We start from the raw sequence: 111,634 nt of genomic DNA, 5'->3' as shown, positions 1-111,634 counted from the left end.
TGGTAGGGACTTTATATGTAGACATGATTTTGATTTACGATTTATGATATTGGATTTACGAGGGCAACTTCACAGTTTTACCTATTCTCGCTAATTCCAGCTCTTCTGGTTACTAAATTTTTTCAATTTTCAAATCTTCTAAATTTTAATCTGGAATCTCCTGCTCTTTTACTCTTTCTGCCCAGTTGAATCTGTCCTGCGGGCTGAATTTCCATGGAGCAAAGCTGGTTTCCATGTTTTGGAACATGGCATTCCACTGAGCAGGGGTGCCGGATTCTTCCATGGCAACGTACCTCCTCATCTGTAGAATTATCGATAGCGGATCTATATTGACCGGACAAGCTTCTACACAGGCATTGCAACTGGTGCAGGCATTCAGTTCTTCTTTGCTGATGTAGTCTCCCAGTAGCGATTTGCCGTCTTCTAGTCCTTTTCCTCCGGTGTCCAGGCTCTTTCCTGCTTCTTCTGCCCGGTCACGTACATCCATCATGATTTTTCTTGGCGAAAGCTTTTTGCCGGTGAGGTTTGCAGGGCATTCAGCGGTGCACCTGCCGCATTCTGTACAGGAGTAGGCATTCATGACATTGATCCAACTCAGGTCATTGATGTCTTTGGCCCCAAATCTTCCGATCTCTGCTGGGGGATCGGCAGGAGCTTCTGCAGGAACACCAAGCATCATATTGACTTCATTGGTCACTTCAGGCATATTTGGCATTTCTCCTTTTGGCTTTAAGTTGGAATACCAGGTATTGGGAAAGGCCAGGAAGATATGCAGGTGCTTGGAATATGTGACATATACTGCAAAAGCCAAAATCCCGATAATGTGGAACCACCAAGCAATCCGTTCTACTGCAATCAAAAATTCGGAACTGAAGTTGTCGAAAATCGGGCTGAATAAAGAACTGAATAAAAGTGTGCCTACAGGGATATAATGCCCCACTCCACGCGATGCAAGGATTTGATCTGCGGCATTCATTTTCAGAATGGCAAACATCAGAACGATTTCGATCAGTAAAATCACATTGGCATCCAAGGCCGGCCAGCCTTTCATTTCAGGCTTGGTGAAGCGTGGTACTTTGAGGATATTTCTTCTGATCAGGAATACCACGCAAGCAAGAATGACCAGTACGGCCAGAAACTCAAAGATATTCATGGCCAGGGTATAGACAGAGCCTAAGAATGGAGCAAATATACGGTGGGTGCCCGCCAGTCCGTCTATCACAAACTCCAGCACTTCTAAGTTGATCACTATAAATCCCACGTAAACCATGAGGTGTAAAATAGCCGGCAGCATTCGCTTGAACATTTTCTTTTGGCCGAAAGCCACTAGCGCCATGGTTTGCCAGCGTTTTTCGGGTTGATCATTTCGGACTTCGGCTTTGCCCAGCAGGATGTTTCTGCGGAGGAATTTGACCCTTTTCACCAAAATGAAAGAGGCAATGCCCAAAATGACTAAAAAAGCGAGTTGAGGTAAAAAGCTCATATTGATGAGATTAGAATTTTATTTAGTATTTCTCTCGTATTTTTTTCTGAAATGATTTGCTTCAAATATTCAAATATCTACCTTTGCATCACTTTACAAAACGGTGATGTAGCTCAGTTGGTAGAGCATCGGACTGAAAATCCGTGAGTCGGTGGTTCGAATCCACTCATCACCACAAGCCTCGAATTTATTCGGGGCTTTTTTTATGCGCTTTTTTGTGTTGGGCAGGTTCATTTTTTTTGAGTTTGAAGAGTAGGCAAATTAGCAAATAGTCTGCATGCCTACTATTTATCCGTTCAATTTAGAATCAATTTACACTTTATATACTGGATATTAGGGAGATAAAAATTGCTTTGCCCATGGGGCTCATGGCCATACTCTTGAGGTAAAGTTTTTTAGAAAAAAATCCTGGATACTGTAACATTCCCGATTTCCATGCATCACTATACAAAATGAAGTCATTTTTTGAAGCACATATCTGGCCGAACCGTGGTCGACTCTACCGATTAGTTTATCTCTGGGTGAGAGATCGGTCCCTGGCGGAGGATATGCTTCAAAATGTCTTTGAGAAATCTTATGCAAGAGAAGAGGAACTGAGTCGCCATCCCAATTTGTCTGGCTGGCTGGTGAAAAGTCTGAAAAATGAGGTGCTGATGCATTTTCGGCAGACTAAAAAACTGGAGGCATTGGATGGCTTAGAAGAGTTGCCTGTGGAGGAGTCTGGAGCTGCTGAGGTGAGTGAAGCTGCGGGCAAGGTGATGAGGCTGGTCAAATCCCTGCCTTTGCGGCAGCAGGAAATCTTTCAGCTGCGGGAAGTGGAGGGATTGAGCTATGAGGAAATAGCCGGGCACTTAGAGGTGAGCATGGAGCAGGTAAAGGTGAATCTGCATAGGGCAAGAAAAAGCATTCGAGAGCGGATGATCAACCAAAATATAAGCAAATGAGTCAGCGAATAGAAGAATTACTAGAGAAGTATTGGCAGGCGGAGAGTACTCAGGCGGAGGAGGCAGAGCTGAAGAGCCTGCTGAAAAGCGCTCCAGGCTATGCAGCCGAGAAAGCGCTGTTTGTAGGTCTGGAAGAATTAGCTGATGAGGAACCTGCAGTTCAAATGCCTGTGAAGGTGGTGCCGCTGAAATCCCGCTCATGGCTAAACTGGGCAGCTTCGGTGGCTATTTTGGTCACAGCACTCTGGGGCTGGAGGAACTATGAACAGCACCAAGAAGAGCAGGCTTACCAGGAAGTGATGCAAGCTTTCGCGGTGATCCAGAACAATCTCAATAAAGGTCAGCAGGAGATGGAGGCTATGAATGAATTCAAATACCTAAACACTACTAATAATCTGTTTGGTGACCCTATGATGAAATAAACTATGAAATCGAGCAGGATTAAAAAGTCACACACTGGGATGATAATAATGCATGCGGGATTCCATCCCGTTTCCTTCGTCACGGGACAGGTTGTGGCCTTTAAAAGACAAATTATAATCATATGAAATCAAGCATGACCCGAAGCGACACACAGAGGGATGATTATAATTCATGCGAAGATTCCATCCCGAGGTATCGGGACAGGTATTGACCTTAAAAAAAAATTATAAACACATGAAAAAGATACTGATAATCCCCTTTTTAATGTTTGCGATTGTGCTTCAGGCCCAGGCTCAAGATGATGCGATCCAACGTTTTTTTTCTAAGTACATGGATGACGACAGGTTTTCCCGAGTGTACATTAGCCCGAAGATGATGCAAATGGCAGGTGGCTTTCTAAAGAGCAATGCCGATTCGGATCAGGATTCCAAGGATTTGGGCGAACTGATCCAAAAGGTGAAGGGCATACGCATACTCTCTTCTGATGAGGTGGATGGACAGACCTTTTATAAGGAGGCGATGGGCACGCTCAGCAGAAACCAGTATGAAGATCTCATGGATGTGCAGGATAAAGGATCCAGTCTGAAATTCATGGTACGGGAGGAAGGAGGCTTAGTGAGAGAGTTGATGATGATCTCAGGTGATTCGAAAGAATTTACGCTACTCTCTATGCTGGGGAGTTTTACTTATGAAGATCTGAATATGCTGGCTGAGCACACAGATATCCCCGGGATGGATAATTATGGGAAAGGAAGTAAGGGAGCAAAAGGGAATAAATAACTATGATTATCCGCAATGATGCAAGTCGCTTTAGATCCTTCGCTTATCTGGTCAGAAGACCGATACTACAACTACGCTCAGTACAAGTGACCGAAGACCTGCCTTTGCCGGTAGGCAGGCCGATGTGGCTTCAATTCTAAAGTTCAACATATGCTAAATTGCTTTAGCCTCCTTCCTGGCAGAAAAGCGGATATACATGTAAATAAAAAACCTACTCAATATTAATATAGAATCTAAACCATTTTAAAATGAAAAAGCTGATTTTAACTTTTGCACTATTAGGTGCAGTCTGGTCTGTACAAGCACAGAGTAAAAGCGTCAAAGCCTTATATGAAAAATACAAAGGTGAGGACGATTTCTTCCACATGGAGCTGGGAGGTAACTTCATGAATTTTGCCGAAGGGTTTAAAATTGACATTGATGAGAATGACATGGCCACTGTGGCAAAGTCTATAGACAAGCTTAATTTTTTCAATCTGCCGGATCAGTCAGATGTGAACCGCAGAGAGTCCAAGTCTTTGCAAAAGGGGCTGGAGCGTGAGCGATACGAATTGTTGATGGAAGCTTCAGAAGGAAAAAGCGGGAGCGTGATGGTGTATTCCAAAGGAGGAAAAAAGATTTCTGACTTGGTGGTGCTGGTTGGCGGTGATGATGGGGACTTGATGGTCGTGGAATTACTTGGGACTTTTGACCAGGAAATGGTGGCAAAAGCTGCCAATTATAAGGGGAGAAACTAGCAATTACTTGAAGTTTGGAAATTTGCAGGATTGCAGAATCTGCAAAATTTCCAGTGAGTGGGTTGAAACTTTATATTTCAGCCCACTTTTTTTGTCATAAATCAAATTTCAGGGTGTGTGGTTGGGTATGCTCCCCTGTGTTTCTTGCCAAAATGCTGATAATTGGCTGTATAACGGCTTGTAAAAAGAAGGCTGAAAAACTTTTTTAAAATTTTTTTTCACAAAATTTCCATTGGATAAAAGCCTGATTCAAAATCAATGGTACGACACAAATTCTGGTTTTTAATTTTTTTCAAATGAAAATTCTGTAAAAGTGCCAAATATCCAAATTCCAGAGCCTTCGCTATCGATTGCGGAAGTATTTTATTAAATACGTAAAAAATCAATGGTTTTGTTAACGAATCATTAACAATAATCTTTTTTCATTGAAACATTTGCAATTACGTTTCCGTGTAGTACCTTTGAATCATAATAACAAACCGATCGGTAATCAAACGGACCAAGTAGCCCAAATTACCCCCAGAGACTGAACAGCCGTCCAGCGGTTATTTAAAATTTAGAACCTATTCAAACCAATTATTAAAATGAAAAAATTATTCACATTGCTTTTTGTTGCGGGGATCGCAGCAGGAGCGTTTGCAACTGAAAACATTGCTGTCCAAATCAGACAGATTGAGCCAACTAAGGTGGCTGTGGCTTTCAATGAAGCGCCACAGGGAACTGTAATAGTGAAAATCACTGACACTGAAGATCGTGTGATCATGAGAGACAGAATCAATAAAGAAGAGGCTTTTGCTAAAAAATATGACTTGAAAGCTCTTCCTGAAGGAACTTATTCTGTAGAAGTGATCGATCAGTCTGGTGTTTTGAGAACTGCCACTTTCGATACTTTCGTAGCTGAAGCTCCAGCGGTTTACACTAGAGTGACTCCTATGGGAGATAATCAGTACAGATTGCTAGTAAGCAACCTTCAGGCAAAAGATATCGAAGTTTTGATTTATGACGGAAACCAATTGATCCACACTGAAAAGGTGGACAATCCTCAAGGTCTACACAAAATCTACACAATCGACAGAGCCAATGCCGACGGAATCAACTTCAGAGTAAAGACTGGAACTGGTTTTGAGAGCTTTGTGACCATGCTATAAGCAGTTCAAACCTATTAAAACAGCACCGTTCAGTTTTCTGGACGGTGTTTTTTTATGCCCAAAAATCCATTTGTTTCAGGACTGAAGGCTCCCATTTAACAGCTGTCCATTCAAAGCCTCACCGCCCTTGGAATAAATTTTTTATTTCAGTCAGTTCACGTATTTTTGGGCTTTCTTTAAAAATCGTATTCCAAAATATATTTATGGCATATTTATTCACCTCAGAGTCAGTTTCTGAGGGACACCCAGATAAAATCGCAGATCAAATTTCAGACGCATTGATAGATAATTTTTTGGCGTTTGATCCCAAATCGAAAGTAGCTTGTGAAACTTTGGTAACTACTGGCCAGGTAGTCTTGGCAGGTGAGGTGAACTCGGACATCTATCTGGATGTGCAGAAGATCGCCCGTGATGTGATCAATCGCATAGGTTATACCAAAAGTGATTACATGTTTGAAGGGAACTCATGCGGGGTGCTTTCGGCCATACATGAGCAATCTGCGGATATCAATCAGGGTGTGGATAGACAAAGCCCCGAAGAACAGGGAGCAGGGGATCAGGGAATGATGTTTGGCTATGCCACCAATGAAACGGAGAATTACATGCCGTTGGCCTTGGATATTTCTCACAGAATTCTTCGTGAACTGGCTGCCTTGAGAAGAGAAAACAAAGAAATTACATATCTAAGACCTGACTCTAAAGCGCAGGTAACCATAGAATACAGTGACGATAATGTACCTCAGCGAATCGAGGCTATTGTTGTTTCTACGCAGCACGATGACTTTGATGAGGAAAGTGCTATGCTTGCCAAGATTAAATCTGACATCATTTCTATTTTGATTCCAAGAGTGACTGCTCAGCTCAAACCAGAACTGCAAAAGCTCTTTACCTCAGATATCAAATACCATATCAATCCTACCGGGAAGTTTGTCATCGGTGGACCACATGGAGATGCAGGACTTACCGGTAGAAAAATCATCGTGGATACCTATGGTGGAAAAGGAGCACATGGTGGGGGAGCTTTCTCCGGAAAGGATCCTTCCAAAGTGGACCGATCTGCCGCTTATGCTACTAGACACATTGCCAAAAACATGGTGGCAGCAGGAATTGCAGATGAGGTATTGGTCCAGGTTTCCTATGCCATCGGAGTAGCTGCTCCTATGGGAATATATGTCAACACTTATGGCACGTCCAAAGTAGGCTTGAGTGATGGGGCAATCGCCAAGAAAATCGAAGCAATTTTTGACATGAGACCATACGCAATCGAGCAAAGGCTGAAGTTGAGAAATCCTATCTATGAAGAAACCGCTGCTTATGGACATATGGGAAGAGAAAACAAGGTAGTCACCAAAACTTTCCATTCCCCGTATCGTGAGTCTGTGACCCATGAGGTAGAACTTTTCACTTGGGAAAAACTAGATTATGTGGATCAACTCAAAGCCAGCTTTGGTTTATAAAATGGGAAGCCTTCTGAAACCTCGGAAGGCTTTTCTTTTTGAGGCAATTTTTCAGTCTAATTAGTCGCTGCATGCTTATCTTGGCTCATTGAGTAAATGCATATTTTCGCTACACTTTTATGAATAGGGCTTCATCCTCCTTTGTGTTAATGGCCGGGATTATTCTGGTTTCCATCAATCTTCGGACTTCCATAGCGTCAGTTGGGCCATTGATTCCCTTTATCAGGGAGGACCTAGGCTTGTCCAATGGCCTGGCAGGATTCCTCACTACACTTCCTCTTTTGACATTTGCTACCTTCTCTCTATTTGCACCGGGGATAGGGAAGCGCTTGGGGATGGGTAGAGCTGTATTTCTGGGACTGGTGATTTTATTTACAGGAGTTGTAATCCGTGTATTAGGTGGTATAGAGCTAATGATTCTGGGTACCGCTTTGACGGGAATTGGGATCGTAATCGCCAATGTGCTTCTGATTCCACTGATCAAGGTGAGGCTGCCAGAGAAATTGGGATTGATGACTGCACTATTGGCTACTATGATGTCATTATTTGCTGCCATAGCGGTAGGCTTAAGCGTTCCCTTGGCAGTTGATTGGGAGCTAGGCTGGAGGGGATCTTTGGCGTCTTGGTCAGCATTTATGGTGTTGGCGATGCTCTTTTGGATCCCGCAGTTACAGCGGCCCAAGGCTAGTTTGCATGAAGTAACAGGAAAAGCAAAGAATGTATGGAAATCCAAGTTGGCCTGGCAGGTGACTGTTTTTATGGGAGCCCAATCTGTGATGTACTTTACGATGATTACCTGGTTGCCTGATATGTTGATTTCAAGGGGATGGAGCCCTGCACAAGCCGGAATAGTGGCCTCTTTGATGCAGTTCGTTTCTCTTTTGGGATCCTACTTTGCTCCCAATTTTCTGATCAAAATGAAGGAACAGACTGCTGTGATCAAATGGGTGGGAGTGGCTTATGTATTGGGATATTTAGCCTTATTTATTCAGCATGAACTGCTCACTTATGCAGCTTTGGCATTAGTGGGATTTTGTATGGGTGCGAGTTTGAGTATCGCTTATACCCTCATATCGCTACGAACGGCAGAAGACCAGACTACCGCAAAACTTTCGGCCATGGTGCAGTCTTCAGGCTATTACTTGGCAGCCCTAGGTCCTTTGTTATTTGGGGTTTCATTGGATTTATTTGACAATTGGAATGTCCTGATTTATTTCCTTTTATTTTTTGCTTTGGTATTTACATACTTTGGGATGGCAGCCGGGCGAGACCGTAAAATCTAATCCCAAATTTTATTTCGCTCTTGCTGGAATAGGGTGTAATTTTGCGGCTTCAATCTACCTGATTTTGTCATGCAAGAATTTCTCAATACCCTAGGAGTTTCTGATCAGCTTTTTAATTACCTGATCATGCCTTTGCTTATCTTCTGTGCGAGGGTTGGGGATGTCTCCATTAATACCTTGCGCATCATGTTTATGATGAATGGCAAGAAGAATATCGCCCCTGTTTTGGGTTTTTTTGAAGCTTTGATATGGCTACTGGCCATAGGACAGATTTTTCAGAATATTGACAATCCCCTTTCCTACCTGGCTTATGCAGCTGGATTTGGGACAGGGACTTATGTGGGGATGTATTTCGAAGAAAAGCTTGCTTTAGGTAGAGTTTTGGTGCGGGTGATCTCGCCAAAACCCCATCCCGAACTGCTTGAATACATGAAAGAACGGGATTTCCGATTCACCAGCGTAGGGGCTGAAGGGCGTTACGGTAAGGTGATTCTACTGTTCACAGTCATGAAAAGAGAAAATCTGAAGGAGTTTGTGGACAAATTGAAAAGTGTGGACGAGAAGGCGTTCTATACCATTGAGAGTGTGAAACGGGTCTCTGAAGATGATTTGAATGTGATGGATGACAAGCCCAGATTCAATATGAGCTTTTTCAGTAAAGCCCGTACCTGATGGGAAATTCCTGGTTTCGCTTTCAGCAATTTACAGTGCACCAAGATCGAAGTGGCATGAAGATCAGTACCGATGCCGTGATGCTGGGAGCATTAGCAACTGCTACTTCTCCTAGAAGAATCCTGGATATAGGAACCGGTACGGGGGTGATTGCGCTAATGCTTGCGCAGCGGTTTCCAAATGCACAGATTGAGGCCATTGAAATAGATGAACAGGCGGCGGAGCAAGCGGCGGAGAATATCAGCGCTAGCCCGTTTGCTAGTAGAATGAACTTGATCCATGGGAGGTTACAGGATTTTACTTCTGCTGCGCCATATGATTTGATCGTCAGTAATCCACCTTATTTTCCGGACCACCTCAAAGCTAAAGATGCACAGCGAAATACCGCACTGCACACAGATGAGCTTTCTTTTTTGGACTTGATTTCCAAAGCAGGTGAATTGCTTCAGACAGGAGGGGGTTTTTGGGTGATATTGCCTCCTAGGCAAATGCTGGAGTTTTCAGCAATCTCTGAAAATATGGGATTAAATATGGTGGAAAAATTCACGCTTCAGGATAAGCCTGGCAAGCGGGTACAACGGGAAATTTGTGCTTTTTCTTCAGTAAATCAAGCGATGGAGGTTCGTCCCATTTTTATCAAAGATGAAGATGGAAATCCTCACTCTTCCTATGCAGCCTTGGTAAAAGGGTTTTTATTGGACTATTAAAGGTGATTTCACGGGCCTTCTTTCGCTAAAACTTCTTCCTTAAACCGTATTCCAAACTTGTCCAATTCCTCTAAAATGGGTTGATATAGCCTTGGGATCACTGGAGTATGTAATCCTGCGAGCTTAATTTTTCCATCCAAAAACAAATCCACCGCAATGGCCAAGGGTAAACCAACTGTTTTGGCCATGGCTGTGTAGGTACTGCCCTCCCCGAAGGAAACCAAGGTGGACGTGATGGTTTTTTTGCCGCTTTTGGTTGCAAGTTCAAAGAGATGCTGCATGACGATCATGTCTTTGTCTTCGGGATAAAGCTTCCAGTTTTTCTCCAAAATTGCCTGTAAAATGGCTGCCGGGGAGCCTTTGGTTTTGGGTAGTGGATTTGGACCAAAAAAGCCCAACCATTGGATCTTCTCCCATGTTTGAAAATCAAAATCTGGAATGACGTCAGCAACTTTTTCCTCCACAGTCTGGACAGGATCATAGGGTAGAAAAGTATTCAGAAACTGCCTGAGACTCATCTTATCAGGTAGATCCAATTCATAACTGTCATCGCACATACCCAGTTGAACGAAAATATTCCAGGCTTTGCAATAACCTTCTCGACGTAATGTGCCGCGTAGCATGGTAGGGATGTTTTCCACCCCGTAAGTTTTGCGATAGCTGAGCGAGTCCCGGTTTGGATAGCCCTCGAAGTTACCAAGTCCAGGAAGCTTTATGGAGTCCAGCCGGGTAAATAGTCGATGATAAGGGACGAGTTTAAGTTCACCTTGATCGATGTATCTGGAGGCACCTTGGCCGGCTAGTACTACATTTCGGGGGTTCCAGGTGAATTTATATTTCCATGGATTGTCCTCAGATTCAGGGGATAAAAGTCCACCGCAGTAAGATTTAAAAGAAATGATTTCCTCCCCTTCGGCTTTTGCCCGGTCTATAATTTTCATGGCAGACATGTGGTCGATTCCAGGATCCAAGCCGCATTCATTGAGGAAAATCAGGTTCTTGGCCTCGATTTCCGTTTTCATTTTTCTCATCTCATCCGATTCATATGAGGCAGAGAAGAAGTGCTTTCCAAAATCCAGGCAGTCTTTGGCCACGGTGGGGTGCAGGAATGCAGGTAGCATGGATATGACTAAGTCGGCTTCCTGGATGAGGAATTGTCTGGCACTGAGGTCTTCGATATTTAGCTTCCTGGCTTCGGTGTTTGGGCGATCCTTGAGTTTTTCTTGAGCAGATCCTAGGTTTAGGTCTGCCAAAATCAACTTTCGGGACTTCGAAAGGCAGCTTTCTGCTAAGTAATCAATCAAATAAATGGCCGATTTGCCACCTCCTAAAATCAATATGGTCTGCATAGTACTCAAAATTAGCCTAGGCTAAAATGTGCAATTTATACTAGCCAAAAAAGCAGGCTGGCCTAAAGTGGAATAACTTTTCTGTACCTTAATCGTTAGGATGACACCTATTAAGAGACTATGAGTAAAAAGATAAGATTTCAAGCAGAGTTTGAAGAACTGTCCTGGGAGGAGCTAAGTACAGAAGAGCAGCAGCTGATGATGCGGGCCAGGAGGATCTCTGAAACTGCCTATGCTCCCTATTCAGCATTCCAAGTGGGCGCAGCGCTGAGGCTGGAGTCAGGAGAGATTTTGCAGTCCAGCAATCAGGAGAATGTCAGTTTCCCAGTAGGGACCTGTGCAGAGCGATTGGTTCTGGGCTATGCGGGTGCCAATTTTTCTGGGGTAGCGGTGAAGCAGTTGGCTATCGCGGCTAGACGAAGAGGAGATGAGGTCTGGGCAAAGGTGTCGCCTTGCGGAATGTGCAGACAGGCTATCAATGAGACGGAGATGAGATTTGGAAGCCCCATTTCCCTATTGCTTCAACAAGCAAATGGGGATATTTTGAGGTTTAATGGGATTCAGTCCTTACTGCCTTTCAAGTTTGACGATCTGAACGCTTAGGGTTTTGAAGAAAAGTTTACATTTTCAATATCAGGCACACTATGCCCTTTCACATGAACCTACCTTCGAAGAGAAGGAAGTATGGTTGGTGTTACATGGCTATGGGCAGCTGGCGGAGTTTTTTCTTCGGAAGTTTCAGCCTCATGACTCGTCTGAGCGGTTGTTCATAGCACCAGAAGGCACAAATTACAATTACCTGAACGGGTTTTCAGGGAGAGTAGGAGCAAACTGGATGACCAGGCATGAGCGTGAAGTCGCCATTGCCAACAATCATGTTTTATTGGATAGCTTGATGGAAAAGTATTTGTCCGGTTTTGCAAGTTTGCCTAAAGTGAAAGTTTTGGGATTTTCTCAGGGAGCAGCCACTGCCACGCGCTGGGCCAGCCAATGGTCTGGCAGTATAGTTCAATTGATACTTTGGGCCGGAGGATTTGCCGAAGACATGAAGCTGGACCTGGCCCGGGAGAAATTTGGTAAGACAAAGATTCTAATGGTAATGGGGGATCAGGATGAATTTGTCACAGATCAGGCAATTTTAGCTCAGCAAAAGATGCTTTTTAAACTAGGTAAAACAGCCGAAGAACTTAGCTATAGTGGAGGTCATCAAATTGATTCTGAATTGCTTAGCAAAATCATTGATTCTAATGCCTAAAACCTCTTATATTGTTTTCTCAATTCCCTGAACAATAGAATTTGATCAGAATCCCACATTCACTATTTTTCTAAAAATTTTCTAAAACCATCAATGCTTTCGCTTTCTGAAAAGGAGATAGACTTAATCTCCACCCAATTACTCAAAGGTATGATTTGCTTCTACCAACTGGACAAGAAGAAAATCCACTACATGCCAGACGATGAGGATTACTACAATTATGACCTTACTGAAGCTGAAGAGGATATTCTCGATGCTATCGAAGAGGAGCCGGATAACTATGCAGAGTTCACGCAGATGGAGCCGGCACAGGAGCATCAGATGATGCAGGACTTCATAGACCAGCGGGTGAAGGAGCGCAGCCTGGCAGAGGATCTGGTAGGAGCCCTGACCAAGCCTAAAGCTAATACTGCCTTTAAGTTTCTGATCGAAGACTCCAAATACGCCCAAGACTGGAAGGAATTCCGTAAGAGCAAATACTACGACTGGATCAAGGAACAAGTAGATAGTTTCAACTATACCGAAGATTAATAGATAGCCGTTCAATTTTGGACGGCTATTATTTTGGTTTTAACCGTGGTGGACGCTGAGGTTTTCGCAGAGGACACAGCTTCAGGCTGAGTGTCTTACAAGCTACCGAGATTCGCGGAGTATGGGGCGGTCAGGCTGAGCGTAGTCGAAGCCTATCATATTCTCCGGAAGTTGCTTGGGGATATTTTCTAGGCTCTTTTTGTCTTCCAATATACGGTATAACTAGTATCTTATTATTTTTACACAAGCAATTTGCCGCTTGCAAAAAAAACGCCACTCCTGTAATTTGATTGTTTAGGTAACTGGCTGGTTTTTAGTTTCAACTATAACTTTAACCAAAACAATTTTATTATGAAATCAAGCATGACCCGAAGCGACACACAGAGGGATGATTATAATTCATGCGAAGATTCCATGTGACCTTAAAAAAATTATAAACACATGAAAAACAAAATGAAAGTATTAGGCCTCAGTTTAGGGGTTATGGGAATGTTGTTTGCTTCATTAATAGTAAATCCTTCTAATGCTAAAGCAAGTAAGGAAGCTCCTCATCATATATGCTGTATGGCAAATTCTAGTGGCTGTACAGACCTAGGAGGAGTCTTTTGGGAATATGATGAAGCTAGAGTGGCAGAAACCTGTACACGTTAAAGATTTAATTACATTTATATTAATTCCTGGCCTAAAAACCAGGAATTAATTATTTAATATGAAGAACATAGTTAGTTTTTGGTTTTCTTTATTTTCATTATTGTTGATAATTTCTTGTTCTGGTATAAGCCAAGAAAATCCATTTTTGGAAATTGAAAAAAGTGAAAAAGTATATTATCTCGAAGGTGAAAAGATCTATTTCCAGAGATAATTAATCCGATAGCTATTAATGCTGTTGGGGATTTTTTAATCATATCAGAAAATAGGCGAAATGACCCAACTTATCCGCTTATACGTATTTTTCGAAAATCTCCCTTATCTTATTTTTCATCTAAAGGGAAACCAGGGTTTGGTCCTTTAGAAATCCCAAGTGCGACTTTGGTGGAATCAGGCCCTAATGATTCAACTTTTACCGTTTATAGTGGGATGAGTAAAACCCTTACTGATTTTTCACTTGCAGACACCTCCTTATTAGGAATCAATCAATATAAGCAACCAGAAGGCCTATATGAAGTGTATAAAATGTTTCATGCTACGGACAGCACGATGCTGGGAATAAAGTCTATTGACGAGAATAGGCTTGTAGAGATCTCCTTGAAGGACGGAAAAAGAATAGCTGGATATGGAAAATGGGAGAAAATTCCTAATGCTGATCATTTGATTGATTACAGCGACCCAATAGTAAATTTTCATTTAGGTCAAATCAATAAAGGATGGTTTAAGGCTAATAGAAAAGAGGGGCTGTTTGTTACGGCAGGCGTATATCGTGATCGTATAGAAATATTTGATTATAATAACAAGAAGTTTACGGTAGTGGAGGGGCCTAGGTTAGACCTCCCAAAATTTGAGATTGTACCTTCTGGAGCAAATTCAGTTGTGATTTTTGATATAGAGAATAAATATGGTCATCGGGACATTTATATTGACGATAAGTATATATACGATCTATACGGTGGATTTAACGAAGAGGAAATTTTTGAGAACAATGTAGTTGCCAAGACCATCTATATCCTAACTCATTCAGGCGATGTAGTGGGGATGTTACATCTGGACATATCCATTAGAGGATTAGTTGTAGACACAAGTCTAAAGAAAATCTATGGGATTACTACCGATAAAGATCCCGGTATTGCTGTATTTGACCTTCCTGACGAGTTTTTGTGATGATATGTTATCAATCAACATAAAAAAAGGAGCTCAGCTATGGGGTCCTTTTTTATTCATTCATAGTAGTAAACTTTTTACTTTTTTTCTATTTTAAACGAATGCAAACCCCACCTGAATTTTCAATCAGAAATACCCTTGAGCCAGGAGACCTGGGGCAGGTGGCGGCATTGCATGGGAAAGTATATGCTGAAGAGCAGGCGTTTGGGTTGGGGTTTGAAGCTTATGTGATGGAAAGTCTGCTGGAGTTCTATCGAGCTTATGATCCGAATAAAGACCGGGTGTGGGTAGTGGAAAGTGCAGGGAAAATGGTCGGTTTTGTGCTGCTGATGCACCGGCCTGCAAACCGCGCCCAGCTCAGGTATTTTATTTTGGCCAAGGAATTTCGGGGTCAGGGAATCGGTAGCAGGCTGATGGAGGAGTGGATGGATTTCTACAAGGCCAGGGCTTACTCCGCAGCCTACCTATACACTACTGCCGGACTGGATGCTGCGGCGAGCCTTTATGAAAGAATGGGCTTTCGCAAAATCAGTGAAATGAAATCCAGAAATTACGGAGTGCCCCTTTTGGAACAGTATTATGAATTTGTGGAGAGCGAGTAGCGCTTGGATATTAGTATACTTAATAAACTTTTAAATATGGAAAATCAACCTTTGAAATCGGTTCGTAATGCATTGAAGCATTGGTATTTCTTGACCATTATAGGTGTCATCTTTATCCTTTTGGGGATTTGGGTGTTCAGAACTCCGCTTGCATCCTATCTTGTATTGGCTACTTTCTTCAGTATTTCTTTTTTGCTTTCCGGATTGGCAGAAATCTCTTTTGCCCTCGGCAATAAGAAAGAGCTGGACAATTGGGGCTGGTTTTTGGCTTCTGGAGTTTTCAGTGCATTAATAGGCATATTGCTATTGGCCAATCCTGCTCTTTCTATGGCTACTTTGCCACTTTATGTTGGGTTCGGGGTGATGTTTCGCTCCGTGGCGGGGGTCAGTTTTGCGCTCAGCCTGAAAGACCATGGTGATGAATACCAATCTTTGCTCTGGATGAGTATTGGGGGTGTGGTATTGGCTTTTCTCCTGATCTGGAATCCTGCTGTGATCGGCATGACATTGGTTTCCCTTACGGCTATTACCTTTATCTTGCTAGGGGCTGGAGCCGTATGGTTTTCATTGAAACTGCGAAAGTTGCATCAGATTCCGGGAAAACTCAAAGCTAAACTGGACCAGAGTGACAGGGGTTGAATGGTTATAGCAGGTAGAAAGTAATTTTCGCAAGCTACTTTCTACCCAGTATTCCTAGTTGACTACAATTTTGCAATGATTTTCAGGGTGTCTGCAATTTTGTTTTCCAGCAGGTCAAATTGCTGATTTTTGATCCATTCTTTATTGAAAAGCTGGGATCCCATCCCCACGCAGAATACTCCGGCTCTGAACCATTCAGAAAGGTTAGCTTCGCTAGGTTCCACACCTCCTGTAGGCATGATGTTCAGGTCTGGGTAAACAGACTTTGCGGCAGCTACGAATGCTGATCCTACCACATTGCCGGGGAAAGCTTTGACTAAAGTAGCCCCCAGTTTTTTGGCAGCATATATCTCTGACATGGTAGCACAGCCTGGGATCCAGAAAATATTCTGAGAATTGCAGTGTACGGCCAGTTCCGGTATCAGAGCTGGAGAAACAATAAATTGAGCTCCAGCCTCAGTATAGGCTACTGCGTCTTCTACTGTGAAAATAGTCCCGATTCCCATGATTAAATCCGGGTATTTTTCGGCGTATTGTACGAGTTCCTGGAAAATCTGAAGGGAATTTTCGGTTCTGTTGGTGAATTCAAATACTCGTATTCCGGCTTTGTACGATGCCTCCAAAACACCTTTTGCGACGGAGATATCAGTATGATTGAACACAGGGATCATTCCTGTGCCATTCATAGCCTGTAGTATGGAGCTTGTAGTAAATTTCATTTTCAATATTAACGTAAAAGTTTTCCGACATTTTTTCCTTCTACCAGCTGGTGGACTTCATCCACAGAGACATAGTTAGCATCGCCGGGGATGGAATGCTTGAGCACAGATGCTGCCACTGCAAATTCCAGCGCATAGTGTTCCTCTTCATGCAGCAGCCCATAAATCAAACCGGCCATGTACGCGTCCCCGCCACCGATTCTATCGACGATATGGGTCATGTCGTAACTTTTGGACTGGAGCAACTCTTTGCCATTCCAAAGTATCCCGGACAGGCCATTCTCGGACGCACTGATTGAGTTTCTATTGGTGGTAGAAATGTATTTCAAGGAAGGGCATTTTTCTTTGGCCTTTGCACAGGCTTGGAGGTAGTCAGATTCCTTGATATCCATGCAGTTTTCGAAATCGGTCAAACCGGCTATGATCAGATGTGATGGAGCGATAAGCTCAGGCATAATATCCAGAGGTCCCTTGCCGTACTGCCAGAGATTTCGTCTGTAGTTGATGTCTGCGCTGATTTTCACCCCCAGTCTGGAAGCAGCCTCTACTGCGGCTTTGCAGAGATCTGCCGCCGCTTGGGAGATGGCTGGCGTAATTCCTGTCCAGTGAAACCATTCTGCTCCTTCGAAAATTTTGTCCCAGTTGAAATCATCAGGATTAAGATTGGCAAAAGCAGAATCAAATCGATCGTAAATGATTTTTGAAGCTCGCTGCATGGCTCCATTCTCCACGAAGTAAACCCCCATTCTTCCCTCTTGGTATTGTATATAAGAGGTGTCCACCCCAGCAAAATTCAGCGTACTCACTGCCGCTCGCCCAATCTCATGGTCAGGAAATACGGTCACATGAGCGGCATGACAACCCCAGTAAGCTAGGGATGTGGCCACATTGGCTTCAGCACCACCATAATTGACCTCGTAAGATTGGGTTTTGATAAAACGCTCATTTCCTGGAGTGGAAAGTCTCAGCATGATTTCACCAAGGGTGACTATTTTCTTTTTCATGAGTAATAATATTCTTTCAGTGCCAGTATTGACTTCATTTCCTGCTGAGCTTACAGATCTTGCCATGCCATGCTGAAGAGCTGCGCCCTGTTCAAACAAGGTCAAAAGGATAAGTCAGATTTTTAAAATTTGCCCAAAAAATGAAATTCACAAATATAATTCCTTGAGCTATTTATGATCCGACAATAATAAATGCCAATTGTTGGTAAAACAATAAATCTCGCCCAATTCTTTGAAAGTCATTCAACAATAATTTTGGAAGGAAGTCTAGGGAATTTGTTTTTAGTGGCGAATTCTTTTGAAAGGGGAATGCCTCTTCCGATATTTTTTCTAATTTTGCCCCAATTTGGACTTAAGTATTTATCTCTCTCTATTCCCCTCTAAGAATGCCAAAAGACAGTAGCATCAAGCACGTACTCATCATCGGTTCTGGTCCCATTGTTATCGGCCAAGCATGTGAATTTGACTATGCAGGTTCTCAAGCGGCGAGGTCCCTTCGCGAAGAAGGTATCACTGTGACGCTGATTAACTCCAATCCAGCTACCATTATGACCGATTCGGTCACGGCGGATAATATTTATTTGCTTCCCTTGGAGAAAAAGTCAATCATCAAAATCCTGAATGAACACCCGGATATTGATGCAGTTCTACCGACTATGGGAGGACAGACGGCTTTGAATCTCGCTATTGATTGCGATAATGCCGGAATCTGGAAAAAATACAACACCAGAATGATAGGTGTGGATATTGACGCCATAGAAACTGCCGAAAACCGTGAAAAATTCAAGGCACTCATGGAAGAGCTGGGAGTTAACGTCTGTATAGGCCATACTGCCACTTCCTTTTTGCAGGGCAAAGAAATCGCACAGGAAATTGGCTTCCCGCTGGTAATCCGACCTTCCTACACACTTGGTGGTACCGGTGGAGGTTTTGTAGAAAAGCCTGAAGACTTCGAAAAAGCCTTGACCTCAGGATTGCAAGCTTCGCCAACTCATGAAGTTTTGATAGAGCAAAGTATTCTGGGATGGAAAGAATACGAGCTAGAGGTCATGCAGGATTCTATCGGAAATATGATAGTGATCTGTTCCATAGAAAATTTTGACCCATGTGGGGTACATACCGGAGACTCCATCACAGTAGCACCGGCGATGACCCTTCCGGATACAGTGTATCAGGAACTGAGAAATCAGGCCATCAAAATGATGAAAGGAATTGGGAATTTTGCAGGTGGCTGTAATGTGCAGTTTGCCGTAAGTCCTGATAACAAAACGATCATAGGAATCGAAATCAACCCGAGAGTTTCCAGATCTTCTGCTTTGGCATCCAAGGCTACTGGATATCCTATCGCCAAAGTTGCCGCCAAGCTAGCTATCGGGTACAATTTGGATGAACTGACCAATACCATTACCGGAACTACCTCCGCGTTTTTTGAGCCTGCGATCGATTATGTGATCGTAAAAGTGCCAAGATGGAATTTCGATAAATTCAAAGGTTCTGACCGTAGACTAGGGCTATCCATGAAGGCTGTGGGTGAAGTGATGGGCATTGGCCGTAACTTCCAGGAAGCTTTGCAAAAAGCCTGTCAATCGCTTGAAATCAAGAGAAATGGACTTGGTGCAGACGGCAAAGAGCTGAGAGATCAGGAGAAAATCCTTTATTCACTGGCCAATCCGAGCTGGAATAGACTTTTCCATGTGTATGACGCATTTAAGTTGGGGATTTCCTTTAGGACTATCCACGACCTCACCAAAATCGACAAGTGGTTCCTAAGACAAATCGAGGAGCTGATTCACCTGGAAGCTGAGATCGAAAAATGCGACATTAACAGCATTTCCCAAGAGCTGATGGAAATGGCGAAGAAAAAAGGCTATGCAGACAGACAGTTGGCGCATTTGCTAGGTTGTCTTGAAAGCGAAGTCTTCAATAAGCGCTATGATGAAATGGGGATCAAGCGAGTGTATAAACTGGTGGATACCTGTGCAGCTGAATTTGAAGCCCAAACTCCTTATTACTACTCTTCTTTCGGGGATGAGAATGAATCTGTGACTACGGATAAGAAAAAAATTGTGGTCTTAGGCTCTGGGCCTAACAGAGTAGGTCAGGGAATCGAATTTGACTACTCTTGTGTACATGGTGTGCTTGCAGCAAAGGAATGTGGCTATGAGACCATCATGATCAACTGTAATCCAGAGACGGTTTCTACGGACTTTGACATTGCGGACAAATTGTATTTTGAACCGGTATTCTGGGAGCATATCTATGAGATTATCCTTCACGAAAAGCCAGAGGGAGTTATCGTTCAGCTAGGTGGACAAACAGCATTGAAGCTAGCGGAGAAACTGGAAAAATATGGCATTAAGATCATCGGGACGAGTTTTGAAGCCTTGGACCTTGCCGAAGACAGAGGTAGATTCTCCAGCTTACTGAAAGAGTTGGATGTGCCTTATCCGCAATTTGGTACGGTTCATAATACTGACGAAGCACTTGAGCTTTGCAAAGAGATCGGGTTTCCCTTGCTGGTAAGACCAAGCTATGTGCTGGGCGGACAAGGCATGAAGATCGTGATCAATGAAAAGGAACTGGAAGAGCACGTAGTGGATGTACTCAGAGATATCCCGAATAATGAAATTCTACTGGATCACTTCCTGGAAGGAGCGATAGAAGCTGAGGCTGACGCGATCTGCGATGGGGAGAATGTGTACATAATTGGCATCATGCAGCACATCGAGCCGGCTGGTATTCACTCCGGTGATTCCTATGCGGTGTTGCCTCCCTATAATTTGGGTGATTTGGTGATTCGTCAGATAGAGACCTTTACGGAGAAAATCGCTTTGGCACTGAAAACCGTAGGTTTGATCAATATTCAGTTTGCGATCAAAGACGATAAGGTGTACATCATCGAAGCGAATCCAAGAGCTTCACGTACGGTTCCTTTCATTTGCAAGGCCTACCGTGAACCTTATGTAAACTATGCCGTAAAGGTGATGTTGGGTGAGAAAAAAGTGACGGATTTTGAATTCAAACCTTACAAACATGGTTATGCTATCAAACAGCCCGTGTTCTCATTCCATAAATTCCCGAATGTAAATAAAGAATTAGGGCCGGAAATGAAATCTACCGGAGAGGCGATTTACTTTATCGAAGATCTGATGGATGATTATTTCTTAAAAATCTACTCTGAAAGAAACCTTTATTTGAGTAGATAAGGTCAACAAAAAACAACAGTTTTGGTAAAATTTCTTGTCATAGTACTTGGAGTCGGCTGGCTATTGATCCAGCTGCTCCGATATTTTCTTAGATCAAAGCTTGCAAAGTTTGCGCAGCATGTAAATGAAGTAGCCAAGGAAGAAGAACGTGCACAGCGTCATGCTTCCAGGCCTAAAGATGAAGTGGTGGTAGACTATGTTCCTAAGAAGCCGCATGAGAAAAGCTCCAAAGATATACAAGGCGGGGAATACGTCGATTACGAAGAAGTGAAGGATTAATCCTTCACTTTTTTTATTTTACTAGCTTACACCAAAAAACCTTGAAACCACTTTGGGTTTTGGTCCCGATCAGAAAATCTTCCCCTCCGTCCTTTACGCCGAGCTTTTTCTTCAGGATTTCTGAACCACTGGCATAGTTTCGGGTGATCACATTTACCTTCCCCGAAGGGAACAGCTTTTTGATTTCAGCTTTCTTAGGCTGCACCTCCCGGATTACTTTGAATACCCGGGCTGGGAGTTCGGGCTTTAGCTCAGAGCTGGTATAGAGGTGGCTGTTTGGTTCTAGTTTTTCCAATCCAAATCTACTTCCAAAAGCCTTAAAAGCTCCTGCTTTCAAAACTCCAGAAAGCGGCTCAAACAAATACTCTCTAATTTCCCCATATACAGACTGGCTGCTTTCTTCTTCACCCAGTTCAAATGAAAAAAGGGTTTCTTTCACACCCAGATCAATAGCTTCAATTCTCAAAGGAACTTCAGATGCTTGCTTTTGCCAATGTAATAGCAATTCTTTCACCTCATTTTTGACAGAAACCACCTGCACTTTTTGGATGTCCGGAAGAGCTGAGATTGCCTGAGAGATGTCAAGCATGGGCGATACTTTCAGCAAAATCGAATTGGCTTTACTTTTCAGCATTTCCCAGGAACTGACCACATCGGGCTCGCAATCCTCAAGTTGGTAGAGCTTCTGGTTTCCTTTTCCCCTACGCGCAGGATCCGCATAGATCAGCTCAAACCGTTTGGAGGTCTGCTCCAAAAATGCTATTCCATCACCCTTGATAATTTCGAATTTCTTTGGTGCTAAAAGGTCTAGGTTGTGCTCGGCTATTTCTGCTAGTTCCGCTTGCTGTTCACAGTAGATAGCTTTTTCGAAGGCCCTATTTAAAAAATAACTGTCCACCCCAAAACCCCCAGTGAGGTCAATCATTGTTTTTCCTTGCAGGTATTTTGCTTTGAAAATGGCTGTTTCTTCTGAGGAACTTTGCTCCAGCGAAATACTTGCCGGGAAGACCAATTGTGGATTTGAAGCCCAGGAGGGAAGTTTTTTCTTGGCTTTTTGCCGAGCGGAAATTTGCTGAACCGCTGTTTTCAGGTCAAAGTCAGTTTTGCCCTGGTACTTGAAAAGTAAAAGTGCAGGATCTTCACTGAGATGATCCTGCACAAATTGCTGAAAATCGGGCCGGTGAAACTGGCTCAGATCCATTATATCAAGCCGTTTGCCAGCGCATATTCGGCGATTTGAACGGCATTGGTCGCAGCACCTTTTCGAAGGTTATCTGCTACTATCCACATATTCAGGGTGTTTGACTGAGATTCATCTCTTCTCAATCGTCCCACAAATACCTCATCCTTTTTATGGGCATTGATAGGCATAGGATAGATGAAGTTTTCCGGATCATCCTGAAGGATTACTCCCGGAGTCTCTGCGAGAATTTTTCTTACCTCATCTAGCTCAAAATCCTCTTTAAACTCCACGTTTACAGCCTCAGAGTGACCTCCCATGGTCGGGATTCGCACGGTAGTGGCAGTTACTTTTACACTTTCGTCAGAGAAGATTTTTTTGGTTTCGTTGATCATTTTCATCTCCTCTTTGGTGTATCCATTGGGCTGGAACACATCGATATGAGGAAGTACATTCATGTCAATTTTGTGCGGATAGACCATCTGCGGAGTTTCACCTGCACGCTCAGCCATCATCTGATCCACAGCTCCCTTGCCAGAGCCAGTCACAGATTGATAGGTGGACACCACTACTCTTTTGATGCCATAGCGCTCTCGCAATGGAGCCAAAGCCAATACCATTTGAATGGTGGAACAGTTGGGGTTCGCAATGATCTTATCTTCTTTGGTAAGTTCTTTACCGTTGATTTCTGGCACTACTAGTTTTTTCGTAGGATCCATTCTCCAGGCAGATGAATTGTCAATCACTAAGGTGCCTACCTCTGCAAACTTTGGAGCCCATTCAGTCGAGGTGCTGCCTCCAGCAGAGAAAATAGCCACATCTGGCTGCATAGCGACTGCATCACCCAACCCTATCACAGTGTAAGCTTTACCCTTATATTCAATCTGTTTGCCCACTGATCGCTCACTGGCGACTAGAAGAAGTTCATCAAAAGGGAAATTGTGCTCTGCGAGCACTTCTAGGATTTCTGAGCCTACCAAGCCGGTAGCTCCTACCACTGCTAATTTCATCTGTGTAAAATTTATCTTCCAAAGTTCGGATGGAATCTTGTAGATGTTTTTTCTTCACTGAAGCGAAGATTGAGTTCTACTCGATTTCATCAGATTGTAGAGGTTGATGTTAAAATTTTTTGAAGCACAAAAGTAACTGCTATAGATTCATTTCCAGTCTTGAATTCCAAAAAAATTGAGGAAAAACAGTGAAATCCTCTGCTTTTTTGAGAATTGATACTATTTTGATAAGCATATTAAGTGTGGACTTTTTAATCAATGCTATTATGGTCAGCTTATTTTTTATTTGGCAATTGGTCTTTTTTGAGGTTTTATCTTCAGAGGAACCTTTGCCTATTTCTGAGCTAAGGCTAGTCCAGAATTTTGAGTCAGATTTTGATGCCGTCAATAGGCCGGAAGCCTTTTTGCCTGGTTGGTTTGGTAATGAAATCCGGGATGCTGCCTCTAGGATTTATCAGGGAAATGGTCTGGGTAGAAATGGGAGCAGGGCGCTAGTGGTTCAGCCAATTTCTACCTTTGATGGAGAGGTCATTATTCGCTTGGATCCGTCTGACCTGAGTGCTCCAAAAGTCAGATTTTGGGCCAGATCACTGCAGAATGGCTCAGGTGACCGGCCCGCTTTGGTTTACTTTTCCTGGGGCTTGGAGTTAGATGGGGTATTTTCTGATGCTAGGCAGCTGGGAGAACCCGATGAATTTGCAAACGAAAACCAAGAGTTCAGGAGTTTTACATTTTCGCTTCCAGAGGGCATGACTGGACTTCCGGAAGTTTATTTGAAGCTCCAGGTTATCTATGGGGAAGGAGCTGGTACCTGCGCCAAGTGGATGATGGATGATTTTGAGTTAGGTGATTTGGTAGAGGATACGCAAAGTCCGAAGGTCTCAGATGTCCGAGGCTTTGATGAAAAGGTGATTCAATTGACGTTCGATGAGGCCTTAGACCCGGTTTTTTCTGAGTTTAGCATGAGTTACAAGCTGGATGGATTGGAACCGGCTTCAGTGGTATTGGAGAAAGATTCTTTGGTTTTGTTGCAGTTTGATGAAAAGCTGGAAAAGGGTAGGGACTATGAGGTTCAGATCAGGCAGATTCCAGATTTGGAAGGGAATTTCATGCAGGATACTACAGTTTACTTTCGGTTTTTTGATCCCACAGCGTTTGATTTCAAAACTTTGGTAATCAATGAAATAATGCCGGCGCCGCGACCTGATCTTGATTTGCCCAATGCAGAATATGTAGAAATCTATCACGCCGGAGAGCATGTGATTAGGCTAGGAGGGCTTTCATTTGCCAATTCTAGAACTGAGGTCAAGCTACCAGAGCAATGGGTATCCCCGGGGGAGTATTTTCTATTGGTACCAAAAAGTGACGCTGCTCTTTTTGAAGATACCGGGCAAGTTATGCCGCTTTCCCCTTGGCCTGCCTTATTGAATTCAGGTGATGAACTGAGTTTGATAGATGATTCCGGAAAGTTAATTGATCATATTTCCTATCAAACTTCCTCTTGGGGAGGAAGCGAATTCTCAGGAGGAGGTTATAGTTTGGAGGTTTCAAATCCATATAGGAATTGCGATCAGAGTGAGTTGTTGGCTAGCTCTACCGATCCGCTGCGTGGAACTCCAGGTAAGCAAAATTCTAATTTTGACCTGAGTCCGGATACTAGCCTACCTACTCTTATTGCTGCTTATTTTTCAAGTGATAGCAGTATGGTTTTGACTTTTTCAGAGGCTGTTCAGGTTAGCTCGGACCAGAGTAATTGGAGCAGCGAGCCCGAATTGCTGGTCGATACAACCTATAGTTTGAGTTCTACTGAAGTTTTTGTTTCTTTTGCTGGTTCGGTTATGCCCAATCAGCACTATGCTATACAGTTTGGCTCGGTGAGTGACTGTGCAGGGAATGAATCAGGACCGCTTTCTTTATCCCTGATTTTACCCCAAAAGGCGGAATTGGGAGATGTGATGATCAATGAGTTGCTTTTCAATGCTAAAAGTGGAAGTCCAAAATTTGTAGAACTGGTAAATGTGACGGATTCCTATCTGGAGATAGGAGATTGGGTCTTGGCAAACCTGGATGAGGATGGAGTTCCAGATCAAATTAGGGTTTTGAGTGAAAGCCCTTTGGTATTGGAGCCAAGAGATTTTTTGGCTATCAGCTCGGATTCCAGTCAATTGAAGTTGGACTTCCCAAAATCCTCCTTTGGTAATTTTCATCAGCTTTCAAGCTTGCCGAGTTACCCGATTGGGGGTGGTACTGTAGTGTTGTTGACCTCTGAAATGGAGGTGGCGGAAAACTTCACCTATTCTGATGAACTACATCATCCCCTGCTCAGGGATTCTAAGGGGGTATCCTTGGAGCGTATTTCTTTGGAATCCCCGGCCAGTTTGGCTGACAATTGGCAAACTGCTAGTTCGAATGAGGATTTTGGGACTCCAGGCAAAGCAAATTCAAATGTCTTATCAGATGAATTTAAGGGGGATATAATTACGATTGAGCCTGAGATTTTTGACCCCGAGGGAAGTTCCGGGAATTCCTTTACGAGGATTTCTTATGAGTTTGAACAGGCCGGTTGGACGGGATCTTTTTCGATCTATGCCACAGATGGACGGCTAATTCAAACTTTAGCCCAAAACCAAATTCTAGGGAGTTCTGGTTTCTACACTTGGCATGGCACCGATGAGCTGGGCGGTCGGGTAAGAGCGGGGTATTACGTGCTGCTGGTGGAGTTATTTGACTTAGATGGGAGGAAATCTACTATGAAGAAAACACTAGTGGTCGCTACTCAGCTCAAATAATATTGCCATTATTCTGTTTTTGAAATGCATTTTTTCAGTATCTTATGCATACCAAACCCCAAAATCATGGAAAAAGACCTCATCACCCAGGCCATCCAGATGATTCACCTCCAGGCAGGAAAGGACCTTCAGGAAGTAGCCCAGTATTTGAAATTAAAATACCGTATCGACGTGGACCATTTGGTTCTAAAAAATCGCTTGGATAAAATTTTAATGGAGGAGAAATCCGTCGCTTAATGCAAGTTTTATTAGAAATTCAAGATGACTAATTGCTTACTGAATCTGGTTTTTTATGGTAGATCAAAATAAGTAAAGTTTGTTTTTAGGATAGCTTGATTATTCTATGAAATTGATTTTCAGATGCTTGGGAGGAAGAGCCTAACAGCACTTAATTCCGACCTACCTACGGGGTAATATTCTCATCCTTCCGAATGAAAAAAGGGGCAGGCTTTACTTGCCGGTGATACTCAGAAGCTTCAGCGAAACTACTTCATTAGATCTTTGGAAATCCATTGCGTCCGTGTATTTTAGGGAACTATTTGAAAAGGATACCGTCCCAATTTATATTACATAATCTAAGCGCGACATGAGCAAGGAAGAAAAAACCGCATATTCCCCTGAAGAATTGAAAGAATTCGAAGTGATTATTCAGGGTAAACTTGATAGTGCGAAGGCTGAGCTTAATTCCTTAAAGGAAACACTCAGTAAGAAAAATGACAGTGGTACAGGATTTACAGCTTCTACTTCAAAACTGCTGGAGGATGGAGCAGACACTCTTGAGCGCGAAAGCATGAATCAATTGGCTGCTCGCCAACAGAAGTTTATCTACAACTTGGAAAATGCACTGATCCGAATCAAGAACGGAACTTACGGAGTGTGTGTGGATACCGGTAAGTTGATTTCGAAGGAGCGTCTGATGGCAGTGCCGCATACCATGCATTCCATTGAAGCTAAATTAGCAAAAAACTAATTATTGGATTTTCTTCACCGGCATATTGAAGCATTGATATTTTGTGCCCCAGAACCTTTGCCAAAGGCTGAGATTATCAAATGTATGGCAGAGATGTTTGAGGCAGAGATCCCTTCAGCACATGTGGATGAGGCCATTGATCAACTGATGGAGAAGTATCAGTCTGATGAGTTTTCATTCCAGCTTCAGAATTCTGGAGGGGGGTATCAGTTTTTGACCAAACCGGCTTACCAAACTTCTATCGGGATTCTTTTGCGACAGCAAAGCCAAAAGCGCCTATCTACTGCGCAGCTTGAAACATTGGCGATTATTGCTTACAAGCAGCCCGTGACCAAAGGAGACATAGAACAAATCAGGGGAGTAAACAGTGATTATTCTGTGCAAAAGTTATTGGACAAGGAGCTGGTGGAGATAAAAGGAAAGTCTGAAGGACTGGGCAGGCCTTTGATATATGGTACTTCGGATAAGTTTATGGAGTATTTTGGGATCAATGCACTGTCTGAACTTCCGCAGCCCAAGGACTTTTCCCAGCCGGACAATCAAATCGGAGAAGAGCGTGAGTAAGATGAGCAGGGGTTATCCATTGGAAATGAGTGTGGAGCAAGACTTCCTTTTACTCATCGATTAACTTTACTTTGGCCAGCTGGGCAATCAAGTATTTTTTACCCGAAGAGATTTCCTCACAGAGTACCCGAGTCCGCTTAGTTTCTATTTTTTCAAAAACTCTACCTGAAAGCTCAAATTTATTTCCGCTTTTTAAATCAGATAAAAACAGTGCTTTTGCGCCGCTGGTATTCAGGTCGTATTTAGACATTTCCTTCATTAAAAACAGATCTCTGGCCGAACTTGCTTTGGGGTTAAGCATGTGTTTTCGTAAGGGAATCAATAGGTCGATGGGGAAATACACTGTACTTAATACCGGGCTCATGAGTTGCTGAAATGTTTGTTTCCATTCTTTGCCATGAGGAGCAATATGGGTGCTGTATTTTACGAATGCATGCAAATGAGCGACCTCGTGGATGTAGGTAAGTAGAAATTGATAAGGATTCAGGTCAGCATTGATGGTGATGGTCTGTGTGCTTCGGTTTTTGCGAAACCTGAAGTCTCCCAGTTTAGTTTTGCGGGAAGCGGTCACTTGAAAGGAAAAGGGCTCTTGTTGCCAGAGGCTGAGGCAATAGGCCACCGCCGGTTTGGGCACGTGTTTGGAAAGGATGACCTGAAGCTTATCTGAAATCTGCATTTCGAAAAGTACAAAAAAAAGAGTCCCGGGAATCCCGGGACTCAATACTTTGGAAGTGAAAGTTATTATTGAACTTCTTCAACAACCTCTTCTACAACTACTACAGCGGTGTCAGCGGGAGTTTCCTCGATGATCACTTCTTCAACAGCAGGCTCTTCTACTACCTCGATAGTTTGTACCTCTTCTTCTTTAACTTCTTTGTTGCCGCAAGAAGAAGCTACGAACATGCTAGCCATTGCGAAAATTGCAAATACCTTTTTCATTTTTTGTGGTTTTCTTAATTATTCAGCAAATGTATTACTAGTCTGTTCAATAAAACAATAGACCGCTCAAATATATTTTATTTGTTTTTGTAAGTGATTTTGATTGGAACACCTTCAAAATCAAAATTTTCCCTTAAGCGGTTTTCCAGGTAGCGGGTATAAGGGGCTTTTATGTATTGAGGGAGATTGCAGAAGAAAGCAAATACCGGATTTTTGGTCGGAAGCTGGGTAGCATATTTGATTTTGATATACTTTCCTTTCCAGGCTGGAGGAGGGTATCGTTCGATTTCTGCGAGTATTACATCGTTAAGTTTGGAAGTGGCGATCCTTCTTGTTTTGTTCTCGAATACTTTGACGGCTAATTCTATCGCCTGGAAAATTCTTTGTTTCTCAGTGACTGAGGTGAAAATAATGGGGATCCATTTGTTTTCGCCTAGCCTTTCCAGCATGTCTTCTTTGAAGGTGTTCATGGTTTTGTGGTCTTTTTCAATTAGATCCCACTTATTTACCATGATCATGATGCCTTTATTATTCTTGATGGCAAGCGCGATCAAGTTAATGTCCTGGGCTTCCAGTCCTCTAGTGGCATCCACCATGACTATTACCACATCAGACTCCTCCAGGGTGCGAAGGGATCGCATGACAGAGTAGAACTCTATATCCTCTTTGACTTTGGCTTTTTTGCGAATTCCTGCTGTATCGGTTATGATGAAGTCTTGACCAAAAAGCTTGTATCGGGTGTGAATGGCATCACGGGTAGTTCCGGCTTCATTGGTGACAATAGACCTTTCCTTTCCGATCAGGGCATTGAGGAAGGATGATTTGCCTACGTTTGGGCGGCCCAAAATGGAGATTTTCGGAGTGTCTGCATCAGGGTCTTCAATTCCTTCATCCTGAAAATGCTTGATCATTTCGTCCAAAAGCTCTCCTGTGCCACTTCCGCTTGCAGAGGCGATTGGAAATACTTCGTAATCACTCACACCTAAGGCGTAGAATTCATTGGCCATAAAACTTTTTTCCTGGTTGTCAGCTTTATTCGCAACTAGGAAAATCGGTTTTTCGGTGGATCTCAGTTCATTGGCAAATTCAGTGTCCAGATCTGTCAATCCATCGTGGCAATCCACCACAAAGAGAATGACGTCGGCTTCTTCTATAGCCAGTTTTACCTGTTTTCTGATCTCTGCTTCATAGACATCATCAGAGCCTGTCACATATCCGCCGGTATCTATTACTGAGAAAAATTTGCCTCCCCACTGCGCATGACCATAATGTCTGTCACGGGTTACGCCGCTCATATTGTCTTCTATGGCTTTTCTTTCCTCTATTAACCGGTTAAACAAAGTGGATTTGCCCACATTTGGTCTGCCTACAATTGCTACAATATTTGCCATAATTAAGTCGGGTCGTACCCAAATTTTTTCAGTTTCTGTTTGTTTTTCCTCCAGTCCGATTCCACCTTCACAAAAGTTTCCAAAAAGATTTTCTTACCAAAGAATTTTTCCAGCTCCTCCCGGGCTTGGATTCCCACCCGTTTTATGGCTGCTCCTTTGTCTCCAATAATTATTCCTTTTTGGCTGTCTCTTTCCACATAGATTGTGGCGCGGATTCGGATGATATTGCTTTTTACATGAAAGTCCTCGATTACCACTTCAGTGCTGTAAGGAATTTCTTTCTTGTAGTTTTTGAAGATTTTTTCACGGATGATCTCGGAGGCAAAGAACCGCTCTGAGCGGTCAGTTAGTTCCTCTTTATCGTAAAATGCCGGATGTTCTGGAAGCCTATCCAGGATTTCTTGTTTTACCCGGTCTATGTTGAAATTTTCGCCGGCGGAGATCGGGATCACGGTACTCGCGTTGATTCTTGAAGTCCAATAAGCTGTGACCTTTTCTAGTTGTCCTTCTTTTGCCAGGTCTATCTTGTTGATGGCCAGTAGTACCGGTACTCCTGACTCGTTGATTTTAGTGATGATCTCTTCGATCTCCTCATCCGTTTCATAAAGATCTGTAACAAAAAGTATGATGTCCGCGTCTTCCATCGAGATGTTCACAAAACTCATCATGTTTTTGTGGAGCTCATATTGGGGTTTAAGCATTCCTGGGGTGTCTGAAAAAACAATCTGGTAATTTTCTTCGTTGATCAGCCCTAGGATGCGGTGCCGGGTAGTCTGGGATTTGGATGAAATGATGGAAAGACGCTCACCGATGAGGATGTTCATCAGGGTGGATTTGCCCACATTTGGTTTTCCGATGATGTTTACGAATCCTGCTTGGTGCTTGCTTTGAGTCATTCTATTGAATTTTTCACAAAGGTACTTGATTTTTAGACATTAGGATGGGTTTTGGGATTTGTACAAAATAAAATTTGGGATGTTGTCTAATAAAGACTGCTCTAGGCAAGGGGCTGCACATGAGTAAATTAGTGTGTTCAGAGTAGGGAAGCGGGTGCTTGTTTTGGGGGGTGTTAGGAAAAATTATTGAGTTTGGTTTTGCATTTTAAATCAAAACATCTACTTTTGTATCACCATTCGCCGGAAGGGCGGGTTGAGATAAGAAAAAAGAAGCACTAAGCTTTAAAAATATATCGCGGGATGGAGCAGTTGGTAGCTCGTCGGGCTCATAACCCGAAGGTCACAGGTTCGAGTCCTGTTCCCGCTACATTGAGAGTATAAGGGGTTGTGAATCAATGATTTGCAACCCCTTCTCTGTTTTTGCTACAAAAATTGCTACAGGAATAGGCTTATTTTTTATGGCGGACAAACCAATATACGAGTACCGAATGTGCGAAATCCGGGATCGCGGTGGTGATCTCAGCAAGCGCTGGTATGTTGAATTTTGGGTCTGGGATGTAGCTACAGAAAAATTAATCCGTAAACTTGATTACTTATCTGCCAAATTCAAGACTGCTCCGGAGCGGTATGCTGAAGCTCAGCGGATCAAAACTGAAATCGACAAAGCACTGAAGGATGGTGCATACATCGATAGTTCTGGTAAGACCCAACGGCAAAAGCATGATCCAAGGCCAAAGAGTATTTTAAAAGCCTTTCAGTGGTTCACTAAAGAACATTCCGGGGAGGTAGGAGATCGGGCAGTGGACGGATACAATTCATTTTTGAATGTTTTTGAAGAATATTTAGCTGATCGGAAACTGACCGATTTGCCTCTTACGCGATTTGACCAAGATCAGGTTTTTGCATTTTTGAGTTACCTGACCAATGAGCGACCGGTCAAGAAAGGAAAGACAGTGATCAGGGTAGGAGTATCCAATCGAACCAGGAACAATTATAAAATCTGGCTGGATACAGTTTTTAATTACCTGGTAAAAAGAAAGGTGCTTGATGAAAATCCTGCGAAGGAGGTTTCTAAACTGAGGGTTTCCAATTCTTCCCACATTCCCTATAGTGATGTCCAGGCGAAGAGGGTAAAGGATCATCTGAGGGAAAAAGATCCTCAGATGCTTTTATTCTGTGCTTTCATTTACTACACGCTGGCTAGACCTAAGGAAATTCAGTTGCTGAAGGTTAGGGATATCCGTGGGAATAAGTTGCTGATCAGTGCACAGGTAGAAGTGAAGGGAGAAAAGAAGCAGCTGTCCAAAAATCACAAAAACCAGTTTGTGATTATTCCGGATGGCCTTCGTCAGCTGATCCGGGAGTTTGGAGTTCTAGACCATAATAATGATTTTTTCATTTTTGGTAACAAAGGGGAACCGGGACCAGAGCCATATTCCAAGCACTATAGTACCAAGCGGTACAAGCCGCATTTGGATTTTTTGGGAATCACCGGTGGACAGACGCTATATTCCTGGAAGCACACCGGAGCGATCAAGCTTTATCAGGCGACAAAGGATATGAAAAAAGTCCAGCGCCAGTGCCGGCACTGGAGTATTACCGAAACGGATAATTACCTCCGGGATCTAGGGATGTTTGAAGATGACGAAGTCGAATTCAATTTTCCGGCGTTTTGAGGCGTTTGCCTTCAGTGTCTTTTTGCTTTAGTTGATCGGATAGGCTTTCGCATTTAGCGTGAAGGTTCCAGATTACCTGAGCTCTGCGATAGTCTGCAGCTGAGGTATAGTCTAGATCCAACGTGTAATGGGAGTTTAGCAGGTCAAAATCGTCCTGGGTAAGGAGTCGGGAAAATCGTTCATCTAGTGCCATAGAGGTGGGGTTATACGGTGCTGCTGACCTTCTTGCGCACGCGCAATCGGCATGGGACTTTCACCCACTCTCCGCAAACCCCAGTGGGGTTGCGAGAGCGCGTACGGTTTAATCCAAGAAGGTCAGCGGTGTAAAGATGGCAAAAAATACTAGATGTTCAGATCTCTATTTCGTTCAAAAGCCTCGCACTCTAGGAGTGTTTGAGAATGAACTTGTAAATTATTAAGAATATCTCGGTCTATTTTTAAAGAATCAAGATTTCGGATTTTGATAGCAGTTCCGGCCATACATACCATTAACATTCCTTTTCCTCCTCCTGCCTCTGAATAGTCTATATCAGTGCCTATAATGGCATTCCCCCCCAAGTTAAGTGTTTGAATTCTCAATTGAGCCTTGCAAAGGTCCTCTCCCTCCTTTAGTTTTTTATTGAAACTGCCAGATTGCATTCCAAAAAAATCAGTCCAGTTTGAAGCTATTTCTGATATTAATCCAGTCCCGGATACGGATTGGCCACTGACAATCTCAAGAGTAGTATAATCCCAATCTTTTGGGCTGTGTAGAGTGATTATAGGAATGATTGCTATATGATTTTTGATGTAGCTTTCGGCTTCATTTTTTAGGGTAAAGAAGTTTCTTTTTGCTTCAGGAATGATTGTTTCACTGCATTTTTTGCAGTAGGATTCGCTATCCAAATCCGTGTATTTCTGGATAAACTTAGCTGTAATGCCATCTACAATATGGTTGAATTGAAAAACTGTGTCTTTGATTTCTTTCTGGCAGTTTTGGCAGGTCATTATTTTTTGATTTATAGGTTTCTTAAAAAGTCATCTTCTGACATTATTTCGATTGATTTTCCTTTTTCAATAAGCTTGATGGTTTTTTCCTGCTTGGAACTCATTCCATCGTCTCCAACTACTCTATAATCTTGTTGTCCCACCACTAAGAATTCTATAGAATTATTAAAACCCTTCATTGGAGTACCTCCTATATCCGCAATTGCCTGGTTAGCTTCGTCTCTTGTCATAGAATCCATTTTGCCTGTGAAGAGGACATTTCTTCCATAGAAAATGCTATCAGGGTTATGCTTTTCTGGGTCCCCAGTATATTGTTTTGTCTCTTTGGGATAGTAAACTCTCTTGGTTTCTGAAGGCTTATAACCACCTGGGAATAGTCGACCAATGTTGACTTGTAATTTGTCTGTGAACTGTTCTAGCGATTCAAGTCCTATTTCGGCAAAAGCTTTCAAAGAGAGTTTTGCGGCTGCTAGACTATCATCACCGGCTCGGTGATGGCTGAATTGAATTTGATTAAAAGTGCAAAGATCCCGAAGACCATAGCCTGGTAGTCCTGGCCATACTTTTTTTGAAAAAATATAACTGCAGCTGTAGGATAACTCAGGGAAATCTAAATCATAGAGTTCAAGACTTTTTCTAAGCACACTAAAGTCAAAACCTGCATTATGAGCAATCAGAAATTTGTTCTCAACATAAGGCCTGATTTCCGACCAAAGATCTCCAAACTCAGGTTTATCTTTTGTGTCGTCTGGGGTGATTCCGTGAATTCTGATATTATAGGAATCATAATAATTGCTTTCTGGCTTGATCAGCCAACTTTTTGTTTCCTTGATTTTCCAGTCTTCGATAAAAGTAAGCCCAATTTCGCATGGGCTATTGCGTTGAGACGTAGCTGTCTCAAAGTCAATTGCTACAAAATTCATAAGATAGGTTAGTTAAAAATCTAACCTAAAATAAAAATTCCCGCTGACTTTCCAATCAGCGGGAATCCTTAAGCTTTATACCTTTTTTCCAGATCTTTCGCCTCTTTTCGGAATGCTTCATCTTTTGAGTATACCAGGTAGGCTTCACTAGGAAGTGGGTTTTCCAGATTGTGGTTTAGCCTGTTCAGAGCTTTGATCAATCCGGAATTATCAACTCCAGGAACAGGATTTACTGCAGCAGTAGGACTTGCCGTTGGTGAGGTTTCCCCGCCATTATAGAATGATCTACCGGAGAATGCCCTCATCCGGAGGGACTCCAAAAGCGGCTCGATCTGCATCTGAACGATCGGCTCTTTGCGCACAGCCTCTGGGATCACATACTCATGACGGTGCACATAGCCGGCATACTCTCCGTACTGGTCGCCAAACCCAAGTCCACCTCCTGTGGCTCCACCAAAGTAGTATGAATTCTTTGGCGCTCCTGTGGATCTTCCACGGACAGGAGTGTTCCCTTCTCCTTCGCTCTGACCAAATTCCGGCACTTCGGAATTGCTGAACAGGTTCTTGGCTCTGCCTGCAGCTGCCAATATTGACCCAATGATGCTGAGCTTGGTTGCCTTATAGATGAAAGGTGCTGCAGGTCCGCCGGCTGAGGCAGCCTGCAGGGCCACAAGCTCGGCTTTCATGATGGCCGCTCCGGTATCTATACCGATCTGTGCCAAAGCCAGGATTTTCTGAAATGCTGTGAGCTCGCCGCCTTTCTTGCCTACCAGGTTGATGGCCTCACCGGCGATGCGGGCATATTCCATGGTCACCTCAATCTGGGCCTGGCGCATTTCCATGTCTGCCCTCAGCTGGCGATCATTGGTTTGCTGCTTTTGCTTCAGCAGGCGCTCATCGAATTCCTTGTTGATCTCCTCAATGGTCTCCCTCCGGAGGCGTTCCAGTTCTGCAGTGTCCAGTCCATATTCCTGAGCCTGTGCAATCAGTGCATCAAATTTCCTTTGTGTTTGCTCAATCTCCTGCTCCTGCTCATCCATGGCCATTAGGGCAATGTCTTCCTGGAATTTTGCGCGCTTTTCTTTGACGGCTTCATTTTGCTCATCAATAGCTCTGTCCTGATATTCATTCTGCAGGCTGTCAAGCTGTGCAACGGTCTGATCATAGGTCTGCTTGTCCAGATAGCCCTGATTGTAATATTCCAGTGCCTTTTCGCGAAGGGTCTGGAATTTCTGCTCAATCTGGGCGATTTCCCTGGAGTCCTTCTCCAGCCGGTCAAGCTCGGCTTCAGCGTTCAGATCTTTGACGGTCTGCTGAAAGTCCTTGAATTTCTCCAGCATCTTGTCAATCTCCTGCTCAGCTGAGCTTGAACTAGCTGAGCTTTCGCTGTCTGCAATAGGATCGGATTGGAAAAATCCGGCTCTGCCCAGTGAGGCCGGAGCTCCCTGGAATGCAAACTGACTTACGGCTTCATCATCGCCCAGATCAGCAAGGATCTGCATTCTCCCGAGCTTCTGATCATTCAGGCTATTGAGTTCTTTTTGAAGGTTGCGGATCTCGTCTGCAGTAAGCTTGACTTTCTGCTGGGCCAATCCTGACTGTGAGGTCACGTATTTGAATAGGTCTCCTTCATCATCTCGGCGCTGTAATGCCCACGAGATCCGGAGAATGTCATTTTCCAAAAGTTTAAGATGATCCCTTTGCTCAGCAATGGCATCTGCATTCTGAAGTTTCAGCGCCTCTTTTTGCGCTTTGGTAAACTCCCGGACTTTTCCTGTACTGATTCCGATGGCCTTACCGTATTCATCAAATTCGGTCACTGCAGTTGGTACCAGGCGAGCAATTTCCTCAATGATCTTGGCCATTTCTTCCTGCTGTTCAGTATTTCGGACAGCATACGTGTCAAGTTCATCATATCGATTAATGAGATCCGGAAGCTTACGCTCCAGGCTTTGGACGTATTTCTCCTGTCCCTGAAATGCACGTGTGGCTTCATCTATTCCCATGGCCCAGTCAGCCAATTTTCCGATGGATTTTTCCAGGAAATTCATAAAAGTAGAATTGATGAAAGCCTGGTTGATCCAACGCTGCACCTTGGCCAGCGAGGCCGCTAGATTTTCATTTTTGACCTGAAATTCCTCGGTGATGGAAGTGCCTTCCTGAAATGAGCGGTTGGAAAGTGCCTGCTGCTCCCGGAGCAACTTGGTGTTATTGGCCAAAGTACCGAGTACACCCACCACTCTACCGCCATCTTCGCCCAGGTCTCCGAGTGTCCCGGCCAGTTCGGTGATTCCGGCTGAATTATCCTGGATTCCCTCAAGTACCCGAATGAATGCTTCATTGGCATCTGTATTCATCAGGTTCACAAAGTCAGCCATTTCCATCTTGGCAAATCGGGCATATTCCTTGGCATTCTTCGCCATATTGATGAATAGCTTGGAAAGTGCAGTAGATGAAGTTTCCGATGTCTGGCCAAGGGAATCCAGTGTAGCTCCCATACCCAGAATCTCCTGAACTGAGATCTTGGCCAATGGGGCAATTCCACCCATGCGCCTGGTGAAGTCTACTATATTTCCCTCGTTGGCCGTGCTGGCCATGCCGAGCTCATTGATAGCAGAGCCTACCCGGAGCAATGATTCCTCGATGCCATAAGCCTCCTGGATTTTGTAGGTACTGGTAAGCTTGCCCAGCTCACGCATGACGGTCTCAGTTTCTCCCAGAGAATCGCCCAGTGCCACATTTATCTGATCTGCAGCATTGACAAATCCAAGGATATCAGCCTTGCCTTTGATCCCGAGTCGACCGGCAATTTCTGCCATGCCCAGAAGCTCTTTTCTGGCTGTACGGGTATTCAGGTCTCCGAGATCTTTGTTCAGCTCTTTGACTGAAGCATCGGTCAGATCTGTAGTTTTCCGCACATCAGAAAGGGCATCAGAAAGTTCAGCAGCTCCTCTTACCAGGTTACCGATCCTGCCCAATAATTCCTGCGCTCCCAGGTATCCCAATGCCAATACACCAAAGCGCGTGATCTCTGTCTTGATCTTGGACCATGCGGAAGTAGTGCCATTGACATCTGCCCGCTGCGCCCGGATGGCACCATTCACTTCCTGGATCTCTCGCTTCAGCCGCTCATATCGCTCCGTGCCCTTGGTGATGCCCTTATCCATCTCACGCTGGAGATCCCGCTGATGGCTTCTAAGCTGGGACATAGTCATTCCAGCCAAGCCCATTTCTTTGCGAAGGGACTTGATCTTTAGGTTCGTTTCGTCGAGTTTGTCAGCAGTGGCCTTGTACCGGGCCTGACTGGAAGCGAGGTCTTTGGTAGCCTTCTCTGCAGAGCGAAGTTGCTCGGAGACTTTGCCTAACTGGGTAGCAGTCTTGATATATGCTTTACCGGTGGTCTTACCGGCGGCTTCCAGTTCCTTGACCTGCTTGGTGAGTCTGTCATAGCGCTCGCGGATCTTATCCACTTTCTTGGACTCACGCTCCAGGGCCACTTGCTCTTCCTTGATCTGCTTGAGTTCGGAGCGGTACTCGTAAGCGGCCATTTCCTGCTTGCCGAGTTCGGAGATCGACTGCTTGCCGTCGATCTCCATGCGCATCTGCACGGTATCCTGTCTAATCATCTGTCAGAGGGGTTTTGACCGCGCGGATACTTTGCTCCATCATCTGGATGCCAATGGCTCCCTCGAGGGCATTCAGTCGGCCATAGAAAGGGCGGGAATACCATTTTGCCACTTTGGAGCGCTTTCGGTTCTTCCCCTGGATGATCTCGCGGTTGGTAGTGGTGGATTCGAATTTCAGGGAGAGGTCTTTGCCCCGGCCACGGCCGACGTTCATATCCCTGAACCGGCCATAGGTTAGGAAGGACAGGTCATAGCCGATCATGGCAGAGGCTTGGGCATACACCCGTGACTGCACGGACTTAAATAGCTCCTCCGTGATGCCCACGCCGAGGCGCTTCATCATCTGGAGTAATACCTGATCCGTCCTATCCGCCCAGGACTGGACGTAGGATTGGATTTCTGAAATGGGATTTTCGGCCATACTTCCTGAATGAGGAAGTAATATGGAGGCGTGGGGAGGCGGGGATTAGGACACAAAAAAACCAGCGATTAGGCTGGCTTTGGATAAATTGAAGAATGATTTCTACTGTTTATTAAATAGATCTCCCTCTAGGGAAGTCCTAACAGAAATCTGTTTTAGACCTGCTTTATTGAGTAATTCAATAAAAAAGGTATCTCGCTTGTAAAGAGCTTCATGAAATGATACTCTAATTACAGGGAAAAATGGATCGTCATTATTGAAGTCGAAGCCACTAGGGTAGAAGTGTGGTGGATTTGATTCGAGAAGTAGTTGACTGAAACGATGAATTTCAGAGTTGATTCCTTCAGACGTATTCGGGTTTTTATTTATGACTTCGCAGTCAATCAAATAGTAATAATATTTATTAGTCATAAGGTAGGGATGTGTGAGGTGGAAATCTACAGATTTCGATTCAAATTATACAACAAGAAAATCTTAAGAACTGAAAGTAATTTGTGAATATTAACTTCGCGCTATGGACAGATCCCTATCCCCAAATCATAAGCGACTACTGAAGGAGCTGGAGCAGCTGCAGGCCCGGGTAGTGGCGAAGCTGGAGCGGATCAAGTATGAGGATGGATGGGAGGAGCGAAAAAAGAAGGGCCATGAGATCCGCATGCTGGTACTGGATGCGATCTATAACCTGGAACTTCGCAGGATCTCCAAGGTAGGCGAAGCGATGGATAAGCTGCAAGCTATGGGCGTCAAGGTACCGGATAGGTGAGGTAGAAAAACCTAAATAATTAACCTATAAAGTACTGGTTTTGATGTAGTTATAATATTATTTATCTTTGTACTAAATTAATATTATTACTATGAACAGAGATTTATTAGACAACATTTCCAGACTAGATCAAATGGCTAAATCAGGAAATCTCGATATTATTTCGGGAGTTAACTATGGAGGGAGATATGTCCCACTTCCAAATGAGCGCTTGATTACTAGAGCTGTTCCTCAAATTAAGTATCCTTATGAAAATTTGAAATGGTTTAGAATGGGCAAGTGGATCAGAACCAACCAAAAGTTACTTCAATGGGTAATTGGACTCATAACAGCCATCATTGGTTGGTTTATAAGGAAATGATAAAGCAGTCTTAGTGCTGCTTTATTGTAAATTTGGAGAATGGAATGGTGGCAAATACTTCTCGGCATACTCACCTGGATCTTAGCTGTCTGGCTGATGTCCCGCTTCGGCAGGTATAAGAACCGCCGGCCAGGTGATCGAAGAGGTAAGTATAATAAATGGTGGTAATTAGCAATTATGGATCGTTGGCAAGAATTAATTAATTACTTAAATATGATAGCAGAGTGGATTCAAGTGATATTTACAGGAGTCGGTTTAATCTTAGCCTTTGGATATTTACGGCAACATGCTAAAAAAGTGAGACTTGAAAGAAGTTATTCTTTAGTACATGGATGTATGGTCAAGATTTCAAAATATGTCGGCCAATATCATTTGTTTTATAAGCAATCGGCGGCTCCGAGGTACAAAGTTATGTTAAAGGAGACCTCTCCAGTAGAAGCTATTGATGAAATATATGATAAGTATTATGAGTTGAAGAGGGATTTGGTTGATATCGATTTGTTAAACTTTGAAATTGATGCAGAGATTAAATTGATATCCAATTCTAGAATTACCGCACTCTGGGTTGATTTATTAGATAAGCACGAAGCAATTGGATCTATCTATGAAAACATTTATTCAGCCAAAGGTGACCAAGAGAAATGTGACGATCTCATATGGGATTTACCTGATGGGCTATTGAATAAAAATCACTCTCTATCTATTGAATTTCTCACATCTTACCGTAGACTTATGGATAGTCTTCTGATCTTTTATAGGGAGCAAGAGAACGAATTAGAATCTATACCAGTATTGAATTTATTCAGGTTATTCAAAAAGCCGGCGCTAGCCCGCTTTCTTTGCTAAATAATAGGATCTTCTACCTCCGGAAACGCCACAGGCTGTTCCGTAATCAACTCTCCAGCCTGATCATAGACCGCATAGCTAGCTAGATCAAACCTCTCCATACAGTAGCGGAAAAGACCATTAAGACTATACTTCTTAATTGGAGCACCAAAGAGCTGGACAAAGAAATCAAAGTCCTCAGCGGTTGAAATCACTGGAGCCAATTCCTTTCTATTGATCCTCATTCCATTCTCAGTCTCATCATAGGCCGCCCATTTTACTCTTATCAGTTTAGACTTTGGCCGGATCATGATCTCCTCACATTCGATCACTTTTTTTGTTCCATATACCTCATCCTGAAAACTCACCTCATGCTTATCAGCATCAAGGATATTGAGTAAAAGCTCCTTTTGGTTGATTGTGATATTGTTCATTAGAAAGACTTGTTTTGATACTTGTTATAATCAGATGAGGCAAGAGTTGAAACATCCGTAGGCATACTCACCATACTTGGGGTAACTGTACCTACATTCGACACCTTGAAAACTTTTGAATCATTGTAGGGGATAGAATAAAGACTACCATTACCAGCCAGAACGAGCCCTGCATGAGCAGATATTGTAAATGGCAAAGTGATTTCAGAAATAGAATCATCACTAGGGTCAATTTCTAGCATTAATGATCGACTAAACGGAGAGCCTAAAATTTTCCCATTAGGAACCAGCGATCCCCCCATCCATTTATTTGCACCTGAGGCCAAAACTGTGGGGAGCAAAGCGGAAGTACCCGCAGCAGGATCGAGCTTAATTACTTGCCTAAACGCCCCCGGAATACTGTAGCCAAAACCGTTTTGTGCCAAAATTGCGGGTTGTGAAATTTCATTTCCAGTTGCTCCGCTAGTTATATAATCTATTGAAGGCGTTAAAGGATCAAGTTCTCCCCATCTGTTATCACCTGTTGACGGAGCAAAATATATCTTATTATTTCCACCAAGGAACCCGCCTCGCCATTTGTTAGAACCTCCTCCGCTTGCACTCAATACACTTGAAACTGTGTCGGTTGATGGATCAATCTCATATACGGTAGTAGTCATTCTTGGACATGTATAAATCTTTCCATTTGAATGTAATACCCCTCCAGCATGACCGCTAGCCATAGCAAATTCATAGATTGAATCATCAGCGGTGTCTAAAACCATACATGCAGTCCTTGACGATGGAATAAAATAAATCTTTCCATTTGGAGCAGCTACACAACCGATCCATTTATCACCACCCGAAGCGCAAGGAATCAAAGTAATTGAATCATCGCTAGGGTCTATTTTCAAAATGTTTGAGCTATTTCTGGGAGCTCCATAAACACAACCATTTGCACCTAAACAACCTCCCCACCACTTACTTGATCCAGATACCACAGTTGGTAATTGTTCAAAATCAGAAGGAGGGATAACTTCCTGATTTCTCCTCATCCAAGCCGATCTCCTTCTATTATTCGTCATGGTCAATGATATAGCGTTTATAAGTGGCTGAAAATGCTTCTACATAAATCACATTGATCTTGGCTGGATCATAGTCATCTGAGCCAGTACTTTTCTCCCATGTTGCCGGAGGATTAAAGCTGGCGGCTTGATGAAAGATTACCTGAGTCACCTTACGGAATGGATCATTGTCTTCGGTCAGTGTGGCATTAGTGTTTGGGCTTCCTAGACTATTGTATGTCCTAGGCTTGTCAAACTCAATTACTGACCCTGTAGAATCTTCTGGGTCTGATTCGTTTTTGGTGTAGTAGTTGTCCTGTAAATCATTTTCCAGATCGAGGAGTGAAGATTCAAGATCTTCTATATCTGAAATGATTTCAGTAAGATCGCCGTATAGCTCAAACTCGAATTGGTCTCCAGCCGGGAGTGGATTTCTGCCATCCTGGTGGTGGTAGAGATAAACATTAGATGGACCAAATTGCTTCAATGGCCGAGTCTTATAGAAAGCTGCGGCTTCATCATGGGCGACGAATATGGCGTAGGTATCAGTATCTAACCTGACCATCTTGAGCTTTGCAGTATTGATCTCGCCCCAAACTTTGAGTTTGTTCGATACCATATCCCCATCATCATCCACCTGGAACTGTACCCAAAGCTCACCTTTCTCATAGTTAGCTGATATGCCGGAGAAATCCATCCTAGCAAAGTATCGCTTTTGACCTCCAGAGATATCTATTGTCAGGATTTTCGACCAGTCGCCTACGCCTTCTACAGTAGAATATACGTCGTTAACAGCTGGGGTATCGGATAGGTACAGCCTGCCTGACATGCTGATACTTGGCACTCGTAAGGGTGGGCCATCGGTACGAGCCATCTTCTGGAAGGCTAGCCAGCTGGCGATGGTCTGGGTGGCAGTGGCTATTTTGCTTACCCACTCGGATGGAGAGGGGGTGGAATCATCCACGTCCACGTCGCCATTGGGGTGACGGGTGACCTGACGGAGGAGTACTTCACCTTCGGGCACGATGGGCAGCTGGGCATTGCCCTCAGCGTCTATGGTGCCGGGGTAGTAGTTGATATTGCCCTCGTCGTCTCCGGTGAAGATGTCCGGTCGAGGGAATGAAGCATGTGGAGCGGTGACAGGAAGGGCGACCGGGCCAGGCTGGAAAATCTGGTAATTGATCGCCCAGACAGTCAGATCCAAGGCTGCGCTGGTAGTAGTAGGGAAGTCTAGAGTGCCAGGGGAAAGCACGCCCGTCTTGAGGCGATTGGATTCGTCGATTTCTCTTCGTAGGTCATTGGTACGCTGCCCGGAATAGGAGGCAGAGGCGAGTATAGCTTCGCGGACTCTTTTCCATTTCTCGCCAGGAAGAAGGCGGTTGACTTGCTCAGAAAGTGCGGATCTACTCATTTAATTTTGAAGAGTTTGGCTTTGGCTTTGGCATACTCCAGAGGCGAGTTTTGGACTTCTATTTCCTCCAGAATATAATCCAAATTGGCGATGCGGATCAATGGAGATTTGGACAGCTGGAGCAAATTGTAATTGTCCAGGATCAAGACTGTTTCGTATTCCTTGCTGTTGGTAATGATTCGCTCTTGATCCGCATGGAATGGGTACATATCCTCAGAGCGTATATCCAAGTCGTATTGATCTTCAGACAGGATTTCTTTGGCATCAAAGCGCGTACAGCTGGCGAAGGAATACAGTCCGCCGGCAGCATCTTCCTGTTGGCCATAGAATGCAAATATCCGGAGACCGGTCTCTTTGTTCTCGAGATTTGTTTCAGGCTGATTGGCCGTGCATTCGATACCTGGCATCTTGCGGCCATTGATCCATGAATCCACTAAGGAGTAGAGAGAAAGATTCCAGGATTGTCTGGATTCTTTGGATTCATCCCGTATGATATCCGATTGCTGTTTGAATGCGAAGAGCTTCCAGTAGGGAGGATTGTCCTGATCAGGGGTGAGCTTGAACCAAGCCCGGAGCGACTGCACGAAGGCAACTTGGAACAATTCAGCATCCAAGCCATCCAGAGCCAGGTAATTCTGCACGTTGAAATTCTCTACGATGGAAATAGCCCCTTCAGGATCTGTGTAGCTAACCTGGGTAGTTTCAGGCAAAGCCCCGTCCTGCATGAGCGGATCCGGATCCTGATAGCTGAAGGCAAAACCTTTCTTCTTGCCATGGCTAAGGATAAATACTCTTTCTGCCTGCCTGGTCAGATCCAGTACTTCACGGGAGCGGATCTTAGAGCGGACAAATCGGATTTCAACCCGGTTCTGCAGGATGTTGAAATCGTATTTCAGTCCAAAGAAATTCTTCAGCCCCTTCATAAACTCCACTACAGAATAATCCGGAGCGTGATTGGCCAGCTTGATGATCAGATCATGGGTGTTCTCATACCAATAAGATTCCTGATCAGGATTTTCATCCCCATAGGAAATATTGGAAGTGGTTCTCCTGGAAGGAGCTCCGTTCACACGGACAGACACAAAGTCCAGCGTTCGATTGTTATAGATCAGCATCCGCTTCACCAGATCATGGTCAAAGAATTCACCGGAGACCTGGATCTTTAGAAATTTGAAAATCGTCTTAACCACATCCGTCAAATAGAGGTAAGGCACAATGCAGTTTTCCCAGCGGAAAGACTCATTGTAAGTCAGGTATTTGATATTGGAAAAGTAAAGCCTGCCCTGCTCATCGTAGCGGTTGACTACCCCGTCATGCATACTGTTGATGCCATCGTATAGATTTCTGTTGTAGACAGAGGGGAAAGCGATGCGGTTGGACTCATCCACATTGTTCCAGGAAGTCATATCAAAACGCTTCGAAGTCAGATATCTGGCGCGGCTATATCTGGAGGTCGTCCAGGAGCTTCTTATGAAAACCAGGATTTCGCAATCCGTCACGGTGGTCGTGTCCCAGTAAATAATCTTGGAAGTCTCATCAGCCAGGTCTTCGCTGTATTCAATGAGCACTTTTAATCCCAATCCCAACCCTTCGAGCCAATCAGCGACCGCCTCGAGCATGAGAATGTGATCTTCGAATTCTGCTTTGAAAAAATTGCGGGTGGAGTCATTGACCGAGATGCGGATATCTGTGTAATTGAACCGAATTTCAAATCCACCAATGGCAATTACCGGTTGACCGGAAATATCAATCGGCTCCTCATCTGCATAGCATTCCGGAAGCGTGAGTTTTTGATTTTGCGAAATGAAAAATCCTGAATCCAGGATAAAACTACAGCGGATCTTTCCCTCGTCTGACTGGAGAATATCCAGAAAACCTTTGTATCGAAGATTGCCTTGTGACCAGACTTCCGCAGGGATAGGCTCGGTAAAGTCCTCATTTGACTGCGCATCATTGGGAAGACCAAGTGCGGTCATTTCCTTGGGAGAAAGCGGGATATTTACCGGATAGGAATATTCTCCTTCCAGGGAATCAGAAAGCATCCCTTCGATACGTTTCTGCACGAATGGCGGGATAGGCACCTGAATTCCTTTTACCCGCAATTCAAGGTCATAGAAGGAATCCTGAAGCGGTTCTGGAGCAGGAGGGGCGGGAGTTTCCTGGAAGTTGGCCACTAAGGCGGCTCCATAGACCGGAAGGGAGAAATTTAAGATTGGAGAATTGGAGATCGGAGCGCCGTTTCGGCTCCAATTGACAAAAGAATAACCAGGATTGGCCACCGCAGAAATTGAAATGGTTTCTCCGGCTTCATAAGGTGCCGTGTCGGTCAGATCCACTGCATTGCCACCAGCTGGAGGATTGGCAGAAAGCGCTAACGGCCAAGTGGCCACAGGAGGAGTTCCGGCAATGTAAAATCCTCCGTCACCATCATACATATAATCATCTCCTCCGGAGGAATAGATCAGCTGATCATCAGCCATTTCATATTCCTCCAAACCTAAAGCCCTGGAATCTGTTTCCTGAACCAAAAGAGTGTCGGTATTGAAAAAATACTGGTGGTAATTATCGCGTCCTGAAGGAAGCGTGACGGTGAAAGTCTGCTTGAGTAAAATTAAAGCCATGGATTAAGATCTTGAGTAGGCATATTCAGACCAGGCATATTGAGCAGAAAGCTCCAGAGCAAAGAGGAATTCACCGTCCTTCTTGATCTGCTGGGTTCCGTTGGCCAGGATCAGCCTGCGCAGCTCTGAGCCATCCAGTAAATAGACCTCATTTCGAAGCCGCATGTCCCTGAGGCTATTGATTTCGTATTTGCTCATCCATCCTGAGCGCAGGATGAAGCTGTCAGTAGCGCTTTGATTATAAGCTCTGGAATTACCGACCTGAGCATCAGTAGGAGGAAATTCCTGTGCTGCGAGTGTCTCTCCGGAGGTGTCCTGGATCTCTTCACTTTTACCCGTCAAAGGGATGTGATCCAAACCTCCCAGGGAGTTGCGGAAAAACAGCTGCCGGAAGTAAGGATTTCTATTATCAGTCAACCTGTAGGTTAACATTTCGGCCGATCCGGTCAATCCCGTCAAGTCAATTTCAAGATAGGCAAGCGGTTTAGGATAGGCAGGGATTGAGACATTAAGAGCAAACGGTACTAAGGCAGTCACCGGATCCAGGGCGATCACATCCGTCTGATCCGAACCATCTTTGAAAGTGGCCTTGATGCGAAGTGAGGGCGTACCGGAAGCCACTGGCAATACCTGCAGGTGAATTAACTCCAAAGGGTGAAACCTCCTGATCAGAGGTCTAGTAGTGAGAAACAGGTAAGCTTTGCCGGTCAACAGGTCTTGGCCGATGTTCATATAAGAATTGCCGGCAAGCCAGGCTTTCGCTGCTGAAGTAGTGTTAAACTCACCAAGGGGATCGCCATCCACCACATCCCGGGCCTTCAGGCGGTAATTTTTTACCAATCCAGGAATTGGCTGGATGGCCGCCGCTTCCAGATCAGGTAGAGCTGGGGAGAGTGCGCCCTGTAGGGCCTTATGCAGTGTTACTTTCGCCTCATCACTGGTGTAATCGTAGGGATTGAGGTATTCGCCGATCAGGCGCCATTCGTCAGAACCAAGAGTATCTTCAATTTCGAGTTGGACTTCTACTTGAGATTGGCCTTCACGGCCGGAAGCTGGATCTGAAGCGTCCTGGAGAGCTACGATCAGGGGGTCGTAGGCGGTGTGGATGGTGGGGAGGGGAGTGACGAGGGCTGTGGGCATTTGGATGTCGGATGTCAGATGTCGGATGCCTGATATGACATTCGAACCTTAATTCTAGTCCAAGATGGTAGGAGGAGTTTGGAGGTGGTAGGACAATTAATTTTTGTACTATAAATAAAACTCTTTATCTTTTATATAATGATTTATCAGGCTTTGGGTTGAAGCAGTGATTAGGTCTACTGAATTAACGCTACAGGACCGTTACAGTTAGCTAAAATTTGGTTTAACCTAACTGTACAACAACATGGCTGAGGTAATTTATCATTTCGTTCAAGACTTGTCTGTAATTTTGGCTATTGAAATCATTAAAAACATTGTTGTTATAAAAAATGGCAATGAGAATGATTCATCATCAAAAAACTGATAGTCTATTGAACCTAGCTTAATTTGTGCAGTTAGTATGTAATGAAGTTAGGTTGGTCCCTATCTAAATTTTAGATAGGGATTTTATTTTATGATCATACATTTTTTTTCAAGCGGCAAATAACTTGTGATATACTCTGCTCTTTCTTTCGTGTCGATATTGATAGCGTAGATATGGAAAGGCTGGCCAGTGTGCTTGTCAAGATGACGCTCCAGTAAAAAGTAAAGGTTGGCAGTGAAGTTCTTTCTCCAGGTTAGATCCTTGCCATCCCAGAATATTTCGCGGACCAGGTGAACTTCCCGCTTTTCTCTATCCAGGTGCAGCGCTCCCTTTTCTTCGAGTAATTTGAGATGCTCAACCAGCTGCATGCTTTCTCGGATGGCTTTTTGGGTCTTGGAAACTTTCATTCCTCTAGTATAACTCATAGGTGGTTGGTTTTGAAATCTATTTGAGTGTGTCGCTCAGTTTCTGCTTGAAGTAGTTGTCGATCAGGTGCCATTCGTACCACTGATCAGCCGTGAGCTCCCAGGGACATTTGGGTGTGTTGATAGCTGCCCATCCATAATCCCAGCGCTGCTCCCGGTCGAGCTCATCCCAAGTGGGAGGGAATAAGCGGAAATAGGAATACTTCCAGTTGAAGCCCAGCCAGAAGAAAACAGGAGTAGCCAAGATGGAAATCCATGTGCCCAGACCTCCATATCCTTGGAGAATGATCAGAATACCACAAATTAAGTAAGTGGGAAAAATTATCCGACTGGGGCGGACTGCAGAAGTCCATCGCTTGCGAATCTCCAAGGGGCGGAAGAAAAGCCAAGGGATCTGCATGCGATACAGACCCCAAAAGTGCTTGATGATGAATTGACGAAGATTTCTCACTGCGTTCGAAATAACGTTAATTTCCTCGCTGGGGAATGAGTATGGGTTTGAGCTGTGCCAAGGGTATGGATATTTCCCCAGAGCCAGGTGATTCAGCTGCCAGTGTAGTGGAAGTACCAGGATTGGCAGGCTTGATGATGAAATAGCCTTCATCCTGCTTCACCCCGGGAATCATCCGGATGATCAGATCAGGATTGTCAGCATTCTTGGCCACAGTCCTGGCATAATCCTTCAGCTTCCCCTCACCGACTGTCTCATCATAGAACTGATAGAAGTCAGGCGTAGTAGTAGCCACTGCCTTGACTGTGTCCCGGACTACGGCAGTTTTGGAGAGGTTACAGGACTGAGTGACCAATGCCAGGCAAAGAACTGTTAAGAAAGTCAAGATTGTTTTCATGTGAGTTTTGGTTTGTTTGTGAGATTGCTTCGTTCCTCGCAATGACGAGGTATGGAGTAGAAAATTAGCTGATCCAGTCGGCTGGGTTGATGACAAGGGATTCATTCGGCATGTACTGATATTCTAGCCGGTAGCCAAAACAGCGGTCGAATAACTCGGTGCCTTTCTGATAGGCAAATCCCTGGACCTGGAGACCTCGTAGCCATCGGGGTTTTTCGCCCATAATGGCGAGCTCCTGATCCTTGATCATCCGCGCGGCCACCTGCTTGCAGAGATACAGCGCTCTATCCAGGACAATTCTCTCTGAGGCGAAATCATCCAAGGGAACATGCTTGAGGATCAGAATAGCCGCAGTCTGCAGATCCTTCACCTGTTCTGATGCAGTCTTGTATATCTGTCCGGAGGGATCTTCCAGGAGTAGGCAAAAGCCCGTCATATCCAGATTCTCCCGGAGACCTGTTAGCACCTCCTCGATGTGGTAATGGCCATATTTCGGAACTGCTTCCGTGTGAGCGATATCCACCATTTTGGATGCGATATCGGAGAAATAGGAGTCTGCTTCGGCGAGTGTCATTGCTGCTTGTTTTTGTTCATCTCAATTTTCAATTTCTCGGCATCGATGCGGGATTCATTGAGCTCAAAGAATACCGGCACGATCGGGCGAAGGAGGACTTTCTCCAGTTCTATACCTTTGGCGAGCTCGCGGGCTATGTGATAAAGTGTCTTAGGGGAATCATTCTTGATTTTGGGAGGTAGTTTCTCACCAGGCTCAAAAGCCCAGGGGAAATTCTTCACCAGGATCTGCAGGCAGCTGTCGAAATAGTAGAAGATGGAGAGTTTGAGCCCATTTGGCCAGCTGGCCACTTTTTCTTTCATGACTTCAAAAAGTGCTGCAGTGTAGAGCTCGCGGGGATCCTCCGGATTGAGCGGATTGGATTTGGCCCATGGCCAGCGCTTAGGCCGATAGAGACATGCTACCAGAGAATCCAGGTCTTCCGGTTTGTGCTCTTTGGCGTAAGCAGTATAGAATTTCTCTGCCTTGATGAACTCCTCGAAGTAAACGTACTTGAAATCAGCACCTGGACCGAAATACCCTTTGAACTTAGGAAAAGGATTGTGCCGAATGAAAATTGGCTTCTCGTAGAGCCAGTAGGTCATGAACTTGGCCGCGTCGTGCCGCTCTTCATCGCTAAGGCTTGCTATGATCAGCTGGTGCTGCAGGTGATCCTTGGTAGCCGAGAGAATGAGGAATGATAGCAGCTTATGCGCCATGAGGTCCTGAGCCTGGTGCATGTGCTCCACCAGAGAAGCCAGCTGCCAGCGTTCGCATTCTTCCCATTTGGCAGGGATTTCAAGCGCATTTGTACCGTCGTAGAAAAGTTTGTTCAAAGTCCGGGAGGTTTTAGGTAGTTCTTGATCTTAGGCCAAACAAACCGAATCCCCACAAATACCAGCAGGACAACTAATCCGATAATCATCAGCCAGCCCATGGACGAAACTTTGAACTTCCACCTGCTGCGGTCGGTGTCACCTTTGGATTTGTCCTTTGACTTGTCCACGTTGTCAGAATTGACTTTTGACTTGTCTTTTGATCGGTCAACATTCCCGGAATTGATGTTGATCCTGGATTTATCCTTGTGGACAAATGTATGAGGAGAACCTACCGTTTTTGAGGTGATTTCCTTGGATTCGGAGGTGATCACTGCTAATCCCGGTCTGATCGGCGTGATCGTGACCGGGCCAAGAATCTGAGGTTCGCCCATGGGATACAGATCGAACTCCGGGCCATAATGGAAATCCAAACTCGGCTTTTCCCTGGTCTGGGTATCGGTGATCTGCTGAGCCTTGCAGGCCAGCATCAGGATGAACAGAAAATAGATGCAGCTTCTCATGGCAGAATTTCCAGGGAAATTGAAGTGCCTCCTTCCAGTGTAAGCATCAGCTTTCGGAAAGCCATGGAAGATTCACCGACCATGGAATCCGTATGACTCAGACCGGGAAGGATACAACCCAAGGTATCCTTTGGGTAATTGCCTTTGTGAAAGAGAATCCAGGACCTGCCGGGTACATTCAGCACATGCAAGTGGCGATATTTGTAATTGCTCCGGGGGTCTTCGCGGTACACTACTTCATATTGGCCTGCTGGTATGCATGATCTACGCGGTTCGTTGTTTCTCCAGGGAAGCTCCAGCGTATGACAGACAAATACGCCATTCACCGAGAGATTGCCTATCGTGCAATCTTGGTTTTTCTTAACTCTCTGAATGAGGATCCTCTTTTCCATGATCATCAGTTTTTATCTTGCCAGAATCCCGGTAAATCTTCAGTCGGTCGAGGATCCAATCAGGAACCAGCTTTGGGTTAGAAATCGCTAGTTTCTCCAAGATGGAGATCCCCTCTCGAACCAGCAGGTACGAGTGAATAGCGACCGTCACGTAAGAAAAAACAGGCATGGATTCTCCTCCAGAGCGGGCATTGAGAAATACATGGCCAAGAATCAGGAGCGTGCCATATTCGGCCAGTTTCTTACCCATCTTGGCAAAACCCTCCTGGGAAATCGTGCGAGTTCGCCATGCCCTAGTGAACCCCCAGGCGAAATCCAAGGCCATCAGAATCAGGAGCAGCTTCAGGAATTCCCAGTCGTTAAAAAAATATTTCTCCACATAGAATAGAAGAGGGCCAATAGGCAGGCTCAGCTTGATCGCATCCAGGTATTTAGCTTCTAGTTTTAGCAGCATTATCCCCAGGTGTGAAAAAATCCCGAATCTTCCTCATTGTAGCCCAATATCCCCGAATCACCTTCCTCCGGAGGAGTGATGAAATCCGTGACGACATCTCTATACTGGGAGGCCAATGCATTGAGCAGGTTGATTTTCTCCTGCACAGCAGCAGGAAGAGGAGGATGCTTACCATAGTCTTGATTCTCGATGTAGATCTGATAGAGTCCTTTCTCATTCATCCCCACATTCTTCATCTTGAGTCCGTCGGCCATGGATCTGCAGGCGATGAATGCGGATACATTTTCCCTCAGCTGATAATTGGGATCACTGGCCGGTAATATCGGAAGGATGGCCTGATAAAGTGTATTCCCGAGCACCGGAGCCACTTCCAGGCGTTCGATATGGTTGATCACTGGGCGGAGCTGCAGGAATACCAGGGCAGACTCGGAGATATCCACCCAACGCTGGAAAGCGATGTGATCCGATACGATCAGGTTCTGATAGCCAGAAGCCGCAAAAACAGCCGTCCACCAGGTGAAGAGTGCAACTTCCTTGATCAGGTATTTGATCAGACGGTCTAGGTTTTCCAACCCAGCTTCAGCAAATGATTTCTCCAGGCGGATGATCTGACGAGCGTCGGCTTTCTCCCTGTCATTTGTCTTGGTGGAAACTATCCCCGTGGATGTGACGGTCACCTCCAGATGTGGGATGGTGTAATAATAGCCTAGATTGGCCAGGGCATCGTAGAATAGCGAGTAGAGCTTTTCTTTCTTGGCACGCTCGGCCTTCTCGGGGTCAGTGGCTCCCGGATCCAAAGGTGTTGCCAGCTCCGCATCCAATTCCTCGTATTGCTCCTCCGGAAAGAATCGCTCGATGTGGTTGCGATAGGCGCGGTTGATATGCGCCATGTGGAGCTGAGGATTAAATGTAGTGGTAGAGCTGATCCGCTCTTTGATCTGATCAGTCTTGAATTGGATCATGGGTAGCCTCTCTTTCGGATGGTGATACTTGATTGAGTGTTTGCTGATGTGCCTTGACAGATCCCCATACCAGGGAAGCGTAGGTATATCCCTTGGACTTGAGCTTGTTCAGAGCCAGCTGATCCCAGCCGTTGAAGTCCGAGATATATTCAAAAAACTGCATGAGCAGTTCCTCAAAGGCATAGATCGAAGTATAAAGCTCATTGCCGGCCTCGCGCTTGTCAGAGCCGTTACGGTTGGCTCCAGAAGTACCAGGCGTGAAGCCGCCCAGGGCAGGATCTACCCCATTGGCCGAATAGATCTTGGTGGTCGCTTCCTGGGCATCCTCAATGTACTTGCCGTCCTTCAGCTTGTCATCAATAGGTGTGATTCGCCAGCCCGGATATTCCTTGCCGGTAGCCGGATCCGTCTTGAAAATCGAGGTGATGGATTTGCCTGTTTTCTCCAGGCCGACCAGGAACTTGTCAAACTTGTCGATTTCTGCTTTGGTGAGCTTGGTCTGCTCCTCCTTTGGCAGGGATTTGAACTTCGGATACTTCCACTCCATCCAATAGTCCGGCATCTGGATATGATACTTCAGAGTAACCTGATTATTCATCAGCGCAAGCTTGAACGCCGGGATGGAATTGGCCAGTTCCAGCCATTTGGAAGTGATGATAGACACCCAAGTGGCCAGCTGGTAATATTTCTTGCCAGTGGGGAAGGAAATCGGGAAAATATAGTTGAGACTATCCGTGCGCTCCTTAAGAAGATCCGGTGGGAAATAGATAGGGTTCAAAATCGGGATTTTGACTGTTTTCGTATCCTTCACCGTGCCGCCGGTCGCCCAATTGGGATTCAGATAGAGGTTTTTGGAATAGCCCAAAACCTTATCCATCACCTCATACCTACCCTCTTTGGTGATCTTGCAGTCGATATACCGGATCTTGGAGCGGTCCAGGGAAAGAACCAGCTCCGGAAACACATTATAGAACCTGGTGAACTCGATGCACATCTTCAGGAATGCCGGGCGGTTGCGCTTCAGAAACTCCTCAATCTCCGGGATGATCAGATCGATGTACTTGGCATTGCCCTCCTCATCTTCCACCTGGGCTTTATATGTCAGCCCATAGGAATAGAGCTTGAGTGCTTTGAACTGGAGGACATTTGCCAGATCCGGGTTTGACTCAATGTGCTTCTCAATCTGATCCGGAAAATCATTGGCTTTGCCCCAGTAGGCCACCTCAGAAGCAAAGGATTCATCTACATCCGCCTGCTCCGTGGACTGAGGTTTGCCTTTACCACCGGCCAGCTGATATGCCGCACCCGTGGTCTCGGAATAGCCGATGAATGCGTCGGGATTTTCTTCTAATTCTTCTACGATTACGGCCATTTACCAGCAGATTTCTTGATTGTTGAAAGCCCACATCAGTCTGATATGGACGTTATAATAGCGCTCAGCCTTCAGGTCAAAGATCTTCTTGACGCTATTGGCGTGCGATTGGGGGCGTTTTTCGGCCTTGGTCTCCTGGATCTTGTCAGACTGGGGAGCGGATTTGAGCAGACGGCCAAGTACGGCTTTCTCCAGGGTGATGATCTCGCCTCCGGTGTTTTTGCCCTCATCTGCAGTGCAGAAAGTGAGGGAGAAAGGCACGGCAATCCCGCGGTGATCACGGGACTTCATGGAGTCCAGGGCTTGGGAAAGTAGAATCATGCTTCAGTGTTGATTTGAAGCAATATGGCAGGGTGAAAAAGTGTGGATTAGGACATCCTTCGGCAAGCTCAGGGCAGACAGTTTTGACCGTTGTAAATATGAAACGGTTTAAGTAGATTTAAGGATGAAGAATAATGAACCAATGACAACCGGAGCAGAGCCACCGGCTATGTACCTCTCCACGGAGGAGGGGAGCCTTGAAAAACTATTTGCTGAAATCATTAACATCAGGGGTGTGCATCATCAACTGGATATGCACGAAGGGACAGTCAGAACCTACCGGAAGCGGTTTGCTGACGGGAAGATGACTGTGGAAAAAATGCGAGAGGTACTGGAGAAAGCAGGTTATAAAATGAAGCAGGAGGAGAGATGGGGGAAATGAAGGAAAGTTCTGGGTCAATTATTTATGAGGATATTGAGGAATTAAAAGGTTTATTTCCAGCCGTTCTCTTTATAATATACGTGATAGGATATTCCTATTTAAAAATTTACTATGGAAGGTTTGGGGTAGATTTTGAGAACTATATTAATTTGACAGATTTAATGTTTTTTGCGATTAACCCTGTTTTATTCTTTGTCTTTTACTATGGAGTACTCGAGTTAGTTGTTTACATTTTATTTTGGATGATTTCACAATTAGTGTCAATCTTACGGGGTACCAAGGGATCAATCTCGAAAGGAGTGGAATATTATTTTTTTAATAAGTCATTTTATAAGAGTTACAATAACTTAATCTATTATTTTTTGATTACCGTTGCAGTTCTTGGTGTTATATCATCTTTCCCATTACCTATTGAAATTGGTTGTTTTTCTCTAATTGCTAAATTTCTACCAGCTGTCCTCTTTAAAATAATTTTAGGGACTTTAGATCGGATTGAGAACTCTACTAAAAAGCCATTGGGACTCACAGATAATCAAAAAGTAACTGGAGTTTTATTTTTAGGTCTTTTAGTATGCGTGATAGGCTCTGTAGTCCAAGCAAATATTGATTCTAAAAATGTAAAAAAAGGACTCAGTGAAAGAATGGTTAAATTTAATGTTGAAGGTCTTGAGGTCTCAACTCTAAAAGGGGATAGCAAATTTATTGGAGAGACATCAAATTTTATATTTATATATAATATGAAATCAAAGTCTACTGAAATATATAGCAGATCAGAGATTTTGAATTTTCAAATTCATTCAGATTGACTTAACATTTTCACACCAAATCAAGGAAGGCGCAGCAAGGGAATTAATTTAAACTAAACTATAAACATTATGAAAGTTCCAAAAATGAAAATTTTCTCTGGTCGTAAGCATGTGGTAGAATCAGAATTTAATGAATGGGTGATGAATGAGAAAAGTACCCCAAACATTATCTTCACTAACCAATCTCAAGATAGTGAGTTGATTGTGTTTACAGTCATTTATGAGTAATTGAAAGCATCCTGGGAAAAGACCGGATCCGTGCGGTCGTAGGATAGGAGGGGAGTCAATCACGGTTTATCCCAGCTTTTAATATTTCAGTTAACATTTTCACACCAAATCAAGGAAGGCGAAGCAAGGGAATTGATTGGGGTGAAAAAGTAGTCAGAAAAAGATGTTTTTGAGATCCCGGCAAGGTGAAAGCTTGAATGACTGGAAGGAATCGGCGCGCAGCGCCGCCGGGATCGAGAAAACGCCGCTTCCGGCGCAGGTGAACCACCTCTAAAAGAGTAGTTCACCATCAGGATCATAAGGCTATCCAGAGCCACCCCTTACCGCTGGGGTTTACGCCGTTCGCTTTCAGATTTGAGCGTTTCCGCTCGGGCTATTTCTCAAAAGAACTGGAAACAAAAACTAAGCCCTGCGCAAATTCTAATTATAGCACTAAGTCAAGCTCTACGGCTTTTAGATCCTCGATTGCCTGTGCTATCTGCTGGCGCTTTTCCCTTCGATCGGCTTTGCTTTTTTTTTCGGCTTCTATCTCTTCGGCTGTTAGGACCTGATCCGCCCGAAATAGAAAGCACATAGGGAAATAATCTCCAAAATCTTCATCCTCCGGGCTTGGCTCTCCTTTGGCTTCGGCTTTATCGGCTTTCTGCGCTCGGAGCGGTTGACCCCAGATAACTAGGGCTTTCTCTCCCTTTTTGATCATGCAGTTTTTAGCTTTCCACTGGTGGAATGTGCCAAGCTCCATTCCATCGGGTACTTTGTAGAAGTATTTCAAAAGCATAAAATTGATTGTTTGGCTCTCCCAGTATTCGGCATCCTCTGGGCTGTCGGCTTCATCTGCAAACTGAGATTTTAAAGCCTTGGCATCAGCAGACAAAAGTAGTAGTTTCTCCCTGTTGGGATTCGGCTTTCTTTTTGGTTTTTCTGTCGTGGCTTCCATGGCTTAGGCTTCGATTAGGGTTTGCAAATGAGTTCTTTTTACGTTGATTTTATCCAGCGCAAAGGCTAGCACCTCGGAGACTAAAACTGGATTATTGATGTCCAAAATCCTGTTTGGCTGGCTGTGGCTGTAGTCTTTTTTGGTGACTGTGACGGCGAATTTTTCGCTGGAAAAGTCGTTTTCCTTCATGGATTCCTTTACATCCTCACCGATTTTAATTAGTAGCTCGGCAAAACCATCTAAGCGGTTTAGCTTGGTGATGTTTTCCTGCTTAGCCTGGAAATATTTGATTTTGTCTTCTAGGCTTTCGGGCTGGCTTTTTAGCTGGTTTTGTAGCTCCTCAATCTGTTTTTTTAGGCTTTCTACCTCATTTTTTTGTGCTTCGGTGATTGGTTTTACCGTTGTTCCTTTTTTAGTAGGTGTCATAATACTATATATTTAGATGGTTAATAAAGGGCTGATTTTCAACCCTTTTGATATATCTAATATACAAAAAACGTTTCATATTTGAAACGGTTTAATGTAATTTATTTTCTCATTTTCATTTTTTTATTTATCTGTAAATCAGCTGTTTAAGTCTGATTTTTGATAAAAAAATGATCATGTAGAAACTCCGACCCAACGACCCGCGCCAAGGTCTTTGGGCAACTGCCCAGAGGGCAAAAGGCGGTATGTGATTAAGGGTTTAGGTCAAAAACAGCCCCCACTGGTTCAAATCGCCGTTTTTTCATAAAAAAAGCCGAAATCCTAAGAAATCGGCTCGATCGGTCGGGAGGGAGTGGGCAATTCCGCCCCCCTACATCAAAATGTCTCGATGAATGTCGAGTCGCCACTTAGCTTGCGGAAGTGCTTGCCATAGAGCAGCTGATCCAATGCCTCGGTGGGGTGCGGTGCATCGATAGGCTTCACGTTTGGATCATCCTCAGGTCTTTTGTCCTTGGCTATACCATCAGTCCCCCTTCGTGTACCGGTGTTATTCATGGAGGAAACTAGATCCTCAGTATTATTGAGATGGAACTTGACTACTGGTAGTCTAGGATCATCCCCTTTCAATAGTTTGTTCAGTAGATAGTATCTGGATCTGTGGCTGGGAGCTTGACCAATGTAGTGGTCAACTACTGTCCAGTCGTTCTCTGCCAATATATACTTGACCTCCTCAGCATGCCTGATGTCTGAGCTGGCGTTTCTTCCCAGCAATGCGGTATGGTCATAGTAATAGTTGACTACCTTGGTTGGATACCCTTTGTAATACTCACAGAAGTTAGCTATGAGATCTTTCAGCATCAAGGGTTCTTCTACATACATGAAGTTCCGGATATAGTCTTCCCGGATAGTTTCCTGACCAATCACCATACAGCTGATTGCCCGGTTGTAATCCAGCGCAATATCCAGAGGCTGATCAGTCACAAGATCACCATCCCATCGCCAGTCTTTCTTTGGCTGATCCTTTCGGAAATCAATCTCCAGGTTGTCCACGTAGCTCCAGTCTGATTCTTCAGGAATATAGGTATTCCGATCTTCATTGAATCCGATATAGAAGCCATGCTCTACCTGCTCTAATCTTTTGGATAGTACAGATACTTGAAAGTCCAACTCAGAAAGCATTCTCCTGAAGCGCTTGATCACATCAATGCCCAGCGCATGGATATTGTCCAGGGTTGATGCAAACGAAACGTTTACCAACTCCTTTCGCATCTCATTGCAATAGGCATTCATTTTGGCGATTTCCTTATCAATGAGAGCCTTTTTGCGCTTGGTTAAGCTGTCGTAATCCCTTGTCAGCTCAGCAATCTTTTGCTGAAGGGCAATCACCAGATTAATCGTTTCCTGATCCACTTCATCGAGGTAGCGATAGAGCCATTTACCCCGGCTGTCTTTGGGTAGATCTGTAGTGATCAGGATGGAGCCGTGCTGGCTTAGGTGTCCGAAGTGGGCGTGATTGCCCCGGACAGTAAGCAATGCATCATTGAAGCTTTGTTCTTTGAATAGCCTGGCTTCATCGGCATACATCCAATCAAGGTTGATCCCCACTGAAGTACTCGGCCGGTCGATTGACATAATCACCGCTCCGGATCCATTCCACCAGGGAATATAATGTTCGGATTTCTTCGGTTCCCGGAATGGTTTGTCTTTAAAAAATCCCGCAGGAGGCATTTTGCGGATGAAATAATGTAGGTTCTCCAGGTAACCGAACTTCTCCCAGCCTTGCACGAGTCCGGGAACGATCATCGTCAATAATTTGTCATACGAACTGGAGAGTATTCCCCCCATGCTCCGGGGCATGGTATTCATATTGTTCATGGTGAACATGGCTCCAGGACCTTCGGTCTTACCGGTCGCACGCCCCCACAAACAGATTGAGATTCGCGCTTGCACCAACCAATACAGGAGCTGAGGTACATTCAAATGCACCTGCTTTTTCTCGTTATTCTCCATCCTCTTCGATTATCTGGGCATCGTGCATGACCTGGTCAATCTTTCGCTTAGGCTTGATGATCTGCTTGACTTGTGCCTCCCAATCATCTGGTAGTTCCACTTTGGTAGTCTCCGGAAAGAATCCGATCAGGATCTGAGGAGGCTGTACTTTTTCAAATGGAATAGTGTCCTTATCACCAGCCAATTTCTCGACTGCAGCGATCATATTCTTGTGGATGGATGAGACTGATCGATAGTCCTGCTTGATCAATGCCTTTTGCCGGTCGTCGATCATAAAGCCCATAATGATATCCAGCCAGAATTCTCTAGAGGTTTTTTGGGTAGTTCCAAATACTTCCTGGGTACTTTCAAATATTCGATAAGCTTGTGCCCTCGATATTTTATAATTACTCATCAGGATCTTGGCAACTCTCACTCGAGATCCGTATTGCCTGATCAGATCCCTACATTCATCAAGCCTTTCCAGTTTGGTTTGGAGGGCTTTTGAAAGAGGTTTTGGATTGTCTGATATCAGGTGCTCAATGATGATCTCATCATCCGTCTTAGTCGTCAGTTGCTTCATTGATCTTCATTTGGGTGATGTATTGATTGGCCATGGCCTGAGCCGGGCCAGATCCTGCTTTGGCCAGTTCGATCACGGATGATCGAAGCTCGGCTTCACTCTTGAGCCGTCCCCGGAGTATGGGATCTTCACTTTCCCCCATGATCACTTCGATTTCTTTTCGGGTGAAGAATAGGCCGGCCAGCCACTCTCTTTCTTCGTCCGGGGTTCTATTTTCTGAAGGTGTCTCCATGTTCGATTTCGTTAATTATCCAGTCACGGTGAAAGCGTGCTACCTCTCTGCAGCTACTCAATACACCGGCTTCTATCCTGGGATTTTTGGTAAGATTGGCCGAGCCGAGAATGGTGATTGCCCAATCCTGATTAATCAGGATGGCTACTTTGGCGTGGATCTTCACCAGCTTGACTCTGGATGCGTTGACTTTGGCCAGTTGGAAGGCTTCGGCTTTCTGCTTTTCTATGCGGTAGTCAAAGAGGCAATGGAGCTCTTCGATCAATCCTTTTTGGATCAGCTGAAACAATACCCGCATAGGCTCTTCTGTGATAGTCCAGGTACTGAGGTAAAGCTTTGCCGGGCCGATCTTCTCAGATGCCAGAGCAATCATATCATGCAGGCTCCAGGCACCGGCTGTGGTGTAGTGGTAGTTCTGATCTGGAGCAAGGTTTTGAAGAGTATGGATCAGCTCAGCGGCTTCCCTAGCTATGATGTGGGTGCTTTTCCCGCCCCCTACGAGCGCAATCTTTCCTTTCTTTCCGATTGTCTCACGCTTGATATCGGATGAGCTAAACAATGGCATTGAGCCTCCTTTCGAGTTCGTTCTTTTCGGCTTCCATTTCCTCGATTGTCATCTTGTACTTTTTCTTTCCGGATTTTGCTTTGGAGATGTAGGATCTCAGGTTTTTGAGTCTTGAGGTCATTTCCTTGACGGTCATCTGACCGGTCTGTACCTGGATCAGATCGGGACTGAGGGCTTTATGTTCTTTCCAATAGTTGAGGATTCCCCAGATGCGTTCGATCTCCCGCCAATTGGATTTGATCAGAAATGCCAGGCGTTTCCGCTCTGCTTCCGGAGTGCCTTCTTTGAAAAGCAAATACCTGGAGTGATTGGCTTCAGCAAAGATCCCCTTTCGTTTCAATACCAGCTCCTGCAATTCTTTGGGATAGTCAAATTCCGATTCCGGGATGCGCAGCCTTCCGGGTAGCTTAGCGCTGTCAACCTTAGGAGTGGAGCTTTCATCCTTAGCTGTCATCTTTTCGGATCTTCTGGCTTCTACTACTTCATGCTGCACAATGGGATTGGTCTGGCTCAGTTCCTGGATGCATTCTCTGAGCATATCATCCGCCATCTTGGTCCAGGGCTGCGCAAAGAGAAACTTCATGGTATCGCTGTCCCCATATTCATCATAGATGGATTTGGCTTGGTCAAAGTCCCATTTATGCAGGAGTTTCTTAAGTATTTCACTAAGGATCATATCCGAAAGTAATTGCCCTGACCATGGCAGTGCTGGACACTTTTACCACGCAAAAAAGCCTGATCCAATGGACCAGGCTTTAGCGTTCAAAAACCAACTAACCTATCTATTTTTTTGTCTCTGCAGGAGGAGCTGCTTTGGACTCTTTTGTTATTTTTCGCAGGTAACGGAACTTGTCATCCGCTGCCAACTTTTCTGCCATCTCCAGGGAGATAGTCCTCAGATCCACATTTCCATACTTCTTGGTGTAGATCACACCAGGTAACACGCCTACTGCTTCGAATTTGCCTTCAATAGCAGGGCTGAGTTTCGCAGTTTCTTTTTTCTTATCGCTCATGAGAATTATGGATTAAGGTTCTACGGCTTCAGTAAGTGGAATTGCGCCAGAGTAGAACTTGGCAATTCGGCCTACATATCGGAAATTGATCTGGATCATTTTCTCATCTGCTACGGATGCACCGCCTACTTCTTGCCAGTCTGGCATGATCTGAGCAGGCAGCCCTTCAGCTCCATAGACTCTCAGATTACCCTGCAGATCCTCTGCGATCAATACCAGATCATCATTCTTGTAGGTTTCTATCCAGCCCAGCACATCCGGGTCGGTACCATACATGAAGAATGTCAACTGATTCGCAGCTGAGGAGTTGCCCACCTGTCCGGCTCCGGAGTTGGTAAAGCTGTTTTTCTCCACGTGTCCTTCGATGAAGCCAAAGCGCGTTCCTACCTTCATTTCGAAGTCACCTTCCAGCGTCACCTTGTCGGCAAGTACTGTCATGGTCTCCGGGACGGTTGGCCAGACATTCACGTCCCTGGATCTACCGAAGTAGAGCTTGGTCTTTAGGCCGGCATCATTGTCCAGACCTACTTTTCTTTCGATGTCCTGGATATCCATTATTTGCTTGGTTTTTTATACTTCACAAATAGTCCGGATCCGGCTTTGATCAGGGCCTTGACAGCATCCATGTCCTTGATCAGATCTTCAGCCTGGATATTCTTCCCATCCACGATCAGGGTGCCTTGACCGAGAAATTTGTAAGGAGTTTTGTCCACCATGACGATGGGTTTCTTGCTCCCAGCCTGGATTTCTTTCACCTCCAGATCCGCAGCCTGCTTGGCTATGATCTTTTTGGAAGCTTCCACTTCTGCTTCAAGTTTTTTGGATTTTTCCTGCTCTGCTTTCAGAGCAGCTTCCAAAGCCTTGATTTTGTTGGTATCAGGAGTGGCGCCTTCAGCGCCAGCTCCTGTTTTTTTATCTTCTGCCATTTTTTGGATGGGTTATTCTGCTACAAAATCATAGTGCTCGAGCAACTGAGCTTCAGTCCACTCTAGCTCATTGTCACACTGATACACAAGCTCAGGTACATCCAGAGCAAGGCAATAAGCCCAGTCTCCATAGATATCCACTACACGCTTATTGCGTTCGATCAACAGACTGTTGGTCTTCTCTGATTGCACCGGCTTGGTTCTGTTGCCTGGACGTGTGATCCAGTGCTTGTCAGAGCCTTTCTGCGCAAAGGTTCCTTTGACTTTGATACTCTCATTTTCATTGACAGTATCAAGATCGGTGACTTGGGCATAATTGATATTATACTTCAGGCGCTTGCCTTCTCTGTAGAGCTCATGGCGCGCCTTAGAGCAATACAAGTAATCCAATCCATCTCTAAACTCATGAGGAATTGCTTTGATGAAATTCTCCACTTGGGTACAGTAGGTCTCCGCGTCAGTAGACCAGGCCCCTACAGTGATCACATTTGTTCTAGCCTGGATTTTCTTCAGTACAGTACCGATGCCATCCATTGCGGCATTTGCAGGAGTTACTTCACCCTCAATGAACTGACGAACAAAAGTCTCAGGATCTACAGCTGCTGCAGCTGCAACAAAGGCGGTCACTTCCCAGCCGTAGTAGGCTACTTTCTTGATGAAATCTTCTTGCTGCTTAGGCATGAGCATTTCCATCACATACCAGCGGATAAACGGCCACTTGGCTCTATCCACTTCATCCAGTTTAGCAAGGAAGCCAAGCCAGGACCTTCTGAACTTGTCAGGTGCAAGAGTAACATCTACTTTGAACTGACCCAATTGATATTGAATCGGAGCAAATGCGATATCCCCTTTTGGCAAGAATGGAAGCTGGAAAGCCTGCAATACCTCATCTATGGTGGTATAGGTTGATTTGTAGATAGATCCCTCGTTAGGAACTCTCGTGAAATCAGCCGAAAGATCATCTTCTGTGAAGATCATCTTTTTGATGTCCTTTGTGGTCTGGCCTTCAGGTACATAGACCTGGCCCCACTGATCAACGATCTCTTGGATCTCTATTTCGGTAAATTCTCCCATCGCTTAGATATTTTGAATGTCCTTCATGGCCTTTTTGAAAACAGAGGACTCCTCTACTTTCTTTTCTTTACCACCCTTATCTGCTCCGATCTCAGGATCTGTGTCAGTGTTGGTGTCCTGGAACATTTCACCCGCTGCACCTCTGTACTTTTCAGCAAGGGCACAATAGGCTTCTTTGTCCTTTGTCTCTTTGGCCAGTGAGGCTTCCAGATCCGATTTGTCTTTCTTCAGCCCGGTGATCTCCGTGCCGAGTGCTTCTACCTGTGCTTCAAAGGCCTCTTTGTCCTTTGTAGCCTGGGCAAGCTCAGTCTCCAGCCTGGTACATTCAGCACTGAGCTTTTCCACATGATCAGCAGTCACTTCAGGAAGATCCTCTTCCTTGGTGTCTGCCAATCCGAAGAATGTCAGTGCAAAAGCCCAAGCCTTCTGAAATTTGATTTTCATTGGCGTGGTGTTATGTGATTTAAGTGATTGATACTTCTGTAGGAATCCCTCGAGCTTTTCGGGATGCTTGCCGAGCCATTCGGCGATTTTGGGATGTTCGTCGAGGAACTGTGTCGCGATCACGGCAAACTTGTCCGGATTAGCAATAGCAGAAAAGAGTTTGTCCGTAGCAGCTCCTTCATCTACCAGGTCATTGCCCCAGAGTTCTTTGAGCTCTACATAGACTGGTTCATTAGGATTGTATTCGTAATCCTTAGAAGTTGATTTCCATCGGTTTCTGGAATGAGACCAGTCTGGTTCAACCTCGAAAGCTTTCCCGTCAGGACCATATTGATAATTGTGATCTACTGTGAAAACAATGCTGGTCATGATCGCATGGGGATCTTCCTCTGCCATGGAAAGAATCCAGTCACCGGCTCCCGGATGGGTAGGGCTGAGATTGGCGGATTTATAGACGTGTAGATCTGCTACCATCTTATCGTCTACCACTTTGAAATTGTGGTAGCGTCCGACTTCTGTTCCCAGGGCATCATTGCTCATGGCGGGATGACCAAACCGGCACTTCATCCCTACTTTGGTATGGTGCTTTACAGCGTAGGCGATACCGGCATCAATGAAAGACTGCTCGAGGTGCACCCCATGCCCTTTGGCTTCCCCTACCTGGCAAAGAATCACATCGTGAATGATGCGTGCCTCCTGGTCCACATTGGCACCAGCTGCTACGGAAGCGGCCAGGGAAATGCGTTCGGATTTGAAGAGTTTGGATGTGGTAGGTTTAGGCATTGTGTGCGGTGATCTCTACACAATGATATCCTATCACCTTGCGGTGGGCTTGTACAGGCTATTCTGTCAGAATGAGCCGTTTTCTAGGGTATTGGCTGATTCCTGAGATCCTAATACCATGGGATTTGCCATCTGTGGGGTTTTCTCCGGAACTGAATTCTTCGAGGAACAGTCCAGGATTTTCCTGATCAAACATCAGCCAATATCTACCATCCATATCCTGGATAATCAGAAATATTTCCTGACCATCATAAGTGTGAATGAAGGTTTGGGTAGCTTCATTGTCGGTAAGGATGGCCGTGGAAGCTGTTTTGGTGTAAGTAGTTCCCTGGTCACTGGGTTGGCTGGACTGAGTGTAGAGCGCCCGGTAGGGGAAGATTTCCAGTGGATCCAGATTGCCCAGCTGGGCAAGGGTGATGGATGCAGTGGCATCGGATAACTGTGGCCAGGTGCCGGCAAGGGATTTCAATCCTATCCACGCGGCGCGGATTCCTCCTATATTATCTGCGAAATCTCTCATACCCACAAAGGTATTCGGCTTCTTTTCTTGTTTGTGGCCATAAATCGCCTCCAATCCTTATAGGCGGAGTCCAGTTTGATTTCTTCCTCCAGGATATCATAAAGCTCCAGAAATTCCAGTACTGCTGTACGTGCAGCCCTGCCTGCATTCACCTGTCCCAGCACATAGGTATTCATTTTTTCCCGAAACTGCTTATCTATGCTCCGGATGATCGCATAGGCTTTGAAGGGATTCATATCCAGTCCTTCGATGGTGATCCTACGGCTGCCCTCCTGAGGTTCCATCCATTTTTTGCACCGCTGATAGTTCGTGGGGCTGATGATATGGTAATGCTTTCCCAGATAGAGCTTGTCTCGGTAGTCGTAATCGCGTAGTAGAATCTTGAATACGTGGACTGGGGCATAGATATGGACTTGCTTGATCATAATCCAATATAGATAGCAGGAGCCCTCAGGAGCTGGACAAATGTATGAGGACATTTACAGCGATTTTTCTTGGATTTTTGGTGCCAGATGAATAGCTCTAGAAGTGACTGTCAAAGATACTTTTTTCACTTTTTTTCAAATTTTCAGCGATATAGCCCACCCACAAAATAAGCTTCGTACGCTCGTACCTGTCGTACACGATCTTTCTTTGCCTTACGTGATCTGACGTAGTAGCCAGTCAGTATATATCTAATTAACTGATTTTTAATAAATTAACTTACGTACGATACGTACGATCGTGTAAGTGCTATTTTTCGGATGTAATGGAAAAGTGAATCAAATTCAATAAATTGGGTGAAAAATAAATGGAGGAATTTTTTACCGATATCAATTCAATCCCGAGATGGATTCTATTAATCACTGGATTTATACCACTTATTCTGAAATTGAGAAGTCACTTTTCCAAATCTCGAGAAAGGCAAATAATTAAACAGGATCTGGAGATATTAGAACTCGCAAAAAAAACTGGGTTGGAAAGTAAAGTGCTTGAGGACTCGCTTAGAGATAAATTATTAATTGATGATAGTGGTGAATCTAAAATTTTCGGGTTTTTAACCGGTTTCTTTGTTTTTATTTTTTTTGGATTCTGGAGTATAAGTGTTTATGAAGATTATAATGGGTTCTCAGCTTGGATGGGTTTTCCAATTTTCATGAGTTTGGTTGGAATTTCAATGCTCTTTGATGAGAGTACTAGAAAAAATAAAGAAGAGGTATTCTTAAAAATTGAGTTAAGTGATAGGAGAAATTTTCAGTTCGCATTTGTCATCTTTCTGTTCACTTTTATAGTTGGAGGTTTGATTTATCTTAGAGATGATGAGATTAATTTTTGGGTGATCTTAAACTTCTTTTTTTTAATGATTTCAATTAGATCAATTTTGAAGTGCTTAACTATTAATAGTAAATAAAAAAAGCCAATAGAGAATCTGGGTTTTTGCTAAAAAAAGAACTAATATTAAATTTTGTAGTCGCAATAAATAATTCACGGCTGCAAACTGTCGATTAGCTTAAGGCTAATTCTTCACCCAGCCTCGATCTAGATGTTTGCTAAAAAAGTAAAGAGATATGCTAAAATATTACGTCTACATTTCCGACACAAAGGTCAATATGCTCTATTCACAGATTCCTGCAAAGTTTCTTGAGAAAGTTCAGGGTGATGTTAGACTTAATTTTGGCTTTTTGTCAGGTACATTAAAAAAGGAAAAAAAATCAGAGGAAAATGATGTAATTAAAAAACTGGGTTCTGTCAATAATTATATCCTTCAACACGAGTCTGTTGGAACAGTTGAAAATCCTCTTAATTATATTTCTGGTCGTTTGCGATTAAAGTATGGAATAGTATCGGAATATGCCTCTGATATCGCTTTTTTTGGAGGAGAGATTAATGGTAAATTGATAGGTCTTATAGGTGCTACCAGAAGCCTTCTTGGAGAACCAAAAAATAGTGAATCAAACCATGCTCCCTATTACTACACATTAGAATTTTTAAATGGTTTAATCAAAATGAATGAGAAGTCAGGAGAATCTCCTCCATTTTATAATTATGATGAAGCTATAAAAATTGCTATTGAAACGATTAATGACAGCCCTCATTCACTTGAATTTTTAGCAAAAGTTCTTCATCACGACGAAAATTTTGTCCTAGCAACACCGATTTATGTATCAATTAGTGAATAGTAAAAGTATGCTCGTTTACCTTTAAAGATTTTATGTTGTGGCCTAATAGCATTATTAGTGCGTAGGCTTCCAATTTTTGATTTTCCATTTTGTTTTATGTGAAAGGTTAGTTTGACTCTGCAGTTAATTTTTCCTTCGGGATCCAGATGTTCCCGTGGCTGATCTCATCTTCCAGCCACTTCAGGTTGGTCTCCCGGGTGATCACCCGGAGATTGAGATATCCGTTCCGGAGCCGGTGGAAATAGGGTAGATGTACCCTGAGGATTTTCTCGTGGTGAAAGTCCTCCAGGGATTTAGCTGGCTTAGTTGTGACGGTTATGTTCATAGGCTGCTATTTCTTCTTTCATACTCGGATAGGGATTGTCTGTATCCTGTGGAAATGACTCCTCTTGGCCACATGGAAGTTTTACACCGATCTGGCTGTAGCGGAATACCAGGGCGGAGCTGTTACTCCCCCAGTTTCCCTGACCGGCAAAGCGCTTATTATCCTTGGTCTCTATATAGGCAGGGCAGACTGATTTGTCCTTGAGCTTGCCCAGCAGGGTATTGTAGGGCACGCCTGGCTTGCGGTGTACTTCGAAGTGCGCTTTGTTGTACAGCGTCCACAATTGTTTGAATCTGATATAGATTTCCTCTCCCTCGATGGAGTATTCCGATCCGTGCTTGGCCAGGTTGACTTTTGGATTGGTCATGTAGAGTACCATATCCCAGAAGTTCTGTACTACTCCTCCGGTATCGCGCTTCTCGGCGTGGATGGCGATGGTGTCCTGGAGGAATGACACCAGCTCAGCATAGCTAAAGGTAAACTGTAGTTTCTCCCGTAGGATGTGGTAGGTGGTAAGTAGTACGGAGTAATTCTCTGCCATCCTGGAAGGCACGCGGATGTTCTTTGCCTTGAGGGCATTATTGAATTCACCATAGATCCGGCGGTAGTGCAGCGGAAAATCACGGTCCACGTCTTCCCGGTACTGGATTAGCTGGCCGGTGATGTTGGTGATACCTTCCATATTCAGCAGGTTCAGCTTATCGAAGTGCTCTACTACAGAATCCTCTCGGATGTTCACATTGTAGTCCATCAGGATCAGTCGCTGGAGAAAGGGATCATCCGTGGGATAAAAGTTGCCGGTCACACAGACTGCAGATTCTACGGGCACGGATTCAGTGCCGTACTTTGATTTGATATCGGATCGTTCGTACCCAAAGCGATCGTAAAACCCGGACAGGGTTTTGTCCACACTGATATCTATAGTGTCGGTGTATTCCTCGAAGCAGATCAGGGCATTCACGAACTGGGCAAGTTTCCGGATCTTGGCTTTGTCGGTGTTGGCTTTCTCCGTAAGCTTGATCGGTGCCTGAGGTACACCAAAGAGCATCTGGATATACTGGATCATCGTGGACTTACCGGATCCACCTTCGCCATAGAGAAAAACCAGGGGAAAGTTGTTCTTGTGCTTGAAGATGATGTCGGAAAAGACCGTGGCCAGTCCGAATATCAGCATCACCTGGCCCACATTCCCAAATGCTCCGCAGTAGTGTTTGCACCATTCCTGGAAGGTCACCGAGCTGTGCCTGTAGAAAAATTTCTTTTCGTTCAGGAAGCTGTAACGGTTTGTCTTGGGGTGAAAAGGAATGAAGTAATTCTTATCCTTATAGGTGAGCATCCCATGCTCATCCACCGGTATGAATACCGAATTATACACGCCATTGCAAAAGGCAAAGAACCCGTCGTCATGCCATCCCAGGGTTTCCAGCTGCTCGGCTGTTTTTTCCTCCTCATAGAGCTTAGATTTGACGCGCATGAAGTCTTCCGGTTTGCCGTAGAACATGAAGTTGCCCAGGCCTTCCGTGACTTTCTTGAAGCGTCCCAGTTCGCTGAGCTCGTCAGTACTGATGTCCTTGGATTTGACTCTGCCATGCTCGTTGGTGAAGTTTATTACCCGGCGCTGATCTTTATCCGTCTCGATGTGGTAGAGTACCTCGAGGACAAAGTTTGTACGCTGATTCAGATAGACTACATCCCCAAGGCCTTCGGTAAACCAATAGCTGTTTTTGTACTTGATAAATCCCCAGTCCCGGAGATCCTTTTCCATCTGCTCATCCACATCCTCGGTGATCTCATAGCGGGCGCCTCGGTAGGGAGTGGCCATGTACATGGTTTCGGATCCGTCCCGGTCGGCACGATAGCCAAGCTCTCCCAGCAGGAGAAGCAGCTTCTTTCCGTTCTTACGCTTGATGTCAGTGAGTGCCCGGTTGATTTTCTTGGTCAGTAGTTCTTCATCCAGCTCATCACTGAGGGCACCGATCTTTAGGTACATGTCCTTGCCTGCTTCGCCAAAGAAGGCAAACTCATGCGCCATGGCCATGCTGTTCTGCTTATTGATCAGGATGTATTCATCCAGGATCAGTTGATTGCAGGCTTCATGGATCTTTTTCCACTGCCGGGCCTTGAGTTTGTCCCAGGTTTTGGGGGTAGTCTCATCAACATCCTTTAGGTGCGGCTTTTCCTCGATGATCTCACCAGAATCCAAATCGATGCTGGTGAGATCATCTACCTTTTCCATATTTTTTCTACTAAGCTTCATGGCTTTCGCGGATTAGGTCAGTGAGGTTTTTACTTAACTGGAGGGAATGTGAGCTGCTGAAAAACCGGTCCCTTTCTTCTTTTGATTCCATGAGATGGGAGGACACTTCCTTTTGAAGTACATAGAGTTCAATAGAAGCAGAAGCATTGTCAAAAAGCAAAGCCTGGATGAACTCGTCAGCGAAATTTGCCAGCTCTATAATGCGGTCGATCTGGTCTGATTTTTTTTGGATAAAGTCTTCATTGATATTTCGTTTTTTCATGCTCTCCAGTTCTGACTCCAAATCCTGCACGAGGGTCATAAGTTTGGTTTGCTGGCGAACCCAGGCTATGCGTTTCTTTTTGATGATTTCTTGATCGATCATATTCAGTGTTTTGCTTCTGCAGAGAAACTAAGCTCCGCAATGACTTTGAAATGGACTGGTACATCTGGCTGATGCCCCGGTCGTGAGTGGAAAAATTCAGTGCCATCTCGTCACAGAATTGGATCTGTGCGCTGAGCTGGTCGGATTGGTCAAGTAATTCAGGGATGCTGCTCATGGCTCCAGTCCCAGCTCTAGGAGTTCCCGGTTGATCTCTGACAGCTTATCTGTGATGTGATCACGGATTACGCCGACGAGCTTAAGGAGTAAAGTTTCGTCCAGATTGATGGATTTGATATTCTTAAGTTTTAATTCAGGGGCATCAATCTTGATCATTCCAGCATCCCGGAGGCGGCTGAATATCATGTGTTCAAATCCTTCATTTGCCTGTGGTTTTTTTTCCTTATTCAAGGAAATTTTCTCAAACTCTAAACTGGCGACGGCATCTTTTGCGATGACCATAAGAATGTGCTGGTTGATCATAGACAGATCTTCCATCAGGGAATTTCGCCGCTCTACGAGTGCTCTTACTTTGGTTAATTCTTGGTGGGTCATGAGAATAGCCTGGTTTGTGATTTTTCCTTCCGGATCTCGCACTGGTACCAGTGCGGATGATCCTTGTATTTGATCAGTAGTACATTCCACTCTGCAGAGCGGACCTTATGCAGCTTGATGATCAGTTTGCTGTCATCAAGGCCATTTTTGCCAACCAATGTTCTGGACTCTGCCAGTACCTGATCGGCCATAGTCTGGAGATTGCCACCCGCGGATCCCAGCGCCTGCCGTACGATCTCGTCGAGTCGCTGCAGGGCTGGGAGGGGAGGGCAGTCAAGGGTGTATAGCAACTTCAGCATCACTTTCTAAGCTTTTGAGTTCATTTTCAGCTTGGGTTTTCCAGGCTTGGATCTGCTCCCTTTCCTCCGACTTGAGATCATGGATGCAGGTGAGCATATTATGGTACTGCTGTGCCAAGTCCCGGAGACGGAATGCGTGCATGGCAGGGGTTTCTATGATTTCTTGTTCTTCCATTGGTCATGTGCTTGGTGGATCACCAAGGCCAATATGCTGAGGCTCGTGATCCAGGTGAGGATATCGTTCATGGTTTGTATTTGGATGGGTCTGGATATTTGTCACCGACTTGGAACTGGTGCTGAGGGCAATAGAACCAGTTTGATCCTTGGGCCCCTTTGTCCTTGTTGATTACCTGAAAGGCGATCAACACATTGTCACCGTCCACGGATATCACAGTACCGATAGCCGTGGTGACCGGTGGCTGTTTGGCTGTCCTGCAGCTGAAGCACAAGAAAGCCAGGAGCAATAGCCCCCATCCGATGAGGTGGTATGGGACTTTATATTTAGCCATAAGTCACCTCCTCTTTGCTAGTGAGATTGATTCCCATATCCTTCATAGTGGCCTCTGGGTTCTCATTAAGAATGTCGATCATCCTATCAACTATCGTCGCTAGAGGCATGAAGATGGTTTTAATCGGAGCATTGATTGTTCCTGTGGCTTTCAGTGTGGATGAATCTTCATCTTCCTGGTAGATCTGAATTTCGATTATTGGTTTTTGGTCAGGCATTTTGATGTTAATTTTTGATGAGGTAATAGATGAATTTGAGGGTGTAGAATGCTGATTTAAGCATGTGGTGCCTCCTCCCTTCTATATTTGATTACAAATTCTTTAAAGGGTGTTTTTACCCCGGACTCCGTACACTGTATCATCCACTCGTTGCCTAGCTTTTTGCGAAGCTCAGGGGAGATGGATTTGATTATTTGGGCTGTGAGAATTTCTTCCATTGCCTGGTTAAGGGACTTGGTTCTATTCTCTAGTTTCCTGAATGTCATCCAGAGCATGACCAGAATTGCAGAATATGTGATCCAGATTGCGGTAAGCTGTAATTCAAGCATGGTTCACCTCCCATCTGATAGGTAAGAATCCTACGCCGAACTTGCGGTTCATGCGCTTGGTTCTGCGGTTGCGTTTCCTCACAGTGTTCTTTCGCTGGATCTTGCGCTTATTGTATTTCGGCTTGCCGAATAACCCGGCTGTGGCCGATGTGATTTGCTCAGTTGAGGAAGCGGGGAGGCATGCCCCGGTGGTCACGGGACTTTCTGTTGAGAACGGGGCTGTCATGGCAGTCAGGGCGGTAATGAGAATCAGGTTTTTCATTATGAAGTTGTTTAAGTAGATATTGGATTATTAGCAGTAGTGTGCAGATCATCACCAGCAGTGCGATGATGACCCAGTGATTAGGAGACAAGGGCGACCTCCTTTCTTGGCTTGATGAAAGTGACCGGGCTGGATTCGTTTACCTGGATCCAGATGCCTTTATCACCTAGCGGAGACACCTCAAGGTTTTTGATCCGGATCTGGTTGGTGTCCCAGATATCGAGAATGGTATGAATAGTTCGCTCCACGAGTGGGAATTCTATTTTGTCCAGATCAGTGAGGTGCAGTTCCTGTTCATACATGATGCGGAGTAGCATAGAGATCAGCTGATTGTTGATTTCAGTAGCAGTCATTTTCATAGTCTAGATCAAATAGGGTTTCGCCTTTCCTCCGGATTTTGCGGCGGAGTGTCCGCAGGTATTCTTGTTTTTGCTTTCTGGACATCTGAAGGAAGGTGTCCGGTACAGCCAGCATCAGCATGAAGCTGGCTAGCATGGCGACGGCTAGGGATTGGATTCCCTGGTGTCTGAGGATAGTTTGGATTGACATATGGCTGGTAGGATTAGGTGGGTGCAGAGTTCATCTTCCATCATGGAGAGCTCCATGCGTAGGTTGATCAGCTCGAAGGCTGGCTCTATCCGGTCGAGAGGCTCGGTGATCAGATCAAATCTGCTTGACTTTACTTTGATTAATTGTCTCCAGGCGATACAGAGCTGGATAAGATGCTGGATGGATCCCATGGTTTGATGAGGTTTATAAATCCGTGAATCAGTGGGTAATCGGTCAGTTCATCCGGTAGATACCGGCTCTTGATATCAGCGGCATAGCTGGCATCAAGTGGGCGCTGGATGAGCTTGAACTCATCCTTTTTATGAGTGATCATCAGGGCACGGTGGCCGATGGTGATGCAGTATTTGTCAGGGTCCCGGCGGCTTTTCCAGAAGAGCATTTTTAGATTGGTATTGGTGGATTAGGTCTAGGATTTTTTGTCGGAGTTTCTGGAACCTGCTGGATTCGGAAGGGATGAGCAGTAGAATGTCATCCATCAGCTGCCGGATGCAGTTGATCTGTTTAGGCTTGGGCACGGTGCTGAAGTACCCAGCCACAGTGATGATGTGCTCGGCGGCTTTCTCCTCTGCCATAGTGCAGCAGTTGGCATGGCGCAGCTGGCTCAGTCTGCTCTTGGCAAATCGGATCAGTATATCAGGCACCCGCTCCATGGCTCAGGCAGTTTGGAAATTGTGCTTGGCCAGTACCGACTTGTCGGGAGCTTTTGGAAAGAGATCCTCGATCTCCACTCCGAGAAATCTGGCGATTATAGGTAGCTGGAAGAATTCCGGGTCTTTCTTGTTTGCCACCAACTTGTTCCAGGTTTGAGTCTTGATCTTGAGCTCTTCAAGTATCTGCTCAGCCGGTATCATTTCTTCGATCCCTCTTTCTTTGAGTATTTCGGCGATTCTGTTCATGAATGATTCAAATGAATGTTTATGTTGACACAATCATAAATGTTTATGATTTTAAAAACAATAAAAACATTCATTTTTTTCTAAAAAAGTCCATTAAAATGAACAAAAACGCCTCGTTTTTCGAATAAAAGAGAGTGTATTTTTTTGACCTTTGTTATAACTTCTACTCATAAATATTCACTGGCTGAATGATAAAATTGAAAACTGGGCCTCTTTTAGAGAAGGTTTGTCGAGAACTTGGATTAAAAAACACGGATGTTGCTGAAATGATCAGCAGGACTCCGAGTAACGTGGGCCGCATTTTCAAACAGGATAATGTGAATACAGATACAATCGATCTTTTGACCGAAAAGCTAGGGGTAAATCTGTACCGTTATATAGCCGATCAGTGGGATAAAATGGCCGGTGATGAAAAGCTGGAGGGTTTTGATCAGCCAAAAGGAGAATACTTCCAGCATAAGGCCATACATACTGAAGAGGCTAGGAAGCCAAAGATTTCTCTCCTCATAGAAATCGATCAGGATAAGCAAAATGAAGTGATTAAACTTTTGAATCTCTAGCGGAAAACTGCTACAAAACCGCTACACATCAGCTATGAACCCCCTCTAATTAGAGCGTATGGATATATTTGACACATTGCTACAAATCATCGAATTAATGCAAAAACAGCTTCTAGAGTGCCTAGAGGCTGTTTTTTTGGAATATAGTAGCGAGTCCTGTTCCCGCTACTTGGTAACTCCGGACAATGTTAAAATTGTTCGGAGTTTTTTGTTTTTCAGGGGTTTAGCATTATTTCGAATCTATTTGATTCTGTTAAATTCGGATGGATTTGTCCCCCTTTTTGTCCCCCTTTTTGTCCCCCTTTTTGTCCCCCAATTTGTCCCCCTTCCTTTTTTCGATTTTATTTTTGTTGTTATCTTCAAGCATGATCGACATTACAATTTCTGCTGTCTTGAATCCTAAGAAGAAAAAATTCTTGGGAGGAGAGCCAATTTATTTGTGCATCAATCGAAAAGGAAGACAATACATCAATCTCAAACTTGAGAAAATTCCTAAAAATGCGTGGTCTGGAAAAACAACCAAATGGGTGAACGCTAACTACCAGTATGCAGAATTTCACAATCGTGCCATTGCTCGGGAAATTCATAGGCTTAAAGTGATTGCTCAGGATTTTTATAAAAGAAATGAATTGTTGACTGCGGAAAAATTGAAGAATGTCTATCTGGTAAAATATCAAGGTGCGAAAGTAAAAGGAGTGAGCGGGGTTCAGGCTCCTGGTGCCAGTGATAAAGTTTCCGAATTCATTGATTATTCGATCAACTTTGGAGCTACTTCCAAAAAGGTAGCTGGTACAAAGAAAGTTTATGTGACCCTGAGAAAACTGATAGAGTCTTTCAAGAAGACTTCTGTCATGGCAGATGTTGACGAAAACTACGTTTTGGAGTTTGTTGATTTCATGAGAAGTGATCAGACAGAAATCAATTCAGATACTACTGTTGCCAAGTATGTGGATCGATTGAAAGTTATCTATAGAGAATACTGTGACCAGTACGCCATTCCTTTCAGGAAGCGGATTTTTGAAGGAATAGATATAGATTCCAATAAAAGACCTGATAAGATCATCTATGTGAATGACGAGCAGTATAAGAAGCTTCGAAAGTTGAAATTTGACAGAAAAGAGAGAAGGCTTGAAATCACCAGAGATATTTTCATTTTGCTGTGCAATACCGCACTCTATTACAATGATTTGATCGCTATTAGGAATGAAAAAGGATTTGACCGTAACTTGCTGAAGGAAAATCCAAATCATTTAGTGCTTCAGGGGGAGCGAAAGAAAAACGGTGAGGAATTCTGGATTCCACTGAATGATACTGCTAAGCAGATTGTCAAAAAGTATTACGTTGAGGATGATGAAATGATATTCCCTAAGAGTGTTACAATATCTGAGCAGAAGTTCAACCAACATTTAAAAGTCCTAGCAGAAAGGATCGGTTTTACAGATGTGCTTTCCAATAAAGTAGGAAGAAAGACCTTTGGTACCTGGACTGATCGCTTGGGTATGGATGATAATGATATTAGGATGATTTTTGGTCACTCACCGGGATCAGTTTTAAAAAAGTATTATACTGAACGAAGGACGGTTGAATCCTACAACAGAATTCTTTCTTTCATTCAAAGGTAACTATGCAAAAGAAAACCAAGCTGGCTATCAAACATTACTATGGCAAGGAGCTGGAAAAGATTGGTAAATCTTCCACCGGATTTCCACTGTACGTCATGGTTCGATACAAGAATGTCAAAACCAAATTTGCTTCTAGGATCGGGATGAAATTTGTAAAGGATCATGATGGAGACCTTAGTGCTCTAGACCGTGAAGTATCCAGAGTAATAGAGGAGGAGGTCAACTATATTGAAATGCTTCGCGATTACTTTGAGGATTCTTTGGAAGTAGAGTTTATTCCATCTATGATAGTAAATGATGCCTATGAAAAGATAACCTTGGAAAGGATCGTTGACTATTTTGATTCCATTTTTGAGGACAGAGAGGTAAAGGAGATCCTTTGGAATATCAATCAGGATTTAGCTGAGTTGTATGTAGTGGCTGGACCAGTTCGGTTCTTGTCAGCTTTACGTCATCTTGATTTGGAGCTTTTTAGTAGGATTATGAGTATCCCTGCCGTCAAGGAAGTCTTTGATTACTATTTAGAGTACAAGTCTCTTAATTGGCCTGAGGTAACTAGGTTGCAATTCAGGATGGCAGATGACGAAGGTGAAGGAGTATCTTCGAAATTAAAAAAATGGCTGAATGAGAAATTTGATACCGAAATGCACCATTTCTATCATTTGAAGCCAATAAATATTTAATTCTTTAAAAAATAGGACACGAGTGACCGATTTTATATTTTTTGTCTATATTTGAGTAAATCAAACTCAAAACAAGATGAATCAAGACACTTTTATTCCGTTCTCAGCTGTTAGCCAAAAATGGCTTGAAGAAAAGTTTAACAAGCTGGAAGAAAAAATCGCAAACATGAGTTCGGGGGATTCCGACAAATCAATCAAAAACGAATGGTTATCACTTCAGGAATTTATGGAGGCTACAGGTGTGAAATCTCATTACTCCATTTCCAAAATGGAGTCCGTTTCTGAATCTAGGGGAGAGGAATTTCGCTCCATGTTCAGAGGGAAAAGACGCTTTATCCACCAGAGAGAGGTGGAAAGATTTTATGCTGGAGAGTTTGAAAATTAAAAAGGAAAGGACGGCCATCCTTTCCTTTTGTTGAAAAAGCCAGTGGGCAGTTCCAAGTTGTCTTTTAACCTTCTGTTATTAAAAGTGTGTACTAAATTGGTAAAACTTTCAATCAAAGTCAACTTAGGCAAGACTGATCTCCCAACTTTTTCATCTCTCCCGAATCAGCGCCAACTCTTGGTGATCAACTGATCTAATCAATTTATTCTTAAATAATTAATAGCAGCATTGGGAAATAATGTTGCCTGGAATCTTAATGCCAAAAAGTATGACTTCAGTAAATCAAAAATCTAATTTAAAGGCTCCCAAAAATGGTGAATTTTTAACCATCAAATCCGCGAACCAGTGGATAGACGAAGCCAAAAGTAAACCAATTCCCAAAAAGATATTTGGCCCATTTTGGTATGAAGAAGAGCTCTGTATCCTCTTTGCCGATACGAATCAGGGTAAATCTCTACTTGCAGTTCAAATCATCGATAGTGTGACAAAAGGCACTTCAACGTTAGGCCTCGAAATGGAACTTCCTGAATCCAAAGTAATTTACTTTGACTTGGAATTGACAGCCAAGCAATTTGAAATGCGATATGCCCAACACGATAGGGATAAAGACATCTTGTTTGACCATTTCGAATTCAGTGAGCACTTTTTAAGAGCTGAAATCAACCCATACGGGTATGATGAATCGGTAGAAGATTACGAATCCTTTCTCTTTCGTGAGATTGAAAGCCAAACTACTGAGTCCGGGGCAAAGATCCTGGTGATCGATAATCTGTCCTGTGTCATTTCTGACAATGAAAAAGCAAAAAATACTACTCCGTTTCTGATTCGGCTAAACAACCTAAAGAAGATGTATGGCTGGTCGATCTTGTTGATTGCTCATACTCCCAAGAGGAATTTGTTCGCTCCCATCAGTAGGAATGATATTCAGGGAAGTAAGAGTTTTATCAATCTTATTGACTCCTGCTTCGCAGTAGGCGAGAGTCAAAAAGATCCTTCGATAAAATATTTGAAACAGATTAAAGTCCGGTACGGAGCATTTCAATTTCCTTCAGAGAATGTAGTGGTCTGCAAAATCGGCAAGGAGTCTAATTTCAGTTCTTTCAAATTTTTAGAATATAGCAAAGAGTCAGAGCATCTAAAGCACTTCGATGCAGCTGATAAAGCCCAAGTAAAGAATAAAGCTTTTGAACTGAAAAAGAATGGCTATTCGAATGTGAAAATCGCCATGGAATTGGGTGTATCAGAAGGAGCCGTGCGAAAGTGGTTGAAACAGGCTGAAATCGAGGAATAGTCGGATTCGAACGAATCGTACTGTACGAGGGGTACGAGGGGTACGAGGTGTACGAACCGTACGAATTCCTATACCTCCTACCCTTCTTATTCTTTTTGATGTATTTCTGTCAAATGTCAGCAAAAGAAAAAAAGCTAATGATTTCAAGTGGCTGTAAATCAACTGTCTTTTTCAACTAATCAAAACACTTAAACACAAAACAACCATGAATTATTCTGATTTAAAACATGAAGCAAGTCGAATCAAAAGGGACTTCTCTATTATAGATTACTTTCAGGGCTTAGTGAGTGCCGGAGCACTGAAATATGAAGGGATGCAAGGAAAGGAGCATTTCTTTGGTTTTCTTTCACAGAGGACCGGTTCCATTGCAGTGGATCATCGAACCAATGTGTGGTATGATCATGCTGCAGGAAGAGGAGGTGATGTTTTGGAAGCTGTTCAGGTTTTCGAAAATAAAACCTTTGCCCAGTCAGTTGAGCAACTTTCTGATTTGCCAACAGAGAGAACAGGGGTTCCAAAGAATAAGCCTAAAGCTGCTCCAAAGATTAAGATTGAAAGTGTGAAGAAGGTTTCTCATCCAGCTTTGGTCAATTACATACGAACCAGGGGGCTAGAGCCTGATGAGATTTCCAATTTTGCTAAGGAAGTACATTGGGAAAATAAAGGGAAAAAGTACTTCGCTGTCGGTTTTCCCAATGAATCTGGTGGATGGGTGCTTAGATCTTCCATTTTCAAAGGGAATATTTTAGGAGGAGGTATTTCTATCCAGATTCTTGGAACTCCTGATAGGATCAAAATCTTCGAAGGTTGGTTTGACTTTCTGAGTCACTTGAAATTGTCAAGAGCAACTGATTTCAAAGCCATTATTTTGAACAGTACTGCCAATTTAAAATTAAGTCTGATCCTGGATGTTTTGGCAGAATATGAGGTGGTGGACCTTTATTTGGATAACGATGCCACCGGTGAAAAGTACACGAGATTTTTTATGAAAGCAGCCCAACTATACCATTATTGCCGTAACAATGCAATTTCTACTGATTGGGACTTGAAGATGCTAAAGGGTAGCAGAGATAAATTTGAGAAGCTGATATCGACTCTCGAAATTAATCCTAGAGATGTTGAAGTAATATGGAGATTTCAAACAGAAGTCACCGATCAAAGGTGTCGATATATGGGATTTGAGGATTTGAATGAGCTTTTGAAGTCTCATGTTGTCACTGGAAATCAAATTAGACAGTGATTCATTCAGTTTTTCTCATTTTATATACAAAAATACCCAGTACTAGACTAGCCCCAGATTTTTGGACATTTTTTTCTTGTTATGTTGAATTTAGTGAATGGATTCGATAACTCACTGGACTCATTCCATTCAGGTTTAATCGGATTCTTTTGTGATTATAATAATGGATGTATTCTTTGATTTCTTTTTTCAGCTCATTGATTGAATTGTACTTTTTTAGATAGAACAATTCACATTTAAGGGTTCCAAAGAAATTTTCTATTATCGCATTGTCCAAGCAATTTCCTTTTCGGGACATACTTGGGACAATGTTCTTTTTGTGTAATGTATCCTGATACAATTTCATTTGGTAGTGCCATCCTTGGTCTGATTGCATAATTACCGGTTTTTCCTTCGCAATAGGGCGTTCCACTTGCTCTAACATATCAATTACAGGCTTTAATTTGGCATTTTCTGACATGGTATAACTGATGATCTCTCCATTGAACATATCAATGATCGGAGACAAGTAGAGTTTCTTGTCAGTGACTTTAAACTCCGTAATATCGGTAGCCCATTTTTCATTTGGCATAGAAGCTTTAAAGTTGCGTTCTAAAAGATTTGGAGCGACTTTACCCATTTCCCCCTTATAGGATTTGTATTTTTTTGTCCGAATCAAACTCTGGATTCCCAATTCCTGCATCAATCTCAAAACTGTTTTATGGTTGAGAATCATGCCTTCGTTTCTAAGTTGAAATTTGATGCGCCTGTAGCCCATTCGCCCTTTATGTTCCTTATAGATCCTGGAAATAGCCTTTTTGGCTTCCAGATATTTATCCGGCTTTCTGGATTGTTTTATGTGATAATAAAAGGTACTTCTGGCCATCCCAGCATGCACTAACAGATCTGATAATGCATGAGACTGCCTTAATTCCTGGATGACTTCCGCTTTTCTTCTTTCTCTTTGTCGGCTTGAATTAAGGCATGGAGCTTTTTTAAATATGCATTTTCAGCTCTCAGGGAAGCTAATTCCTTCAGGAGCTCTTCTTCCTTGGTTTTGGGCTTTTTGATTCTTTTGGCCATGGGAAATTTTGGTTCACTTTGTTTCCTTGCTAAACCTTCAGAGCCTTTTTCATCATAAAGAGCTATCCATTTGACCAAGGAACCAGGACTTCGAATATTAAACTGAATACAGGTCTCCAATAAAGATAACGACTTCTTTCGCATGGTCTCAATAGCCTTGACCTTGAATGCAGGAGGATATTCTCTATTTGAAATAGGCATAAGGCCCATAATTCCGTGTTTTTGATACAAGAGAACCCATTTACGAATAAGAGATTTATCAACTCCTAAATCCTGACCTACTTTAAATACTGATCGCTTATCGTGGATCACTTGATCAACTGCCTCTTTCCTAAAGAGGACAGAATACTTCTTTTTACCTTTCATAAAATTGCCTTCAAATAGTGTCTAACTTTTTGGGGCTATTTCAGTACAGGGTATTTTTTTTGTTTGGAATAATCCTTTTCTTGATGGTGCCATTTATCTAAAATGTCTTTTTAAAGTAGAAATGAGATAAGTATGGGTGTCAAATAAATGGGAAATATCACCAACTAATTAAGGATATCAACCCATAATGGAGAGATATCTCCTTTGGGAATATACAATAGTTGGGGGTAACTAAAAAAGATGGGGTCATATTGTGAATTATATATTTCAAAATTTCCAATAGCAACTACAAAAAATGAAGTTGACCCATTCCTCCTATCTGTATTTCAACCGGAGGACTTGGTTGAATTTGATAGAAAAGTAGGTGATCGTTTTAAGCTACTTTACGGAAGGGATGACGAGGCTGAAGAAACCGAAAGAGCTATTCAATATGTAAGTACTGCTAAAAATCTCAAGGACAGACTAAATGTAATTGGGTTTACAATGAATAGAGTTGAAGAAGCTTTTGAGAACTCTAAAGAAGAATCAGTAGAAAGACTCAAGGAATGGTTGGCAGACCCGAACTTCAATAGCAGTGAATCAATGACCAACAGGTTAAATACAGAATTAGAACTTCTGAATAATTCTAGCTTGTCGGATTTTTTAGAAGCCTCAAAAGAAATCATTGAAAATGAATATGGGTTTTCTCCTGATGAAAAAACTCCTATTTCCAAGAACCCTGTTGTTAATTATCTACTTGAAGAACGATATGGACTTGACAAATTCCCCTACGATTATGACCAAAGAACATTATTAAGAGCAATATTAGAACTCGCCAAACCTGATGAGAAAGTAACCTACGATATTACTGAGTTAGTTGAGGCAGGATACTATGAGGACGAACCTGAATCTGTTTATGACGAAGTAATTGAGGCCGTTACTTATGACTATGAAATAGGAGATAAATTTCTAATCCTAACAGAGGGCTCTTCCGATATCCAAATTCTTAAAAACTCCCTCGAATTGCTTTACCCTCACTTAGCAGGATATTATTCATTTATGGATTTTGGTATATCAAATGCCTCTGGAAGCGCAAGTTCACTAGTTGCAAGCATAAAATCCTTTGTTGGTGCAGATATACGGAATAAAATTATTGCACTATTTGACAATGATACTGCTGCAGAATCTGCGATTCGAGGACTCTCAAAAACAAGAATTCCAGAGAACATTAGAATCGTACAATACCCTCCTTTTGATTTTTTAGAAGATTATCCAACAATTGGCCCTACGGGAATAACAACAATGAATATTAATGGACTTGCTGGTAGCATTGAAATGTATCTAGGAGAGGATACTTTAACTGATAAGCAAAAACTAATTCCGATCCAATGGAAAGGCTTTGATTCCGCATTAAAAAAATATCAAGGTGAAATTGTAGATAAAGCTACAGTTCAAAAAAAGTTTGATAAGAGAATAAAAGCTTGCAAGTCAAACCCGGAATTAATGCAGAATTATGACTGGACAGGAATTGACCAAATTTTGAAAATGATTTTTGAAGTATTTAATAAATAATTACCCCCAACAAAGTGCAAAAAATAGCGCAGGTTGACGGCCAAACGAAAGGTTAGGGCCAATCAGCCAGCTTTGTCTTCGGCCGACATTTAAGTACTTTTAAACGCGCCAATTTTTTGCACAAACCGGTAGCTTTCATTAAAAAACAAAATATGAAAATAATATCGCTATTTAATAATAAAGGAGGAGTTGGAAAATCAACTTTGGGATATCATTTAGGCCACGCCTTGAATGAAATTGGAAAAAAAACGTTGATGGTAGACCTTGACCCTCAATGTAACCTTACAATCTGCGGAATTGATACAGAAGAACTACATAAGATTTGGCTAGAAGAAGATGAGTTCGTGGATGATTTCGAAAAATTCAATGCGAACAATGAACTTCTTCAAAAACCAAGAAGTATTCATTTTCTTTTAAAACCAACAGAAGACGGTTTAAGTGATTTTGATATTATTCCACCACCAGTAGAATTGGCACAAAACCTCCATTTAATACCTGGCAGACTTTCGATTCATAAGTTTGAAAACAAACTCGCAGAAAGATGGAGTGGAGCATATCAAAGTGATAATCTCGCAATTAGAACAATTACGAAAATTCGTGAAATATGCAATTTATATTCTGCAAAATATAACTACGACTACATCATAATAGACACTTCACCTAGTTTAGGGATTTTAAATAAGACAATTATATCTACGGTAGATGGTTTTTTCATTCCAGCACAACCTGATATGTTCAGTCTTTACGGAATAAGAAACATTGGTTCATCTTTAAACCTTTGGCAAAGAGAATTTGAAACAATTTATAATCTAATTTCATCAGACAAACGAACCAAATTCCCCGAAAAATTTGTGCAATTTCTTGGTTACACTATATACAACGCTAAAAAATATAGCACAGATAAAAACGAGTATGACCTAGCTCAAGCACATTTTTCTTATGTCCAAAAAATACCAGAAGTTATCAAGGAATTCATCAAAGAATCAAATCGAGTTCATTTATCAAAGGAACAAATTGAACAGCCAATTGGGGGTGATGCTGTTATTCACTCACATAATACCTTTCCTTCTGTTGCTCAAAGTCTAAATTGTCCTATGTGGGAAGTTCCTGATAAGTATTCCAACCTCTATAAAAACAACAGAGATTGGTTAATCGAAAGGGAGATTGAACCCATCAATCAAGGAAGTTATGGACGATATAGAGAAACCAAGGAGAAATATATCGCATTTGCACATTCCCTTATTGAGCGCTTAAATAATTTGTGATATGAATAAATTTGATGAGGTATTAGCATTTTATCAAAACCCTACGACTCAATTTCAACTTGAATCATTCAGGAAAAGAGTAAAGGATTTCTTTGAAAACAACCCTGCATTTAGTGATCATTTATCAGTTGTTCATTCTGTTAAGTCCAGATTAAAGGATGTAAATCATTTAGAAGAAAAATTAGTCCGAAAGGAAAGTGAAAAGGGGAAGGAGATTACTACGGACAACTTGTTTAATGAAATTACAGACTTGATTGGCGTTAGAGTACTACACCTATATTTTGACCAATTTGGAATAATTCATAATGAAATAATGAAGCAGATTGACAATGGTGAATGGACTTTATATGAACCACCAAAGGCCTATACATGGGATCCAGATATGTCTGAAGAATTCGAAAAACTAGGCATAAAATCCAATCGAAAAGATAGTTACACAAGCGTTCATTATGTTATTAAGCCAAATCCAAAAGAAAATGTTTTTTGTTGTGAAATTCAAGTAAGAACCTTATTCGAAGAAATTTGGGGCGAAATTGATCATTCTATTAACTACCCTGTAAAAACAGATAGCATTGCCTGCGCTGAACAATTAAAAGTATTGTCTAAGCTAGCATCCACAGGTACTAGACTTGCGGATTCAATTTTCAGAAGTCATATTGACCATAAAAAAACGAAAGCTGACAACTAGGTTTTCGTTGCGCGCCTAGCAAAAATAAGTAATTCGATGTAGCCAAATACTGATCCATCTACCCCTTTCCAAACCTCTCCTCCAAAGTCGCTATTATCTTGAGTTTGGAATCCAGAAGTTCACGGTAAAGTTTGTTTTCAGCGTTGAGTCGTTCGATTTCTACTTTTAGGTTTTCGATCTGTTTTTGGTCATCAGCAAATCTTTCAGGACTCCATTCCTCATTTGGGATGGTGGAGTCCATCATTTCTCCTTCACCGCTTTCCAGCCAAGTTAAGTTCACATTGTGCACCTGCTTCAGCATGATTTTTATTTTGCCGGAGACATTGTTTTTACCTCTTTCAATATCTGAATATCCAGCCTGCGTCAATCCTATGGATGCACCAAAATCCACTTGGGTCATACCTAAAAATTTTCGGATGATTTTTATTCGCTGATTTTCAGTCACTAGTAGTCAGTTTTTACTTTTTTTAAAGCTATATAATTTTCAAAAATATCGCAAAACCATATATTTGTATATGTAGATATATTCACACGGAATAGTCAAGTCTGCATCTACATATTATCCAATTTCTGTGATTTATCATGATCAGAATCCATTTGAATTTGGAGAAAAGAATAGGTTTTCTTTCTTCCAGTTTACGAAATGGCATTATTTGGCAAATATATGCTTATAAGTGTATTTCGAAACTGTTTTACTGTATTTCTGAGATTTGGTATGTCTGGATATACAGATATATATTCAGATATAGGAATATCTAGATATATTATGAAAGAAGTGCAAAGCTTCAAGTCAATAATCTTAAGAGTTGGAATTCAATTTTAAACTTTTATGGTTTTGCGATACGGCGACGGCTTTTGAACCGTTGAACTAGTAACAGGATTTTTGTAGAAAATGAGGGCTAAGGCATCCTTTGCGTGTGCCATGCAAGTTGTGTATTTGTGACACAAATTCTGACGAATTTTTCTCCCAAACACGAACTTGCCCTTTTAGAGATTCTTGGCAGAATCATCCAAAATGGAGGGATTTCACCTCGCAACTCGGTTAAATTTTAAAAGACTTATTCATGAGAAAATTCATCGAACAGGATCGGAAAAAAATCATCAACATTTTAGTAGAGTCATTTAAAGGGAATAAGTCCGTGGACTTTGTAGTCGGGCAAACTGAAAAAGGAAGGAAAATTCTCATGGAGTACAGTTTAGAAAACTGTTTGGAAAATGGGGAAGTATTTGTTTCTGATTCCGGTAATTCTTGCGCTTTGATTAAATATTCAGATCAGAAGAGCAAGCCCTTTAAATTATGGGTTTGGGATCTGAAATTGGCCCTTCAAGGAATTGGAATACCTAAAATCCCGCAAGTGCTAAAACGGGAATCAAGCATTGAAGAAACTCAGCCTAAAGAACCTTTCCTCTATGTTTGGTTTATTGGTGTAGATCCAGAAAGCCAGGGAAAAGGAGAGGGCTCCAATCTCATGAATTCTATTCTGAACATGGCAGAAGCAAGGAATCTACCAGTCTGTTTGGAAACATCAACTGAGCGCAATTTCAAGTGGTATGAGGAATTGGGATTTTCAGTTTATTCCTCTTCAAATCAATTTGGCTTCTTGTTTAACTTTTATAGAAAGGATTTGATATGACCGTATTCGGCTCAGATATGCATATTGTGACGTTTATTTTCGTAGTATGCGAGGTATTATTTTTCGTATCGCAATTGGTTTTTTACCTCCAAAATCCTGCTGATAAGAATCGTAAATATTATCTGATTTTGTTGGGGTTATTGATTCTTTACAATATTACAGGAGGTTTATACCCAGATCCAAATTTGCCATTTTCTGAAAAGGTTCAATTAAATCTTGCCTATGGATCTGGCTTTGTGATGGGAGCTTTTTTTCCATACTATTTCTACCGGGTTTTTGGTTTAGATGAATTGAAATGGGATTCCAAAGTAGGCATATGGATTTTCCTTATAACTCCATTCGTCTTATTCTTTTTGATAGGTCTTCCTTTGCTTGATGATTTGCCTTTCACCATTTGGTACGGCTTGGCAATTCCATTGGCCTATGCCATTTACCTAGATGTCAAAATTTTTCTTTGTATAAGGAAAAAGTTCAAGGGCACACAAAATCCTGTGGAAGCGGTTTTGACATATATGGCAATGTGTCCTTGGGTATTGCTACCTGTATTTAGCTATGTAGATGCATCTCAACTTTTTGAGGTTTTATGCACTAATATTGGTTTTATCATCATTACCTTTTTGTTTATAAGAAATAAGATTTACGAAAACAGAAAGGCTTTTGAAAAATTGAATGGATTTGATCAGAAGACTCAAATTGATCAAAGTGCTTTTTTCAACCAAAGGTGTGTGGAATTGGGGTTGACCAAAAGAGAGTGCGAAGTTGCGGAACAGGCAGCTCAAGGTTTGACAAGCAAAGAAATCGCAGATATACTTTTTATTTCAGAAAGAACGGTAAATAAACACCTTCAGGCGATTTACAAAAAATCTGAGAGTAAAAACCGGGTGGAATTGATCAACTCGCTAAACGCTTATTCATAATTCAAATATTTGGGTGTAAACCCGCGCTCTAGGCATATATGCGTATATATATTTCTATATACGCATATATGCCTATTTGTCATTTTTGCGCATTTCTAGGTATTTTTTTTCACCGCACAATTCCAATTCTTTACTCCTGCTAACACGCAGCCATGAAAGAGAAAAGAGAGAATCTTTCTTGGGTATCTGTCAGGTTAAAACCGGAGATCTATACCCGATTGAAAGAGGAAAGTCAGTCACTAAAGATGTCATTGAGTCAATTGATCAGGATAAAGCTGAGCAGCGAAGATGCCAAAATCATTGACCTCACTGGACTCTTGAATTCAATTGAAAAACTAGTCTCAGAACAGGCTAGGGTGAACAATAATATCAACCAATTGGCAAAACATGCCAATACCTATAGGGACAAAATTTCTCCCTCTGTTTTTAAAGATCATACCACGCTAATGTCAAAGCATATCGAGCACCGAGATTTTATGAACAGGCTTTTGAAACAAATCTATCAAGCAATCAGATGAGGGCTAAAATTCTTTCCAGCACGAGCAGCTTTAAGGGCGTGACCTACAACACCAATAAAACCCAAAATGAAAAAGGGGAACTGATGAGGTTGCTCAATTTTGGGTATCTCCAGGACACCAAAGAAATAGGTCCGAATGAGGTGAAGAACTTTTTGATTGCTCACTCTAATCGAAATTCCATAGTCAGAGACAAGCAGTTTCATGCCATGATCAGCTGCAAGGAGCGAGAATATATAAAAGAGGAGCTGACTGATATTGCGCATGAGTGGGTAGATAAAATGGGCTATGGGCAGAATCCGTTCCTGATAGTTTTTCACAAGGATACGGCCAATAACCATGTCCATATAGTGTCCTCAAGAATTGATAAGGAAGGAAAGAAGATCAATGATTCTTTTGAAAAAATAAGAGCTCAGGAAGCGATCAATGAGATCATGAGATTGAATCCAAAACAAGAGGCAAATAGAACAACTGATGCACTTCAAGAATTCAGATTCAGTACAAAAGCTCAGGGAATGATGCTCTTAGAGAATCTTGGATACAAGCTCAAGGAAACGAATCAACAACTGGAATTGATCAAATACGGATCGGTCCAGGGGCGAATCCCTATTTCTGAAATTAATCAAAAGCTCAAGTCCTATGTATTGGATAAGACTAGGGCAAATCAGCTAAAAGCAATTCTGGATAAGTATTCCAAAATCTACAAAACTGACCCAATTCCATTATTTGAACCGAAACACGGGAGTGTATCAGCTAAGCATCTTGGTTATCGCTCGGATTTAGGGGATTTCCTTTCTGCCAAGTTTGGTGTTCAATTGATTTTTCATGGAAAGGATGCAAAGACACCTTACGGCTATTCACTGATAGACAATGCCAATAAGATTGTGTTCAAAGGAAGTGAGGTATTTCCAATCAAGCGCTTGCTTGAAGCGGAAGGGAAACAGCAAGAATTTCAAACTGACAAGTCCAAGGCAATTAATCTCATTGAAGGTAAGGTAAAGCTAAGATCAGCATTCAATGACTTTTCCACTATCCAGCAAGGACTAGAGCATCATTCACTAAGGTTTGATCGGAGAGAAGGAGATACTTACCTGAATACCTCACAAGGAATTCTTTCCACCAAGGATATTCTTCAGTCAAAGCAACTACAGGCTTTGGACGAGTATTTAGCCCTATCCGAGGAGCATTCTTCAGGACAAAGCCAAGACGAATTCGACTTGATACCCATACTACATGTAGCCAATGACGAAGATGATGAGGCTGCCCACGGAAGGAAAAGGAGGAAAAAACGCAATGGAGACAATGAAATCACCAGATAAAAAAATAACCATGATCATTCTATTTGCCAATCAGAAAGGAGGCGTCGGTAAAAGTACCTTGGCAGCACTCTTTTCCAACTTTTCAGTCCAAAAGAAGAATAGGAAGGTGAAAGTCATCGATATGGATTTTCAGCAGTCTTTGTATAACAAGCACCTTAATTCTGACCTGTTGGAAAATGAGAAGCTGTATGAAGTAGAGCTATCGAAAATTTCAGGTTTCCGGAATATCAGCAAGGTAGCAACTCGGAATCCAAACCTGCTTACTGTCATTGACCTGGCAGGGACGATGGATGATGACAATCTGGTACAGGTTTTTAAAGATTCAGGGTTGATCATATGTCCCTTTTGTTACGATGAATACAGCGTGACAAGCACTTTTGAATTTTGCTATGTGGTCAAAAAGATAAACCCGGAGAGCAAAATCATTTTGATTCCAAACCGAGTGAAAACTTCGGTGAAATATGAAACGCTGGACAGCGTCAATCAGGCACTCAGCAAGTTTGGGGAATTGACCGCACCGGTTTCGGATAGGATTGATTTTCAAAGAATAACTACTTCCTATTCTCCAAAAACATTGGATCCAATTCTCGACCCAATTTTCAACAAAATTTTTAATGACTACATAGACGAATCCTCATGGGAAGTGGAAACTATATAAACAAACTAGTACAAGGAGTTCGAGGCGAAATCCCTACCTCTGGGGAAGAAAAAATGCCAGAATCCATCAACAGTGGAAAGGTAGAAAAGAAGGAGAGGGATCCAGAAGTGGATGAGCTACTAGAGCGAATTCGAGACTATAAAGTAAATGGAGAAAGCCGGAGACTGATACGGATGGATTCTAAAATAGAGGATGTCTTCAAACACGTGAATTACCTGTTTGGGATCAAGGTCACCTCTCTAGTGAACTATGTATGCAGGGATTTTCTGGAAAACAATCCTGAACTGGTCAACGAAATCAAAAAATCACTAAATCAACTAAAGCTATGAATTGGACAGACTTCTTTCTATACCTAGCTCTTTTCTATGTTGTGTACTATGCAGTCAACGTCGTCTTTGATGTATTAAGGACACCGCATCGTGCCAAATCTCAGGAAAGGCCTTCTTATGCATTCCAGTCAGATCTATCAGAATTTGACGAAAAGCCAATGGTCGTTGAGGAGGAAGATTTTGTAAACAAATCAACTCCAAAATCTGAAAAACCCGCTTCAAATAACGCAGAGGGAAAAGAGGAGAAAATGGAATTCAAGGAGACAAATCCTGTCAAGTCAACGGGCGGGGTGACTAACCTAGATTGCTTGTTTGCTTTGGCAAAAGAGAACTCAATCGAAATGAAAAAGAAAGTAGTGTTCTCATGAAGCCAATTCATTTTCTCTTTTGCTCCCTGTTAATTCTCTCTTTGCCTAGCATGGAATTGTTGGCGCAGACTCCTCCGGGCGTGGAAGAATTCCAAGAGGTAGAATCAGATATGGGATCTTTCTACATCGCATTGTCAAGACTATCTCTTGTTACTGGAGCTATCTCAGGGTTACTGGGAGGCCTACGGGTTTACAACAATTGGCAGATGGGCCGACATCATATTGATGTCCAAGTGATCAGCTGGTTTGGAGCATGCTTGTTTCTCGCAACTGTCAGCTTTTTTCTTGGCGGACTTTACGGAGTTCCACTTACCTAAAACTTTACAACCAATTCAATATAGTCCATGAAATATTTTCTTACTAAAACCACAAATATCATGTTCAACAGAATTACAAAAAAGATCTCAAGTGCCTTAGCAATGGCCATTGTTTCAATTTCTGCACATGCCCAGGGAGTCCAAGGCATTACTGCAGCTGAATCCTCGCTATTGACCTATGTAGATCCCGTCGCAAGTCTTTGCCTGGTGATCGGTGCAGTGGTCGGGATTATTGGAGGTTTCCGAGTGTACAGCAAGTGGAACCAAGGCGATCAGGATATCAACAAAGAGTTGATGGGATGGCTGGGGTCCTGCATTTTCCTAGTACTGGTGAGTGTGGTCATCAAGGCGTTTTTCGGTGTCTAATGGCTAAGCAATTTCCAATATATAAGGGGCTTCAAAAACCCCTTATATATCGTGGATTTCAAGGAAAATTTATCGGATGGGGAATTGCCTCATTGATCATCGGAGTCGTGCTGGGTGGAGTTATCGGAAGTTTGACCAGCATGATAGCAGGAGGTATAATCACAATTTCAGCAATAGTATTTGGTCTATTGGTTACTTCTCAGCAACAAAAAAAGGGACTGCATAGCAAAACAAGGCATGTAGGAGTGTTCCAAATCGCAACATCCTTAAAACCTAAAAAATGATATTGAAGAATAAAAGGAATGAATTTAAGTTGCCCTACGCAGGTATAGAGACTGAATTCAAAGGATTCCATCTACTTTTTAATCTAAATGGGGATTTCGGATTCATTCTGAAACTTGAAAACCCTGTTGTCCAATATTCAGCAGACCCTTCCAGGTACGATTTTTTTCACCAGCTATATACGAATGTCATCAAAATATTAGGTGAAGGTCATTTGATCCAAAAGCAGGATGTTTTTTCCACTGAAAGCTATCATGAGGATAGTTCAAAGGAGTACCTGCAGCGGAAATATGATGAGCATTTTCAGGGCAGAGAATACGTTTCCCACAATACCTATTTGGTTATCACCAAGCGGTCAAAAGGAAGGTATAGTGAAAAATCAGTGAATGATTTTATTCAATCCATCGGAAAGGTAACAGACCTTTTTGAGCGATCAGGGATTAAATCTAATGCTCTGAATAAAACCGAGATTGACCGCTATGTGAAAAGGATTCTAAGTATGAATTTCTACCAGGATAGAATTGTACTGGACAATTTAGTGCCGGTAGAAAAACAAGTGGAAAGTGGAGATAGGGCATTCCGATCAATTTCACTTGTTGATACTGATAAGGTAGAGCTTCCCGAAACGATAGCGTCCCATTCAGAAAGAAGTGATAAGGATAGCCTCAAAGGATTTCCAGTTGATAACATGGGTTTTCTATTTGATGTCCCAAACTTCCAAACCATTGTTTACAATCAAGTCATCGAGATCGTAGAGCAAAGACCAACCCAACACAAACTTGAAGTCAAGCGAAAGCGGCATTCGGGAATTCCAGATCCTGCCAATGATATGTGTGTCCAGGACATTAACAGGTTATTGGAGGATGTGACAAGGAACAATCAGCTCTTAGTCAATTGTCATTTCAATGTCTTGGTTTCGGCACAGAAAGAGTATATCCAAGGAGCTTGCAACTATGTAGAGTCATCCTTGTTTCAGCAGGGGATTATTGCCAATAAAAATTCCTACAACCAATTGGAGTTGTTCAGGACTGTCCTTCCATGCAATACAGCTGAACTGAAAGTTTACGATTACTTTTTGACCACAGCAGATGCAGCGCTGTGCTTTTTCTTTAAAGAATCACTGAATCAAGATGAAAAAAGCGGTTTTCAGATTCGATTCACCGATAGACAGGGAATCCCCTTGAAAATTGATCCCTCAGATTTGCCCATGCAGACTAATCGAATCAACAATAGAAACAAGTTTGTATTGGGGCCTTCCGGATCGGGAAAATCATTTTTCATGAATGCCCTAGTGGAGCAGTATTGCATGTGGAACAAGCAACCTGATCCTAAGTGGCTGATGGATGTAGTGATCGTGGATACGGGACATTCCTATTCAGGACTGTGTCAATATTACAATGGCAAATACATTACCTATACTGAAGAAAAACCCATTACAACCAATCCTTTTGCCATCACTGAAGAGGAGTACAACATCGAGAAAAAAGACTATCTCCTGACGCTTGTTTCACTTCTTTGGAAGACAGCTGACGGCACCGTTTCACAGGTGGAAGCAGATGTGATCTCTTACACCATTTCAGCTTATTATTCTTCATTTTTCTCTGATGAAGGCAAGATTGATCGGCTTTGCTTCAATAGCTTTTATGACTTTGCCCTAGAGACAATTCCTGAAATTATGGAGCGTGAGCGAATCACGTTTGAACTGGATGAATTCCGATTTGTGCTCAAAAAATTCTACCAAGGTGGAGAGTTTAAAAATCTGCTAAACGAAGAGGTTGACCAATCCCTATTCAACGAATCCTTTGTGGTTTTTGAAATTGACAGCATCAAGGAGCATAAGGTTCTTTTTCCAATAGTGACGCTCATCATCATGGATGTATTTATCCAGAAAATGAGATTTCGAACCAAGTACCGGAAAGCTCTGATCATTGAAGAGGCATGGAAGGCCATCGCTTCTCCCTTGATGGCAGGGTATATTCTGTATCTGTATAAAACGGTGCGAAAGTTTTGGGGGGAGGCGATTGTAGTTACCCAGGAACTTGGGGATATCATCGGGAATGAAGTGGTGAAGGACAGTATCATCAACAATTCAGATACGATTTGCCTCCTAGACCAAACCAAGTTTAAAGACAACTATTCACAGATAGCTTCTTTGCTTTCCATCAGTGAGAAGGAACGAAGGAAGATTTTTACCATCAACCAGCTGGACAACCAGGAAGGGCGTGGCAGATTCAAGGAAGTTTACATTAGAAGAGGGGCTACAGGCGAAGTATATGGAGTAGAGGTTTCGCTGTTCCAATACCTAACCTACACCACGGAAAAGCCAGAAAAATCGGCAGTAGAAATTTATGCCAATGCATTCGGAGGCTATAAAATGGGTTTGGACGCATTTGTAGAGGATTATACTACTTCTAATCTAAGTCTTCATAGTTTTTTCGAGAAGGTTAACAAAGAAGGATGTCCACTCACTGATACATTTCTTTCACCGAATTACCGCATAGCATGATGAGGCATCTTCAACTACTCATATTGCTGCTTTTCTCAGAGACAACTTTTAGTCAGACTGTTTATGTGGACCCGGCTGTTTCGGCTGCTACCGCCGCCCATGCTTTAGTTATAGATTCACAACTTGAGGTGACCAATGAAAGATTGACTTTGATTGAACGGGGCCAGCTAGCAATCACTGGAAACCTGACCATTGTTAATACGATGCAGGACAAAATCTACAAAGGTCTTTCCGAGGTTAGTTCCATTTTGACAAACCTTTCCAATGTCAAGGAAATCGCACGAATGGCGACTGCTATTTCAGGCGATTTAAATGATGTGATGGAATTGGCAGGTGAGAATCCTGCTTTACTTCTGTTTGCCGAGCGAAACGCTACTATGTTTCAACAAAGAGCAACTTCCCTAGCCTTGGAGGTCAGTTCTTTTGTCCTGAAAGGTGGAGAAAATAACCTCATGGATGCCGGAGAAAGATCCAGATTGATCAACCAAATCTTGAATGAAATGGTAATCCTTAGATCCTACACTTACGGCATGTATCGATCCATGTACTTTGCCCAGATGAAGGGAGTTTTCAAGGCCTTAAATCCTTTTCAGGGGTACATCAATTTGGATATCCAACTCGCCCAGGATATCGCCAGAAAAGCCAAAACCCTGCAGCCATGAAAACTTTGATTCTAAGCTTAATTATTCTGTTTGCCAATATCGGGACAAGTCTTGCGCAAACGAATGTTGCCCTTCTTCATCAGTTGGTAGAGGAATCTAAGTCCGAGTACAACTTGCAAAAGGAGGCAAAAGAAAATCAGGGGAAAAATGCCGTCAACGAGGAAGTCAATAACAACCTGGTTAAAACGGTCAAAGAAAAATACAGAACGGTTCAGGAACGATTTGCCAAGCTTTCCATAGTCATCGATGCAATCGGAATAGGTTCAACTGCCGGGCCTTTGGTCAATTCCATCATTGATAACCAACAACAGATCCTGTATTACTGCAAGCAAGATCCTGCTCTCCTCCTTTTTGCCGTCGAGACAGAAAAGCTCTTTGTCCAACGATCCTATTCATTGATGAATTACCTCCTCGGTCTATCGGCCAGTATTGGAGTAATCAACCAAATGAAAGTCTCAGATCGAAGGATTCTTTTTCAGCACATTATTGAGGAACTGAAAGAGATCAACGGAATTTCTTACAACGCTTCCCAAACTCTAAAGCATCATTTGCAGGGAAAATTAGGAGTCAACCCTTATTTGGGATATGTGGCAACAGAAATGGGACTGGTAGAAGAAATCATTCAGAACGCCAAAACACTTGCCAGATGAAAAAGCTCATTTTCTTTTTGCTGTTTATCAATGTCGCTCAGGCATATTCCCAATCAGTGACGGTGGTGTTTGACAGAAACCATTTTGCGATTGTCAATGCAAATGCCGCTATGAGGAATGTCAGCGAAATTGGGTATCACCAAACGCTGGATGTCATCAAGCAAAATACAGATGATATCGTTGTCAATTCATCCAGTTTGGCGATGGTTCAGACGATGATAGTCAAGTCCCTGACTCAGGTCAATGAAGGATTTAAGGATGCAATTCAGGTAAAGATAATTGGTGAGACTGTCCTGGATATCAAATCAATTTCAGCTGAGGCATTCGAGCTTGCCTCTGATAATCCGCTCCTTTTTCTTTTTGTCGAAGAATATACTGCACAAGCTAAATCCAGAAGCATCAACCTTGCTGCCGAGGTGTCAAGCCTGATCCTAAACGAGGGTAATAATCTGCTGATCAATTACAATGTCCGGGACGAACTTTTAGATACTGTCCAGAAGGAACTGCAGGTAATCCGTGCTCTGATGCTTTCCGCAAAAAACAGCATCTATTGGGCGAAAGCCAATGGAGTAATCCGATCACTTAACCCCTATCAATCCTACGTCAACAAGGATTTAGGGCTGATCAATGAAATTATCATCAAGCAGAAAACTCTTACACGATGAGAACCTTACTAACAATTTCAATCATTTTTTGCATATGTCTCAAGAGTCAAGGACAAACTTTAATTAAGGATAAAGCCATTATTGCCCAACAGGAGAGAATGGTTTTCAAGCAATGGGATGAAGACAAGTTTTATCCAAAGACCATCAAAGTTTTAGGAATCCCTATTAACTACTTGTGGTATTCAACTTGGGCATTGCATCCCAATTATCCAGACCTAGACAGAAGACCTTTGTCACCCACCGGAGAGCAGACCCAGAGGCTTGGGTTGGCTGCTGCGATGCAGATCTCTTCCGACTACTACAAACAACATTCGGATACGGTTAAGAATTTGGCTAGTGCAGAAATGGCTCGGATATCAGGTGCACTTTCGGCCTCGGATCCTCTATATCAACTCTATTATAAGAAGGAACTCAAGCCTTTGGAAGATCCTGTTTCCTCAGCTTTCCAAGGAATTGCCCCGGAGGTTGTCGAATACATGACCGACCATGGTGCCTATCAATGGTATCTGGACAACATGGCTTCCCTTTCCGAGCGCTACGGTTTTTCAAAGACCCTGGATATGGAGCGAGGTCAGCGAATCCTAATGTACCACAGGATTATGCTTGAAATGAGGGATATACTTGAAAAATGGCAATATAAGCTGGATATGTCAGCCAATATGCTAGCCTTTCGGAAGCTTCATGAGCGAAAAGCAAGCGGGGAATTCACTATTTCAAATTCGCAGGATGAAGAGGACATAGCCAAAAAAATTGCCAATCAAACCCAAGTCCTGAAATGAAGAAGCTTTTCACCGGAATTTTAATGTTCCTAGGCTTTTCTATCATGGGATTTGCCCAGTCTGGCAACCATGACGAGTACAAGGAGACTATCAGTTACTTGCAGGGAAACAGCATTTACGATAGAGGCGTCATGACCTTTTTTGAAGAAATGAGAGATTACGGCTTTGCCCATTCCGACCCTTTTATCAGGGATGCGCAGACTTTGGCCTGTATTTTCATGCTGATTTTTTTCAGTCTAAAATGCTACGAAATGATGGCAGGGGACAAGAGGTTGGAAATCATGCCGCTTTTAAGACCCTTCGCCTTGGTGATCCTGCTCATGTGGTGGCCAATTTTCTGTCAAATCATTGCTTTTCCCACTGATTTGATTGCGGCCAAGACGGAAGCTCTATTCAGTACTCAGAACGATACCAATAATTCTCTTCGTCTTGATCGTGCCGCCTACATGGTGGAGATGGGTGACCAGCTGGTGGAATACCAAGCTGTAACTGAAATGGCTTCGGATCAGGCTGAGGATTCAGATGAGGATTTGGGAACTGTAATCGTGGACGGAGTAAAAGGGTTCTTTTCAGACCAAATCCTTTCACCGATTATGCAAATGCGGATCAGAATGCAAACCAGCCTTCAATTGCTGGTAACCCAGATTATTGAACTGATTGCAATGTGGATTCTTAGGATTTGCGTCTATATCATTTTCATGATCCAGATCATTTATTCTACTGTGCTGGTAATACTTGGGCCTTTTGCGGTAGTGGTCAGTATCCTTCCGGCTTTTCGGGATGCTTTTACAACCTGGATTGCCCGTTTCGTCTCGGTCAATCTTTATGTAGGAGTCGCTTTTTTGATTCTCTATATCACCGGGAGGCTACAGCAATATGCTCTAGAAGTTGAAATCGACAAGTACGAGTATTTGCTTTCCGCAGGAGGCGGAGTGGATAGGCTTGAAAAGATGGCTTGGTTTGCAGGGAATGGCTTGTTGAGCTTCGGGCTTGTCATCGTCGCTTTTTTCGTCAGTGCCATCGCTATACTGACAGTTCCCTCCATATCCACTTGGATCATATCTACTTCAGGTATTTCATCAGCTGCAACTACTGCAGGAAGAATGGGATCATCCGCTACCAAAACCATTTCCAGAGCTAAAGTAATCTAAGCATGATCATCAAAAACATAGAATCGAAAATCAGGTTGGCAACCCTACTTTCTATCGGAAGTTTTTTGACCTCCATTGTCATTTGTGGGTTTGTGTCAGTATATGCCTATCAACAGGTAGCAAACGCGAGACAGTCCATTTATATCCTGGACAAAGACATTCCCATTTTGGCGAAGCAGACCAATATGCAAATGAACAGGCCAGCTGAGTATAAAGCAGCGGTGGACTTGTTTCACAGCCTCTTTTTTAACCTGACTCCCGATGATAAACACATCGAATATCAGATGGAAAAGGCCATGTACTTTGTGGATGAAACGGGAGTGGGCCAGTACAACAACCTGAAAGAGAAAGGCTATTTCAATTCCATCCTTTCATCAAGTTCAGTTTTATCTATTCAGACAGATTCGATTGTCATTGACCAAAACAGGTTTCACTATTACGGCAAGCAGAAGATCGACCGAAGAAGCGCAACGATCACCAGATCTATAGTTACCGAAGGTGAATTGATCGATATCCCCAGAAGTGAAAACAACAGTCACGGGGTATTGATCACGAATTGGAAAACCATAGAAAATAAAGACCTCTCAAATGTTTCGAAAAATACCTTCTAAAGTAAGAGATACGACTGTATTCCAGGAATTCAAAAATGAATTCTCGCCACAGGTAAAAGCATACGAGGGGCTGGCCAAGACCTTTCTAGATCGGCATGCGAAAGTGATTTTTAGCGCAATGATCCTTCTGATTGTGGCTTCTTTCATTCTGACCTTTTTTGTCCTCAAACCCGAATCGGGGGATCAATCCCATGGTATAAAAAAAGAACTGAATGCCATTCCCGGTGACTTGGGAGGTGAACTTTCTGCCTTGCAAGATCTCTCTTATCGGGCGATGCAGATGAACGAATTGAAGGCTCAGATTGAACGGATCATATCCCAAGAATCTATTTCTAAGGAAGATTCCATTTACCTAGAAAAAGCGATTGAACAATTGCAATACTTCAACAATCAACCGAAAGAAGATGAAAATTGACTTTAAACAGCCGAAATACATTTTGCCCATTATCATGCTTCCCTTTTTGTGTTTGCTGTTTTACGGGTATAAATCATTCAGCAAGGACAGCCTAAACCAACCCGTTCAAGGAACAAGTGGTATCCAGGCTCAGATAGGGAAAGTTTCAGAGAAGATTCAGAATAAACCAATCGATACAAAGCTGGATGCATCGCGAGAGACCTACAAAAGGGCGAATGACGGCTACACTGCAATCAAAGGATTGGAACTGGATGTCGAGGAGTCCAGTCAGATCAAGAGCCTTTATAACGAAAAGGAAAAGAGACTTTTGGATTCCATCGACAATGCTTTAAAAAACTCAAGCTTTTATTCTGCCCCATCAAAATCCAGTAACCCGGTTCCATCAGTTACCCAAGGAATTTCCAGACAACAAACCTTTTCGAAAGAGGATGAAGAACTGTTGCAGGCTATTAATCAATTGGAGGGAGCAAAAACGACTAGCCCAGCTAATAAATATGAAGACCCAATGGATCTCTTCAAAGCACAAATGGCAGTCATAGATTCCATTTCCAAAGCGAATGATCCTGTCTATCAAGAGCAGCAGCAAAAGGAAAAGGACGCTCCAAAAGAAAATATTGAAAGGGAGGTTTACAAAGTCCAAAAATCTGATGCTGCGGCCACCCTGTTCAATACTGTCACCAAAGAAAAGAAGAGGGATTTTATTGAGGCGATTATAGATCAGGATATCAAAAACGGGACGCTTGGAGCCAGGCTAAGAATCCGACTTTTGGATGATGTTCTAATTGGGAATGCCATCGTCAGAAAAGGGACTTACCTCTATGCTTTGATTTCTGGCTATGATGCTCAGCGGGTAAAGCTGAACATTACCTCCGTAATGTTGGGAGATCAAATCTGCCCTATTAATCTTTCCATTTATGATGTGGACGGAATGGAAGGACTGTATGTTCCAGCCAGTGCTTTTAGGGAATTTTCCAAGGAACTCAGTAGCAATACTACAGGAGGGATGAATATTTCGATGCAGCAAAACTCAGATGATTTGAGCCAGCTATATATGTCTGCGCTCCAAAGAATGTTTACCTCGACTTCCCAGGCTGTTTCTAAAACTATCAAAAAGAACAAAGCCAATATCAAGTATGGAACCTCTGTTTTCTTGATCGATCCTAGTGAGTTGCAGGCAAATGAAAAAATGATCCAAAACCAAAACTGATCCACTATGAAACTGAAACTTATAATTTTCTTCCTTTGGGCTGTCTCAATTTCGGCTAATGCTCAGCAAAATGGAGCCTTGTTGAAAACGCAGCTTCCCAGAGTTTACATTGACGAGGAAATATCGCTCCATTTCCTTTCACCGGAGCCGATCCAGTATGTAGATATTTCCACCAATGTTATGATCGGAGATATTCCCTTGGAAAATGTGTTTCGAGTGAAGGCAGTCCGGGACAGTGTTTCTGATTTGAACGGATATAATAAATCCCTGGGAGTGGTGACCATCATCGGCCAGAAATTTATTGCCCAATATGATCTTTGGTATGCGCATGACGAACGCCAGCTGAAAACTCAGATTGAAATCCTGCCCATCAATACGACTCCATTGGAAGTAGGTGAGATCCCCATGAGCGACCAGGAGCTTCGATTTTTTGCGACGGAAGCATTCAAGGATAAAAAGAAGAATAAAATCACTCAAAACACAGAATATGGAGTGACTGGACAAGTCAACAACATCTACACGGTGGATGATTATATCTTTTTGGACATCTCCTTCAAAAACAAAACAAACCTAAAGTTTGACCTGGACCAGCTCAGGTTTAAGATCGAGGATAAGCGAATCCTCAAGGCAACCAATGTCCAGTCCATAGAGATTGAACCAGAATACCAGTTGTTTTCAACAGAGAGCTTTGAAAGGAAATATCGAAATATCTATGTCTTCAAAAAGGTGACTTTTCCCAATTCCAAGGTGTTTACCATCGAATTGACGGAATCCCAAATCAGCGGAAGGGCACTCAAGATGCAGGTCAAATACTCTGATCTTCTGAATGCAGATACACTTTAAAAGAGGAGCGGAATGAATGAGAAAAGAGAGTTAAAAAGCCTTCATAGTACATTCCAATTCATCGTTTATCTGATGGTATTCATGGACATCCTAATGTTTGTCTATGCTCCGAAGCTGATGGAAATGGAAGAGGTTGGGAGATTTCTTTTCCCACTTTTTGACAAACTCCTTAACCTGAAAATCTATCAAAATGTCTTGATTGGGAAAATCGCCATCTTACTTGCGATTTGCCTTGCTGCCATCGGTACAAAATCCAAAAAGAACCTTGATCTAAATCCAAAAGGACAAATCGTTTTTCCCTTGGCAATGGGACTAATCCTGTTTTTTGGATCGGTCTATATCTTCACTTTGGAAAACTCTTTTTTGGTAATCGATTATACCTCCATTGAAAATGTCGGTTACATCTTGAGTACATTCATTGGGGCTGTACTAATTCATACCTCCTTGGACAATGTGTCCAAAATGATCAAATCAGGACTGGGCAAGGATGAATGGAATATCGAGGGAGAATCCTTCATGCAGGATAAAAAAAAGGTCGAAAATCCCTATTCAGTCAATATTCCCATGAAATTCTATTACAAGGGAAAAGTCCGAAACGGATGGATCAATTTGGTCAATCCATTCCGTGGAACCTTTGTGATAGGAACACCAGGCTCCGGAAAGTCTTTTGGAGTAATCAATCCCTTTATCCGACAGATGATCGGAAAAGGATTTACCATGTGCCTCTATGATTTCAAATTTCCGGATTTGGCACAGATCGCTTATTTCCATTATCTGAAAGCACAAGACAAAAAGAAAAATCCAAATTTCAAATTCCATGTGATCAATCTGGATGAGGTTGAATACTCCAGACGGATCAATCCGATCAATAGACGGTATCTGAAAACAGTAGCCAATGCATCCGAAACTGCAGAGGCAATTTTCCAGTCTCTTCAAAAATCCGATTCCTCGGGAGGAGCTGATAAATTCTTTGAACAATCGGCGATCAATTTTCTCTCAGCATGTATCTTCTTTGTGTCTAGGTATGAGGAAGGAAAGTACTCGACATTTGCCCATGTGCTGGATTTTCTGAACAGGGACTATGAGGATATTTTCGACTGCCTGACCAAGTATCCAGAGCTCAGGTCAATGATTTCTCCTTTTCGAAGTGCCTACGAAAAGAAGGTGTTCAAACAACTGGAAGGTCAGGTCGGAACACTGAAAATTTTCCTTTCCAGACTCAACACCAAGGAAACAGCCTGGGTATTCAGTGGGGATGATTTTGACCTTAAAATCTCAGATCCCAACTCTCCATCTGTATTGGTCCTTGCCAACAGCACAGAGACTCAAAGCATTACCGGGACATGCTATTCTGTTGTGATCAATAGGCTCACTCGTTTGATTAACACCAAAGGAAATCTACCTACTGCCCTGATTGCGGATGAGGCCCCGACTTTCTACATCCACAAGATCGAAAATCTGATCTCCACCGCTAGAAGCAATAAAGTAGCTGTATTGCTTGGACTCCAGGAACTTCCACAGCTAAACCAGTTGCAGGGAAAGGATACCGCTTCAACCATGACTTCGGTGATCGGAAATGTCCTTTGTGGCTCAGTTCGGCATAAGGACACTTTGTCCTGGTTGGAAATGATGTTTGGCAAGCGAAAGCAATTAGGCCAGAGTGTTTCCATTGATCGAGAAAAAACATCGGTGTCATACAGCGAAAAATACGAGCCTCTTATTCCTGCCGGAAAAATTGCCTCCATGCATACAGGGGAAGTGGCCGGGATTATTGCTACAGAAGGGACTGAATTCGATGGGAAGTATAAAACGTCCAATATTCATTGCCGCGTAAATCTCGATATGAAGGAGATCCGAAAGGAAGAAAACTCCTACCGAACTACTCCAAAGTACTATGATTTTAAAGGTAAAAAGGAGGAGATATTAGAAAAGAACTTTGAGAAAATCCATCGTCAGGTAACTGAAATTATTGAAAGACATCGGGAAATGGCGACGGTTAACTAAATCAAAATTTCAATGAATTGGACTCTAGTTATGGCTCTTTTTCTTTTTGTTGCACAGGATGGATTTGCTCAATTCAACCCCCATCAATTCCACAAAGGAGTTCCTAAAGTAAAAGTGATCCAACAAGCAGTTCCTTTAGAAATAGTCTCCAAAGATTTGGGCAATTATTCTGAACTGATTCAACCGATTGAAAATGTGAATAAGGTTTTACTTGCCTCCCTTCCATTAGATAGCTTTTCCGTGACATCAAGGTATGGACATCGAATTGACCCGATTACTAAGGATCGCTCCTTTCACCGGGGAATAGATCTTAAAACCAATAGATCCAAAGTCTATTCTATGCTGCACGGTAGAGTTGAATCGGTAGGAACAGACCCGCTATTGGGAAACTTTGTCAAAGTACAGCACGGAAAGTACGAGGCAGTTTACGGCCATCTTTCCTACGTGTCTGTATTGGAGGACGAAAGTGTTTTACCAGGTTCTGTGCTCGGAATTTCTGGTAGTACAGGAAAGTCAACCGGGGATCATCTTCATTTGACCATCAAAAAGGGGAAGAAGTACATCAGTCCTACACTTTTCATTCAGATGATTTCCAAGATTTCGAGTAAAGAAGAGCTATTAAACCATATAACAAATCAATAACAATATGAAAAGTCTAAGTGCATTACCAATGAGGGATTTGGAGATTTTCGGCATCGTCAAAGACGGAAATTTTACCATTCCGGAAAAAGAAGTCCATGCCTTGAAAAATGGAAAAATGACTGATATCGTCGAATTGAAAGATTTGAAGGGGAAAGAGATCCAAATAGATAAACTGCCGGCAAGACTTTCCATAGTTCGAGGAGAAGATGGAAATCCATCTTTACGAATTGACCCTGTCTATACAGAAGCGAACCCTCATCCAGATTTGAGCGAATCAGAACAAAATCAATTGGTCAAAAAGGAATTGGCAAACTTGAAGAAAAGCTACGTGGACAAGGATGGTAATGTCCAATCCCAGGTAGTTGAATATGACCACCGAACCAAGCAATTTCTATCCTATAATCCCAGAGACATCAAGGCTCCTCATCAGGTAAACGGTGAAGAGCTTTCCCCACAGCAAAAGAAAAAATACAAGGAGGGTGATACTGTGACTTTGGAAGATGGAACGGAATTTCAACTATCCCCATCCTCTCCCAAAGGGATACGATCTAATAACAAAGGATTGGTTCTTTCGGTGATGCTAGACGGAGGACTTTCTTACCTGTTGATTACCGGAGTTGAGAAGATGTTGGGTAAGAAAAGCCGGGAGGAAAAAGCTTATACCGAAGGGTATTTGCAAGCTGTTAAAGCGGTCCAAAAACAAGTAGAGCGAAGGATTTCCAGAAATCCGAAAGACAAGGATGCAGTCCGGGATTTAAACAATATCAAGGAGGAGTATTCCAAAATTTCTGCAGACACGAATCTATCTAAGGAAGTCAGGGATGATTTTGATATCAATAAAATCAAGCGGCTGAACAGTTTCGATACAGAAGAAGGAAGGAATCCAAGAGGGAGAAATGGTGAGCAAGCGAATGACCAGGAAAGAGACATTTGATATTTTAACTTACAAGGGCATTGAAAAGGATATTCAGCGCCTTTTTTCCAAGCATGCTTTTCAAGATGAGAATGGGCATATCATTTTTGATTTTTTTGATCAAAACGGTAAGCTTGTCAATCAAGAGGTTCTCAGTCTTTATCATAATAAACGAGCTCCTTATGGGATTTCAAGTCTAAATTTTTCCGAGACCACACGCTCGGTTTTTATCTCGGACTCCTATGCCTCCTTGATCTTTTTTGCCAACCAGTTTAGGGCTAGAATTTCATTTGAGGAGGCGGGTTTTATGATTGTGGGTGCAGCATTTGATGAGGGTCTAATTAAAAAATCTTTAGAGGAAATCCCTGCAAAAAATAAGGTAAATTCGGTTTTCAGTTCCTCTATCCTGGGACGAGTGATGGATTGCAGAGTTCAGGATTTGATCCATGAAAGAAATTGTTCCTACAGGCTGTCAAACGGATCAGTCCATTTGAAGAACCTAAAAACAGGAAAAGTTACAATAGAGCCAATAAGCTCTTTTTCCCTTCGGACCTACTGCATATCCCAAGGGGTTTTGCAAACAGTAAGGACATTTAAGCCCAGAAAGAAGGGAGTGGAGTCATTTTATCAACTCAATAATCAGGCATGGGACGGTCTTAAATAATATGGTTTTGCTATATTTGAGCCCTTTTCGTTCAAAATATAAAGATTAAATAATCTTAAACTCCAGAAAATGAAATGGAAAAGTGAATTCAAATTGCCTAAATTATTATTTAGCAGTAGGCATTAATTTATGATGAAGAAAATAGCATCTTTAATATTCGTGTTGACTCTGTTTGGCTGGAACCCGTCATTTGGACAATCATCTGTATATCTATATTTCGACCATTCTGGGTATTTTGAAGATGGTATAATCAAGGAGAAAAGAATTAAAAAAATTTCAGTAACAAGTTATTGGACAAGGCCTGAGGGAGAAATTTATCAGGATCAAAAAAGCATTTATTCTTTCAATGTATTAGGCGAACTGCAATGTTCTGAATCTTATTATTTTTCTGAAAATGATCCTAAAATAGTTACTCAACAGACTATTGACTGTTTTGAATATGCAAATGGATTACAGTCTCGACACTTACGGTACCACGACAATAGAGATTCTGCAGAATGGGTTAGGGAATTTAGCTATGTGCTGGACAAGAATAAGAATGTTGCCAAAATAATTGTTAAAGACAGAACTCACCCTCGTAATTCCAATATTATTGAGAAACTTTATGACGCCCAAAACAGAATAATTTCTGAGAAAACTGATTATGGTTTTCTTACAGAATACCGATATGATTCGAAAGGGAATTTAATAGAAAAGATTTGGGGGGATGTAGAAGAATTAAGAAATAGAAATATCTATGACTATGATGATAGTGGAAATCTTATAAAATATGAATTTAAGGGAACTCCCTTTGACAACTATGACATAGTAAAAGAAATTAAAAAGTATGATAGCCAAGGCAGAATTATTTCAAAAGAGTCAATTTCCGCTGAAAACATAAAGTCGTTTACGAGATATTCTTATGAAGGTGAAAATATTGTTAGATCTGAATTTTTAAATCAAAAAGGAGAGGTTTACAGTACAACTACAAAGGATTTTTCGAGTGGACTAATTCAATCAGAAACTACTGTTAGGAATGGAATCATTTTTTCTAAAGAGGTATTTAAATACGAATTCAATAAAAACTAAGCAATGAAAAAACTGAATTATCTATTACTTTTTGTGTTTGCCTGTCTAGCTTTCGCCTGCTCCTCTGGAGATGAAGATCCCAAATTGATGGAAAAAAACGTCACCATCGAAGTAGAATTAGATGGAGACTATTCCGATTACCTGGTGACTTTTACAGTTCATAGTATGCTTTCCGGAACTTCCACTTTTGTCGCTCCGGTATTAGGAGAGCCAAATGATTTGGACTGGACTCAGGTGGTGGAGCAGGGAAATACTTACACCTTGACCTTTGAACCAGAATCACCTTCACTTTCAGCAATCTCTTCAGCTCCTATCCATAGCCTAGGCTTGGTTTTCAATGCTGTCCATTTGGGAGGCGATACAAATGATTCATTTCAGCCACTGTCGGCAGAAGTGAGAGTATTGGCAAATGGTTCTGTTTTTAAAGAGTTCAACTATGAGGCGATGGCTGCTGGGGAGACTTCGGTTCCTTTGGCGGAAGAGATTTCATTTTAATAGTTCGGTAAAGCGTCTCTGTCAATCTGTATTAAATGTAGAAGCAACAATACTACAATTAATTGAGGCAAAACTTTTTGGATTGAACCTACAACTTCATTTTTACTTAAATTTGTAATTTGTTTGGGATGAAAACATTATTGATAGTTGGCATATTTATCATCATCATTCTTTTACCAATCGGAATTTGGATGCAAATAAAGGCGAAAGATAGAGGGCTAAGACATTTTGAAACTTTCTATTCAGCAGAAATAGATTCACGGATTGAATCTATAAGAATTGCTTTCAAAGGAACAGGAATGAAATTGAGTGATGGGCGAGAATTTGTGTTTTATCCAATTACAGATCAGGTTTTAAATGATGGTTCGATTTTCAATTACACAGCCGAAAAGAAAAATAGGGTTATCAAAAAACCTTACAGTGATACGATGTATTTGATTAAAAATGACCAGAAATTAGCATATACTTTTAAGAAGTTTTAGTCAATGATAAACTGAAATTTCTTTTTATCAAAGCGACATTTTTAGGTTGAAACCATTGATTTTTGATAGTATTCATCTTGTCTATTTTGGCCGCTAATTTCCCTTGTTAATTATGCCTTATCTCGGTTTTGTCTAATTGTATGCACAAAGGTCAGTCGTCTTGTCGGTTTCTAAAAATTGGGGCTGATAGCAGAATTTCTAAAAAAGCGGGGTTTCCTAAGGACTGCCTCCCAGTATTTGAATTCTAATTTTTTTTCCACTCTCCAAGACTTCCTAATAGACCTGCATAAATTTTAACTAAAACCAAAATACTATGGCATTCTCAAAAAAGTACATCGGTAAAGGAAAGCAAGTAGAAAACATGGACATCGTCGAAGTAAGCCTCAACATGGCTGAACTTCAAAACCACACCTTCGAATACGAAGGAGAAACCTACGTCAAGTTCAACGTCGCCAAACTAAAAGAACCTGACCAATTCGGCAAAACCCACACGGTATATGTTTCCGTCAAAGATCCTGAATCAGAAGAATCTTGAGAAAAGCCCTTCAGGGCTTTTTTTTTCAAATTTTTGACTTTGATTAAACATTAGCAGTCGGGTTAGAATTATTAGTGTTTTTCTGTTTATTATGAAACTATATGAAGACAGTCCTGAAAAAATCGGGTATTTTAGTATTGGAAGTGTCTATTCACACAGTATTTGATTGATTTAGAGATACCCAAGGCTGAGTATTCATTAATTACTTAAAAATATTTTCTCCCTAATATGAAGAATTTAATATTTCAAATTAATTCCAGAAAGACACCCTTGGATTTAATTTGACTTGTTCCAGCTGGCAGATCGCAGTTTTTTGTAGAAGAGAGTTTTGTACAAATTTTCAAGCCTCATTATTTTCTGGAAATATTAGTTCGATTTTTTTCTATTCAAAAGTGTAGGCCTCATTAATTCATTTGAAATTGAACCTTTAACTTAAGATACTTGGCAAGGAAAAACCCAAATAGCTCCATTAGGAGCGGATACAAATTCGAAGACCTGTTTGTATTGCAATTATGTGTCGAATGGTTATGTGAACCGGAAAAATTCAACAACATAAAGATCCAGTATATTCCTGAGGGTGCGAAGGGCTTTTCAATTGACGATATTGTAGTCGAAAATGCAGATTCCAATCAGAGTTTTTATCAATTAAAATACAAACAAAATCCATCTGTTGATAAATGGCACTTTTATCATCTAATAGAAAAAGGACTGTTCAGATGGATAAAATCCTACAGGGCGTTAGATAATGTTCCCGTTGAAAATTGTAGTCTGATAACCAATGGAGCAGCCCACACTGATGTCCAAGCTTGCTTGAATGGCAATAAACTTGATTTGTTCAGGATACAGCATCATTATCCAGAGGTTGAACGCCAACTGAAGCAGGAATTTTCAGATAACACCCTTCTGTTAGATTTCTTTTCAAACTTTACGTTTATCTTCAATTATCCTGATAAATATGAACTTGAAGATAAGCTCCGAACAAAGCTCTACGATGCCCTAAAAGTCACCAAAGCTGGTGTTGACAGTCTGTTATTATATATCGGAAAGGAGGGGTCTGAACAATATCCCAAAACGATCACACTCTCCGATATTAGAAATTATTTGTCCTGGGACAATCCTCGTCCTTTAAATCAAAACTTTAAAACCCCTTCTGATTTTAAGTTTTTCGACAGGAATACCCATCGAAATGTATTGGCAGATCTTCAAAATCCGGAAGGGGGAACAAAAATATTTATAGGAAAACCTGGTGCAGGGAAGAGCACTTACCTCTCCAAGCTTTATGAAATCTTAAACCAAAAACATATTGCTGTATTCCGGCATCACTATCACCTTAACCCCAAAGACCAATCATATCAGGAAAGACTTAATGCAGATAGGGTAAAAGAAGCCCTAAGAGCAGCATTTAAAAAGGAAAAGTCTAAAGTTCTGGAAGAGCTTGGAAGAGAGAATACGGAGCATACTCCGATAAGAGAATTCATCAATAAAATTGCATCATATTATGCAAAACAGCAAAAAACCTTTGTTCTGATCATTGACGGCCTTGATCACGTCATACGCGAAGGAAATAGCGAGGCTCAACTACAGGAATTCATTACTGAAGTCTTTTATCCCCAAAAAGGGTATTGGTTATTACTAGGGACACAGGAAATAGCGATTAAATCTCTGCCAAATGCAGTACTTAAAGCGTGTCCCGAGAACAGATGGGTAGAAATCAAAGGATTGAACAGGTCAAATGTCGCCAGGATTGTAAAATCAACCCTTACATCATATAATAAAGAGAAAATTGACCCCATAGAAAATGAATTCATCAGTAAAATTTTTACCATAACCGCAGGAAATCCATTGCACCTAAGATATGTTCTTGGTGAAATTATTAATTCTGGAGAACCTGTTTCATCTTACCATCTGGACAAGATTCCTTCCTATAAGGGAGATATCAAAAACTATTACGAAGATATTTGGCGGCAGCTCTCAGATTTAGCCAAAACATTCTGCTTCGCCATTACAGCGCTTGATTTCAAACTTCACAAAGAGCAACTGATTCAACTTGGTAGTTATTTCACTCCTTATCCCTCGGAAGTCACCAAGTCCTTAAAAGAGATCAGGCACTTAATACTCCAGTCACAACTTTCAGGTATTTCTGTCTATCACAATAGTTTTATGGTGTTCATGAAAGAGCAGCCGGAGCTGGAAGAACAAAAGCTATTACTCTATCGAAATATCTTACGGTGGTTAAATGATTATAACGATGAAAATCTGAAATGGTCAGAGCTGGCTAAAATCGAGTATTTTCTGGGAAACCCCTTGCCGTTGCTAAACCTGGATAAAGAGTGGTTCATTACAAGTTACCTTGAATGCAGGGATGAAAACCAGATTCAAAACCTGCTGGACCTGGCAACTGAAGCCGCTTTCAAAAACAATGACTTTAAGAAAGTGATTTTCTTCGGTGAAATTAGTTCCAGATTTCAAAACCGATTGTACAACCTCTGGGATGAAAACCTGCATAAAATCTGGGTAACCTCCTTTAGAAACCATCCCGAAACCTTCATTAAGTACCCCGATTTTTCACGATTAACGCACTATCAGCTAAAGGAACTTTTGATCGCACTAAAAGAGCGAGGAGTTGTAAATGAAATTCCGGAGGCTGCCTTTGACAGGGTAAATATACTGTTCCAGGATCGTGACTTTCAGACCTATGATATTGCCATATCCTGGTTGGAAGTACTCCTGAACTTTGAAAATATTAGTAACCAAAGGATATTCAAATTTCTCAAGCAATTTCGAAAAGGGGATAGGTCAGAATTATATTTTGCTTTTTATGTCAAAAAAATCCTCGAAAATCGTGACCGGTTTGACTTCCGGTTGAAGGCATTACTTAAAAGTAAACTGACTGATCCGGAAAAGAAAAGCATAGGCCATGTTTTGGTTCAACATGATCTGAAAAATGGTCGTTTTGAGTGGAAGAAAAGAGTGGAGAACTATCCACTTCAAAATGATTGTACTCTAAAGGTTTATAAATATCTGTACAATCAGGATCTCCCGTTTGAAATAGTACTTAGTTCACGTCATGAATTTGCTGAGAAATATAGCTATGCAGCCGATAACCTCAAACCAAAAGAATTATACTTCAACCACTTTTCTACGGCACTCCTTCTTACGCTTTCCAAACAAACAGAACAAATCCGTCATTGGTTAAAAATAGAGGAAACGGATAAACAAACACAATTGCTGAAAGCCATCCTGCTTATGGGGCAAAGGCTTGGAGACTGCTGCTTAAAAAAATCTCCCGTTGTTATTTCAGAGATACTGCTTCCCCTGAAGGCGGTTCCTGAACTTGATTTTTACAAAGACCATTCCCTTTATGAAATCCGTCGTGCCGTTATTCCAAAGATTATTGATGAAGTGATATGGTTAGCCTATGTTTTCAATACACATCATCAATTTGATGCTGAAATCCAAATTGAAGAGATTGACATATTGACCAGCCATCCATGGTATCACCAGTCTCATTTATTTGAACTCCTGCATGAGCATAAAGCAAAACTTTCACCGAAAGCATTTTCTTTTTTTGCCGAACAGGAACTTGAAAAGCTGAATGATGAGCTAGTTGAATTTAAATATAAGACCGAGACCATGGCCAATCTGGCTATTCTTGCTGCTGAGCTGAAAAATGCAGAGAGCCTGAATTTACTGTTATATCACGCGGCTGAAAATCTTATAGCTTATGGCCAACATAAAGACATGCTTTTATATGATATATTGTTGGGCACCGAAAAGCTGAACCAAGCAGGATCTGAAAAGCATAAAGAATTGTTATGGCGTATTGCACCTTATACGTATCAAATTGATAAACTTACTGATGGAGATGAGACAGGTAGTTTTATTTATGATTATGCGTCCCAGCTCGCTAAATCAGATGTGCCGGCCTTATATAACTTCTATCTCTTGTCTCTTCGTAAACGTGATTATTATCTTTCAGAACGATTGTTTGGGGAAATCCTGTACACATTGGATTTTTCGGATAAAGTAGGGAAAGCCATTGGTAGTACCGCAGTGGGTGATGCTCCATACTTTGAATTAACAAAAATTGCGGCTGAAGACCCGATAGCCAGCGAAGTATTGCAGGATATTCACAATAGTTTGGGGGAAATAGATTTTAGCAGGAAGTCAGAAAAGGACGGTGAAAGAGGGAGGGAAGACAATAATGATTTAGAAGATATCTATTTGGCGGTGCAGCCCCGGGA

Annotated in this window: 133 protein-coding genes and 2 tRNA genes (2 of these 135 running past the window's edge); 71 read left to right on the top strand and 64 right to left on the bottom strand. The window is 42.6% G+C overall.

The features are described 5' to 3' along the window. Together PBT90_RS17045 and PBT90_RS17040 are read right to left on the bottom strand one after the other, a co-directional pair. A protein-coding gene (locus PBT90_RS17045; protein WP_264807705.1) for a (Fe-S)-binding protein crosses the window boundary here: on the bottom strand, positions 1–25 show its 5' portion. Its footprint begins 767 nt before the window's first position; the window shows 25 of its 792 coding nt (coding positions 1–25); its start codon is at positions 23–25; its stop codon lies beyond the left edge, outside the window. 120 nt (positions 26–145) lie between these two features. After that, on the bottom strand, positions 146–1,483 hold the full coding sequence (locus PBT90_RS17040) for a 4Fe-4S dicluster domain-containing protein (RefSeq protein ID WP_264807704.1): 1,338 nt from the start codon (positions 1,481–1,483) through the stop codon (positions 146–148). Positions 1,484–1,585: 102 nt separating this feature from the next. Here PBT90_RS17040 and PBT90_RS17035 point away from each other — a divergent pair. From PBT90_RS17035 to PBT90_RS16990, 10 genes are all read left to right on the top strand, one after another. Then, positions 1,586–1,658: transfer RNA gene (locus PBT90_RS17035), tRNA-Phe, on the top strand. Between the two features lie 277 nt (positions 1,659–1,935). Beyond that, the gene (locus tag PBT90_RS17030) at positions 1,936–2,427 is read left to right on the top strand and encodes an RNA polymerase sigma factor (protein WP_264807703.1); all 492 of its coding nucleotides are present in this window, start codon (positions 1,936–1,938) and stop codon (positions 2,425–2,427) included. After that, positions 2,424–2,849, top strand: a complete 426-nt coding sequence (locus PBT90_RS17025) for a hypothetical protein (protein WP_264807702.1) — start codon at positions 2,424–2,426, stop codon at positions 2,847–2,849. Before PBT90_RS17030 ends, PBT90_RS17025 begins: the two co-directional genes overlap by 4 nt. A 235-nt stretch (positions 2,850–3,084) precedes the next feature. Then, the gene (locus PBT90_RS17020; protein WP_264807701.1) at positions 3,085–3,630 is read left to right on the top strand and encodes a DUF4252 domain-containing protein; all 546 of its coding nucleotides are present in this window, start codon (positions 3,085–3,087) and stop codon (positions 3,628–3,630) included. Between the two features lie 248 nt (positions 3,631–3,878). Continuing rightward, complete coding sequence (locus PBT90_RS17015; protein ID WP_264807700.1) at positions 3,879–4,367, top strand: DUF4252 domain-containing protein; 489 nt, start codon at positions 3,879–3,881, stop codon at positions 4,365–4,367. Positions 4,368–4,951: 584 nt separating this feature from the next. Beyond that, positions 4,952–5,515: a hypothetical protein gene (locus tag PBT90_RS17010; protein ID WP_264807699.1), complete on the top strand. Its 564-nt coding sequence runs from the start codon at positions 4,952–4,954 to the stop codon at positions 5,513–5,515. Positions 5,516–5,718: 203 nt separating this feature from the next. Continuing rightward, a complete protein-coding gene (gene metK / locus PBT90_RS17005) occupies positions 5,719–6,972 on the top strand; it encodes a methionine adenosyltransferase (protein WP_264807698.1) in 1,254 nt (417 codons plus the stop codon). Positions 6,973–7,091: 119 nt separating this feature from the next. After that, positions 7,092–8,255, top strand: a complete 1,164-nt coding sequence (locus tag PBT90_RS17000; RefSeq protein WP_264807697.1) for a CynX/NimT family MFS transporter — start codon at positions 7,092–7,094, stop codon at positions 8,253–8,255. Positions 8,256–8,324: 69 nt separating this feature from the next. Next, positions 8,325–8,927, top strand: a complete 603-nt coding sequence (locus PBT90_RS16995; RefSeq protein ID WP_264807696.1) for a DUF2179 domain-containing protein — start codon at positions 8,325–8,327, stop codon at positions 8,925–8,927. After that, positions 8,927–9,634 (top strand): tRNA1(Val) (adenine(37)-N6)-methyltransferase, encoded by a 708-nt coding sequence (locus PBT90_RS16990; RefSeq protein ID WP_264807695.1) that lies wholly within the window; start codon positions 8,927–8,929, stop codon positions 9,632–9,634. Before PBT90_RS16995 ends, PBT90_RS16990 begins: the two co-directional genes overlap by 1 nt. 8 nt (positions 9,635–9,642) lie before the next feature. On the opposite strand, the gene PBT90_RS16985 is transcribed toward PBT90_RS16990, so the two are convergent. Continuing rightward, positions 9,643–10,983 (bottom strand): saccharopine dehydrogenase family protein, encoded by a 1,341-nt coding sequence (locus tag PBT90_RS16985; protein ID WP_264807694.1) that lies wholly within the window; start codon positions 10,981–10,983, stop codon positions 9,643–9,645. 120 nt (positions 10,984–11,103) lie between these two features. Between PBT90_RS16985 and PBT90_RS16980 the strand changes: the two genes are divergently transcribed. From PBT90_RS16980 to PBT90_RS16950, 7 genes are all read left to right on the top strand, one after another. After that, positions 11,104–11,586 (top strand): cytidine deaminase, encoded by a 483-nt coding sequence (locus PBT90_RS16980; RefSeq protein ID WP_264807693.1) that lies wholly within the window; start codon positions 11,104–11,106, stop codon positions 11,584–11,586. A gap of 4 nt (positions 11,587–11,590) precedes the next feature. Then, positions 11,591–12,238 carry an alpha/beta hydrolase gene (locus tag PBT90_RS16975; protein ID WP_264807691.1) on the top strand — a complete coding sequence of 216 codons (648 nt, stop codon included), beginning with the start codon at positions 11,591–11,593 and terminating at the stop codon, positions 12,236–12,238. A gap of 93 nt (positions 12,239–12,331) precedes the next feature. Then, entirely contained in the window at positions 12,332–12,769 is a 438-nt protein-coding gene (locus PBT90_RS16970) for a UPF0158 family protein (RefSeq protein ID WP_264807690.1), read from the top strand. A gap of 441 nt (positions 12,770–13,210) precedes the next feature. Next, the gene (locus PBT90_RS16965; RefSeq protein WP_264807689.1) at positions 13,211–13,420 is read left to right on the top strand and encodes a hypothetical protein; all 210 of its coding nucleotides are present in this window, start codon (positions 13,211–13,213) and stop codon (positions 13,418–13,420) included. A gap of 207 nt (positions 13,421–13,627) precedes the next feature. After that, a complete protein-coding gene (locus PBT90_RS16960) occupies positions 13,628–14,584 on the top strand; it encodes a BF3164 family lipoprotein (RefSeq protein ID WP_320055357.1) in 957 nt (318 codons plus the stop codon). A 101-nt stretch (positions 14,585–14,685) separates the two neighbouring features. Next, positions 14,686–15,186, top strand: coding sequence for a GNAT family N-acetyltransferase (locus tag PBT90_RS16955; RefSeq protein ID WP_264807688.1), 501 nt, complete (start codon positions 14,686–14,688; stop codon positions 15,184–15,186). A 36-nt stretch (positions 15,187–15,222) separates the two neighbouring features. Continuing rightward, positions 15,223–15,825 (top strand): HdeD family acid-resistance protein, encoded by a 603-nt coding sequence (locus PBT90_RS16950; RefSeq protein ID WP_264807687.1) that lies wholly within the window; start codon positions 15,223–15,225, stop codon positions 15,823–15,825. A 62-nt stretch (positions 15,826–15,887) separates the two neighbouring features. On the opposite strand, the gene eda is transcribed toward PBT90_RS16950, so the two are convergent. Next, on the bottom strand, positions 15,888–16,544 hold the full coding sequence (eda, locus tag PBT90_RS16945) for a bifunctional 4-hydroxy-2-oxoglutarate aldolase/2-dehydro-3-deoxy-phosphogluconate aldolase (protein ID WP_264807686.1): 657 nt from the start codon (positions 16,542–16,544) through the stop codon (positions 15,888–15,890). Positions 16,545–16,552: 8 nt separating this feature from the next. After that, a complete protein-coding gene (locus tag PBT90_RS16940) occupies positions 16,553–17,548 on the bottom strand; it encodes a sugar kinase (protein WP_264811474.1) in 996 nt (331 codons plus the stop codon). Positions 17,549–17,934: 386 nt separating this feature from the next. Between PBT90_RS16940 and carB the strand changes: the two genes are divergently transcribed. Together carB and PBT90_RS16930 are read left to right on the top strand one after the other, a co-directional pair. After that, positions 17,935–20,754: a carbamoyl-phosphate synthase large subunit gene (carB, locus tag PBT90_RS16935; protein WP_264807685.1), complete on the top strand. Its 2,820-nt coding sequence runs from the start codon at positions 17,935–17,937 to the stop codon at positions 20,752–20,754. Between the two features lie 21 nt (positions 20,755–20,775). Beyond that, positions 20,776–21,033, top strand: a complete 258-nt coding sequence (locus PBT90_RS16930) for a DUF4834 family protein (RefSeq protein WP_264807684.1) — start codon at positions 20,776–20,778, stop codon at positions 21,031–21,033. A gap of 13 nt (positions 21,034–21,046) precedes the next feature. Here the strand turns inward: PBT90_RS16930 and PBT90_RS16925 are convergent, their stop codons facing one another. Both PBT90_RS16925 and PBT90_RS16920 read right to left on the bottom strand, forming a co-directional pair. Continuing rightward, complete coding sequence (locus PBT90_RS16925) at positions 21,047–22,234, bottom strand: class I SAM-dependent methyltransferase (protein WP_264807683.1); 1,188 nt, start codon at positions 22,232–22,234, stop codon at positions 21,047–21,049. After that, the gene (locus PBT90_RS16920; protein ID WP_264807682.1) at positions 22,234–23,223 is read right to left on the bottom strand and encodes an aspartate-semialdehyde dehydrogenase; all 990 of its coding nucleotides are present in this window, start codon (positions 23,221–23,223) and stop codon (positions 22,234–22,236) included. Before PBT90_RS16920 ends, PBT90_RS16925 begins: the two co-directional genes overlap by 1 nt. 266 nt (positions 23,224–23,489) lie before the next feature. On the opposite strand from PBT90_RS16920, the gene PBT90_RS16915 reads away from it, so the two are divergent. The 4 genes from PBT90_RS16915 to scpB all read left to right on the top strand — a co-directional run bounded on the left by PBT90_RS16915 (position 23,490) and on the right by scpB (position 27,546). Next, on the top strand, positions 23,490–26,012 hold the full coding sequence (locus PBT90_RS16915; RefSeq protein ID WP_264807681.1) for a lamin tail domain-containing protein: 2,523 nt from the start codon (positions 23,490–23,492) through the stop codon (positions 26,010–26,012). A 66-nt stretch (positions 26,013–26,078) separates the two neighbouring features. After that, positions 26,079–26,249 carry a hypothetical protein gene (locus PBT90_RS16910; protein ID WP_264807680.1) on the top strand — a complete coding sequence of 57 codons (171 nt, stop codon included), beginning with the start codon at positions 26,079–26,081 and terminating at the stop codon, positions 26,247–26,249. A 349-nt stretch (positions 26,250–26,598) separates the two neighbouring features. Beyond that, on the top strand, positions 26,599–26,982 hold the full coding sequence (locus PBT90_RS16905; RefSeq protein WP_264807679.1) for a TraR/DksA family transcriptional regulator: 384 nt from the start codon (positions 26,599–26,601) through the stop codon (positions 26,980–26,982). Between the two features lie 3 nt (positions 26,983–26,985). Then, positions 26,986–27,546 carry an SMC-Scp complex subunit ScpB gene (scpB, locus tag PBT90_RS16900; RefSeq protein ID WP_264807678.1) on the top strand — a complete coding sequence of 187 codons (561 nt, stop codon included), beginning with the start codon at positions 26,986–26,988 and terminating at the stop codon, positions 27,544–27,546. Between the two features lie 49 nt (positions 27,547–27,595). Here the strand turns inward: scpB and PBT90_RS16895 are convergent, their stop codons facing one another. The 4 genes from PBT90_RS16895 to era all read right to left on the bottom strand — a co-directional run bounded on the left by PBT90_RS16895 (position 27,596) and on the right by era (position 30,772). Beyond that, on the bottom strand, positions 27,596–28,222 hold the full coding sequence (locus PBT90_RS16895) for a SprT-like domain-containing protein (protein WP_264807677.1): 627 nt from the start codon (positions 28,220–28,222) through the stop codon (positions 27,596–27,598). 65 nt (positions 28,223–28,287) lie between these two features. After that, positions 28,288–28,485, bottom strand: a complete 198-nt coding sequence (locus PBT90_RS16890) for a hypothetical protein (RefSeq protein ID WP_264807676.1) — start codon at positions 28,483–28,485, stop codon at positions 28,288–28,290. 77 nt (positions 28,486–28,562) lie between these two features. Next, positions 28,563–29,876 carry a ribosome biogenesis GTPase Der gene (gene der, locus PBT90_RS16885; RefSeq protein WP_264807675.1) on the bottom strand — a complete coding sequence of 438 codons (1,314 nt, stop codon included), beginning with the start codon at positions 29,874–29,876 and terminating at the stop codon, positions 28,563–28,565. Between the two features lie 2 nt (positions 29,877–29,878). After that, positions 29,879–30,772 (bottom strand): GTPase Era, encoded by an 894-nt coding sequence (era, locus tag PBT90_RS16880; RefSeq protein WP_264807674.1) that lies wholly within the window; start codon positions 30,770–30,772, stop codon positions 29,879–29,881. A gap of 294 nt (positions 30,773–31,066) precedes the next feature. Here era and PBT90_RS16875 point away from each other — a divergent pair. Then, a tRNA-Met gene (locus PBT90_RS16875) sits at positions 31,067–31,139 on the top strand. Positions 31,140–31,167: 28 nt separating this feature from the next. Next, entirely contained in the window at positions 31,168–32,448 is a 1,281-nt protein-coding gene (locus PBT90_RS16870; protein ID WP_270130279.1) for a tyrosine-type recombinase/integrase, read from the top strand. Here the strand turns inward: PBT90_RS16870 and PBT90_RS16865 are convergent. The 5 genes from PBT90_RS16865 to PBT90_RS16845 all read right to left on the bottom strand — a co-directional run bounded on the left by PBT90_RS16865 (position 32,429) and on the right by PBT90_RS16845 (position 38,405). Further along, the gene (locus tag PBT90_RS16865; protein WP_270130277.1) at positions 32,429–32,641 is read right to left on the bottom strand and encodes a hypothetical protein; all 213 of its coding nucleotides are present in this window, start codon (positions 32,639–32,641) and stop codon (positions 32,429–32,431) included. The two genes, PBT90_RS16870 and PBT90_RS16865, sit on opposite strands and share 20 nt — an antisense overlap. A 149-nt stretch (positions 32,642–32,790) precedes the next feature. After that, positions 32,791–33,435 carry a YbjQ family protein gene (locus tag PBT90_RS16860; protein ID WP_270130275.1) on the bottom strand — a complete coding sequence of 215 codons (645 nt, stop codon included), beginning with the start codon at positions 33,433–33,435 and terminating at the stop codon, positions 32,791–32,793. A gap of 11 nt (positions 33,436–33,446) precedes the next feature. After that, positions 33,447–34,358, bottom strand: coding sequence for an exonuclease domain-containing protein (locus tag PBT90_RS16855; protein WP_270130273.1), 912 nt, complete (start codon positions 34,356–34,358; stop codon positions 33,447–33,449). 68 nt (positions 34,359–34,426) lie between these two features. Continuing rightward, complete coding sequence (locus PBT90_RS16850) at positions 34,427–37,984, bottom strand: phage tail tape measure protein (RefSeq protein ID WP_270130271.1); 3,558 nt, start codon at positions 37,982–37,984, stop codon at positions 34,427–34,429. Beyond that, a complete protein-coding gene (locus PBT90_RS16845) occupies positions 37,977–38,405 on the bottom strand; it encodes a hypothetical protein (protein WP_270130269.1) in 429 nt (142 codons plus the stop codon). Before PBT90_RS16845 ends, PBT90_RS16850 begins: the two co-directional genes overlap by 8 nt. Positions 38,406–38,919: 514 nt before the next feature. Between PBT90_RS16845 and PBT90_RS16840 the strand changes: the two genes are divergently transcribed. From PBT90_RS16840 to PBT90_RS16830, 3 genes are all read left to right on the top strand, one after another. Then, positions 38,920–39,168 carry a hypothetical protein gene (locus tag PBT90_RS16840; RefSeq protein WP_270130267.1) on the top strand — a complete coding sequence of 83 codons (249 nt, stop codon included), beginning with the start codon at positions 38,920–38,922 and terminating at the stop codon, positions 39,166–39,168. Positions 39,169–39,259: 91 nt separating this feature from the next. Then, the gene (locus tag PBT90_RS16835; protein ID WP_270130260.1) at positions 39,260–39,529 is read left to right on the top strand and encodes a hypothetical protein; all 270 of its coding nucleotides are present in this window, start codon (positions 39,260–39,262) and stop codon (positions 39,527–39,529) included. Positions 39,530–39,706: 177 nt separating this feature from the next. Then, the gene (locus tag PBT90_RS16830) at positions 39,707–40,375 is read left to right on the top strand and encodes a hypothetical protein (protein WP_270130258.1); all 669 of its coding nucleotides are present in this window, start codon (positions 39,707–39,709) and stop codon (positions 40,373–40,375) included. On the opposite strand, the gene PBT90_RS16825 is transcribed toward PBT90_RS16830, so the two are convergent. The 16 genes from PBT90_RS16825 to PBT90_RS16750 form a co-directional block, all read right to left on the bottom strand. After that, the gene (locus PBT90_RS16825; RefSeq protein ID WP_270130256.1) at positions 40,372–40,788 is read right to left on the bottom strand and encodes a hypothetical protein; all 417 of its coding nucleotides are present in this window, start codon (positions 40,786–40,788) and stop codon (positions 40,372–40,374) included. The genes PBT90_RS16830 and PBT90_RS16825 overlap by 4 nt on opposite strands. Further along, positions 40,788–41,852: an NHL repeat-containing protein gene (locus PBT90_RS16820; protein ID WP_270130254.1), complete on the bottom strand. Its 1,065-nt coding sequence runs from the start codon at positions 41,850–41,852 to the stop codon at positions 40,788–40,790. Before PBT90_RS16820 ends, PBT90_RS16825 begins: the two co-directional genes overlap by 1 nt. Then, a complete protein-coding gene (locus PBT90_RS16815) occupies positions 41,842–43,242 on the bottom strand; it encodes a hypothetical protein (protein ID WP_270130252.1) in 1,401 nt (466 codons plus the stop codon). Before PBT90_RS16815 ends, PBT90_RS16820 begins: the two co-directional genes overlap by 11 nt. Continuing rightward, the gene (locus PBT90_RS16810; RefSeq protein ID WP_270130250.1) at positions 43,239–45,863 is read right to left on the bottom strand and encodes an InlB B-repeat-containing protein; all 2,625 of its coding nucleotides are present in this window, start codon (positions 45,861–45,863) and stop codon (positions 43,239–43,241) included. Before PBT90_RS16810 ends, PBT90_RS16815 begins: the two co-directional genes overlap by 4 nt. Before the next feature lie 3 nt (positions 45,864–45,866). Continuing rightward, positions 45,867–47,003, bottom strand: coding sequence for a hypothetical protein (locus PBT90_RS16805; RefSeq protein ID WP_270130248.1), 1,137 nt, complete (start codon positions 47,001–47,003; stop codon positions 45,867–45,869). Between the two features lie 447 nt (positions 47,004–47,450). After that, positions 47,451–47,792 (bottom strand): hypothetical protein, encoded by a 342-nt coding sequence (locus PBT90_RS16800; protein WP_270130246.1) that lies wholly within the window; start codon positions 47,790–47,792, stop codon positions 47,451–47,453. A 19-nt stretch (positions 47,793–47,811) separates the two neighbouring features. After that, positions 47,812–48,243, bottom strand: coding sequence for a hypothetical protein (locus PBT90_RS16795; RefSeq protein ID WP_270130244.1), 432 nt, complete (start codon positions 48,241–48,243; stop codon positions 47,812–47,814). A 16-nt stretch (positions 48,244–48,259) separates the two neighbouring features. Further along, positions 48,260–48,640, bottom strand: coding sequence for a hypothetical protein (locus PBT90_RS16790; protein ID WP_270130242.1), 381 nt, complete (start codon positions 48,638–48,640; stop codon positions 48,260–48,262). 64 nt (positions 48,641–48,704) lie between these two features. After that, positions 48,705–49,214: a hypothetical protein gene (locus PBT90_RS16785; protein ID WP_270130240.1), complete on the bottom strand. Its 510-nt coding sequence runs from the start codon at positions 49,212–49,214 to the stop codon at positions 48,705–48,707. Continuing rightward, entirely contained in the window at positions 49,211–50,029 is an 819-nt protein-coding gene (locus PBT90_RS16780) for a hypothetical protein (protein ID WP_270130238.1), read from the bottom strand. The genes PBT90_RS16785 and PBT90_RS16780 overlap by 4 nt, the downstream gene beginning before the upstream one ends. Further along, complete coding sequence (locus PBT90_RS16775) at positions 50,026–50,532, bottom strand: hypothetical protein (protein WP_270130236.1); 507 nt, start codon at positions 50,530–50,532, stop codon at positions 50,026–50,028. The genes PBT90_RS16780 and PBT90_RS16775 overlap by 4 nt, the downstream gene beginning before the upstream one ends. Next, the gene (locus PBT90_RS16770; RefSeq protein WP_270130234.1) at positions 50,529–50,924 is read right to left on the bottom strand and encodes a DUF5675 family protein; all 396 of its coding nucleotides are present in this window, start codon (positions 50,922–50,924) and stop codon (positions 50,529–50,531) included. The genes PBT90_RS16775 and PBT90_RS16770 overlap by 4 nt, the downstream gene beginning before the upstream one ends. Continuing rightward, positions 50,893–51,378: a phage holin family protein gene (locus tag PBT90_RS16765; protein WP_270130232.1), complete on the bottom strand. Its 486-nt coding sequence runs from the start codon at positions 51,376–51,378 to the stop codon at positions 50,893–50,895. Before PBT90_RS16765 ends, PBT90_RS16770 begins: the two co-directional genes overlap by 32 nt. Further along, a complete protein-coding gene (locus PBT90_RS16760) occupies positions 51,378–52,340 on the bottom strand; it encodes a DUF6712 family protein (RefSeq protein WP_270130230.1) in 963 nt (320 codons plus the stop codon). Before PBT90_RS16760 ends, PBT90_RS16765 begins: the two co-directional genes overlap by 1 nt. After that, positions 52,321–53,712 (bottom strand): hypothetical protein, encoded by a 1,392-nt coding sequence (locus PBT90_RS16755; RefSeq protein WP_270130227.1) that lies wholly within the window; start codon positions 53,710–53,712, stop codon positions 52,321–52,323. The genes PBT90_RS16760 and PBT90_RS16755 overlap by 20 nt, the downstream gene beginning before the upstream one ends. After that, positions 53,713–54,033, bottom strand: a complete 321-nt coding sequence (locus PBT90_RS16750; protein WP_270130225.1) for a hypothetical protein — start codon at positions 54,031–54,033, stop codon at positions 53,713–53,715. A gap of 124 nt (positions 54,034–54,157) precedes the next feature. Here PBT90_RS16750 and PBT90_RS16745 point away from each other — a divergent pair, with 124 nt between their 5' ends. The 3 genes from PBT90_RS16745 to PBT90_RS16735 all read left to right on the top strand — a co-directional run bounded on the left by PBT90_RS16745 (position 54,158) and on the right by PBT90_RS16735 (position 55,449). Next, the gene (locus PBT90_RS16745; protein WP_270130223.1) at positions 54,158–54,415 is read left to right on the top strand and encodes a hypothetical protein; all 258 of its coding nucleotides are present in this window, start codon (positions 54,158–54,160) and stop codon (positions 54,413–54,415) included. Then, positions 54,412–55,221: a hypothetical protein gene (locus PBT90_RS16740; RefSeq protein ID WP_270130221.1), complete on the top strand. Its 810-nt coding sequence runs from the start codon at positions 54,412–54,414 to the stop codon at positions 55,219–55,221. Before PBT90_RS16745 ends, PBT90_RS16740 begins: the two co-directional genes overlap by 4 nt. Before the next feature lie 84 nt (positions 55,222–55,305). After that, entirely contained in the window at positions 55,306–55,449 is a 144-nt protein-coding gene (locus tag PBT90_RS16735; protein ID WP_270130219.1) for a hypothetical protein, read from the top strand. Positions 55,450–55,873: 424 nt separating this feature from the next. Here PBT90_RS16735 and PBT90_RS16730 read toward each other — a convergent pair whose 3' ends face one another. From PBT90_RS16730 to PBT90_RS16665, 14 genes are all read right to left on the bottom strand, one after another. Next, positions 55,874–56,386, bottom strand: a complete 513-nt coding sequence (locus PBT90_RS16730; RefSeq protein WP_270130217.1) for a zincin-like metallopeptidase domain-containing protein — start codon at positions 56,384–56,386, stop codon at positions 55,874–55,876. 3 nt (positions 56,387–56,389) lie between these two features. Continuing rightward, positions 56,390–56,812, bottom strand: a complete 423-nt coding sequence (locus PBT90_RS16725) for a hypothetical protein (RefSeq protein ID WP_270130215.1) — start codon at positions 56,810–56,812, stop codon at positions 56,390–56,392. A gap of 375 nt (positions 56,813–57,187) precedes the next feature. After that, positions 57,188–58,822: a hypothetical protein gene (locus PBT90_RS16720; protein WP_270130213.1), complete on the bottom strand. Its 1,635-nt coding sequence runs from the start codon at positions 58,820–58,822 to the stop codon at positions 57,188–57,190. Next, positions 58,812–59,384, bottom strand: a complete 573-nt coding sequence (locus PBT90_RS16715; RefSeq protein WP_270130211.1) for a hypothetical protein — start codon at positions 59,382–59,384, stop codon at positions 58,812–58,814. Before PBT90_RS16715 ends, PBT90_RS16720 begins: the two co-directional genes overlap by 11 nt. Then, positions 59,365–59,616, bottom strand: coding sequence for a hypothetical protein (locus PBT90_RS16710; RefSeq protein ID WP_270130209.1), 252 nt, complete (start codon positions 59,614–59,616; stop codon positions 59,365–59,367). Before PBT90_RS16710 ends, PBT90_RS16715 begins: the two co-directional genes overlap by 20 nt. Next, positions 59,594–60,181, bottom strand: a complete 588-nt coding sequence (locus tag PBT90_RS16705) for a phospholipase D-like domain-containing protein (protein WP_270130207.1) — start codon at positions 60,179–60,181, stop codon at positions 59,594–59,596. The genes PBT90_RS16710 and PBT90_RS16705 overlap by 23 nt, the downstream gene beginning before the upstream one ends. Beyond that, positions 60,168–60,857: a hypothetical protein gene (locus tag PBT90_RS16700; protein ID WP_270130205.1), complete on the bottom strand. Its 690-nt coding sequence runs from the start codon at positions 60,855–60,857 to the stop codon at positions 60,168–60,170. Before PBT90_RS16700 ends, PBT90_RS16705 begins: the two co-directional genes overlap by 14 nt. A gap of 106 nt (positions 60,858–60,963) precedes the next feature. Next, complete coding sequence (locus tag PBT90_RS16695; RefSeq protein ID WP_270130203.1) at positions 60,964–61,194, bottom strand: hypothetical protein; 231 nt, start codon at positions 61,192–61,194, stop codon at positions 60,964–60,966. 12 nt (positions 61,195–61,206) lie between these two features. Then, entirely contained in the window at positions 61,207–61,749 is a 543-nt protein-coding gene (locus PBT90_RS16690; protein ID WP_270130201.1) for a hypothetical protein, read from the bottom strand. After that, the gene (locus PBT90_RS16685) at positions 61,749–62,120 is read right to left on the bottom strand and encodes a hypothetical protein (protein WP_270130199.1); all 372 of its coding nucleotides are present in this window, start codon (positions 62,118–62,120) and stop codon (positions 61,749–61,751) included. Before PBT90_RS16685 ends, PBT90_RS16690 begins: the two co-directional genes overlap by 1 nt. 12 nt (positions 62,121–62,132) lie before the next feature. After that, positions 62,133–63,194 (bottom strand): hypothetical protein, encoded by a 1,062-nt coding sequence (locus PBT90_RS16680; RefSeq protein WP_270130197.1) that lies wholly within the window; start codon positions 63,192–63,194, stop codon positions 62,133–62,135. 3 nt (positions 63,195–63,197) lie between these two features. After that, a complete protein-coding gene (locus tag PBT90_RS16675) occupies positions 63,198–64,421 on the bottom strand; it encodes a hypothetical protein (RefSeq protein WP_270130195.1) in 1,224 nt (407 codons plus the stop codon). Between the two features lie 58 nt (positions 64,422–64,479). Continuing rightward, the gene (locus PBT90_RS16670) at positions 64,480–64,941 is read right to left on the bottom strand and encodes a hypothetical protein (protein ID WP_270130193.1); all 462 of its coding nucleotides are present in this window, start codon (positions 64,939–64,941) and stop codon (positions 64,480–64,482) included. Continuing rightward, the gene (locus tag PBT90_RS16665) at positions 64,938–65,366 is read right to left on the bottom strand and encodes a hypothetical protein (RefSeq protein ID WP_270130191.1); all 429 of its coding nucleotides are present in this window, start codon (positions 65,364–65,366) and stop codon (positions 64,938–64,940) included. Before PBT90_RS16665 ends, PBT90_RS16670 begins: the two co-directional genes overlap by 4 nt. Positions 65,367–65,731: 365 nt before the next feature. Here PBT90_RS16665 and PBT90_RS16660 point away from each other — a divergent pair, with 365 nt between their 5' ends. Together PBT90_RS16660 and PBT90_RS16655 are read left to right on the top strand one after the other, a co-directional pair. Next, entirely contained in the window at positions 65,732–66,331 is a 600-nt protein-coding gene (locus PBT90_RS16660) for a hypothetical protein (RefSeq protein WP_270130189.1), read from the top strand. A 157-nt stretch (positions 66,332–66,488) separates the two neighbouring features. Then, entirely contained in the window at positions 66,489–67,100 is a 612-nt protein-coding gene (locus PBT90_RS16655; RefSeq protein ID WP_270130187.1) for a DUF7019 family protein, read from the top strand. Positions 67,101–67,206: 106 nt separating this feature from the next. On the opposite strand, the gene PBT90_RS16650 is transcribed toward PBT90_RS16655, so the two are convergent. From PBT90_RS16650 to PBT90_RS16580, 15 genes are all read right to left on the bottom strand, one after another. Beyond that, entirely contained in the window at positions 67,207–67,425 is a 219-nt protein-coding gene (locus PBT90_RS16650; protein ID WP_270130185.1) for a hypothetical protein, read from the bottom strand. Continuing rightward, entirely contained in the window at positions 67,403–69,682 is a 2,280-nt protein-coding gene (locus tag PBT90_RS16645; RefSeq protein WP_270130183.1) for a hypothetical protein, read from the bottom strand. Before PBT90_RS16645 ends, PBT90_RS16650 begins: the two co-directional genes overlap by 23 nt. Beyond that, entirely contained in the window at positions 69,672–70,046 is a 375-nt protein-coding gene (locus PBT90_RS16640; RefSeq protein WP_270130182.1) for a hypothetical protein, read from the bottom strand. Before PBT90_RS16640 ends, PBT90_RS16645 begins: the two co-directional genes overlap by 11 nt. 171 nt (positions 70,047–70,217) lie before the next feature. Then, positions 70,218–70,598 (bottom strand): hypothetical protein, encoded by a 381-nt coding sequence (locus PBT90_RS16635; protein WP_270130180.1) that lies wholly within the window; start codon positions 70,596–70,598, stop codon positions 70,218–70,220. Continuing rightward, positions 70,595–70,897, bottom strand: a complete 303-nt coding sequence (locus tag PBT90_RS16630) for a hypothetical protein (RefSeq protein ID WP_270130178.1) — start codon at positions 70,895–70,897, stop codon at positions 70,595–70,597. The genes PBT90_RS16635 and PBT90_RS16630 overlap by 4 nt, the downstream gene beginning before the upstream one ends. Continuing rightward, positions 70,872–71,072 (bottom strand): hypothetical protein, encoded by a 201-nt coding sequence (locus PBT90_RS16625; protein WP_270130177.1) that lies wholly within the window; start codon positions 71,070–71,072, stop codon positions 70,872–70,874. The genes PBT90_RS16630 and PBT90_RS16625 overlap by 26 nt, the downstream gene beginning before the upstream one ends. A 67-nt stretch (positions 71,073–71,139) precedes the next feature. Then, positions 71,140–71,406, bottom strand: a complete 267-nt coding sequence (locus PBT90_RS16620; protein ID WP_270130175.1) for a hypothetical protein — start codon at positions 71,404–71,406, stop codon at positions 71,140–71,142. Next, positions 71,399–71,623, bottom strand: coding sequence for a hypothetical protein (locus PBT90_RS16615; protein WP_270130173.1), 225 nt, complete (start codon positions 71,621–71,623; stop codon positions 71,399–71,401). The genes PBT90_RS16620 and PBT90_RS16615 overlap by 8 nt, the downstream gene beginning before the upstream one ends. A gap of 56 nt (positions 71,624–71,679) precedes the next feature. After that, positions 71,680–71,952 carry a hypothetical protein gene (locus tag PBT90_RS16610; RefSeq protein WP_270130171.1) on the bottom strand — a complete coding sequence of 91 codons (273 nt, stop codon included), beginning with the start codon at positions 71,950–71,952 and terminating at the stop codon, positions 71,680–71,682. Next, positions 71,945–72,178 (bottom strand): hypothetical protein, encoded by a 234-nt coding sequence (locus PBT90_RS16605; protein ID WP_270130169.1) that lies wholly within the window; start codon positions 72,176–72,178, stop codon positions 71,945–71,947. The genes PBT90_RS16610 and PBT90_RS16605 overlap by 8 nt, the downstream gene beginning before the upstream one ends. Before the next feature lie 116 nt (positions 72,179–72,294). Next, a complete protein-coding gene (locus PBT90_RS16600) occupies positions 72,295–72,573 on the bottom strand; it encodes a hypothetical protein (protein ID WP_270130167.1) in 279 nt (92 codons plus the stop codon). Beyond that, entirely contained in the window at positions 72,554–72,763 is a 210-nt protein-coding gene (locus tag PBT90_RS16595; RefSeq protein WP_270130165.1) for a hypothetical protein, read from the bottom strand. The genes PBT90_RS16600 and PBT90_RS16595 overlap by 20 nt, the downstream gene beginning before the upstream one ends. A 139-nt stretch (positions 72,764–72,902) precedes the next feature. After that, the gene (locus PBT90_RS16590) at positions 72,903–73,163 is read right to left on the bottom strand and encodes a hypothetical protein (RefSeq protein ID WP_270130162.1); all 261 of its coding nucleotides are present in this window, start codon (positions 73,161–73,163) and stop codon (positions 72,903–72,905) included. Next, a complete protein-coding gene (locus tag PBT90_RS16585; RefSeq protein ID WP_270130160.1) occupies positions 73,132–73,434 on the bottom strand; it encodes a hypothetical protein in 303 nt (100 codons plus the stop codon). The genes PBT90_RS16590 and PBT90_RS16585 overlap by 32 nt, the downstream gene beginning before the upstream one ends. 3 nt (positions 73,435–73,437) lie before the next feature. After that, complete coding sequence (locus PBT90_RS16580; protein ID WP_270130157.1) at positions 73,438–73,680, bottom strand: helix-turn-helix domain-containing protein; 243 nt, start codon at positions 73,678–73,680, stop codon at positions 73,438–73,440. Between the two features lie 188 nt (positions 73,681–73,868). On the opposite strand from PBT90_RS16580, the gene PBT90_RS16575 reads away from it, so the two are divergent. From PBT90_RS16575 to PBT90_RS16550, 6 genes are all read left to right on the top strand, one after another. Continuing rightward, complete coding sequence (locus tag PBT90_RS16575; protein WP_270130149.1) at positions 73,869–74,240, top strand: hypothetical protein; 372 nt, start codon at positions 73,869–73,871, stop codon at positions 74,238–74,240. Positions 74,241–74,605: 365 nt separating this feature from the next. Then, entirely contained in the window at positions 74,606–75,862 is a 1,257-nt protein-coding gene (locus PBT90_RS16570) for a tyrosine-type recombinase/integrase (RefSeq protein WP_270130143.1), read from the top strand. A gap of 2 nt (positions 75,863–75,864) precedes the next feature. Beyond that, positions 75,865–76,545, top strand: coding sequence for a hypothetical protein (locus PBT90_RS16565; RefSeq protein ID WP_270130141.1), 681 nt, complete (start codon positions 75,865–75,867; stop codon positions 76,543–76,545). Between the two features lie 76 nt (positions 76,546–76,621). Further along, positions 76,622–76,930 (top strand): hypothetical protein, encoded by a 309-nt coding sequence (locus PBT90_RS16560; RefSeq protein WP_091692320.1) that lies wholly within the window; start codon positions 76,622–76,624, stop codon positions 76,928–76,930. A 268-nt stretch (positions 76,931–77,198) separates the two neighbouring features. After that, positions 77,199–78,221, top strand: a complete 1,023-nt coding sequence (locus PBT90_RS16555; protein WP_270130137.1) for an AAA family ATPase — start codon at positions 77,199–77,201, stop codon at positions 78,219–78,221. Between the two features lie 205 nt (positions 78,222–78,426). Further along, on the top strand, positions 78,427–79,461 hold the full coding sequence (locus PBT90_RS16550; protein WP_270130134.1) for a toprim domain-containing protein: 1,035 nt from the start codon (positions 78,427–78,429) through the stop codon (positions 79,459–79,461). A 79-nt stretch (positions 79,462–79,540) separates the two neighbouring features. Here PBT90_RS16550 and PBT90_RS16545 read toward each other — a convergent pair whose 3' ends face one another. Continuing rightward, positions 79,541–80,443 carry an IS3 family transposase gene (locus PBT90_RS16545; protein WP_264811456.1) on the bottom strand — a complete coding sequence of 301 codons (903 nt, stop codon included), beginning with the start codon at positions 80,441–80,443 and terminating at the stop codon, positions 79,541–79,543. Continuing rightward, entirely contained in the window at positions 80,368–80,889 is a 522-nt protein-coding gene (locus tag PBT90_RS16540) for a transposase (RefSeq protein ID WP_264807667.1), read from the bottom strand. Before PBT90_RS16540 ends, PBT90_RS16545 begins: the two co-directional genes overlap by 76 nt. A gap of 240 nt (positions 80,890–81,129) precedes the next feature. Between PBT90_RS16540 and PBT90_RS16535 the strand changes: the two genes are divergently transcribed. The 3 genes from PBT90_RS16535 (at position 81,130) to PBT90_RS16525 (ending at position 84,393) form a co-directional block, all read left to right on the top strand. After that, positions 81,130–82,440 carry a HEPN/Toprim-associated domain-containing protein gene (locus PBT90_RS16535; RefSeq protein ID WP_270130132.1) on the top strand — a complete coding sequence of 437 codons (1,311 nt, stop codon included), beginning with the start codon at positions 81,130–81,132 and terminating at the stop codon, positions 82,438–82,440. A 152-nt stretch (positions 82,441–82,592) separates the two neighbouring features. Beyond that, on the top strand, positions 82,593–83,705 hold the full coding sequence (locus PBT90_RS16530; RefSeq protein WP_270130129.1) for a ParA family protein: 1,113 nt from the start codon (positions 82,593–82,595) through the stop codon (positions 83,703–83,705). A gap of 1 nt (position 83,706) precedes the next feature. After that, the gene (locus tag PBT90_RS16525) at positions 83,707–84,393 is read left to right on the top strand and encodes a RelA/SpoT domain-containing protein (RefSeq protein ID WP_270130127.1); all 687 of its coding nucleotides are present in this window, start codon (positions 83,707–83,709) and stop codon (positions 84,391–84,393) included. A gap of 58 nt (positions 84,394–84,451) precedes the next feature. On the opposite strand, the gene PBT90_RS16520 is transcribed toward PBT90_RS16525, so the two are convergent. Then, entirely contained in the window at positions 84,452–84,838 is a 387-nt protein-coding gene (locus tag PBT90_RS16520; RefSeq protein WP_270130125.1) for a helix-turn-helix domain-containing protein, read from the bottom strand. A 619-nt stretch (positions 84,839–85,457) separates the two neighbouring features. On the opposite strand from PBT90_RS16520, the gene PBT90_RS16515 reads away from it, so the two are divergent. The 29 genes from PBT90_RS16515 to PBT90_RS16375 all read left to right on the top strand — a co-directional run. Beyond that, a complete protein-coding gene (locus PBT90_RS16515) occupies positions 85,458–86,027 on the top strand; it encodes a GNAT family N-acetyltransferase (protein WP_270130122.1) in 570 nt (189 codons plus the stop codon). Further along, the gene (locus PBT90_RS16510) at positions 86,024–86,944 is read left to right on the top strand and encodes a helix-turn-helix domain-containing protein (RefSeq protein WP_270130120.1); all 921 of its coding nucleotides are present in this window, start codon (positions 86,024–86,026) and stop codon (positions 86,942–86,944) included. Before PBT90_RS16515 ends, PBT90_RS16510 begins: the two co-directional genes overlap by 4 nt. Before the next feature lie 152 nt (positions 86,945–87,096). Continuing rightward, entirely contained in the window at positions 87,097–87,462 is a 366-nt protein-coding gene (gene mobC, locus PBT90_RS16505) for a plasmid mobilization relaxosome protein MobC (protein ID WP_270130118.1), read from the top strand. Further along, positions 87,459–88,778, top strand: a complete 1,320-nt coding sequence (locus PBT90_RS16500; protein WP_270130116.1) for a relaxase/mobilization nuclease domain-containing protein — start codon at positions 87,459–87,461, stop codon at positions 88,776–88,778. The genes mobC and PBT90_RS16500 overlap by 4 nt, the downstream gene beginning before the upstream one ends. 10 nt (positions 88,779–88,788) lie before the next feature. Beyond that, on the top strand, positions 88,789–89,436 hold the full coding sequence (locus PBT90_RS16495; RefSeq protein ID WP_270130114.1) for a ParA family protein: 648 nt from the start codon (positions 88,789–88,791) through the stop codon (positions 89,434–89,436). Beyond that, positions 89,415–89,765 (top strand): hypothetical protein, encoded by a 351-nt coding sequence (locus tag PBT90_RS16490; protein WP_270130112.1) that lies wholly within the window; start codon positions 89,415–89,417, stop codon positions 89,763–89,765. The genes PBT90_RS16495 and PBT90_RS16490 overlap by 22 nt, the downstream gene beginning before the upstream one ends. Continuing rightward, positions 89,762–90,133: a hypothetical protein gene (locus PBT90_RS16485; RefSeq protein ID WP_270130109.1), complete on the top strand. Its 372-nt coding sequence runs from the start codon at positions 89,762–89,764 to the stop codon at positions 90,131–90,133. The genes PBT90_RS16490 and PBT90_RS16485 overlap by 4 nt, the downstream gene beginning before the upstream one ends. Beyond that, positions 90,130–90,450, top strand: coding sequence for a DUF4134 family protein (locus PBT90_RS16480; RefSeq protein WP_270130107.1), 321 nt, complete (start codon positions 90,130–90,132; stop codon positions 90,448–90,450). Before PBT90_RS16485 ends, PBT90_RS16480 begins: the two co-directional genes overlap by 4 nt. 60 nt (positions 90,451–90,510) lie before the next feature. After that, positions 90,511–90,816: a DUF4134 domain-containing protein gene (locus tag PBT90_RS16475; RefSeq protein WP_270130105.1), complete on the top strand. Its 306-nt coding sequence runs from the start codon at positions 90,511–90,513 to the stop codon at positions 90,814–90,816. Further along, positions 90,816–91,100: a DUF4133 domain-containing protein gene (locus PBT90_RS16470; RefSeq protein WP_264807648.1), complete on the top strand. Its 285-nt coding sequence runs from the start codon at positions 90,816–90,818 to the stop codon at positions 91,098–91,100. Before PBT90_RS16475 ends, PBT90_RS16470 begins: the two co-directional genes overlap by 1 nt. Continuing rightward, entirely contained in the window at positions 91,097–93,604 is a 2,508-nt protein-coding gene (locus PBT90_RS16465; RefSeq protein WP_270130102.1) for a TraG family conjugative transposon ATPase, read from the top strand. Before PBT90_RS16470 ends, PBT90_RS16465 begins: the two co-directional genes overlap by 4 nt. Next, the gene (locus PBT90_RS16460) at positions 93,601–94,266 is read left to right on the top strand and encodes a hypothetical protein (RefSeq protein ID WP_270130100.1); all 666 of its coding nucleotides are present in this window, start codon (positions 93,601–93,603) and stop codon (positions 94,264–94,266) included. Before PBT90_RS16465 ends, PBT90_RS16460 begins: the two co-directional genes overlap by 4 nt. Beyond that, positions 94,263–94,916: a hypothetical protein gene (locus PBT90_RS16455; RefSeq protein ID WP_270130098.1), complete on the top strand. Its 654-nt coding sequence runs from the start codon at positions 94,263–94,265 to the stop codon at positions 94,914–94,916. Before PBT90_RS16460 ends, PBT90_RS16455 begins: the two co-directional genes overlap by 4 nt. Continuing rightward, complete coding sequence (locus tag PBT90_RS16450; RefSeq protein ID WP_270130096.1) at positions 94,913–95,581, top strand: hypothetical protein; 669 nt, start codon at positions 94,913–94,915, stop codon at positions 95,579–95,581. The genes PBT90_RS16455 and PBT90_RS16450 overlap by 4 nt, the downstream gene beginning before the upstream one ends. After that, complete coding sequence (locus tag PBT90_RS16445; protein ID WP_270130094.1) at positions 95,578–96,360, top strand: TroA family protein; 783 nt, start codon at positions 95,578–95,580, stop codon at positions 96,358–96,360. The genes PBT90_RS16450 and PBT90_RS16445 overlap by 4 nt, the downstream gene beginning before the upstream one ends. Next, positions 96,357–97,511, top strand: a complete 1,155-nt coding sequence (locus tag PBT90_RS16440; RefSeq protein ID WP_270130092.1) for a plasmid transfer protein — start codon at positions 96,357–96,359, stop codon at positions 97,509–97,511. The genes PBT90_RS16445 and PBT90_RS16440 overlap by 4 nt, the downstream gene beginning before the upstream one ends. Before the next feature lie 2 nt (positions 97,512–97,513). Further along, positions 97,514–98,122, top strand: a complete 609-nt coding sequence (gene traK / locus PBT90_RS16435; RefSeq protein WP_270130090.1) for a conjugative transposon protein TraK — start codon at positions 97,514–97,516, stop codon at positions 98,120–98,122. Further along, complete coding sequence (locus PBT90_RS16430; protein ID WP_270130088.1) at positions 98,100–98,537, top strand: hypothetical protein; 438 nt, start codon at positions 98,100–98,102, stop codon at positions 98,535–98,537. The genes traK and PBT90_RS16430 overlap by 23 nt, the downstream gene beginning before the upstream one ends. Continuing rightward, a complete protein-coding gene (gene traM, locus PBT90_RS16425) occupies positions 98,527–99,744 on the top strand; it encodes a conjugative transposon protein TraM (RefSeq protein WP_270130086.1) in 1,218 nt (405 codons plus the stop codon). Before PBT90_RS16430 ends, traM begins: the two co-directional genes overlap by 11 nt. A gap of 6 nt (positions 99,745–99,750) precedes the next feature. After that, positions 99,751–100,587, top strand: coding sequence for a conjugative transposon protein TraN (traN, locus tag PBT90_RS16420; RefSeq protein WP_270130084.1), 837 nt, complete (start codon positions 99,751–99,753; stop codon positions 100,585–100,587). 12 nt (positions 100,588–100,599) lie between these two features. Next, on the top strand, positions 100,600–102,591 hold the full coding sequence (locus PBT90_RS16415) for a type IV secretory system conjugative DNA transfer family protein (RefSeq protein WP_270130082.1): 1,992 nt from the start codon (positions 100,600–100,602) through the stop codon (positions 102,589–102,591). A gap of 12 nt (positions 102,592–102,603) precedes the next feature. Continuing rightward, the gene (locus PBT90_RS16410) at positions 102,604–103,233 is read left to right on the top strand and encodes a M23 family metallopeptidase (protein ID WP_270130080.1); all 630 of its coding nucleotides are present in this window, start codon (positions 102,604–102,606) and stop codon (positions 103,231–103,233) included. Positions 103,234–103,237: 4 nt separating this feature from the next. Then, a complete protein-coding gene (locus PBT90_RS16405) occupies positions 103,238–104,167 on the top strand; it encodes a DUF4099 domain-containing protein (protein WP_270130078.1) in 930 nt (309 codons plus the stop codon). Then, complete coding sequence (locus PBT90_RS16400) at positions 104,145–104,810, top strand: hypothetical protein (protein ID WP_270130076.1); 666 nt, start codon at positions 104,145–104,147, stop codon at positions 104,808–104,810. The genes PBT90_RS16405 and PBT90_RS16400 overlap by 23 nt, the downstream gene beginning before the upstream one ends. 129 nt (positions 104,811–104,939) lie before the next feature. Next, complete coding sequence (locus PBT90_RS16395) at positions 104,940–105,878, top strand: RHS repeat domain-containing protein (protein WP_270130074.1); 939 nt, start codon at positions 104,940–104,942, stop codon at positions 105,876–105,878. A gap of 3 nt (positions 105,879–105,881) precedes the next feature. After that, entirely contained in the window at positions 105,882–106,373 is a 492-nt protein-coding gene (locus tag PBT90_RS16390; protein ID WP_270130072.1) for a hypothetical protein, read from the top strand. 128 nt (positions 106,374–106,501) lie between these two features. Further along, positions 106,502–106,855: a hypothetical protein gene (locus PBT90_RS16385; protein WP_270130070.1), complete on the top strand. Its 354-nt coding sequence runs from the start codon at positions 106,502–106,504 to the stop codon at positions 106,853–106,855. 313 nt (positions 106,856–107,168) lie between these two features. Further along, positions 107,169–107,390 carry a hypothetical protein gene (locus tag PBT90_RS16380; RefSeq protein ID WP_270130067.1) on the top strand — a complete coding sequence of 74 codons (222 nt, stop codon included), beginning with the start codon at positions 107,169–107,171 and terminating at the stop codon, positions 107,388–107,390. Between the two features lie 441 nt (positions 107,391–107,831). After that, positions 107,832–111,634 carry the 5' portion of an ATP-binding protein gene (locus PBT90_RS16375; RefSeq protein WP_270130064.1) on the top strand. 2,071 nt of this gene lie beyond the right edge of the window, so 3,803 of the gene's 5,874 nt are visible here — the first part of the coding sequence; the start codon lies at positions 107,832–107,834; its stop codon lies beyond the right edge, outside the window.

It is taken from the genome of Algoriphagus sp. TR-M9, from assembly GCF_027594545.1.
Classification (GTDB): Bacteria; Bacteroidota; Bacteroidia; order Cytophagales; family Cyclobacteriaceae; genus Algoriphagus; species Algoriphagus halophytocola.
Note: the sequence above shows the minus strand (reverse complement) of the source record. Positions and strands in the feature narration are given on the sequence as shown.

Coding starts and splice junctions, on each gene's coding strand:
- PBT90_RS17040 (WP_264807704.1), bottom strand. CDS start 1,483: ATGAGCTTTTTACCTCAACTCGCTTTTTTAGTCATTTTGGGCATTGCC.
- PBT90_RS17030 (WP_264807703.1), top strand. CDS start 1,936: ATGAAGTCATTTTTTGAAGCACATATCTGGCCGAACCGTGGTCGACTC.
- PBT90_RS17025 (WP_264807702.1), top strand. CDS start 2,424: ATGAGTCAGCGAATAGAAGAATTACTAGAGAAGTATTGGCAGGCGGAG.
- PBT90_RS17020 (WP_264807701.1), top strand. CDS start 3,085: ATGAAAAAGATACTGATAATCCCCTTTTTAATGTTTGCGATTGTGCTT.
- PBT90_RS17015 (WP_264807700.1), top strand. CDS start 3,879: ATGAAAAAGCTGATTTTAACTTTTGCACTATTAGGTGCAGTCTGGTCT.
- PBT90_RS17010 (WP_264807699.1), top strand. CDS start 4,952: ATGAAAAAATTATTCACATTGCTTTTTGTTGCGGGGATCGCAGCAGGA.
- metK (WP_264807698.1), top strand. CDS start 5,719: ATGGCATATTTATTCACCTCAGAGTCAGTTTCTGAGGGACACCCAGAT.
- PBT90_RS17000 (WP_264807697.1), top strand. CDS start 7,092: ATGAATAGGGCTTCATCCTCCTTTGTGTTAATGGCCGGGATTATTCTG.
- PBT90_RS16995 (WP_264807696.1), top strand. CDS start 8,325: ATGCAAGAATTTCTCAATACCCTAGGAGTTTCTGATCAGCTTTTTAAT.
- PBT90_RS16990 (WP_264807695.1), top strand. CDS start 8,927: ATGGGAAATTCCTGGTTTCGCTTTCAGCAATTTACAGTGCACCAAGAT.
- PBT90_RS16985 (WP_264807694.1), bottom strand. CDS start 10,983: ATGCAGACCATATTGATTTTAGGAGGTGGCAAATCGGCCATTTATTTG.
- PBT90_RS16980 (WP_264807693.1), top strand. CDS start 11,104: ATGAGTAAAAAGATAAGATTTCAAGCAGAGTTTGAAGAACTGTCCTGG.
- PBT90_RS16970 (WP_264807690.1), top strand. CDS start 12,332: ATGCTTTCGCTTTCTGAAAAGGAGATAGACTTAATCTCCACCCAATTA.
- PBT90_RS16965 (WP_264807689.1), top strand. CDS start 13,211: ATGAAAAACAAAATGAAAGTATTAGGCCTCAGTTTAGGGGTTATGGGA.
- PBT90_RS16955 (WP_264807688.1), top strand. CDS start 14,686: ATGCAAACCCCACCTGAATTTTCAATCAGAAATACCCTTGAGCCAGGA.
- PBT90_RS16950 (WP_264807687.1), top strand. CDS start 15,223: ATGGAAAATCAACCTTTGAAATCGGTTCGTAATGCATTGAAGCATTGG.
- eda (WP_264807686.1), bottom strand. CDS start 16,544: ATGAAATTTACTACAAGCTCCATACTACAGGCTATGAATGGCACAGGA.
- PBT90_RS16940 (WP_264811474.1), bottom strand. CDS start 17,548: ATGAAAAAGAAAATAGTCACCCTTGGTGAAATCATGCTGAGACTTTCC.
- carB (WP_264807685.1), top strand. CDS start 17,935: ATGCCAAAAGACAGTAGCATCAAGCACGTACTCATCATCGGTTCTGGT.
- PBT90_RS16925 (WP_264807683.1), bottom strand. CDS start 22,234: ATGGATCTGAGCCAGTTTCACCGGCCCGATTTTCAGCAATTTGTGCAG.
- PBT90_RS16920 (WP_264807682.1), bottom strand. CDS start 23,223: ATGAAATTAGCAGTGGTAGGAGCTACCGGCTTGGTAGGCTCAGAAATC.
- PBT90_RS16915 (WP_264807681.1), top strand. CDS start 23,490: ATGGTCAGCTTATTTTTTATTTGGCAATTGGTCTTTTTTGAGGTTTTA.
- PBT90_RS16910 (WP_264807680.1), top strand. CDS start 26,079: ATGGAAAAAGACCTCATCACCCAGGCCATCCAGATGATTCACCTCCAG.
- PBT90_RS16905 (WP_264807679.1), top strand. CDS start 26,599: ATGAGCAAGGAAGAAAAAACCGCATATTCCCCTGAAGAATTGAAAGAA.
- PBT90_RS16895 (WP_264807677.1), bottom strand. CDS start 28,222: ATGCAGATTTCAGATAAGCTTCAGGTCATCCTTTCCAAACACGTGCCC.
- PBT90_RS16890 (WP_264807676.1), bottom strand. CDS start 28,485: ATGAAAAAGGTATTTGCAATTTTCGCAATGGCTAGCATGTTCGTAGCT.
- der (WP_264807675.1), bottom strand. CDS start 29,876: ATGGCAAATATTGTAGCAATTGTAGGCAGACCAAATGTGGGCAAATCC.
- era (WP_264807674.1), bottom strand. CDS start 30,772: ATGACTCAAAGCAAGCACCAAGCAGGATTCGTAAACATCATCGGAAAA.
- PBT90_RS16870 (WP_270130279.1), top strand. CDS start 31,168: ATGATTTGCAACCCCTTCTCTGTTTTTGCTACAAAAATTGCTACAGGA.
- PBT90_RS16865 (WP_270130277.1), bottom strand. CDS start 32,641: ATGGCACTAGATGAACGATTTTCCCGACTCCTTACCCAGGACGATTTT.
- PBT90_RS16860 (WP_270130275.1), bottom strand. CDS start 33,435: ATGACCTGCCAAAACTGCCAGAAAGAAATCAAAGACACAGTTTTTCAA.
- PBT90_RS16855 (WP_270130273.1), bottom strand. CDS start 34,358: ATGAATTTTGTAGCAATTGACTTTGAGACAGCTACGTCTCAACGCAAT.
- PBT90_RS16850 (WP_270130271.1), bottom strand. CDS start 37,984: ATGATTAGACAGGATACCGTGCAGATGCGCATGGAGATCGACGGCAAG.
- PBT90_RS16845 (WP_270130269.1), bottom strand. CDS start 38,405: ATGGCCGAAAATCCCATTTCAGAAATCCAATCCTACGTCCAGTCCTGG.
- PBT90_RS16840 (WP_270130267.1), top strand. CDS start 38,920: ATGGACAGATCCCTATCCCCAAATCATAAGCGACTACTGAAGGAGCTG.
- PBT90_RS16835 (WP_270130260.1), top strand. CDS start 39,260: ATGAACAGAGATTTATTAGACAACATTTCCAGACTAGATCAAATGGCT.
- PBT90_RS16830 (WP_270130258.1), top strand. CDS start 39,707: ATGGATCGTTGGCAAGAATTAATTAATTACTTAAATATGATAGCAGAG.
- PBT90_RS16825 (WP_270130256.1), bottom strand. CDS start 40,788: ATGAACAATATCACAATCAACCAAAAGGAGCTTTTACTCAATATCCTT.
- PBT90_RS16820 (WP_270130254.1), bottom strand. CDS start 41,852: ATGACGAATAATAGAAGGAGATCGGCTTGGATGAGGAGAAATCAGGAA.
- PBT90_RS16815 (WP_270130252.1), bottom strand. CDS start 43,242: ATGAGTAGATCCGCACTTTCTGAGCAAGTCAACCGCCTTCTTCCTGGC.
- PBT90_RS16810 (WP_270130250.1), bottom strand. CDS start 45,863: ATGGCTTTAATTTTACTCAAGCAGACTTTCACCGTCACGCTTCCTTCA.
- PBT90_RS16805 (WP_270130248.1), bottom strand. CDS start 47,003: ATGCCCACAGCCCTCGTCACTCCCCTCCCCACCATCCACACCGCCTAC.
- PBT90_RS16800 (WP_270130246.1), bottom strand. CDS start 47,792: ATGAGTTATACTAGAGGAATGAAAGTTTCCAAGACCCAAAAAGCCATC.
- PBT90_RS16790 (WP_270130242.1), bottom strand. CDS start 48,640: ATGAAAACAATCTTGACTTTCTTAACAGTTCTTTGCCTGGCATTGGTC.
- PBT90_RS16785 (WP_270130240.1), bottom strand. CDS start 49,214: ATGACACTCGCCGAAGCAGACTCCTATTTCTCCGATATCGCATCCAAA.
- PBT90_RS16775 (WP_270130236.1), bottom strand. CDS start 50,532: ATGAGAAGCTGCATCTATTTTCTGTTCATCCTGATGCTGGCCTGCAAG.
- PBT90_RS16770 (WP_270130234.1), bottom strand. CDS start 50,924: ATGGAAAAGAGGATCCTCATTCAGAGAGTTAAGAAAAACCAAGATTGC.
- PBT90_RS16765 (WP_270130232.1), bottom strand. CDS start 51,378: ATGCTGCTAAAACTAGAAGCTAAATACCTGGATGCGATCAAGCTGAGC.
- PBT90_RS16760 (WP_270130230.1), bottom strand. CDS start 52,340: ATGATCCAATTCAAGACTGATCAGATCAAAGAGCGGATCAGCTCTACC.
- PBT90_RS16755 (WP_270130227.1), bottom strand. CDS start 53,712: ATGGCCGTAATCGTAGAAGAATTAGAAGAAAATCCCGACGCATTCATC.
- PBT90_RS16750 (WP_270130225.1), bottom strand. CDS start 54,033: ATGATTCTACTTTCCCAAGCCCTGGACTCCATGAAGTCCCGTGATCAC.
- PBT90_RS16745 (WP_270130223.1), top strand. CDS start 54,158: ATGAAGAATAATGAACCAATGACAACCGGAGCAGAGCCACCGGCTATG.
- PBT90_RS16740 (WP_270130221.1), top strand. CDS start 54,412: ATGAAGGAAAGTTCTGGGTCAATTATTTATGAGGATATTGAGGAATTA.
- PBT90_RS16735 (WP_270130219.1), top strand. CDS start 55,306: ATGAAAATTTTCTCTGGTCGTAAGCATGTGGTAGAATCAGAATTTAAT.
- PBT90_RS16730 (WP_270130217.1), bottom strand. CDS start 56,386: ATGGAAGCCACGACAGAAAAACCAAAAAGAAAGCCGAATCCCAACAGG.
- PBT90_RS16725 (WP_270130215.1), bottom strand. CDS start 56,812: ATGACACCTACTAAAAAAGGAACAACGGTAAAACCAATCACCGAAGCA.
- PBT90_RS16720 (WP_270130213.1), bottom strand. CDS start 58,822: ATGGAGAATAACGAGAAAAAGCAGGTGCATTTGAATGTACCTCAGCTC.
- PBT90_RS16715 (WP_270130211.1), bottom strand. CDS start 59,384: ATGAAGCAACTGACGACTAAGACGGATGATGAGATCATCATTGAGCAC.
- PBT90_RS16710 (WP_270130209.1), bottom strand. CDS start 59,616: ATGGAGACACCTTCAGAAAATAGAACCCCGGACGAAGAAAGAGAGTGG.
- PBT90_RS16705 (WP_270130207.1), bottom strand. CDS start 60,181: ATGCCATTGTTTAGCTCATCCGATATCAAGCGTGAGACAATCGGAAAG.
- PBT90_RS16700 (WP_270130205.1), bottom strand. CDS start 60,857: ATGATCCTTAGTGAAATACTTAAGAAACTCCTGCATAAATGGGACTTT.
- PBT90_RS16695 (WP_270130203.1), bottom strand. CDS start 61,194: ATGAGCGATAAGAAAAAAGAAACTGCGAAACTCAGCCCTGCTATTGAA.
- PBT90_RS16690 (WP_270130201.1), bottom strand. CDS start 61,749: ATGGATATCCAGGACATCGAAAGAAAAGTAGGTCTGGACAATGATGCC.
- PBT90_RS16685 (WP_270130199.1), bottom strand. CDS start 62,120: ATGGCAGAAGATAAAAAAACAGGAGCTGGCGCTGAAGGCGCCACTCCT.
- PBT90_RS16680 (WP_270130197.1), bottom strand. CDS start 63,194: ATGGGAGAATTTACCGAAATAGAGATCCAAGAGATCGTTGATCAGTGG.
- PBT90_RS16675 (WP_270130195.1), bottom strand. CDS start 64,421: ATGCCTAAACCTACCACATCCAAACTCTTCAAATCCGAACGCATTTCC.
- PBT90_RS16670 (WP_270130193.1), bottom strand. CDS start 64,941: ATGAGAGATTTCGCAGATAATATAGGAGGAATCCGCGCCGCGTGGATA.
- PBT90_RS16665 (WP_270130191.1), bottom strand. CDS start 65,366: ATGATCAAGCAAGTCCATATCTATGCCCCAGTCCACGTATTCAAGATT.
- PBT90_RS16660 (WP_270130189.1), top strand. CDS start 65,732: ATGGAGGAATTTTTTACCGATATCAATTCAATCCCGAGATGGATTCTA.
- PBT90_RS16655 (WP_270130187.1), top strand. CDS start 66,489: ATGCTAAAATATTACGTCTACATTTCCGACACAAAGGTCAATATGCTC.
- PBT90_RS16650 (WP_270130185.1), bottom strand. CDS start 67,425: ATGAACATAACCGTCACAACTAAGCCAGCTAAATCCCTGGAGGACTTT.
- PBT90_RS16645 (WP_270130183.1), bottom strand. CDS start 69,682: ATGAAGCTTAGTAGAAAAAATATGGAAAAGGTAGATGATCTCACCAGC.
- PBT90_RS16640 (WP_270130182.1), bottom strand. CDS start 70,046: ATGATCGATCAAGAAATCATCAAAAAGAAACGCATAGCCTGGGTTCGC.
- PBT90_RS16635 (WP_270130180.1), bottom strand. CDS start 70,598: ATGACCCACCAAGAATTAACCAAAGTAAGAGCACTCGTAGAGCGGCGA.
- PBT90_RS16630 (WP_270130178.1), bottom strand. CDS start 70,897: ATGCTGAAGTTGCTATACACCCTTGACTGCCCTCCCCTCCCAGCCCTG.
- PBT90_RS16625 (WP_270130177.1), bottom strand. CDS start 71,072: ATGGAAGAACAAGAAATCATAGAAACCCCTGCCATGCACGCATTCCGT.
- PBT90_RS16620 (WP_270130175.1), bottom strand. CDS start 71,406: ATGGCTAAATATAAAGTCCCATACCACCTCATCGGATGGGGGCTATTG.
- PBT90_RS16615 (WP_270130173.1), bottom strand. CDS start 71,623: ATGCCTGACCAAAAACCAATAATCGAAATTCAGATCTACCAGGAAGAT.
- PBT90_RS16610 (WP_270130171.1), bottom strand. CDS start 71,952: ATGCTTGAATTACAGCTTACCGCAATCTGGATCACATATTCTGCAATT.
- PBT90_RS16605 (WP_270130169.1), bottom strand. CDS start 72,178: ATGACAGCCCCGTTCTCAACAGAAAGTCCCGTGACCACCGGGGCATGC.
- PBT90_RS16600 (WP_270130167.1), bottom strand. CDS start 72,573: ATGAAAATGACTGCTACTGAAATCAACAATCAGCTGATCTCTATGCTA.
- PBT90_RS16595 (WP_270130165.1), bottom strand. CDS start 72,763: ATGTCAATCCAAACTATCCTCAGACACCAGGGAATCCAATCCCTAGCC.
- PBT90_RS16590 (WP_270130162.1), bottom strand. CDS start 73,163: ATGCTCTTCTGGAAAAGCCGCCGGGACCCTGACAAATACTGCATCACC.
- PBT90_RS16585 (WP_270130160.1), bottom strand. CDS start 73,434: ATGGAGCGGGTGCCTGATATACTGATCCGATTTGCCAAGAGCAGACTG.
- PBT90_RS16580 (WP_270130157.1), bottom strand. CDS start 73,680: ATGAACAGAATCGCCGAAATACTCAAAGAAAGAGGGATCGAAGAAATG.
- PBT90_RS16575 (WP_270130149.1), top strand. CDS start 73,869: ATGATAAAATTGAAAACTGGGCCTCTTTTAGAGAAGGTTTGTCGAGAA.
- PBT90_RS16570 (WP_270130143.1), top strand. CDS start 74,606: ATGATCGACATTACAATTTCTGCTGTCTTGAATCCTAAGAAGAAAAAA.
- PBT90_RS16565 (WP_270130141.1), top strand. CDS start 75,865: ATGCAAAAGAAAACCAAGCTGGCTATCAAACATTACTATGGCAAGGAG.
- PBT90_RS16560 (WP_091692320.1), top strand. CDS start 76,622: ATGAATCAAGACACTTTTATTCCGTTCTCAGCTGTTAGCCAAAAATGG.
- PBT90_RS16555 (WP_270130137.1), top strand. CDS start 77,199: ATGACTTCAGTAAATCAAAAATCTAATTTAAAGGCTCCCAAAAATGGT.
- PBT90_RS16550 (WP_270130134.1), top strand. CDS start 78,427: ATGAATTATTCTGATTTAAAACATGAAGCAAGTCGAATCAAAAGGGAC.
- PBT90_RS16540 (WP_264807667.1), bottom strand. CDS start 80,889: ATGAAAGGTAAAAAGAAGTATTCTGTCCTCTTTAGGAAAGAGGCAGTT.
- PBT90_RS16535 (WP_270130132.1), top strand. CDS start 81,130: ATGGGGTCATATTGTGAATTATATATTTCAAAATTTCCAATAGCAACT.
- PBT90_RS16530 (WP_270130129.1), top strand. CDS start 82,593: ATGAAAATAATATCGCTATTTAATAATAAAGGAGGAGTTGGAAAATCA.
- PBT90_RS16525 (WP_270130127.1), top strand. CDS start 83,707: ATGAATAAATTTGATGAGGTATTAGCATTTTATCAAAACCCTACGACT.
- PBT90_RS16515 (WP_270130122.1), top strand. CDS start 85,458: ATGAGAAAATTCATCGAACAGGATCGGAAAAAAATCATCAACATTTTA.
- PBT90_RS16510 (WP_270130120.1), top strand. CDS start 86,024: ATGACCGTATTCGGCTCAGATATGCATATTGTGACGTTTATTTTCGTA.
- mobC (WP_270130118.1), top strand. CDS start 87,097: ATGAAAGAGAAAAGAGAGAATCTTTCTTGGGTATCTGTCAGGTTAAAA.
- PBT90_RS16500 (WP_270130116.1), top strand. CDS start 87,459: ATGAGGGCTAAAATTCTTTCCAGCACGAGCAGCTTTAAGGGCGTGACC.
- PBT90_RS16495 (WP_270130114.1), top strand. CDS start 88,789: ATGATCATTCTATTTGCCAATCAGAAAGGAGGCGTCGGTAAAAGTACC.
- PBT90_RS16490 (WP_270130112.1), top strand. CDS start 89,415: ATGGGAAGTGGAAACTATATAAACAAACTAGTACAAGGAGTTCGAGGC.
- PBT90_RS16485 (WP_270130109.1), top strand. CDS start 89,762: ATGAATTGGACAGACTTCTTTCTATACCTAGCTCTTTTCTATGTTGTG.
- PBT90_RS16480 (WP_270130107.1), top strand. CDS start 90,130: ATGAAGCCAATTCATTTTCTCTTTTGCTCCCTGTTAATTCTCTCTTTG.
- PBT90_RS16475 (WP_270130105.1), top strand. CDS start 90,511: ATGTTCAACAGAATTACAAAAAAGATCTCAAGTGCCTTAGCAATGGCC.
- PBT90_RS16470 (WP_264807648.1), top strand. CDS start 90,816: ATGGCTAAGCAATTTCCAATATATAAGGGGCTTCAAAAACCCCTTATA.
- PBT90_RS16465 (WP_270130102.1), top strand. CDS start 91,097: ATGATATTGAAGAATAAAAGGAATGAATTTAAGTTGCCCTACGCAGGT.
- PBT90_RS16460 (WP_270130100.1), top strand. CDS start 93,601: ATGATGAGGCATCTTCAACTACTCATATTGCTGCTTTTCTCAGAGACA.
- PBT90_RS16455 (WP_270130098.1), top strand. CDS start 94,263: ATGAAAACTTTGATTCTAAGCTTAATTATTCTGTTTGCCAATATCGGG.
- PBT90_RS16450 (WP_270130096.1), top strand. CDS start 94,913: ATGAAAAAGCTCATTTTCTTTTTGCTGTTTATCAATGTCGCTCAGGCA.
- PBT90_RS16445 (WP_270130094.1), top strand. CDS start 95,578: ATGAGAACCTTACTAACAATTTCAATCATTTTTTGCATATGTCTCAAG.
- PBT90_RS16440 (WP_270130092.1), top strand. CDS start 96,357: ATGAAGAAGCTTTTCACCGGAATTTTAATGTTCCTAGGCTTTTCTATC.
- traK (WP_270130090.1), top strand. CDS start 97,514: ATGATCATCAAAAACATAGAATCGAAAATCAGGTTGGCAACCCTACTT.
- PBT90_RS16430 (WP_270130088.1), top strand. CDS start 98,100: ATGTTTCGAAAAATACCTTCTAAAGTAAGAGATACGACTGTATTCCAG.
- traM (WP_270130086.1), top strand. CDS start 98,527: ATGAAAATTGACTTTAAACAGCCGAAATACATTTTGCCCATTATCATG.
- traN (WP_270130084.1), top strand. CDS start 99,751: ATGAAACTGAAACTTATAATTTTCTTCCTTTGGGCTGTCTCAATTTCG.
- PBT90_RS16415 (WP_270130082.1), top strand. CDS start 100,600: ATGAATGAGAAAAGAGAGTTAAAAAGCCTTCATAGTACATTCCAATTC.
- PBT90_RS16410 (WP_270130080.1), top strand. CDS start 102,604: ATGAATTGGACTCTAGTTATGGCTCTTTTTCTTTTTGTTGCACAGGAT.
- PBT90_RS16405 (WP_270130078.1), top strand. CDS start 103,238: ATGAAAAGTCTAAGTGCATTACCAATGAGGGATTTGGAGATTTTCGGC.
- PBT90_RS16400 (WP_270130076.1), top strand. CDS start 104,145: ATGACCAGGAAAGAGACATTTGATATTTTAACTTACAAGGGCATTGAA.
- PBT90_RS16395 (WP_270130074.1), top strand. CDS start 104,940: ATGATGAAGAAAATAGCATCTTTAATATTCGTGTTGACTCTGTTTGGC.
- PBT90_RS16390 (WP_270130072.1), top strand. CDS start 105,882: ATGAAAAAACTGAATTATCTATTACTTTTTGTGTTTGCCTGTCTAGCT.
- PBT90_RS16385 (WP_270130070.1), top strand. CDS start 106,502: ATGAAAACATTATTGATAGTTGGCATATTTATCATCATCATTCTTTTA.
- PBT90_RS16380 (WP_270130067.1), top strand. CDS start 107,169: ATGGCATTCTCAAAAAAGTACATCGGTAAAGGAAAGCAAGTAGAAAAC.